Origin of the sequence: Pleomorphochaeta sp. (genome assembly GCF_050031695.1) — a bacterium.
GTDB lineage: Bacteria > Spirochaetota > Spirochaetia > Sphaerochaetales > Sphaerochaetaceae > Pleomorphochaeta.
Window position 1 is genome coordinate 1 of the sequence record NZ_JBNAIC010000059.1, and the last position, 89878, is coordinate 89878.

Annotated in this window: 87 protein-coding genes, 1 tRNA gene and 1 CRISPR repeat array; of the genes, 56 read left to right on the top strand and 32 right to left on the bottom strand. The window is 27.7% G+C overall.

The genetic code is table 11. The annotated features are described in order from the left end of the window. The 3 genes from cas1 to cas2 (ACPKM0_RS09745) all read left to right on the top strand — a co-directional run. Positions 1–1062, top strand: a 1062-nt coding sequence (gene cas1 / locus ACPKM0_RS09735; protein ID WP_472475480.1) for a CRISPR-associated endonuclease Cas1, incomplete at its 5' end; no start/stop codon positions are given. Further along, on the top strand, positions 1063–1338 hold the full coding sequence (cas2, locus tag ACPKM0_RS09740; RefSeq protein WP_472475482.1) for a CRISPR-associated endonuclease Cas2: 276 nt from the start codon (positions 1063–1065) through the stop codon (positions 1336–1338). A gap of 1 nt (position 1339) precedes the next feature. After that, positions 1340–1633 carry a CRISPR-associated endonuclease Cas2 gene (gene cas2 / locus ACPKM0_RS09745; protein ID WP_472475484.1) on the top strand — a complete coding sequence of 98 codons (294 nt, stop codon included), beginning with the start codon at positions 1340–1342 and terminating at the stop codon, positions 1631–1633. A 198-nt stretch (positions 1634–1831) separates the two neighbouring features. After that, positions 1832–5566: a CRISPR direct-repeat array (repeat unit 36 nt; unit sequence GTAGTAATGGAATGACCTGAAATAAGGGATTAAGAC). A gap of 369 nt (positions 5567–5935) precedes the next feature. Here the strand turns inward: cas2 (ACPKM0_RS09745) and ACPKM0_RS09750 are convergent. From ACPKM0_RS09750 to ACPKM0_RS09760, 3 genes are all read right to left on the bottom strand, one after another. After that, entirely contained in the window at positions 5936–6235 is a 300-nt protein-coding gene (locus tag ACPKM0_RS09750) for a hypothetical protein (RefSeq protein WP_472475485.1), read from the bottom strand. 2 nt (positions 6236–6237) lie between these two features. Continuing rightward, on the bottom strand, positions 6238–6720 hold the full coding sequence (locus ACPKM0_RS09755) for a flavodoxin family protein (RefSeq protein ID WP_472475487.1): 483 nt from the start codon (positions 6718–6720) through the stop codon (positions 6238–6240). A 62-nt stretch (positions 6721–6782) separates the two neighbouring features. Continuing rightward, complete coding sequence (locus tag ACPKM0_RS09760) at positions 6783–7682, bottom strand: Fic family protein (protein WP_472475489.1); 900 nt, start codon at positions 7680–7682, stop codon at positions 6783–6785. Positions 7683–7941: 259 nt separating this feature from the next. On the opposite strand from ACPKM0_RS09760, the gene ACPKM0_RS09765 reads away from it, so the two are divergent. Together ACPKM0_RS09765 and ACPKM0_RS09770 are read left to right on the top strand one after the other, a co-directional pair. After that, a complete protein-coding gene (locus tag ACPKM0_RS09765) occupies positions 7942–8667 on the top strand; it encodes an MgtC/SapB family protein (protein WP_472475490.1) in 726 nt (241 codons plus the stop codon). A gap of 9 nt (positions 8668–8676) precedes the next feature. After that, positions 8677–9351: an MgtC/SapB family protein gene (locus tag ACPKM0_RS09770; RefSeq protein ID WP_472475491.1), complete on the top strand. Its 675-nt coding sequence runs from the start codon at positions 8677–8679 to the stop codon at positions 9349–9351. Between the two features lie 70 nt (positions 9352–9421). Here the strand turns inward: ACPKM0_RS09770 and ACPKM0_RS09775 are convergent, their stop codons facing one another. Beyond that, on the bottom strand, positions 9422–11107 hold the full coding sequence (locus tag ACPKM0_RS09775; protein ID WP_472475493.1) for a hypothetical protein: 1686 nt from the start codon (positions 11105–11107) through the stop codon (positions 9422–9424). Between the two features lie 291 nt (positions 11108–11398). On the opposite strand from ACPKM0_RS09775, the gene ACPKM0_RS09780 reads away from it, so the two are divergent. From ACPKM0_RS09780 to ACPKM0_RS09825, 10 genes are all read left to right on the top strand, one after another. Next, positions 11399–12274: a carbohydrate ABC transporter permease gene (locus tag ACPKM0_RS09780; RefSeq protein ID WP_472475495.1), complete on the top strand. Its 876-nt coding sequence runs from the start codon at positions 11399–11401 to the stop codon at positions 12272–12274. Next, positions 12274–13107, top strand: coding sequence for a carbohydrate ABC transporter permease (locus ACPKM0_RS09785; RefSeq protein WP_472475496.1), 834 nt, complete (start codon positions 12274–12276; stop codon positions 13105–13107). The genes ACPKM0_RS09780 and ACPKM0_RS09785 overlap by 1 nt, the downstream gene beginning before the upstream one ends. A gap of 70 nt (positions 13108–13177) precedes the next feature. Further along, the gene (locus ACPKM0_RS09790) at positions 13178–14455 is read left to right on the top strand and encodes an ABC transporter substrate-binding protein (protein WP_472475498.1); all 1278 of its coding nucleotides are present in this window, start codon (positions 13178–13180) and stop codon (positions 14453–14455) included. Between the two features lie 126 nt (positions 14456–14581). After that, on the top strand, positions 14582–16105 hold the full coding sequence (locus tag ACPKM0_RS09795; protein ID WP_472475499.1) for a response regulator transcription factor: 1524 nt from the start codon (positions 14582–14584) through the stop codon (positions 16103–16105). Continuing rightward, positions 16102–17829, top strand: coding sequence for a sensor histidine kinase (locus ACPKM0_RS09800; protein ID WP_472475501.1), 1728 nt, complete (start codon positions 16102–16104; stop codon positions 17827–17829). Before ACPKM0_RS09795 ends, ACPKM0_RS09800 begins: the two co-directional genes overlap by 4 nt. Before the next feature lie 155 nt (positions 17830–17984). Beyond that, entirely contained in the window at positions 17985–19571 is a 1587-nt protein-coding gene (locus tag ACPKM0_RS09805) for a sulfatase family protein (RefSeq protein ID WP_472475502.1), read from the top strand. A 13-nt stretch (positions 19572–19584) separates the two neighbouring features. Then, complete coding sequence (locus tag ACPKM0_RS09810) at positions 19585–20988, top strand: sulfatase family protein (RefSeq protein ID WP_472475504.1); 1404 nt, start codon at positions 19585–19587, stop codon at positions 20986–20988. Between the two features lie 10 nt (positions 20989–20998). Then, entirely contained in the window at positions 20999–22516 is a 1518-nt protein-coding gene (locus tag ACPKM0_RS09815) for a sulfatase family protein (RefSeq protein ID WP_472475506.1), read from the top strand. A gap of 263 nt (positions 22517–22779) precedes the next feature. Continuing rightward, entirely contained in the window at positions 22780–24069 is a 1290-nt protein-coding gene (locus tag ACPKM0_RS09820) for an HD domain-containing phosphohydrolase (RefSeq protein WP_472475507.1), read from the top strand. Positions 24070–24091: 22 nt separating this feature from the next. Further along, positions 24092–25099, top strand: coding sequence for a sensor domain-containing diguanylate cyclase (locus ACPKM0_RS09825; protein ID WP_472475509.1), 1008 nt, complete (start codon positions 24092–24094; stop codon positions 25097–25099). Between the two features lie 33 nt (positions 25100–25132). On the opposite strand, the gene ACPKM0_RS09830 is transcribed toward ACPKM0_RS09825, so the two are convergent. Then, a complete protein-coding gene (locus tag ACPKM0_RS09830) occupies positions 25133–25804 on the bottom strand; it encodes an HAD family hydrolase (RefSeq protein ID WP_472475510.1) in 672 nt (223 codons plus the stop codon). Positions 25805–25925: 121 nt separating this feature from the next. Here ACPKM0_RS09830 and ACPKM0_RS09835 point away from each other — a divergent pair, with 121 nt between their 5' ends. Next, positions 25926–26561 carry a GyrI-like domain-containing protein gene (locus tag ACPKM0_RS09835; protein WP_472475512.1) on the top strand — a complete coding sequence of 212 codons (636 nt, stop codon included), beginning with the start codon at positions 25926–25928 and terminating at the stop codon, positions 26559–26561. Between the two features lie 60 nt (positions 26562–26621). Here ACPKM0_RS09835 and ACPKM0_RS09840 read toward each other — a convergent pair whose 3' ends face one another. From ACPKM0_RS09840 to ACPKM0_RS09860, 5 genes are all read right to left on the bottom strand, one after another. Beyond that, positions 26622–27953: an alpha-amylase family glycosyl hydrolase gene (locus tag ACPKM0_RS09840; RefSeq protein WP_472475514.1), complete on the bottom strand. Its 1332-nt coding sequence runs from the start codon at positions 27951–27953 to the stop codon at positions 26622–26624. 66 nt (positions 27954–28019) lie between these two features. Continuing rightward, positions 28020–28610, bottom strand: a complete 591-nt coding sequence (locus tag ACPKM0_RS09845) for a TetR/AcrR family transcriptional regulator (protein WP_472475516.1) — start codon at positions 28608–28610, stop codon at positions 28020–28022. A 123-nt stretch (positions 28611–28733) separates the two neighbouring features. Continuing rightward, positions 28734–29231, bottom strand: coding sequence for a GNAT family N-acetyltransferase (locus ACPKM0_RS09850; protein ID WP_472475518.1), 498 nt, complete (start codon positions 29229–29231; stop codon positions 28734–28736). 29 nt (positions 29232–29260) lie between these two features. Next, positions 29261–30196 carry an MBL fold metallo-hydrolase gene (locus ACPKM0_RS09855; protein WP_472475520.1) on the bottom strand — a complete coding sequence of 312 codons (936 nt, stop codon included), beginning with the start codon at positions 30194–30196 and terminating at the stop codon, positions 29261–29263. A gap of 143 nt (positions 30197–30339) precedes the next feature. Further along, a complete protein-coding gene (locus tag ACPKM0_RS09860; RefSeq protein ID WP_472475522.1) occupies positions 30340–30939 on the bottom strand; it encodes a hypothetical protein in 600 nt (199 codons plus the stop codon). A 428-nt stretch (positions 30940–31367) separates the two neighbouring features. Here ACPKM0_RS09860 and ACPKM0_RS09865 point away from each other — a divergent pair, with 428 nt between their 5' ends. Both ACPKM0_RS09865 and ACPKM0_RS09870 read left to right on the top strand, forming a co-directional pair. Beyond that, entirely contained in the window at positions 31368–32015 is a 648-nt protein-coding gene (locus ACPKM0_RS09865; protein ID WP_472475524.1) for a hypothetical protein, read from the top strand. Beyond that, a complete protein-coding gene (locus ACPKM0_RS09870; RefSeq protein WP_472475526.1) occupies positions 32008–33462 on the top strand; it encodes a CotH kinase family protein in 1455 nt (484 codons plus the stop codon). Before ACPKM0_RS09865 ends, ACPKM0_RS09870 begins: the two co-directional genes overlap by 8 nt. A gap of 10 nt (positions 33463–33472) precedes the next feature. Here the strand turns inward: ACPKM0_RS09870 and ACPKM0_RS09875 are convergent, their stop codons facing one another. The 7 genes from ACPKM0_RS09875 to ACPKM0_RS09905 all read right to left on the bottom strand — a co-directional run bounded on the left by ACPKM0_RS09875 (position 33473) and on the right by ACPKM0_RS09905 (position 40923). Then, entirely contained in the window at positions 33473–34282 is an 810-nt protein-coding gene (locus ACPKM0_RS09875; RefSeq protein WP_472475528.1) for a CPBP family intramembrane glutamic endopeptidase, read from the bottom strand. Positions 34283–34298: 16 nt separating this feature from the next. Further along, positions 34299–34649: a hypothetical protein gene (locus tag ACPKM0_RS09880; RefSeq protein ID WP_472475530.1), complete on the bottom strand. Its 351-nt coding sequence runs from the start codon at positions 34647–34649 to the stop codon at positions 34299–34301. Positions 34650–34729: 80 nt separating this feature from the next. Next, on the bottom strand, positions 34730–36064 hold the full coding sequence (locus ACPKM0_RS09885; protein WP_472475532.1) for a hypothetical protein: 1335 nt from the start codon (positions 36062–36064) through the stop codon (positions 34730–34732). 116 nt (positions 36065–36180) lie between these two features. Further along, entirely contained in the window at positions 36181–37203 is a 1023-nt protein-coding gene (locus ACPKM0_RS09890) for a sensor domain-containing diguanylate cyclase (RefSeq protein WP_472475534.1), read from the bottom strand. 138 nt (positions 37204–37341) lie between these two features. Then, on the bottom strand, positions 37342–39078 hold the full coding sequence (locus ACPKM0_RS09895; protein WP_472475535.1) for a sensor domain-containing diguanylate cyclase: 1737 nt from the start codon (positions 39076–39078) through the stop codon (positions 37342–37344). 310 nt (positions 39079–39388) lie between these two features. Further along, positions 39389–40285 (bottom strand): serine O-acetyltransferase EpsC, encoded by an 897-nt coding sequence (gene epsC / locus ACPKM0_RS09900; RefSeq protein WP_472475537.1) that lies wholly within the window; start codon positions 40283–40285, stop codon positions 39389–39391. Between the two features lie 92 nt (positions 40286–40377). Beyond that, complete coding sequence (locus ACPKM0_RS09905) at positions 40378–40923, bottom strand: biotin transporter BioY (protein ID WP_472475539.1); 546 nt, start codon at positions 40921–40923, stop codon at positions 40378–40380. Positions 40924–41044: 121 nt separating this feature from the next. On the opposite strand from ACPKM0_RS09905, the gene ACPKM0_RS09910 reads away from it, so the two are divergent. Next, the gene (locus tag ACPKM0_RS09910) at positions 41045–42022 is read left to right on the top strand and encodes a biotin--[acetyl-CoA-carboxylase] ligase (RefSeq protein ID WP_472475541.1); all 978 of its coding nucleotides are present in this window, start codon (positions 41045–41047) and stop codon (positions 42020–42022) included. Positions 42023–42101: 79 nt separating this feature from the next. Next, positions 42102–43865, top strand: a complete 1764-nt coding sequence (gene argS, locus ACPKM0_RS09915; RefSeq protein WP_472475623.1) for an arginine--tRNA ligase — start codon at positions 42102–42104, stop codon at positions 43863–43865. Positions 43866–43932: 67 nt separating this feature from the next. Here the strand turns inward: argS and ACPKM0_RS09920 are convergent, their stop codons facing one another. Continuing rightward, the gene (locus tag ACPKM0_RS09920) at positions 43933–44508 is read right to left on the bottom strand and encodes a TetR/AcrR family transcriptional regulator (protein WP_472475543.1); all 576 of its coding nucleotides are present in this window, start codon (positions 44506–44508) and stop codon (positions 43933–43935) included. A gap of 145 nt (positions 44509–44653) precedes the next feature. On the opposite strand from ACPKM0_RS09920, the gene rplU reads away from it, so the two are divergent. From rplU to ACPKM0_RS09985, 13 genes are all read left to right on the top strand, one after another. Further along, complete coding sequence (rplU, locus tag ACPKM0_RS09925; RefSeq protein ID WP_472475545.1) at positions 44654–44965, top strand: 50S ribosomal protein L21; 312 nt, start codon at positions 44654–44656, stop codon at positions 44963–44965. Positions 44966–44976: 11 nt separating this feature from the next. Continuing rightward, the gene (gene rpmA / locus ACPKM0_RS09930) at positions 44977–45282 is read left to right on the top strand and encodes a 50S ribosomal protein L27 (protein ID WP_472475546.1); all 306 of its coding nucleotides are present in this window, start codon (positions 44977–44979) and stop codon (positions 45280–45282) included. Between the two features lie 28 nt (positions 45283–45310). After that, complete coding sequence (gene obgE / locus ACPKM0_RS09935; RefSeq protein ID WP_472475547.1) at positions 45311–46402, top strand: GTPase ObgE; 1092 nt, start codon at positions 45311–45313, stop codon at positions 46400–46402. Further along, positions 46396–46998 carry a nicotinate (nicotinamide) nucleotide adenylyltransferase gene (gene nadD / locus ACPKM0_RS09940; protein WP_472475549.1) on the top strand — a complete coding sequence of 201 codons (603 nt, stop codon included), beginning with the start codon at positions 46396–46398 and terminating at the stop codon, positions 46996–46998. The genes obgE and nadD overlap by 7 nt, the downstream gene beginning before the upstream one ends. Continuing rightward, positions 46967–47548 carry a bis(5'-nucleosyl)-tetraphosphatase (symmetrical) YqeK gene (gene yqeK, locus ACPKM0_RS09945; protein ID WP_472475551.1) on the top strand — a complete coding sequence of 194 codons (582 nt, stop codon included), beginning with the start codon at positions 46967–46969 and terminating at the stop codon, positions 47546–47548. The genes nadD and yqeK overlap by 32 nt, the downstream gene beginning before the upstream one ends. Continuing rightward, a complete protein-coding gene (locus ACPKM0_RS09950; protein WP_472475553.1) occupies positions 47545–48045 on the top strand; it encodes a hypothetical protein in 501 nt (166 codons plus the stop codon). Before yqeK ends, ACPKM0_RS09950 begins: the two co-directional genes overlap by 4 nt. Next, positions 48042–48380 carry a ribosome silencing factor gene (gene rsfS / locus ACPKM0_RS09955; RefSeq protein ID WP_472475555.1) on the top strand — a complete coding sequence of 113 codons (339 nt, stop codon included), beginning with the start codon at positions 48042–48044 and terminating at the stop codon, positions 48378–48380. The genes ACPKM0_RS09950 and rsfS overlap by 4 nt, the downstream gene beginning before the upstream one ends. Before the next feature lie 157 nt (positions 48381–48537). Beyond that, positions 48538–49113, top strand: a complete 576-nt coding sequence (locus ACPKM0_RS09960) for a hypothetical protein (RefSeq protein WP_472475557.1) — start codon at positions 48538–48540, stop codon at positions 49111–49113. A gap of 20 nt (positions 49114–49133) precedes the next feature. Continuing rightward, on the top strand, positions 49134–49937 hold the full coding sequence (locus tag ACPKM0_RS09965) for a hypothetical protein (RefSeq protein ID WP_472475558.1): 804 nt from the start codon (positions 49134–49136) through the stop codon (positions 49935–49937). Continuing rightward, entirely contained in the window at positions 49937–50668 is a 732-nt protein-coding gene (locus tag ACPKM0_RS09970; RefSeq protein WP_472475560.1) for a hypothetical protein, read from the top strand. Before ACPKM0_RS09965 ends, ACPKM0_RS09970 begins: the two co-directional genes overlap by 1 nt. Positions 50669–50685: 17 nt before the next feature. Continuing rightward, entirely contained in the window at positions 50686–51291 is a 606-nt protein-coding gene (locus ACPKM0_RS09975; protein WP_472475561.1) for a penicillin-binding protein activator LpoB, read from the top strand. Positions 51292–51306: 15 nt separating this feature from the next. After that, positions 51307–52239: an LPP20 family lipoprotein gene (locus ACPKM0_RS09980; protein WP_472475563.1), complete on the top strand. Its 933-nt coding sequence runs from the start codon at positions 51307–51309 to the stop codon at positions 52237–52239. Next, positions 52239–53585: a COG3014 family protein gene (locus ACPKM0_RS09985; protein WP_472475564.1), complete on the top strand. Its 1347-nt coding sequence runs from the start codon at positions 52239–52241 to the stop codon at positions 53583–53585. The genes ACPKM0_RS09980 and ACPKM0_RS09985 overlap by 1 nt, the downstream gene beginning before the upstream one ends. 76 nt (positions 53586–53661) lie before the next feature. Here ACPKM0_RS09985 and ACPKM0_RS09990 read toward each other — a convergent pair whose 3' ends face one another. The 4 genes from ACPKM0_RS09990 to ACPKM0_RS10005 form a co-directional block, all read right to left on the bottom strand. Then, a complete protein-coding gene (locus tag ACPKM0_RS09990; protein ID WP_472475566.1) occupies positions 53662–54450 on the bottom strand; it encodes an ABC transporter ATP-binding protein in 789 nt (262 codons plus the stop codon). Next, entirely contained in the window at positions 54443–55381 is a 939-nt protein-coding gene (locus ACPKM0_RS09995; RefSeq protein WP_472475568.1) for an ABC transporter permease, read from the bottom strand. The genes ACPKM0_RS09990 and ACPKM0_RS09995 overlap by 8 nt, the downstream gene beginning before the upstream one ends. 84 nt (positions 55382–55465) lie before the next feature. Continuing rightward, on the bottom strand, positions 55466–56458 hold the full coding sequence (locus ACPKM0_RS10000; protein ID WP_472475569.1) for an ABC transporter substrate-binding protein: 993 nt from the start codon (positions 56456–56458) through the stop codon (positions 55466–55468). Between the two features lie 166 nt (positions 56459–56624). Then, positions 56625–56939: a hypothetical protein gene (locus ACPKM0_RS10005; RefSeq protein WP_472475571.1), complete on the bottom strand. Its 315-nt coding sequence runs from the start codon at positions 56937–56939 to the stop codon at positions 56625–56627. Positions 56940–57172: 233 nt separating this feature from the next. Here ACPKM0_RS10005 and ACPKM0_RS10010 point away from each other — a divergent pair, with 233 nt between their 5' ends. The 6 genes from ACPKM0_RS10010 (at position 57173) to ACPKM0_RS10035 (ending at position 62256) form a co-directional block, all read left to right on the top strand. Continuing rightward, positions 57173–58246 carry a hypothetical protein gene (locus ACPKM0_RS10010; protein ID WP_472475573.1) on the top strand — a complete coding sequence of 358 codons (1074 nt, stop codon included), beginning with the start codon at positions 57173–57175 and terminating at the stop codon, positions 58244–58246. A 7-nt stretch (positions 58247–58253) separates the two neighbouring features. Then, positions 58254–58631 (top strand): hypothetical protein, encoded by a 378-nt coding sequence (locus ACPKM0_RS10015; protein ID WP_472475574.1) that lies wholly within the window; start codon positions 58254–58256, stop codon positions 58629–58631. 114 nt (positions 58632–58745) lie between these two features. Continuing rightward, entirely contained in the window at positions 58746–59393 is a 648-nt protein-coding gene (locus tag ACPKM0_RS10020; protein WP_472475576.1) for a CpsB/CapC family capsule biosynthesis tyrosine phosphatase, read from the top strand. 16 nt (positions 59394–59409) lie between these two features. Further along, positions 59410–60666, top strand: coding sequence for an AAA family ATPase (locus tag ACPKM0_RS10025; RefSeq protein ID WP_472475577.1), 1257 nt, complete (start codon positions 59410–59412; stop codon positions 60664–60666). 2 nt (positions 60667–60668) lie between these two features. After that, positions 60669–61304 carry an RloB family protein gene (locus ACPKM0_RS10030; protein ID WP_472475578.1) on the top strand — a complete coding sequence of 212 codons (636 nt, stop codon included), beginning with the start codon at positions 60669–60671 and terminating at the stop codon, positions 61302–61304. Positions 61305–61377: 73 nt separating this feature from the next. Next, a complete protein-coding gene (locus ACPKM0_RS10035) occupies positions 61378–62256 on the top strand; it encodes an alpha/beta hydrolase (RefSeq protein ID WP_472475580.1) in 879 nt (292 codons plus the stop codon). On the opposite strand, the gene ACPKM0_RS10040 is transcribed toward ACPKM0_RS10035, so the two are convergent. The 3 genes from ACPKM0_RS10040 to ACPKM0_RS10050 are packed head-to-tail and all read right to left on the bottom strand — an operon-like array spanning position 62237 to position 64897. Continuing rightward, the gene (locus ACPKM0_RS10040; protein WP_472475581.1) at positions 62237–63004 is read right to left on the bottom strand and encodes an ABC transporter ATP-binding protein; all 768 of its coding nucleotides are present in this window, start codon (positions 63002–63004) and stop codon (positions 62237–62239) included. The two genes, ACPKM0_RS10035 and ACPKM0_RS10040, sit on opposite strands and share 20 nt — an antisense overlap. Next, the gene (locus tag ACPKM0_RS10045; protein WP_472475583.1) at positions 63001–64008 is read right to left on the bottom strand and encodes a FecCD family ABC transporter permease; all 1008 of its coding nucleotides are present in this window, start codon (positions 64006–64008) and stop codon (positions 63001–63003) included. Before ACPKM0_RS10045 ends, ACPKM0_RS10040 begins: the two co-directional genes overlap by 4 nt. Next, positions 63995–64897: an ABC transporter substrate-binding protein gene (locus ACPKM0_RS10050; RefSeq protein WP_472475584.1), complete on the bottom strand. Its 903-nt coding sequence runs from the start codon at positions 64895–64897 to the stop codon at positions 63995–63997. The genes ACPKM0_RS10045 and ACPKM0_RS10050 overlap by 14 nt, the downstream gene beginning before the upstream one ends. A 309-nt stretch (positions 64898–65206) precedes the next feature. Here ACPKM0_RS10050 and gltX point away from each other — a divergent pair, with 309 nt between their 5' ends. Genes gltX through ACPKM0_RS10080 form a run of 6 tightly spaced genes read left to right on the top strand, consistent with a single transcriptional unit; the run spans position 65207 to position 71770 of the window. Further along, positions 65207–66688 (top strand): glutamate--tRNA ligase, encoded by a 1482-nt coding sequence (gltX, locus tag ACPKM0_RS10055; protein WP_472475585.1) that lies wholly within the window; start codon positions 65207–65209, stop codon positions 66686–66688. Position 66689: 1 nt separating this feature from the next. Beyond that, on the top strand, positions 66690–68012 hold the full coding sequence (locus tag ACPKM0_RS10060) for a glycine--tRNA ligase (protein WP_472475587.1): 1323 nt from the start codon (positions 66690–66692) through the stop codon (positions 68010–68012). Position 68013: 1 nt separating this feature from the next. Further along, positions 68014–69273 carry a tyrosine--tRNA ligase gene (tyrS, locus tag ACPKM0_RS10065; RefSeq protein ID WP_472475588.1) on the top strand — a complete coding sequence of 420 codons (1260 nt, stop codon included), beginning with the start codon at positions 68014–68016 and terminating at the stop codon, positions 69271–69273. Positions 69274–69317: 44 nt separating this feature from the next. Continuing rightward, positions 69318–70280, top strand: a complete 963-nt coding sequence (locus ACPKM0_RS10070) for an ABC transporter substrate-binding protein (protein ID WP_472475589.1) — start codon at positions 69318–69320, stop codon at positions 70278–70280. A 3-nt stretch (positions 70281–70283) separates the two neighbouring features. After that, positions 70284–71069 carry an ABC transporter permease gene (locus ACPKM0_RS10075; RefSeq protein ID WP_472475590.1) on the top strand — a complete coding sequence of 262 codons (786 nt, stop codon included), beginning with the start codon at positions 70284–70286 and terminating at the stop codon, positions 71067–71069. Then, positions 71066–71770 (top strand): ABC transporter ATP-binding protein, encoded by a 705-nt coding sequence (locus tag ACPKM0_RS10080; RefSeq protein WP_472475592.1) that lies wholly within the window; start codon positions 71066–71068, stop codon positions 71768–71770. The genes ACPKM0_RS10075 and ACPKM0_RS10080 overlap by 4 nt, the downstream gene beginning before the upstream one ends. 50 nt (positions 71771–71820) lie before the next feature. On the opposite strand, the gene ACPKM0_RS10085 is transcribed toward ACPKM0_RS10080, so the two are convergent. The 6 genes from ACPKM0_RS10085 to ACPKM0_RS10110 all read right to left on the bottom strand — a co-directional run bounded on the left by ACPKM0_RS10085 (position 71821) and on the right by ACPKM0_RS10110 (position 79052). Continuing rightward, positions 71821–72204, bottom strand: a complete 384-nt coding sequence (locus ACPKM0_RS10085) for a desulfoferrodoxin family protein (protein ID WP_472475594.1) — start codon at positions 72202–72204, stop codon at positions 71821–71823. A 190-nt stretch (positions 72205–72394) separates the two neighbouring features. After that, positions 72395–73756, bottom strand: coding sequence for an NADP-specific glutamate dehydrogenase (gene gdhA / locus ACPKM0_RS10090; RefSeq protein WP_472475595.1), 1362 nt, complete (start codon positions 73754–73756; stop codon positions 72395–72397). Between the two features lie 308 nt (positions 73757–74064). Beyond that, the gene (mtnA, locus tag ACPKM0_RS10095; RefSeq protein ID WP_472475596.1) at positions 74065–75099 is read right to left on the bottom strand and encodes an S-methyl-5-thioribose-1-phosphate isomerase; all 1035 of its coding nucleotides are present in this window, start codon (positions 75097–75099) and stop codon (positions 74065–74067) included. Between the two features lie 11 nt (positions 75100–75110). Next, positions 75111–76388 (bottom strand): amidohydrolase, encoded by a 1278-nt coding sequence (locus ACPKM0_RS10100; RefSeq protein ID WP_472475598.1) that lies wholly within the window; start codon positions 76386–76388, stop codon positions 75111–75113. A gap of 72 nt (positions 76389–76460) precedes the next feature. Then, positions 76461–78176: an AMP-binding protein gene (locus tag ACPKM0_RS10105; RefSeq protein ID WP_472475600.1), complete on the bottom strand. Its 1716-nt coding sequence runs from the start codon at positions 78174–78176 to the stop codon at positions 76461–76463. A gap of 123 nt (positions 78177–78299) precedes the next feature. Next, a complete protein-coding gene (locus ACPKM0_RS10110) occupies positions 78300–79052 on the bottom strand; it encodes an HAD family hydrolase (protein WP_472475602.1) in 753 nt (250 codons plus the stop codon). 104 nt (positions 79053–79156) lie between these two features. Between ACPKM0_RS10110 and ACPKM0_RS10115 the strand changes: the two genes are divergently transcribed. From ACPKM0_RS10115 to ACPKM0_RS10160, 10 genes are all read left to right on the top strand, one after another. Beyond that, positions 79157–79882, top strand: a complete 726-nt coding sequence (locus tag ACPKM0_RS10115; protein WP_472475604.1) for a uracil-DNA glycosylase family protein — start codon at positions 79157–79159, stop codon at positions 79880–79882. Beyond that, positions 79879–80730, top strand: coding sequence for a 4-(cytidine 5'-diphospho)-2-C-methyl-D-erythritol kinase (ispE, locus tag ACPKM0_RS10120; RefSeq protein WP_472475606.1), 852 nt, complete (start codon positions 79879–79881; stop codon positions 80728–80730). Before ACPKM0_RS10115 ends, ispE begins: the two co-directional genes overlap by 4 nt. Before the next feature lie 39 nt (positions 80731–80769). After that, the gene (gene spoVG, locus ACPKM0_RS10125; RefSeq protein ID WP_472475608.1) at positions 80770–81033 is read left to right on the top strand and encodes a septation regulator SpoVG; all 264 of its coding nucleotides are present in this window, start codon (positions 80770–80772) and stop codon (positions 81031–81033) included. 82 nt (positions 81034–81115) lie between these two features. Continuing rightward, positions 81116–81187: transfer RNA gene (locus tag ACPKM0_RS10130), tRNA-Gln, on the top strand. Positions 81188–81340: 153 nt separating this feature from the next. After that, entirely contained in the window at positions 81341–81949 is a 609-nt protein-coding gene (locus ACPKM0_RS10135; protein ID WP_472475610.1) for a 50S ribosomal protein L25, read from the top strand. Between the two features lie 4 nt (positions 81950–81953). Beyond that, positions 81954–82517 (top strand): aminoacyl-tRNA hydrolase, encoded by a 564-nt coding sequence (pth, locus tag ACPKM0_RS10140; protein ID WP_472475612.1) that lies wholly within the window; start codon positions 81954–81956, stop codon positions 82515–82517. 90 nt (positions 82518–82607) lie between these two features. Next, entirely contained in the window at positions 82608–83936 is a 1329-nt protein-coding gene (gene tilS / locus ACPKM0_RS10145; RefSeq protein WP_472475614.1) for a tRNA lysidine(34) synthetase TilS, read from the top strand. A gap of 56 nt (positions 83937–83992) precedes the next feature. After that, on the top strand, positions 83993–85915 hold the full coding sequence (gene ftsH, locus ACPKM0_RS10150; RefSeq protein WP_472475625.1) for an ATP-dependent zinc metalloprotease FtsH: 1923 nt from the start codon (positions 83993–83995) through the stop codon (positions 85913–85915). A gap of 12 nt (positions 85916–85927) precedes the next feature. Next, positions 85928–87748: a translation elongation factor 4 gene (gene lepA / locus ACPKM0_RS10155; RefSeq protein WP_472475616.1), complete on the top strand. Its 1821-nt coding sequence runs from the start codon at positions 85928–85930 to the stop codon at positions 87746–87748. A gap of 60 nt (positions 87749–87808) precedes the next feature. Beyond that, the gene (locus ACPKM0_RS10160; protein ID WP_472475617.1) at positions 87809–88837 is read left to right on the top strand and encodes an aldose epimerase family protein; all 1029 of its coding nucleotides are present in this window, start codon (positions 87809–87811) and stop codon (positions 88835–88837) included. Between the two features lie 44 nt (positions 88838–88881). Here the strand turns inward: ACPKM0_RS10160 and yidD are convergent, their stop codons facing one another. Then, complete coding sequence (gene yidD, locus ACPKM0_RS10165) at positions 88882–89178, bottom strand: membrane protein insertion efficiency factor YidD (RefSeq protein WP_472475619.1); 297 nt, start codon at positions 89176–89178, stop codon at positions 88882–88884. 165 nt (positions 89179–89343) lie between these two features. Here yidD and ACPKM0_RS10170 point away from each other — a divergent pair, with 165 nt between their 5' ends. Continuing rightward, positions 89344–89514, top strand: a complete 171-nt coding sequence (locus ACPKM0_RS10170) for a hypothetical protein (protein WP_472475621.1) — start codon at positions 89344–89346, stop codon at positions 89512–89514. The last annotated feature ends 364 nt before the right edge of the window (positions 89515–89878 follow it).

Below are 89878 nucleotides of genomic sequence, written 5' to 3' on the forward strand. Positions count from 1 at the left end.
ATGATAGCTTATTTAGTATCAAATAACGGGAAATTAAATTATGAATCAGGATTGTTAATATATAAAGATTATTTAGGGAATATAACAAAATTTATTCCCAATAAGTTGTCTCAAATAGTAGTAATAGGCAAATTAGAATTAACTGGAACTTCAATAAACATATTATTAAATCATAAAATTCAAGTTGATTTTCTTTATAAAAATGGTAAGTATAATGGTAAATTAGTTTTTGAAGATTCAAAGAATACTTTTTTACGACATAAACAACATTTAATATATGAGGATGAAAAAAAGAGTCTATCTATAGCTAAAGATATTGTAAGAGGGAAAATTCATAATCAATTATTATTTGCACAAAGAATTTCTAGAAAAATATATAAAAATGACAATATTTTAATTAATTTAAAATTATTATCAAACTGTTTATCAAGAGTTGACCATGCATATAATTTAACTACTCTACGGGGTATAGAAGGAGAGGCCGCAAAACTATATTTTTTTATTTTAGGCTATAATATTAGCCCAAAATGGGTTAGTTTTAATTGTCGTAGCAAAAATCCTCCCTTAGATGAAGTTAATTCAGTTTTAAGTTTTATTTATACATTGTTAGCTATTAGAATAGATTCTATAATTCTATCTAATGGTTTAGATGATTCAGTAGGAACATTGCACAGTCTATCTTATGGACGTAAATCTTTAATTTTTGATTTAATTGAAGAATATAGAACTCCTATTGCAGATACTTTAACTTCTGCTTTATTTAACTTAGGAACTTTAAAAAAAGAAGATTTTAGAGTAGGTGAAAAATATGAAGATTCTGAAATGTCTGATAATGAGAAGAATCAACAATATGATAATGATATTAAAAAAGGTGTTTATCTAACAGAATCAGGAATGAAAAAAGTGGTTTTTGCTTTTGAAAAAAAAATTAAAGATGAACATTATTATCCAGATTTAACTAAAACTATAGAATATAATAGAATATTTAAAGAACAAGTAAAGCTTTATAAATCAGTTATAAATGGAAATCGAGATCATTATTTACCACTGGTGGTAAAATAGATGTTATTTTTTGTTTGTTATGATATTACTGATTCTAAAAGATTATATAAAATTTCTAAATATTTAGAGCGAAAGGGAATAAGGATACAATATTCATTCTTTTCTTGCGAACTAAATAAGAAGGAATACACTATATTAAAAACAGAATTATTGAAATTAATTAATGCAAAAAATGACAAAATTTGTTTCGTTCCTATCTGTGAAAATTGTTTAAATAAAATTCTTTATATTGGTTGTGACAAGAGTTTTATTCTTCCTGATTTTATGGTGTTGTAATATGATAGAGAATTTTTTGTTAATTTATGATATCAGTGATGAAGAAACAAAATATAATAATATATATAAAATATTAAACTTATGTTATGCGAAAAGAATTCAAAAATCTGTATTTTTATTGCAAGATGAAAAGAAAGATGTATTGAGAGTTATATCTAAAATAAAAAAAAATATTAATGTAGAAAAAGATAAATTACTCTTGATTCCATTATGTAAAGACGATTGGGAAGCTGTTGAAATGTTTGGTGTTGATAAAAAAGAGGGTATTCCAAAATCAGAGTTTTATATTTTGTAGCGCGAAGCAAAAATTTTATGTTTTTTTATTATTTATAGCGTAGGTTCGCGATTTTGTATAAATCTTTATACAGAAAAGATTTGTATTTATTATTAAACTTTAAAATAGTAAAAATATATTTTTAATTAGTAAAATAGCTTTAGCTTCGCGATTTGACGCATGTATTTATTTGTGGTATAAATAATTATATAATTAAGAGTAGTAATGGAATGACCTGAAATAAGGGATTAAGACACAACTTCATAGTGTTGTTCTTTTTTGTCATTCGGATGTAGAGCGTAGTAATGGAATGACCTGAAATAAGGGATTAAGACCATTGGTAGTTGCTTTAGCATTGTGTATTGCTTTTACAAAAGTAGTAATGGAATGACCTGAAATAAGGGATTAAGACTAAAAGTTCAACAAATGAATTTTCATCTTTAAATTCTCGTAGTAATGGAATGACCTGAAATAAGGGATTAAGACAAGCCCAAACTTGTATATTCATAATTAACTCCTTTCTGTAGTAATGGAATGACCTGAAATAAGGGATTAAGACTTTTTAACCTTTTTATGTGAACATTTTTATAACTTTTTCTGTAGTAATGGAATGACCTGAAATAAGGGATTAAGACGAAAAAAGCACATACATCATGAGCATCAAAACCTAAACTAGTAGTAATGGAATGACCTGAAATAAGGGATTAAGACCCTTCGCCTTGTATACGTGCATATAATGCAACTACCTTTCCAGTAGTAATGGAATGACCTGAAATAAGGGATTAAGACATTTATTATTTCCCATCTTTAATTTCCTTTTTTTAATTTTATGTAGTAATGGAATGACCTGAAATAAGGGATTAAGACACATAAATTAAACCACATTGGCGAATCGACTAAAAGACGTAGTAATGGAATGACCTGAAATAAGGGATTAAGACCTTTTACAAGGCTTAAAATTGTACCTTGTACAAGGTCGCTCGTAGTAATGGAATGACCTGAAATAAGGGATTAAGACTTTCTTTATATTCTGCTTCAAATTCAACATAAGGTTTGTTCCGTAGTAATGGAATGACCTGAAATAAGGGATTAAGACTTATATGTATTATACTATTACCCATTAATATAATACTTGTTTGTAGTAATGGAATGACCTGAAATAAGGGATTAAGACATTGAACATAACTACCCATATAATCACTTTTTATTTCTTTATGTAGTAATGGAATGACCTGAAATAAGGGATTAAGACCCAAATTCAGCAATTAAATCATAATCACCATCTTTATTCGTAGTAATGGAATGACCTGAAATAAGGGATTAAGACTTTTGTCGATATTATTTACTACTAACATGTAAGTTAATAATAAGTAGTAATGGAATGACCTGAAATAAGGGATTAAGACTGTTGTTTTTTGCTTTTCTTAAAATAAAGGGGAATACATTGTAGTAATGGAATGACCTGAAATAAGGGATTAAGACATTTTTCAAGTGTCGAACCGTTTCCAAACTGATCCACCGTAGTAATGGAATGACCTGAAATAAGGGATTAAGACGAACTCTCTTGAGTTGTAACGTTATGAAAAACATCTCTTACGGTAGTAATGGAATGACCTGAAATAAGGGATTAAGACTTTATTTCTTGCAAAAACATATTTTCATTTAAAACAACGTAGTAATGGAATGACCTGAAATAAGGGATTAAGACGGTCTTGTTGCTTGTTAGATTTAAAATTTAACGGTTTAACTGTAGTAATGGAATGACCTGAAATAAGGGATTAAGACGAATCTTTCTTTTCATTGAAGAATTTTACAAATTTATCAATAGAGTAGTAATGGAATGACCTGAAATAAGGGATTAAGACTCAGCTTTAAACGTTCTACCATTTGTAAAATATTCAGCTTGTAGTAATGGAATGACCTGAAATAAGGGATTAAGACTAAGCAAATTTAGCTTTTAGTAGTAAACGATTTTCAGTATAGTAGTAATGGAATGACCTGAAATAAGGGATTAAGACATAGGGTAAGGGCTGCAGAAAGATAATAGGCTAGATTTACCAGTAGTAATGGAATGACCTGAAATAAGGGATTAAGACGCATCTTGTTTATTTTTTCCAATTGTTGCCATTTTCTTGTAGTAATGGAATGACCTGAAATAAGGGATTAAGACCGTCAAGTTCAGGACTATAGCCGTAAACAGCATACCAATCCAGTAGTAATGGAATGACCTGAAATAAGGGATTAAGACTCTACTAATTCACCGTAAAATGCTACTGCTTTTTCTTCGAAAGTAGTAATGGAATGACCTGAAATAAGGGATTAAGACCTTATATTTTTTTTCAAGACTAATAATTACATCTCTCTCTGTAGTAATGGAATGACCTGAAATAAGGGATTAAGACAACCTTGTATTTTACTAGCAATATCAACCATGCTAGTAAGTGGGTAGTAATGGAATGACCTGAAATAAGGGATTAAGACGTTTAATCTCAGTATCCCAACCCTCAAATGTTCTCAATGTAGTAATGGAATGACCTGAAATAAGGGATTAAGACTGTGTACCTAAATCGTCAAAGTCGTATTCTTCAATATCTGTTGGTAGTAATGGAATGACCTGAAATAAGGGATTAAGACGCGATGAAAAGGTCGAAGCTATCATGAAACAAACCAGCTTTTGTAGTAATGGAATGACCTGAAATAAGGGATTAAGACTCCCATGCTCTCGCATGAGAAAATAATACCATTTTCTGCTAAAGTAGTAATGGAATGACCTGAAATAAGGGATTAAGACCTTGTTCATCTGTTAAAACTTGAAAAGATTCATTTTCTGTAGTAATGGAATGACCTGAAATAAGGGATTAAGACTTTTGAGCAATTAATCTTAAAACATCTGATAAATCATTTGATTCGTAGTAATGGAATGACCTGAAATAAGGGATTAAGACTTTATTTTCACTTTCTAAAAGTCTTTGTCTAACAACTTCATCGTAGTAATGGAATGACCTGAAATAAGGGATTAAGACTAGGTTATACAGAACTCATGATTAGCAATCTCATATTCAAAAGTAGTAATGGAATGACCTGAAATTAGGGATTAAGACTTACTGTATCTTAATTCAATGTTATTAGTTAATCTTCCAACTGTAGTAATGGAATGACCTGAAATAAGGGATTAAGACTACTAATTCTGTTGATAGGGATATCAAAAGATTTTTCTTTTGTAGTAATGGAATGACCTGAAATAAGGGATTAAGACACGTCATCCCCGTCGTCGGTTCTTACCCACTCTAATACTATTGTAGTAATGGAATGACCTGAAATAAGGGATTAAGACACTTGAAAATTATTATTTTCTTTTACAAAAAATAAACCGTAGTAATGGAATGACCTGAAATAAGGGATTAAGACTATACTATTATAATGGTTTAGTTATAACCGTCCTTACGCTCTCGTAGTAATGGAATGACCTGAAATAAGGGATTAAGACTAGACTCCTTTGGGTCATTTTGACCCACTCTTATAATTGATTGTAGTAATGGAATGACCTGAAATAAGGGATTAAGACTTTACCTCACAATTACCTAATTTGTAAGCAACACAACGTAAGTGTAGTAATGGAATGACCTGAAATAAGGGATTAAGACACCAAAAGCACCTAACCATCTTACAAACATATTTCTATCTCGTAGTAATGGAATGACCTGAAATAAGGGATTAAGACAAAATAACATAAACTTCATTTTTTTCATTAATAACTACGTTGTAGTAATGGAATGACCTGAAATGAGGGATTAAGACGTTTATTGATGTTTTCAAGTTTATTATCAAACTCATTAATTAGTAGTAATTGAATGACTTGAATTAAGGGATTAAGACTTTCTTCTTCCAACTTCTAAACTTTGCCATTTTCTACCTTCCGTAGTAATTTAATGACCTGAAATAAGTGATTATGCGTTTCTCTCCTCATCCAAAAACAGCTTTATATAAAGCTAAAGATAAAGTTCCAGAATATAGAAGAGATGAAAGAGCAAAAGAGCTAAGAGACTTATCTAATGAGTTATATATTAAATATTTAGAAAGACAGTTAGATAAAGAGTGTGAAGTTGTTCTTCAAAAGAGAAAAAATGGTAAATTTACAGGTGTTACTGGAAATTATATTGATGTAATTGTAAATGACTCACCTGCTTTTGCAGCACCAGGGATGCTTTTTAAAGCTAAATTTAGTGATATAAAGAGTGATAAACCTATTGTTAAGATTATAGATTAATTATATTAGCTTCCTTTTGGGAAGCTAATATTAATATAGAGATTTAGTTTATATAATTATGAGCAAAAACCATAAACTGTTTGTAATTCAGGTTTATGAATAGATACCCATTTTTCTGAAAGTTCATTATAATCTATAATATCAGTTTCTTGTAATTTTATTACTTCAACTAAAGCTTCTAAAAATGTGGTTTCAATATAATTGAATGAATATTGAATCATATCTTCGTAATTTTCTCCAAAGTATTCTTCAAATAAATCTATAAATGAAGTTAAAAAATCTTCATACATAGTTTCATTAATAATTATCTTTTTGTTTGAATTTGTAATTACTTCAATGTTTTTAAATGTAGACATAGTTAGTTTTCCTTTGTTATTTCTTGAAACCAATTAATCAATTTTTCTTTTTCAGGATCATATTCTTTATTAAATACGATACAATCATAAGTTGCTTTTAATTTTATTTTGGTTTCTTTTTCAAATTTAGATATTACATTTTTGTGACCACCTTGGTGAGTATAAAAAAGGTAAATATTCTTATCAGTTAAATTGTTTTGTTCTATAAATGAATATATAGCAGGAGTTACTTCACCAGCCCAAACTGGAGATGCAATAATTATATTTTCAAAGTCATTTAAGTCTATATTTTTTTCTTTTAATTTTGGTCTTTTTTTGAAGATGACTTGTGATCCACCCCATAAATATTTTGAAAAGCCTTTTGTAGATTTTTCATTTATAGGTTCAATCTTTTCAATAGCTAAATCAAATTTAGTAGCTAAATCTTTTGCTAATTTTTCAGTATGTCCTTCATAAGAATAATAAAGTATTAATGTTTTCTTCATTTTTTTTACCTCATCCTATTGTATCATAAATGATTTGAAATTAAAGAATTATATTTTTTTAGTTAAATATATTTAGCAATTAATTCTTCCATTTTATCTTGTGCAGATAAACAAGTATCAATTAAATAACCTTTTTCTTCATTATAATTTTTTAATCCTCTATAATAAAAGTATTTATTATTATCCTCGATAATAAAAGGGGTAATATCATTTTTTAAGCATTCTCTAAACATTATTAATCTTCCAACTCGACCATTTCCATCTTGAAAAGGATGGATTTTTTCAAATTTTACATGGTAGTCAATAATATCTTCAATTTTCTTGTCTTTTATATTTAAATAGCTAGACAATATCTTTTTCATCTCATTATGGACATTTTCTACTTTTACAGTATCTAAACCACTAACGGTGTTGTTTTTAGATTTATAATTCCCAACATTAAACCATTCTAATTTACTATCTGTTGTATTATTTTTTAATATTGAGTGAAATTTTTTTATGAGTTCTTCACTTAAAGAATCAAAAATTGTATCTAATAAATAATCGAAAGCACTAAAATGGTTAATTACTTCTATAATATCATTTGTATTTTTAACACCCTCTATTGTATTAGTTTCATAAATATATCTTGTATCTTCTTCATTTAATTTGCTGCCTTCAATTCTATTAGAATTATAAGCAAACATAATTTGAATTTCATGATAAAGCGTGTTTGGCAGTCTAATAGCTTTTTCTTCTAATAGTTTAGAGAGAATAAGTGAAATGTCTTTTTCTATTTCTACAATATCACAAATTTCACAATTTATTTCATTGCAAATTGATGCAATAGTGTTAAGAGAAACACTTTCATTTTTTGAAAATTTACTCATAGTTTTAGAAGAAATATTTAATTTGTCTTGTAAATATTTTTTTGTAATCTTTTTTTCTTTTAATAATTCATTAAGATGATATTTTATTTTCATTTCTATTTCCCCTTGTGTATTAATTATAGATTAAAACTTTACTTTAATAAAGTTTTAATATTATAAAATGTATAAAAATAAATATTTTCTTATATTTGAAAGCATATTTTTATCATTAAAATTAATAATATATTTCTAGCGGAAAAGAAAATTCTTATAATACTAATCAATTTTCTATCATTAATCTTAAAAATGAACACTTTTAAAACTTCTAATTGTAGCTTATAATCATATGATAGTTAGAAAAAAAGGGGTTTTAATGTTAGAGCTAGGAACATTAAGAGAATTAAACTTATTATCACTTTGTTTGAGATTGCTTTTAGGAATTTTATTCAGTGGTTTTTTAGGTTTTTCAAGAAATATCAAACAAAGGCCTGCAGGAATAAGAACTTATATGTTAGTTAGTATAGGTGCTGTTATGACTATGACCTTAGCACAGTTTGAATATTCTATGATCAATACACTTTGGAATGATGCATATCAGCAAATAGGAATTGGCTTAGATTTAAGTCGATATGGTGCTCAAGTAATTAATGGTATTGGTTTTTTAGGAGCTGGTTCAATTATTTTATCTGGGAACAGAAAAATAAAAGGTATGACTACAGCTGCAGGTCTTTGGGCTTCAGGTTGCATGGGGTTAGCTCTTGGTGCAGGTTTTTATGAAGGCGCAATTATTGGTTTTTTAATATTATTTCTATGTTTATCACTTTTGCCATTTATCGAAGATTCGATTTTATTAAAATCAAAGAATATGAATGTTTATATTGAGTTTAGATCAATTAAATCTCTAAAACATGTTATTGAATTAATTAAATCTTTAAATATTTCAATATTTGAAATGGATATTGTAAATAATTTTGATAATCCAAATACTTTAATTGGAGCTAATTTTTATATGCAGCTTAGTAAAAAGAATATAAAACACTCAGAAATATTAATGGCATTATCAGAATTTGATGAAATTTGTAATGTTGAGGAAATATAGGGGAATATGATGGAATATTTAAGACAGTTTAATTTAATTTCAATTCTTATTAGATTGCTTTTAGCAATGGTTTTAGGTGGATTAATTGGATTAGAGAGAGAAACAAAAAGAAGACCTGCTGGATTTAGAACTCATATTTTAATCTGTGTAGGTTCAGCACTTACTACCCTTACATCTCAATATTTATATTTAGAATTACATATGTATACTGATCTTGCGAGATTAGGTGCTCAAGTTATAGCTGGTATGGGTTTTATCGGTGCCGGAACTATTATCATTACTAAAAGAAATGATGTAAAGGGATTAACAACAGCAGCAGGGCTATGGACAACTGCAATTATTGGTTTATGTCTAGGTGCTGCTTATTTTGAAGGTGGTATTGCTGCAACTGTAGCGGTATTGTTCATTGAATTAGTTTTAAAAAAGTTTGAATATAAATATATTAGGAAATATATGCAAGTTATTTTTTATATAGAATTTAGAAAGAAAGGAACTATTAAAGAAATCTCTTCAATATTTGAAAATAATAAAATGACTATTGTTGATATGGAAATGAATAAAGTAAATAAGTTAAGAAAAGCTTTTATTACTATTAAAGTAAAGAATTCTAAACTGATTGATAATGTAATTGATGAGATATCCGTTGTAGAAAATGTTGAGTTTGTAGATACTTTAACTCAATAGTTTTTTATATATTCTTAAAGCTTTATATTTTTAAAGCTTTAAGAAATATATATAAAGATGGGTGATCTTTCTATTTTGAAATATCTATTTGTTTAAATATATTATTTCTTATATTTTTTATTGAGACATGTTCTAGTATCATAGAAAGTTCTTTACTATTTAATAAAATATTTTCATTATCTGTTAAAAAAATATTATTCTCAATATTTAATTCTTTAATACTATTACCATGAATAAATAATTCATCATTTAAATAAATAGTATTATTTTCTATAGTAATTTTATTTTGAATATATCTATCTTTTACAAATGAATTAGTTTCTTGTTTTATATCAAAAAGGGCAGCGCCCCATGTATGAGTTTTTTTCCCAGATATAGTATTGTTTCTAATTACTATATTATTAGATCCTCCCGATTCGAACCAGAAATTCATATCACAACAGATTTGAAATGCAGCTCCTATTGCATTAATTATATTATCTTCTATTAGAACATCTTTTCTAGTTTTTAAGAGAATTCCTCTTGCTCTATTTTTTTGTACAACATTTTTTTTAAAAATAAGAGAAGGGAAATTATCTAAATTATCAATACAATAATCAATGTTTTCACTGAATTGATAATCTTCGTTAAAAATTAATTTTATATATTGGTTATTTATTATTTCTTTATCTTTTAGAGTTACTATTGCTTCTTTTAACAAGGTCTTTCTATTGCTTATTTCAAGCTTTGCACCTTTTTCATATTCAAAAATACCAAAATGTTGAAAATGTCCTATTTTTGTAATTATTGTATTATTATTAATTATTTTATCTATTAGTAAATAATTTCCATGTACATTTAAAGCGTCATCCATCTGATTTTCAAATATGCAATTTGTTATTTTTATTAAGCCTTTACAACCTACACAGTGAATTGCATCAGCATTTGCAGAAACAACTCTTTGTTTTTCAATATTTTTAATTACATTAAACTTTGTAATATCTAGATTTTCACTGAATTGAGCTGTTACAGCCATTGCACCACAATGATAAACATTAATATTCTCTAGAGAAATATTTTTACTTCTATCTATTGTGATAGCTTGAACAAATCTTTGTTCATGTTTAACTACTAAAATATTATTAAGGGTACAAATTTGTTTAAATGGATAATCTATTTGTAAAATATTCTTGGTTATTTCTTTTCCATATATCTTATCTTTAATAAAATAATCAACTGCATTATCAATTGGTGCCATACTCTTACTATCGAATTCAAGCATACCCCAACACCAATCGCTTTCATAATTAACCCCGCTAAATACTATATGATTATCTCCTTCAATATGGTAGGGATATTCTTCTCTATCTATTTCAATATGAATATATGAATTAGTAGCTTTTATAATCTTCCCCTGAGTATACATAGCTCTTTTATAATCAATTGATAAATTTTTTATTATAATGTTTTGTGAGTGTTCAATGAAAAATGGAGAAATTCTTCCTTCAAATATAAATAAAGAACCATTGCCATCTATTGTGATATTTTTCATATCTGATATAGAGAATGCTATATCCTGAATTCCATGATCATTATTAGTAACAAAGTGATACTTTTGAGTAGAGTATTTATTTTTAAATATATATGTATCTTTTTTAAAGGATATATAGATGTTTTCTTTATTACTAGATTCTATAGCTTTTTTAATTACATAGGTTATATCTTTTATTTCACTATTTTCTATTAATTTTTTATCTATAGTTATTTTATTTATCATGTTTCTCTATATCCTTTTTATTATTTATTTAGTTGAAATTGTTAATTTAATTTGATTATAAATATAAAAAAGTTGAAATAAATAGTGTATTTTGATAATTAAAATAAAACAAAAAATAATCCACCCTAATGTAAAAATAATCCACTAAATCAAAATAATAGATGATTTTTTTATTGAATAAACAAAAAATATATCCCCTAAATGTTATAAAAGTCGAGTTTCGCGATTTCAAATATGCATCTAATCTAATGTAGAATTATAATTAAAAATTATTCATTTATTGGAGAGAAAATGATAAAAAAGCAGAAATTAACATATAGGAACTTTTATTTCTATTTAATCTTAATTGCTCCTTTAGCAGCAATTTATATTACTTTTTTTCTAATTCCTGTATTTCAAAGTATGTATTTTAGTTTTACCAATTTTGATGGTTTAAATCCTAATGCAAGAATTATTGGATGGAAGAATTTCCAAGTAGCTATAAAAGATAAGAATTTATATGCAGCATTAGGCAATACAGTGTTTCAAGCTATAGGTGTTACTATTTTACAAAATGTATTATCTCTAACTTTAGCTGTAGGTTTAAATAAGAAATTCAAAGGTCGTGGTTTTGTTAGAACTTTAATTTTTGCTCCATGTATGTTAGCTCCTGTAGTAGTAGCTTATTTATGGCAATTTATATATAGTCCTGCCGGATTATTAAACACCATTATTGGTGGAGATAAAGTTTGGTTAGCAGATGCTTCTTTTGCTCCTTATGGAATAGTAATTGCGCATTCTTGGATTTGGATGGGATATACAGCAACTATTTATTTAGCAAACTTGCAAAGTATTAGTTCTGATATTATGGAAGCAGCTAATATTGATGGTTGTAAAGGTTTTCAATTATTTAGACGTATTACATTCCCTATGTTAGCACCATCTTTTACTATTAATGTTTCACTTGCATTTACAGGTAGTTTAAAAATATTTGACTTAGTTTATGCAATGACTGATGGTGGTCCAAACGGTGCTACAGAAACGCTTTCAACTTATGCTTTTAGAAAAATGGGTACAAACCTAAATGGATATGCTTCTGCAATTACAGTACTTATGATGATATTTATAGTAATTACAGGACAAATCTTAACTCAAGCATTACAAAAACGTGAAGAGGCAATAGTCTAATGGTAACAAATCAAAGATCAAATAGAATAACAGTAATTTTAATATATATAGCAATGGCAGTAATCTTTTATCCTATCGTAATGATGGTAATGATTTCTTTAAAAAGTGATGCAGAATTTTTAAAGAGTCCATTTGGACCTTTATTAAGTGCACAATTTACAAACTATGTAACAGCTTTTAAAAATATGAATTACTTAACTTCATTGAGAAATAGTTTAGTATTAACCTCTATTTCTGCTGTTACTGGGTCTATTTTATATGCAATTACAGCTTATGCTATATCTAGAGCTAAAGCTGCTAGAAAGTTTTTTAAAGGTGTAGGAGTATTTTTCTGGGTTGGATTAGCACTTCCTATGCAAGTAATAATGGTTCCATTAGTATTATGGATGAAAACTCTTCATTTAGGTGGGAGTATGCTTGGATTAATTTTGGTATTTGTCGCTACAAATGCAGCTTATGGAGTATTTTTCTTTACTGGTTTTGTTGCTACAGTTCCAGTATCCTTAGAAGAAGCAGCTACAATAGATGGTGCATCTCCTACAGCAATTTTAGCAAAAATTATTATGCCATTGTTAAAAACCCCAATAGTTACTTTATTAATAATAATGGTTTTAAGAGTTTATAATAATTTCTTATTCCCTTTAATTTTATTGCAAGGTAAAAATTCAAGAACTTTACCACTTACAATCTATTTCTTCAAAGGTGATGAGATTGTATCTTGGAATATTATGTTCGCAGCAACAACCCTAACAGTATTACCATTGATGATATTTTATTTCATATTCCAATCACAAATTATTGATGGAATGTTGAGCGGTGGTGTGAAAGAGTAAAAATTTCCTCTATATTTAAAAAGAGGAATTTATGATAACAAAATAATGTTTTTATAAAGGAGAAAATTTTATGAAAAAAATTATGGCATTTTTATTGGTAGCTACAATGTTAATTGCTCCAGTATTTGCTAGTGGTGCTAGTGAAGAAACCTCAGCAGCAGGTAGTAGTGAGAAACCTGTTGAATTATCTTTTTTTGGATTTAAGACAGCAACTCAAGCTGAAATCGTTAAAACTTTAATTGCAGAGTTTAATGAAGCTAATCCTGATATAGTAGTATCTTATGAAGGATTAACTAATCCTGGTGGATATCAAAATGTTCTTACAACTAGATTAGCATCTGGCCAAGGTGATGATATCTTTATGAGCAGTACTAGTTTCTTAAATAAGATTGAACAAAGTGGTTATACTGTTGATTTATCAGATATGCCTGTATTAGAAAAATATACTGCAAACATGCAAGTAGGGGAGACAGTTCCAGGTCTTGCAATGGCAACAGCTCTATTTGGTATGTATACAAATAATGACTTATTAAGAGAATGTGGTATTGATAAAGCTCCTCAAACAAGAGATGAATTCTTACAAGCATGTGAAATCTTAAAAGAAAATGGTAAAACTCCAATTGTTGCAGGAAGTAGTGATGGAACAGGTGCTGCTATCTTTGTTATGACAAGAGGTTTTGAAGATATGTATTTAAATCAATCAAAAGATGCTAAAAAAGCTGATATCAAAAAAATTGATAATGGCGAAATGGAACTTGGTAAAGTTTTAGCAAAAGGCTTTGAATTTGATGAATTACTAAACGAAAAAGGTTATATCGATGGTGAAAAATCAGTTGTAATGCATCCATTTACTGATGGTACAACAGCTTTTGCAACAGGTGATGTTGGATTCTTCTTAATGGGTAGTTGGGCAGTTTCTTCAGTTAGAAAAGCAATGCCAGATGTTGATGTAACTTTCGGTGGTGTTCCTGTAAGTGATAAAGCTCCAATTGTATTAAGTGATGCAGGTGTTAGATTATGTATTAATAGTTCAAGTAAATATCCTGAACAAGCAAAACGTTTTATTGAATTTATGACAAGTACTGAAAACAATAATAGATACTGTGCTGATCAAAACTCATTCACTGTTTTAAATGATGGTACAAGTACAAGTGATCCTATGGTACAAGATGCAGCTGCTGTACTAAAGAGTGGTAGATTCTTACCTTGGGCAGATACAAGTTATAGAAATATTGATACTTGGGCATTAGCTAAACAATATGGTTCAAACGTATTTGCAGGAGAATCTGCAGCTAAAGCTATTGCTGATTTAGATGAAACTAATAATTTAAATTTATCTCTTAAATAAAATTATACAATGACAAAACATAATTCAGCCTCTAATTAATTAGAGGCTGTTTTGCTTAAATTGCTATTATAAAAGATTTTAATTTGATAATAGAGATGATATGCTATCATAAAGATGGGAGGACTGATGTATAAAGTTTTAGTAGTTGATGATGAACAATGGATTAGAAAATGGTTAGTCAAAATAATCCCAACCTTCTCTGATAATGTTGAAGTAGTTAATTCTTTTGATAATGGTGAAAATGTTATTGAAGAAATTCAAACACATGATATAGATATAGTAATTAGTGATATTAGAATGCCAATAGTAGGTGGGCTTGAATTAATTAAAATAGCTAATGAAAAAAACCTTAAAACTAAATTTATATTAATCAGTGGATATGATGAATTTGAATATGCTAGAAGTGCTCTTAAATTAGGTGTCGTTGATTATTTACTTAAACCAATTGAGAAATTAGAGTTAAAAAAAGCCCTTCAAAAAACAATAGGTTTAATAGAAAGTGAAAAAAATAGTAAAGGAAGTTCTGATCTAGTACAAAGTGCAATTTATAAAATATTAAGCAGATATATTTACGATGGTGATGAGACTGAACTTAAAAATATAAAAAATATTTGTACTAAAAATGGTATATCTTATGACTATATTAAAATTGGTATAATTCAATCAAATTATATTAACAGTGATGAACAAATAGTCAAAGAAGTATTAATTAATAAAATGAAAGATAAATTAATAAAAGATCTTAAATTGTTAATTTTTGTAGACAGTTTGAATTATTTCTATATTATTTTTCATCAAGGAAGTGTAGATAATCTAGAAATCTTGTTTGATAATTTAAATAGGGAATTAGAAAACCAAAATGGTAAAAATATTGCAAAAACAATCTATAGCCCTTGGTTTAGAGATACTGAATCTATCCCTTATTATTATAAAGAAATGAAGATAAAACTAGAGAACTTGAATCAACTAAATATAAATACAAGTAAATCAAAGTTAGAAGAAATTAAAAATCATTTAAATAAATATATTTCAACTCATGATGAAATTTCTATTAAGAACTATATTGAATTTATAAAAGAAGAATCTTTAGAAGAAATTATTAATGTAGATGATGTTAGAATTATGTTGTTTAATTATATAAGTAATATAATTAATGAGTTAAATGATATTAATGATGAGTCTACTAAAAAATATATTAATGAAGGATATGATTTTTGCATAAAAGTTTATAATTATTCAAATCTAAATGCTATGTTTGATTGGATTGAAGATTATTCAATTAGAGTAATTAATTTTTTAACTCAACATGAAATTTTTGATGTTTCTCAAATCGTAAAACAAGTATATAAACAAATGCAAAATGATTATGGGAAAGATTTAAGTTTGTCGGTAATTGGTGATAAATATAAAATAAATTCTAGTTATTTCAGTAAGAAATTTAAGGAACAAATTGGTGAAAATTTTGTTGATTGTTTAACTAAGATAAGAGTTGAAGCATCAAAAGAATTGTTGTTAAAAACTGATAAACCTATAAAAGATATTGGCATAGAGGTAGGATTTAAAGATTCTAAATATTTTAGCAAAGTTTTTGCATTAAATATGGGAGTCAGTCCTTCTGTTTTTAGAGGCGAGAATCGAAATAATATATGATAAATTTAAAAAGTAGGATAGGAAAAAGAATTTTCTATTCTTTAATGCTAGTTTCAGTAATTCCATTAGTTGTTATGTTTATATACATATCAAGTGCATACTATGGCAATTTAAAAGCAGCTACTATTGAAAGAGAATTAATGGTTCAAAAACAAAGTGCAGAAAATTTATCTGTTTTTTTACAAAAAGCTGAATTTATTACAAACGAATGTTATGACCCATCAATTCAAGATATACTTGATAGACCTACAATTACATTAATAGATCAAGTAAATAATCAAAATCAATTAATGAATTTCTTTAATATTAAAATGGATTTATTCAATATCATTGATAAAATGGATAGTATTTCTATTCTTGCTAAAGATGATACGCTTTATTACATAAAAAGAGGTACTGGAAGTATTTTAGAAGATCCTACTTTATTCCCAAACAAAGAGACCTTTAAAGCAATTTCAATAGATAAACTTGATAAAGCTTATAAACATCAAATTCTTTTTAGTGATAATAAAGGAGAATTATATTTAGCTAGGCAAATAAAAAATCCTGATACTAATACTTATTTAGGTATTATTTTATTACAATTTAGTGTTAATAGACTCTCTGAATTATTTCCACTTCATTTAGTAAATGAAGATAATCATATGTTAATTACTAATAATGACGGTGAAATCTTATATTCTGATTTGGGTTTAAATGCTTCCTCTTTAGAAGAATATAAAGAATTAGAAAAAACTAATAAATATTTAATCAATAATATAGATTATAATAAACAAGGTTTTAATATTTCATTGTTAGTAAATGAGCGAGATCTATTGAGAGCAGTAGATAAGCTTAGGGCAATTACTATTTTATTAATAGTATTAAGCTATATAGCTGTAATTATAATTGCAAGAAAAATTTCTCAAAGTTTAGTTAGACCGATTGCCAAAATTAGAAAAGGGATTGATAAAATATCTAGTGGTGATTATTCCTATAAATTAAATATTGAAAGTACTGATGAATTAGGTGATGTTGCTAAAGCTTTTGAAAATATGTCAAATAAAATTGATGTATTAATTAACGAAGTATATGCAACTGAATTAAGTGAAAAAGAAGCAACAATAGCTTCATTAACATCTCAAATTAATCCTCATTTTTTATATAACACTCTCGATATGGTAAAAAGTATGGCAGAAATTGAAGGGAATGAGGATATAAGTGATATTGTAAAAGCTTTATCAGTACTTTTTAGATATTCAACAAAAACTGATAGACTTATAGTAACTGTAGCTGAAGAAATTGCTAATTTAGAAAATTATATTAAAATAATTGATGCTAGATTTGGTTCTAAAATTAGATTCAAAATACATTGCCCTGATGAAGTTAAGAATTGCAATATAATTAAACTATCTCTACAACCCTTAGTTGAAAATTCTATCCAGCATGGATTATTAGAAAGAAATAATAGTGGGACTATTATTATAAATATTACAAAAGAAGATAATTATTTAAAAATAATAGAACAAGATAATGGAAGTGGTATGAAAGTAGAGGAGTTTAATAAACTTCAAAATGATTTAAAGCTAGGTAAAACAGTAAAATCAAATAAATATGGTGGTGTTGGAATTAGAAATATAAATGAAAGAATACGACTATATTATGGTGAAGATTATGGAATTAATATATTTAATTATCCAGAAAATGGATTAAAAGTTGAAATGATTATTCCTTTATATCAGTAAAAAATAAAAACTAATTATAAAACACATATATTACTAATTTTAGTCAAAATAAAAGGATAGAAACTATAATTTTTATCCTTTTTTGTTGCTTTTTTAAAAGTTATCATAGAATTGGATAAAGAATAATAAAGTAAAAAATAAACTTAGGACTATATATGTCAAAAAAAAAGAATGTTTTGTTAATAATCGCTGATCAGATGCGTTTTGATACTATAAACGCATTAGGTTATGAAGATGTAATTACACCCAATCTAGATAGATTAGTAAATAGTGGTTGTAGTTTTACTCATTGTTTCTCTTCTAATCCTGTATGCATGCCAGCACGTCATGATTTATTAGTAGGCCTTCCATCTTCTTCACATGGATATTTAGCAAATAGAGAAATGCCAATAAAAGATTATGGACTTCCTACATTACCTAGAATATTTAGTGAGAACGGATATAGAACAGCAGCTATTGGGAAAATGCATTTTTATCCAGCAACAATGCATCATGGATATAGTGAAATGCATTTAATGGAAGAATTGCCAAAGGTTAGAGAGAATGATGAATATGCAATGTATCTAAAAGAAAATGGGGAAGAACAAATTCAAAATATTCATGGAATTAGACCTGCTCTTTATCATGAACCACAAATAGCACAAGTAGATTATCCTTTATATGAAACAAATTGGATTAAAGATAGAACAATAAAATGGCTTGAAGATAATAATAACAATCCTTTTTTTCTAGCTGTAGGTTTCATTAAACCTCATCCTCCATGGGATATCCCTAAAGGCTATGAAAATTTATATAAAGATAAAAAGCTAAGAAAATCAGTTGAAAAATCACGTTTGTTTTTTGATCATCCTGAACATAATATTTGGTATGGTGACGATGATAGTGAAGAAGAAAAAGAGAAGATTAGAAAAGCATATTATACTTCAATTACATTAGTTGATGAGAGTGTTGGAAATATTTTAGATTATTTAGAGGCTAATAATTTAGTAGATGATACCTTAATTATATTTACAGCAGATCATGGTGAAATGTTAGGAGATAAAGGTTATTACAGTAAAGAACTTCCTTATGATGGTTCTGTTAGAGTGCCTTTAATCATGAGTAATAAACACCTTTTTAAACAAAATAGTAAAAATAATGATTTAGTTGATTTAATTGATATATTCCCTACATGTTTAGAAGCTGCAGAATTACCTATTTTAAAAAATCTTTATGGGTCTTCTTTACTTGATACTAAAAAAGGTAAAGATAGAGAGTATGTATTTAGTGCAAGTGGTTTTCTCTCTACTAAACGATTTGTTATGTGTCAAAATAAGAAATATAAATATGTTTATCATTATAATGGTGGTTTTGAAGAAATCTATGATTTAGAAAATGATAAATATGAAATTAATAATTTAATAAATGAAATGTTACTTTCTAAAGAATTAAAAGAATTTAGAGAAAAAGTATTATTGTATGAAAAAGAATGGGGTCCATCTAATTGTGTTGTTGATAATAAATTAGTTTCTTTTGAAACAGAGATGTTTGACCCATCCGTTCATGGTAAATACCATAAATGGAGTAATTTACAATTCCAAAAATTTATAGAAAAAGATTTTAGAGATAGAAAAAAACAATTTTTATGTGAGTTTGATAAAGCAATGAGCCATAAGGAATTTGAAACATCAAATCTTGAATATAAAAAAATGTTTAATGAATGCTTAGAACAATTTAGTAATGATACTTTAGAAAAATATTAGAGGGGATGGGAAAATGAAAAAGAGGCCAAATATATTATTTATTATGACAGATGAGCAAAAAGCTAATTGTATTGGATATAATAATAAAGATGTAATAACTCCAAATTTAGATGCACTTAAAAATGATAGTATTAATTTTTGCAATGGATATACTACTAATCCAAGTTGTGTCCCAGCTAGAGCTGCGATGTTTAGTGGGAAATATCCTTCTCTCTGTGGTGCTCCTGCCTATATTACCCCTTTAGAATCTAATGAGACAACATTTATGACTAGGTTAAAGAATTCTGGATATCATACAGCTGTATTTGGTAAACAACATTTTGCTGGTGCTGATGTTGAACATGGATATGTTGAAGAGACAATTGTTGATAATCATTATCCTCATTTTGATGAAGAAAATGCATATACTAGGTTTTTAAAAGCTAATGGATTTAGTAAAAATGAAGAGCTTTTAGAAATAGATGATAAGTTTACTTGGAAATGGATAGCTGATGAGAAATATCATGTAGATGCATTTGTAGGTGATAATGGTGCAAGATGGATAAAAGAAAATGCAAATATGGATAAACCTTGGTTTTTTACACTTAGTTTTCTAGGACCTCATCAACCATATAATGGAATTAATTTGAGCACAGAATCATTATATGATGAAACAGAATTCACATTACCAAAGTCAGTTCAAGATGACTTAAAAAATAAACCTAATTATTATATGGATCAACTACTAACAGGAAGTGGAAATCCTGGACAAATGCCAGTAATTAATGCAACTGAAGATCATATTAGACATACTCTAAAATCTTACTATTCTACTATGAGCTTTATAGATCAAAAAATAGGAATAGTAATTGATGAATTAAAGAAGAGTGGACAATATGATAATACAATAATTTTCTATACATCTGATCATGGAGATTACATGGGTGAATATGGAATGTTTGGTAAAGGTCAATATTTATCACAAGCTCTAATGAGAGTCCCTTTACTTATGAAACCTGCTATTAAAGATTTTGAAGGTAGAGATGATTATCGAGTTGCTTATAACTATGATATCGCTCCTACTTGCCTAGCTGCTGCTGAAGTAAATATTCCAAAAGAAATGACTGCAAAAAGTTTGTTGCCTTTGATAAAGAAAGTAAACTTAACAAGAGAAGAAATTGATCATCAAATAACATATTTAGAGGCAAGTAATGTGAGAGGAATAATAAGAGATAATTTTAAATTATATTATTACTGTGACAGAGAATATGGTGAACTATATGATTTAAAAAATGATCCTGAAGAGAGATTTAATTTATATAAAGAAGATAAATACTTAAAAGTAAAATTAGAATTAAAAGAATTGTTATTAGACAAATTAATTTACTTAGGTAGAAATTCTTCAAGCCCTTGGAACTATAGTGCTCCATTAATATAAGTGAGAAACAATGAGTAATAAAAAAAAATATAATGTGTTACTAATTACAAGTGATCAACAACATTTTGATACAATAGGTAAATTTAACAAAGAAATTAAAACGCCAAATCTCGATAGATTATGTGAAAGTGGTACCTGTTTTGATAGAGCTTATACTGTAAATCCAACATGTACTCCAGCAAGAGCAAGTATAATTACAGGTAAGTACCCATCTCAACATGGAGCTTGGACTCTTGGAACAAAATTAGATGAAAATTGTACAACAATAGGTGAGCTAATGCAAAAAGAAGGTATTAAAACTTCATTAATTGGTAAAGCTCATTTTCAACCTTTAGAAAGCAATGATACTTATCCTAGTTTAGAAGCTTATCCAACTCTCCAAGATATTGAATTTTGGAAAACATTTGATAAAGATTTTTATGGTTTTGAAGATGTTAAACTTGCTAGAAATCATACCAATGAATCTCATGTTGGACAAAATTATGTTGCATGGTTAAAAGAAAATGGGTGTGATAATTATAAAGATTATTTTTTACCACCTACAGGGAATATGGATATTAATCAAAAATATATTTGGGATATACCTGAAAAATATCATTATGATAAGTGGATTGCAGAGGAAACTAATAACAAACTTGAAGAATATAGTAAAAATGGTAAGCAGTTTTTTTGTTGGGCTAGTTTTTTTGATCCTCATCCTCAATATTTAGTCCCTAAAAATTGGGCTAATATGTACGATAGTGAAAGTTTAACTTTACCAAAATTGGTTGAAGGTGAATTACTAAATGCTACTGATCTACATAAATTAACTCAAGAAGAGAATCCTGATTTCTCAAAATATAGTGATAGTGGTTGGGCAATTCATGGATGTCATTCTCAATTAAAAAATGAAAAAGAAGCTAAAAAAGAATTAGCTATTTATTATTCTATGGTTAGTTTAATGGATAAGTATATTGGGAAAATATTAGACAAACTAGATGAACTAAATTTAACTGAAAATACTCTTATTGTTTTTACAACAGATCATGGTAATTTTATGGGACAACATGGGTTGTATGAGAAAGGGCCTGCAGTTTATGAAGATGCTATAAAAATTCCATTTATTGCATCTCTTAAAGGTGTTATAAAAGAAAATGTTGTAAATAGTTCATTGCAAAGTTTAGTTGATTTACCAATAACTTTCCTAGATTATTGTAATCTGTCCATTCCCTTTGATTTTACTGGTGTTAATCAGAGATTAGTTTGGGAGGGTAAAAAGGAAAAAGCTAGAGAACATATAATTTGTGAGCACAATCATGAAAGAAATCTTATTAATATGAGAGTGTATGTTAATAAAAGATATAAACTTGTAATTTATTACAATAATAAACATGGAGAACTGTATGATTTAGTAAATGATCCTAATGAATTAAATAATCTTTGGGATAAAGAAGAATATAGTAAGCTCCAAAAAGAATTGATGTTAAAATATATGTGGGCAGAATTAGAAAAGGAAAGTTTGTTTATGCCAAGAATTGCTCATGCTTAACAAAATAGAATAAAAGTGTAAAAATAAAAATACTAATTTATAATTATGAACTATAATAGTTATAAATTTTTTATAAATTGGAAAAAAAATATTTATTTTCATCAAATAGATGCTTTATATATTTGTTACATGTAACTAATTGTGTATACTAAATATCAAGTAGAATAAATTACATAGAATAGTATTTTCGTGATATAATTTATTTGAAAGATTTTAATATAGGGAAAAAGGGGTAATTAATATATCATAGGAGCATTTATTGAATGAAAAGAGAATATATATATTTAAAGATGAATAGGATAGTTGCAGGCGATCATATGGTTTTGCTTTATGAAAATGAAGATTATCATTCAAATACTGATGTTATTGTAGCCTATATTTTATCGCGCATTAATAGAAATGAAAAATGTATATATATAAAAGGTGGATTAAGTACTGAAATAATCATTAATAAATTAAAAAATCTTATAGATTTAGATTCAATACTAAAAAATGAACAACTTTTAATATTAGATAAAGAAGATGCATATTCAAAAAGTGGAACTTTTAATGCTAGAAAAATGATAGAATTAATTAAAACTATGTCTAAAACTGCCCTTGCTGAAGGTTTTAGTGCTTTAGCTATTACTGGAGAAATAAGTTGGGTTTTAAATTATAATGATGGTTTTGATAGGATTATGGAATATGAATATTTACTTAATGAGGAGATTTTTAATTCTTATCCTGTTTCAGCTATTTGTAGATATAATATAGATTCTTTCTCAAATAAAATGATCAAAAATATAATTGAAGTTCATCCAATTATTATTTATAGAGGTCTAGTTCACGAAAACCCATTTTATTTTGATGTAGTTGATTCTGATTCTGTAGATCTTGATAAATTTCAAGTTGATTCAATGTTAAACACTATTGAAAAGTTTACGTCAACAAAAAGTAGATTTAAATCTGAAATTGAAATTAAAGAAAAACAATATCAAGAGCTCCAATTAAAAGTTTTAAAAGATATGATAATAACATTAACAGGTCTTTTAGAAATCCATGATGTTTATACTAAAAATCATAGTCAAAAAGTTGCAAATTACTCACGTGAAATAGCAGAAGCTATGAACTTGAGTGAGGATAGAATAAATCAAATATATTATGCAGGTCTTGTTCATGATATTGGAAAGGCATTAATACCAAAAGAGGTATTGAATAAAAAAGGTAGATTAACTGATGAAGAATATGAATTAGTCAAATTGCATCCTTTAACAGCTTATAAATCTTTGGTAAAAAATAGTGAGTTAGAAAATTTAGCAAATATTGTTCTAGAACATCATGAAAGATGGGATGGATTGGGCTATCCCAATCATATAAAAGGTGAAGAAATTCTTCTAGAATCAAGGATATTAAGTATAGCAGACACTTTTGATGCTATGACATCAAATCGTCCATATCGTAAAGCCTTTTCTATTGAATATGCAATTTTAGAAATAGAAAAAATGGCGGGTACTCAATTTGATCCTAAAATAGCAAAATTATCTGTAGATAAAGTTTTTAATAAATTATTATAATTTTAATATATTTGAGGTGCAAATGGGAAAAACAACAAAAGTATATTTACGTGAATCTGAAAATTATAGAGAAGTAAGCATAAAAAATGAATCAATGCCTGAGATAAGTAATGAAATTATGGAAAAATGGCAAAGAATAATTAATATAATGGCAAAAATTTTAAAAGTTCCTGCCGGATTGATTATGCAAATAACAAAAGAGTCTATGGTTGTGTTTTTAAAAAGCCAAAATGAAGATAATCCATATCCTGTTGGAGGAAGTGATACTCTTGGTCATGGATTATATTGTGAAACTGTAATAGGGAATAATGATGAGCTTTTAGTTGAAAATGCACTTAATTCTAAAGCTTGGGAAAATAATCCTGATGTGAAACTTAATATGATTTCTTATTATGGCTTACCTATTCATTGGCCAAGTAAAGAATTTTTTGGAACAATTTGTGTTTTAGATTCAAAAGAAAATAAATATAGTGAGAATTATAAACAATTATTAAGTGAATTTAGAGAAGCAATAGAGGCTGATTTGAAGAATCTTATATATGAAGATAAACTAAAATTTTATGCTGATATTGATGTTTTAACATCTTCTTATAATAGAAATAAAATTGAAAAAATTTTGAAAAAGCAATTTGAAAAATCTAGAGAAGCAGGTAGTGTTTTTTCTGTTGCCATGTTAGATATTAATAAATTAAAAAAAGTAAATGATGAAAATGGCCATATTGTTGGCGATAAAATAATTAAAACTTTTGCAAATGCTTTTAAGTCAATAAAAAGTGATAATTGTAGCTTTGGTAGATGGGGCGGTGATGAATTTTTATTAATTTGTCCGAATCATGGTATTGTTGAAATAGAAAAGAAAATGAATAAAGTTTATCCAGATGTAATTAATGAAATGCAGAGTTTAATTAATTATGCTAATTATTGTTATGGATGTGCTGAATTTAAAATAAGTGATGAAAGTTATGAAAAAGTCATTACTAGAGCTGACGATGAGTTATATAAGTGGAAAAAAATATTAAAATCCAAGTAATTAATTTTCATTCTAACTAAAATAAATGTTATATTAAAATAAATTGTTTATATTTATTTGATTAAAGTGTGTAATATAAGAAGTTGTTTCTACTAGGTTGTTTACAATTTCAATATTACATCCAATGCTATTTACAGCTATAATTTTTTCTACTTGAGCATTAAATGCACTTATAATACCACTTTTTGTATCCTCGAAAACGATACTATTTTTGGGCTCAACTTTTAATCTTTTTAGTGCCTCTATATAAATTGCTGGATTTGGTTTGCTTTTGTATGTACCATCATTAGCTATAATTAATTCTCTTTCAAAGAATCTTGATAATTTAAATATTTTTTCATATTCAACCATTAATGATGGATGAGCACTAGTTGCGATAGCTATTTTAATTTTATTTTTTTTTAGATTATATAAAAGCTCTTCAGCTCCTGGTGCAAGTGAAAGTGAACTTTTATCATTATACAAGATTTTTAAGTATTCTTCATCTTTTTCATTTATCAATTTATCAATAGTTTGTTTATCGAATTTCTTATTATAAAGAACTTCTAAAGTCTCAGCAGTCGTTCTTCCGTTTAAAGTGGAATATTCTTCTCTTGTGTATTCTCTTTTTAAATTCTTTTTAATAAAATTGTACCAAGATTGAAAATTAATTTCTGAGTCCCAAAATAGAGTTCCATTGAAATCAAAAATAACTGCTTTATTCATAAAAAATCCTTTTCTTATATATTAGGGTAATATAAAATTAACTTATCATATTTATTTAAATTCAACTACATAATTGAGATGTATTTATATATCTATTTTTAATAAATAAAAGGAGCAAGAAATGATTTTTGATTTTAAGAAAGAATATAAACAATTTTATAAACCTAAAACTAAACCTGAAATTATAAGTATTCCTAAAATGAATTTTTTAGCTGTTAGAGGTACTGGAGACCCAAATGAAGAAAATGGCGATTATAAAAAAGCAATAGCTTTATTATATCCTATAGCTTACAAACTTAAGATGAGTTATAAAAGTGATTATAAAATTAAAGGTTTTTTTGAATATGTTGTTCCTCCTTTAGAAGGTTATTGGTGGCAAGAGGGGATAAAAGGTGTCGATTTATCTAAAATGGAAACCTTTAGTTGGATTTCTATAATTAGACTACCTGATTTTATTACAAAAAAAGATTTTGAATGGGCTATAAAAGAAACTACTAATAAGAAAAAAATCGATTTTTCAAAAGTAGAATTGTTAACAATTGAAGAAGGCTTATGTGTACAAATGATGCATTTAGGACCGTTTTCTACTGAGGCGGAATCTGTTGAACAAATGCATAACTTTATAAAAGAAAAGGGATATGTTTTAGATTTTAATGAGATTAGACATCATCATGAAATTTATTTATCAGATATTAGAAAGGTTGATCCAGCAAAATGGAAGACAATATTAAGACATCCTATTAAGATAAAGTCATAAGTTTTTTAGAGATATTAAATTTATATAAAAGCAAAACAAATTATTGTTTTGCTTTATATGTTATCTAGAAATTAGTATTCTACCCCAATATTTATTTATACAAATATTCTTAATATCTTTTATATTCTCATTGTTTAATTCATCGTAAAATTGTCTATTGTCATCAATTGAAATATAATCTTCATTATCATTTGGATTTATTATTACATATACAGATTCCCCTTCAAATTCTCTTTTAAATATGAATGATTTATGATATTCAATAGATATTTCTTCATAAGATCCTTTTTTTAAAGCTTTAGAATTTTTTCTAATAAAACTTAGTTTTTTTATTACTTCTTCCAAATCATTTTTTTTAGATTTAATTTCATTAATATCGATATATGGTCTTATTTGTTTATCTAAATCAATACCTTTAATTCCTTCAATTCCAAATTCACTGCCATAATATATTGATGGAATTCCAACCATTGTAAATAATAATATATAAATTGTGTATAAATATTGTGGCTTATCAACTAGAGATGCAAGGCGACTTTGATCGTGATTATCTACAAAATTATAAGGTAAAAATGAATTATATATTCCAGAATTTTTATCAAATTGTCGCTTAAGTGAATATGCTATTTCAAACAAGTTTTCTTCATTGTGGCTAGAATAAATTCCTTTAAATAATTCATAGTTTGTTGCTGAATGTAATTTTTGATTGCTGCACCAGTTTCTATAATCTCCATTTACTATTTCACCCATTAACCAAAAGTCGTTTTTCTTATAACTTGTATATTCTCTAAGTTCTTTCATAAAAGTATGGTCTAAACATTCTGCAGCATCTAATCTTAAACCATCAATTTTAAAATAATCTATCCAATATCCAACAGCTTTATATAAATAATCTTTCATATCATTATTTTTTAAATCATACTTTGGTAGTTCTAAGTATCCTGCCCAACTATCATAAGAAAAAGAATCTCCTATAGAATTAGATTCATTAAATCTAAGATTTGAAAACCAAGAGCAATAAGGGGATGCTTCTTTATTTTCAATTATATCTTTAAAAGCAAAAAAGTTTCTTCCACAATGATTGAATACTCCATCTAAAACAACTTTAATATTGTTTTTATGTAACTGTTCTATTATTTCTTTAAAATCTTCATTTGTTCCAAGTCTATTATCAATAGTGTAATAATCTGTTGTATCATAACCATGTGAGATTGATTGAAACACAGGTGAAAATAATACTGTATTACAGTTTAAATTTTTTAAATGTGGAATCCATTTTTCAATTTCCTTTATTCTGTTTATTGGTTGTGAATAATCATTATAGAAAGGTGCATTAACTGCTCCAAACGTAAAAAAATGATATATTGTTGCATCTTGATACCAATATTCCATAATTGTCTCCTTGTATTGTTGAAATACCTACCGTTAGGTATATAAAATCTTTAAAAAAATTTTGTACTATGCATGGATACCATGCATAAATTGATGAACTAATTCTTTTGATAAATTAGAGGATAATTCAAAAGAATTATCTTGTAAGAATAATCCAATATATGTGTTTATTAAGCCAATAAAGCTCCAAGTTAATTTTGTTACATTCTTTTTTAGGTTTGTATGAACATTTGCCATATTAGTAAATGTATCTAATATAATTTGATATTGAATATTATCAAAACTGTGGCTCATTTCATAAATAGGTGATGACTTTGGCATATATTGATTTGATAAAATTATTCTATAAAATTGTGGATTATTTTTTGCATATGTAAAATATGTGTTAATTATTCTATCTAATACAGGATATATATCTTCATGATAATTATTAGGGTTAGGAGTATAATTGCTTATACTTTTTAGTTGATTGTTTAACTCAGTATAATAATTATCTAAAAGTTTATTATATAACCCTTCTTTACTTTTATAATAATAATAAAGAGTTGGCTTTGTTATTTTCGCTTCATTAACTAATTGTTGAACTGACACTCCTTCAAAACCCTTTTGAGAAAAAAGGTTCAAAGCACAGTTCAAAATGTTTGTTTTGTTATCCATAATTAGAATATATACCGAACGGTATATAGATGTCAATTAGTTACTCTTTCTTTTTTATTAAAAAGATTTTTTATAAATTTATAAAACTTAATAAGTAACTAATTGAAATTTATTTTACTTCTCTTATTTGTTAGAAATGTTAAGAATAAGAGAGATTGTCTCTGAATCTTCATTGTCTTTTTTAATAGGTGAGAATCCACATTTTTCATATACATGAATAGCTGCTTTATTGTTTTTATTTACTTGAATAACTATTGATGAAATTGCATCATTTTTTTTAGCATCTGAGATTATTTGATTAATTATCCTAGTGGCAATACCTTTTCTCTGATGTTCTTTACTTACATACATTTGAATTAGTTCAATAGAATTTACAGAAATATTGGTATCAAAAGTCATTCCACAAATACCAATTAATTCTAAATTGCAAAAGGCGCCATACATTTTCCCATTATATGAATCATCTTCGATTAATCTTTCAAAATAAAGCTTTTCTAAGTTTGCTTGTTCTTGATAATTTGATCCAAAGAAGTTTGGATATTCTCTTAATGCTTTTAACCTTATTTCTCTATAAAGTTTTGATTCGTTTAATTTTAATTTTCTAATTGTAATAGTATTCATGAAAAAACCCTTTTTTTTGAATGAAAATATTAAAAAGTGAATTTAGATCCTACGCAAGATAAATTACATACATCATCAAATTCACTAATAAATCTAGAGATGGCATAAATTCCTGTGCAGTGCATAGGAACAATAATTTCAGGGGACATAGCTTTTAAAGCTTCTATAGTTTTTTCACTAACACTTGAGTTTTTCTTAGGAGGAAGATGAAATCCTCCAATAACTCCATATAGTTTATTAATTTTAGTAATTTTTTTTGAGTATTCTATTGTGTTTATAATTCCAGCATGTGCACAACCAGATATGACAAGTAACCCTTTTTTCTTTATGTTTATAACAATAGCTTGGTCATCAAGAATCTTATCAAATTCTTTCTTACCATCTCTTATTACATATGATTCATAATCTAATATTTCAAAATCTGTAACTCTTGGTATTTCACCGGTTACTGCGAATAAAGAATTAGGAGAAATATAAGGTTCTTTTGATTCTATTATGGAGTTTCCATGAGATGTGATTATATCTTTATTTGGGCAATCATTAATAACTGTTATTCCATTATCAACAAAAGACCTACCTGTTAAAAAAACATCAGGGTGTGCTATGACATTTGCAGATTTATCTAATTGAGTGATAACCCAAGGAAGTCCATGAGTATGATCGCTATGTGCATGACTTATTATCAAGGATTCAACTGATTTTAAATCAACTTCTAGTATATCAATGTTGTTTTTTAATGATACCCCATTTTCTGCAGTATCTAAAAGTATATTATGCTTTTTATTATCCTTATATAAACTTATTAATAAACATAAGCTATGTTCACTCATTAATGGGACTTTTAGCTCTTTACCGTTTTTTGAATCCATAGCTCTTTTTACATAAGGTGTGTCTTTTAGAATCCAATCAGCATAGTTATCCATTAATACAGTAATTTCAACTTTATCAACTTCATTTAATATCATATTTAAACCTCATAATAGTATTATTGAATTAAGTTTACTTTTATTTAACATGGGTTTCAATAAAAATATTATTTAAAAATAAATAAAGGACCATTACTTTAAGTAACAGTCCTCTTTTTTTCTAATTGTTCTCTAAATTTTTATTAATTTGTTGCGATTGCAATAGTTGTTGTACTTGTATAAGTACCAGCGGCTAGTTCATCATCAGCTTTATATGATAATTTAAAGCGAGCGATTTCAGCACCTAATAAGTGAACACCTCTTTCGAAAGTTGTTGAGAAAACGCCTACTGATTGAGCTATAAATTTTCCTGAAGCGCTGCTTTTAAATGATACTACTTCACCTTTTGAATCTGATTCATTTGTAGTTGTTGCTGAATCAGATAATTCAACTATTGTTGGATACCAACTAGTATTATAATCACTATCACCATTAGCATCTAAGAAAGCACCTGTTGTAATTGTAGTTGTGAAACCGATATCACTAGGCATATTACCAATTGCAGTTGTTGCAACAGTAAATGCATTAGTTGTTTGCTCTTCTGATGTTAGAGTGATATCTTCAGTATAATCACTTGTATAATTACCTGCGATAGAAGTCATTGAATCATTTAATCTTTGTAATTTGAAAGTGTAATCAGTTTGTTCTGCTGTTGCATCTAAAATAATACTTGGTGAAGAATATGCGAATAATCCAGTGATTGCTATTGTTGCTACTAATAAAGTTGATAATAATTTTTTCATAATTTTGTTTTCCTTTTAAATGTTTTTGTCTTATGGTTTAAATATAAAGCACAATGAGTCTTATGTCAATAGTTTTTTTTAAAAAAAATTATACAAATGGTAAAAATAATAGTTATGTTAGAATACTTTATTATGTTATTTCTTTACAATATAACATTTTAAATTACTTATTTGTTAAAAAAAATTTTTTAAAAAGTTTTAATATAAGTTGTATGTTTATAGTTATAATATTTAAAATAGTAGGTGTTGTGTCGTATGTTATGTAATAAGTTGCCATATTCTGCTAAAGTTGTTACCTTTACTTGATTTATATATATTACTTTTATTAGAAATATTTTTTAGTTGTTTGTTATTGTTAGATTTTTTATCACAAAGCTATCACATAGATGCAATAAAATTGCATATATATATAGAAAGGAAAAATTTGTATGAAAAAAATTAAATATTTATTTGTAAGTATAATTTGTATGATTATATTATTTGGTTGTGAATTATCAACTGGCTTTGATTTAGGTTATTCATTTTATATAACTGAAGTTTCAACTTCTGGTAGTGTAGGTGGTTTATCAGTAGATTATGTTGAATTATATAATAACACTGATGAGGATATTGATTTAACAGGTTATTATTTTGGTGATAGCGAAGGTTATTCTAATTGTTATGAAGTTAAATCAACTCTTAGTTTAAATGAATGGGATTCAACAAATTTAGAATGGGTAAGTACAACAACAACTGATTCATCTGTAATTATTAAAGCAAATGATTATCTACTTATTTTATATTCTAATGATTTTAAAATTGTTGATGAAATTTCAATGACTGAGTTAGTTACTTGGGAAGATGATGGAGAGACTCAAACTGTAGATGATGAATTTTCAAATATTGAATATTTAACTATACCTGAAGGTCTTAAGGGAAGTAAAGCTGAAGGTGTCTATATTTATGATTCAGAGGGAAATGAAGTTACTAATACTTTTACTTATGAAGCTGATGAACAAGAAGATGATCAAGTATTTTTATATATAGATGGAGAATGGGAACAAGGAGAGGCTTCTCCTGGAGAAGCAAATGAATAGATTTAATAAAAATAATAATATAATTAAATTACTATTTAAAATTCTTTTAACTCTTCTTTGTGTTAATTATTTTCTCTCTTGTAGCCTAAGCTTATCTGATTTATATGAAGATGGTGATGATGAAGCTGATGAGAGTGATATTTATTATAGTGAATTAAGTAGTACTTCAGATTGGAGTGATGAAACTCACTCTAAGCTTGATACTGATGAAATTATCGCTAATATTGATATTGTTTTTGATACTTCTACTGTACAAAAAATGAGAATAGTTATTGAGAGTGAAAATTGGGAATTAATGAATGAAAATTTAGATGATTTAAGTGATGAATTAGGAAATTCTACAGATTTTACATCTATTGATAACCCTTTTTTTGTCCCCTGTGAATTGTTTTATAGTCCAGATGGAGAAAGTGAAAATGAATTAGAATGGTATAAAGTTGGAATAAGATTTAAAGGGAATTCAAGTTTATACAATGCAAATTGTAGTAAATTACCTTTTAAATTAGATTTTGATGAATTCGAAGATACCTATGAAGAAATTGATAATCAAAGATTTTATGGTTTTAAACAGCTGAATCTAAAGAGTAATTATGAAGATGAGTCTGAAATGAGAGAAGTCGTAACTTCTCAATTATTTAGTGATTTTGGATTAGTAAGTGCGCATTGCTCTTTTTATGAATTATATATAAATGTAGATGGTGGTGATGAAGAGGATGATATATATTATGGTTTATATACTTTAGTTGAAGAAGTTGATGATACTGTTATTAGTATTCAATATGGTGATGATAATGATAGTGGAAATCTTTATAAACCAGAAGATGATGCTGCAACTTTTGCATCTAATACATATGATGAAGATGAATTTAATCTTCAAACTGATGAAGATGAAAGTTATGAAGATATTTATGAATTATATACTGCTATTAATGATGTAGATTCTGATGATTGGAAAACTAATCTTGAAGCTATTTTTGATGTTGATATATTTTTAAAATGGCTTGCTGCAAATACTGTTTTACAAAATTGGGATACTTATGGTGTTATGTCTCATAATTACTTCTTATATAACAATCCGAGTACTAATAAATTTGAATGGATTCCTTGGGATAATAATGAAGCTTTAGATTCGAATAATAGATGTTTGGATCTTGATATGGAAGAAGTAGATAATAATTGGCCACTAATTAGATATATATTAGATGATTCAAGTTATACAGAGACTTATAAAAGTTATGTTAGTAGTTTTGCTTCAACTATATTCAATGAATCTTATTTAAATCCAATTTATGAATATTATGAAGATTTAATTGAAGAGTCTGTAACTAGTGAAGAATCTGATTATACTTTTACATCATCTAGAGAATTTAAAAATGCTGTAAATGATTTAGAAGATCATACAACAGATAGAAATGATGCAGCTACCACTTATGCAGCTAGTGAATAATAATTTATAATTACTCTATTTCTATATTTTTAATACTTTTAGATAAGATTAGACATATAGAAAAAAGAACTAGTAAAATAACAGTAATATATAATGGAACTAAATTACCTTTAGTATCCATTGGTAATATTGGTAATACTCCTAATGTAATATTACTGGCTGTATGGAATATATGAACAGATAGTAAGCTCTTTCTTGTATTGTTATATATCCAAGCTATAACAATCGAAAGGGCTACTTCTTGAATTAAAAATAGCCAAAAAGGTATAAAATGATGAAAGTTATTAGGGATAAAAAAAAGTGGTAAATGCCAAAATCCCCAAATTATTCCAATTATTATACTAGCTGTAATTGGTGAAACATAAATTTGTAATCTTTTTTGAGCAAAACCCCGCCACCCTGTTTCTTCACCAAGAACACTGGTTAATAAAACATATAAAAAAATTGGAATTAAAATATATATTTTTGATAAATCATTAAAGTAAAAATCAGTAATTTTAAAAGATACTGAAACTCCAATTGCAGTGAAGCATATTAAAGCTGTTGAAAAGATACAAAATATATACCAAACAATATTAAACTTCCAAATTAAAAATGGTTTCAATAATTGTTTAATACCATAATTGCCTTCAATTACTTTGGTTATGATAATAGCAAAAATAATAGGGGAGAAAGTACCAATCATTCTAATAATAGTAATTTCTTTTTTTATAAATATTAGAGGTATCCAACATCCCCAAGAAAAAATAAATGTGAAAAAAAAGAAATATAAAATTGGTTTATTTTTAATGGTTTTTGTGATTAAGTGAGATAACTTCATTGATATTATTCTTTACTTAATCATCTTCATAAAGTTCGTTAATTGTATCCCAGGCTTCAGCGCTTCCTTTTCTTAACTCACATAATAACTTATATTGATTTAATAATGTATTTAGGTGAAGTTTTTTAACATCATTAGGGTTTTCTATTCCCACAACACTTTTTAATTCTTCACTTTCAAGAGAGAGATTTAGAACTCTATTATATTCATTAAGCATTTCTTCTTTAGTTATGTAAAAGAAGTTTTTAACATCTATAAGAAAAGGGGGCATATATTGTCTTCTTTTTAGATCTTCTGCTGTTTTATTAATCATCTCTTGCTTAACATCATTTTCTAAATTTTTATATTTTTCTAATAATTCTTTCATATAATAAATCCTCCTAATATATTTAGGATACTTTTCACTCTTATTAAATGCAAGAAAAATATAAAAGTAATTAATGTATTTTAAAGTTCATCATCTAAAATATATGAGAGAATAGGATCTTCAAAATTAAAAAAATCATAAGATGTATTTTCTACTGAAACATTAGGGAATAGTGAGGCTGAATCATCCTTAGGTAATAAATTGAAGTATTTAGTTGCCCAAGAGATATAGTTTTTAGATGGGAGCTGTGTACTTTTTACTTCTCCATAGTGATTTGGTTTTCCCCCTGTTGCCCCACCAATTAAAATCCCATTATAATCTTTAGATAATTCAATTGCATTCATTAATCCTGAAGAAAAAGTTTTTTCACCTGTAATAACATATAACTTTGAGGAAGCTAATTCATTTTTTAATAAGGAATATAGAGGTTTTATTATTCTAGAATCTCCTCCTCCATTATTTCTTAAGTCTATAATTACTTTTTCTACATTCTCATTCTTGCAGTTTGAATATTGATTTTCTATAAAAGTGGAAAAAGATATTTCTTCATCATTAGAACAAGAATTATATAATATATAAAGAGTATTTTCTGAAGATATATACTTTCCAAAATATTTCTCTTTATTATATTGAAGATAATAAGGGAGAATAGATTTATCAGCTGGATAGTTGTTTGAATAATATATATTCCAATCTAAATCTTTAAATGTAGATAGAGATTTAGATTCTAATTCTATATCTTCTTCACTTCCATCAGGGAATAAAAAAGTCATCGTACACTTCTCTTTTGTAGGTATAATATCTGCCCCATATAAAAGAGAAGGATCAAGTAAACAAGATGGCATCATACTTTTAATCATAAATTCATTTTCATGTGATAAAATAGTTTTTAATATAGAAAAAATGTTTTCAGTATCTGAGGATGAAAAAATTGGTTTACCATTTATTTTTATTAATTCAACACGGGATGGAGATGTAGAAGTCTCAGTTGAAGTTCTTACTAGATGTATATTTTCATTTAATGCTGCAGTAACAAATACACCATCATCTAAAACTACAAGGTTTAAAGGGAAAGCGTCAGTCATTTTTGTACTATATGATGTATGAGCATCATTAATTAATGATGTAAATGTTCTTATTTTTACCCATCTATGCTCATCATCTATGTCTTTACATTCAGTTTTAAGTTTTTCTATTTTATTTTTGTAAGTTTCTTCATTAATACTGTGATAAATATCTTTATGTAAATTAGGAAGTTCATGTTCTAAAAAATATATATCACCTTCCCAATCTTCTAATTCTCCTATCAAATTTGAAGGTAATTGATATATTTCATTCGTAGTTAAATTGCATGCACTTAGTATTAATAAAGCAATAAGTACAAAATACATTACTATCTTTTTTTTAATTGACATTTTACTTCCTAATATATTTATAGTATTTTACTAACTCTTAAATTTTGTTATTAATAATTATAGTATAAAAAAACTATCAATTTAAGAATTATGCATCTATTTTAAATTAGAAAAGATTACTCTTCTCCTAAATATACTATTTGGTTACGACCTAATTCTTTAGCTTTATATAACCTTTTATCGGCAAGATTTATAATCTTTTCTATTGTGATTTGATTTTTTTCAAAAAACAAAGCATCAGAAATGCCTGCACTAAAAGTGAATTTTATTTCTTTATTCTCATAAAAGAAAGATTTATTTCTAATAATATCTAATAGTTTTGATATTTTATGGACTGTTTCATTTCTTGATAAGTTGTAAGAAACAATTACAAATTCTTCTCCACCATATCTACCAATTAAATCAGATTTATCTAAATTATCTAATAATAATTTAGAAAATTCTTTTAAAATTAAATCTCCAGCGACATGTCCATAAGTGTCATTTATATTCTTGAAGTGATCAATATCCAAAATTGAAACAGAAAAAACTAAATTAGATCTATTATATTTTACAAAATCTTTAGATAGCTGTTCAAAAATGTATCTTCTATTATAGATATTAGTTAAGGGATCTAATGATAATAATTTGTTTATTCTAATTAAATTATAATGATTATTATATATATTAGAAACTATCCCTGATATTGTTGAAAGCAAATTAAGATCTTCTTTTTTCCATTCTCTATTTATTTTACACTCATCAAAGCCCATAAATCCTTTTAGTTTGTTATCAATAATTAAAGGATATACAATAATTGATAATATTCCTTGTGGTTCTAAAATAGCAATAATATCTTTAGGAAGTTCACAAATATTATTAGAATAAATTTTCCCATTCTTTTGTAATAAAGGCCTCCATGAAGGAATTACTTCATATGGAATCCCTTGTAAATCGTTAATTTGAGGTTTTATATCTGTATTACACCATTCAAATTCATTACTAGTTAATGAGTTATCTCCATTATCAATAAAAATATATGTTCTAGAAACATGAGTATATTCTCCTATTATGTTTAGAATATCATTTATTTGTTTTTCGAAGTTATTTGTATGTACAGCAAGTAATGCAATCTTAGATAATAGTTCTAAATTTTTCATATATTTCCTTTATTAACATTGAAAAGAAATATTCAGTCTTAATGAATATGTTTTTTTACTATAGAAATATTCTACTATGTAAGATAATTATTAACAAGGATTCTCTTTTTAGAATTACTTTAATAAAAATATTAATAACTATAAAATAACTACTTTATTTCTTCCAGTTTTTTTTGCTTTATACAATCTTTCATCAGCAATATTAATTATTTTTTCAACAGTAGAAGTTTCTTTTTCAATACACATTGAATCAGATATACCAGCACTAAAGGTAAGTTTAATTTTGTGATTTTTGATATTAAAAGTAGTTTCTCTAGTTTCTTTTAAGATATTACATATTTGATTTTTTGTATCATTTTTATCTTTATTTAATGATACGATGATAAATTCTTCACCACCATATCTACCAAAGAAATTAGTATCATCAAGTTTAGATGATATCATTTTAGTTAATTGGATTAATATATGATCTCCAATTATATGACCGTATGTATCATTGATTTCTTTAAAGAAGTCTATATCTAAAATGGTTATAGAAAAAATATCGTTCTTTTTTTTATAGTTATATAAATAAATTTCTAATTGATCAAATATATATCTTCTATTATATAAATTAGTTAAAGAATCTCTTATTGATTGTTCTTTTATTTTTTGTTCCATTTTTCTTTTCTCAGTAATATCTATCATTACTGTTAAAAAATAGTTTTTATTTTCACTTTCAATAATTTCACCAGAAAATAATCCATATAGTATGGATCCGTCTTTTTGACGGACTTCTAATTCAATATTTTTAATAGTACCTTTTTTTGAAAGTTGAACAGCTATAGCTTTATGTTTTTCTGGATTAGGGAATAACTTTAGTTCATCTGTGGTTTTTCCAATTAATTCATCATAAGAATATCCAAGTTTTTCAACAAAAGATGTATTTACATCTATGAATCTCATATCCTCCATGTCGCTAAGCGCCATTAATGCTGGATTATTTTGAAATACTTTTGTAAATTTTAGCAAAGCTTCTTTTTCTTTTGTCATATCCTTTGCTATTCCAAAGATACAATCTTGATTGTTCCATTTTCCTGACCAAATCCTAGTTTCAGCTGGTATTACTCTTCCAGATTTGCTTTTAAAATTAAAAGAACTTGATTTAATTTTACCCTTAAACATTAAATTATATATTCTAGAGGCTCTATTTTTATCTTGTTCAACAATAAAATCAATGATATTCATATGGACTAATTCATTAATACTATATTCTAGATTAGTAATAGTTGCTTGGTTAGCATAAACAATTTCACCATTTTTATTACATACAATTATATAGTCAGTAATTGTATTAAAAAAGTTTTCAAAATATTGTTTATCTTCTTCTATTTTTAAAGAATAATAATAATTATTGTAAATATTAGAAATAATTCCAGAAAGTGTAGCGATAATGTTTATTTCATTTTTTTTCCACTTTCTAAGGATTTTACATTCGTCAAAACCAATGAATCCTTTAAGTTTATTATTTATTTCTAGAGGGTATATTATTATAGATTTTATTTTTTGTGGGCTAAGTATATCTGTGATATCTTTTGGTAAGTTTCTTATATCATTAGCAAATAATTTTTCTTTAGTTATTAGATATTTTTTCAAAGACGGTATATCTTTATATTTTAAAATCTGAAAATTATTGATTTGTGCACTAATTCCTTTGTTACACCATTCAAATTCATTTTTTGTTTCAGAACCATTTTCATTATCTATGAATATGTAAGTTCTAGATACATTAGTATATTCGCCAATGATTTTAAGAACTTTATTCATTTGATAATTAAAGTTGCTAGTATTAAAATTCAATAAAGCAATTTCTGATAACATTTGTAAGCTTTTCATTTTTCCCCTTATAATTTTTCGTTTTTTTATTTAGTTTTCCCCATTAAACTTTGTAGTATTTTACTATAGAAAGTTTTGTATAACAACAATGATATAACCTAAAATGTAAAAAAAAATTGTTATAAATAGTTTAATATTTATCTTTTGTTGTCTTTTTAGGTTCTATTTGTACTTCTAAAATAGTAACAACTTTATGCTATAAAGTATTAGAAATAATAAATACAATTAAAATTAAAAATTATATAAGTTATGATAATATAAAAAAAGCTGTCACAATTTTTTGTAACAGCTTATTTAAGTTAAAAATGAATTAAATACTCATTTTTTTTATTTCTCTATGATTAGTTTTAGGCTCTTGAAGTAATACCATTGTAGATTCTGGTACATCTTCCTTAATCCAAACTGAGGAACCAATTATACAATCTTTTCCTATTTTTACATCACCTAAAATAGTTGCATTTGCATAAATGGTTACATTGTCTTCAAGTGTTGGATGTCTTTTCGCTCCTTTAATAATTTTACCAGAAGCATCTTTTGGAAAACTAAGTGCACCAAGAGTTACCCCTTGATAAATTTTAACATTATCTCCTATTACGGTGGTTTGTCCAATTACAACACCAGTTCCATGGTCAATAAAGAAATAGTTTCCAATTTTAGCACCTGGGTGTAAATCAATTCCAGTTTCTTTATGAGCCCATTCAGTTAACATTCTTGGTAGGATAGGAACACCTGTATTAAATAGACAATGTGCTACCCTATATACTGTTAATGCTTTAATATATGGGTAGGATAAAATAACTTCATGTAGATTTGTTGCAGCGGGGTCGTTATAAAACCCGGCTTCTGCATCAGCTTTTATTTTTTTTCTAATTGTTGGAAGCTCTTGAAAAAGTTTTTCTAATGCTAAATCTGCTTTTTTTCTACTTTCTTGATTTGCTTCACATGAATTATCACATTCGTGATTATATGATAAAAATATTAAATTCGATAAAGTCCATTTTACTGTATTTAATTGGTGCATTACAACTTCTTTAAAAGATTGACCTGCAGCACCTTCACATCTACCAGGAAACATTAATTCTAATAATTCATTTGCACATTTCTCAACACAAATACCACTTGGAAGAGGTTTTAAACCAATGAAATTTGCATTTTCATCAGTAATACGATCAAAACTATCTAAGTATTTTTTGTAATTATCATTCATAAAATATATCTCCTAATTGAAATATATAAAAAAAGCAACAAATAGACAACAAAACCAATGCTTAGCATTGGTAAAATAAAATTATGTTGATTTTATTCTTCTTCAGGAATAACTAATTCATGTATTCTATTATAAAATTTCATAGAAAGTAAAATCGCAATAATTAACTTAATAGTATCTCCTATTAAGAAAGGAAGAACTCCAACTTTAATAGTTTTATCCCATTCCATATTTGTTGATATCTTTAGCCAAGGTACACCAATTAGATATATTGCAATAGTTGCTAAAATGCCACCTATTATAAAATAGGGAAGTTTGTTTTCCTTTTTTTTACTGATATCTGAGAAAATACCTGCAATTATTGTAGATAGAAGCATTCCAAATAGAAAACCGCCTGTAGGTCCTATTAAAGCACCAAGGCCTCCGCCACTTGAGAAAATTGGTAACCCTATTGTTCCTAGAATTAAATAAACTATAAAAGATGTAAGGCCAACTTGAAGACCTCCAACTAATGCTGCAAAAATTACAAACAAAGTTTGTAGTGTTATTGGGACAGGTGGAAGAGGTACTCTTATAAAAGTTCCAACTATAATTAATCCTGTAAATAATGCTGTTATTAATGTTTTTCTTGTATTCATGTGAATGAATATATCAAATAAAAATAATATTGTAAACAATATTTACTAAAATTGGTTAACAATATATTTTATTATTGAATTCTTGATAAAAAGCTAAATAAAATATATTCTAAAAACAATTATGAGTTTAAAAAATGAAGTATTAGATTATTTAGAAAAAAAAGAAGATGAATTTGTTTCTGGACAACAATTAGCAGATAAATTCGGTGTTAGTCGAACTGCTATTTGGAAGGCAATTTCAGAATTAAGAAAAGAGGGTGCTTTAATTAATGCAATAACTAATAAAGGTTATTATTTAGTTAGAGAAACTACTTTGTTGTCTTTTGATGGATTAAAAAAAGTATTACCTGAATATGATATACATTATTTTAATGAGATAGACTCAACTAATACTTATTTAAAACAAATTGCTAATGAAGAGAATGATAAGAAATGTATTGTTGCATCTTCTAAACAGCTTAAAGGTAGAGGAAGACTTGGTAGAGTTTTCGAATCACCTAATGGTGGAATATATTTTAGTTTATTAATAAATTCCCACGATGATAATGATAATAATTTGCTTATTACTAGTATTGCTTCAGTTGCTATTTCTAGAGCTATAAAAAAGGTTTGCAATATTGAGACTCAAATTAAATGGGTTAATGATATATATATTGGAGAAAAAAAAGTCTGTGGTATTTTAACAGAAGGTATTATAGATATGGAAGTAGGTAAAATTAGATCTATGGTTATTGGAATAGGAATTAATTTTTCAACACCAATGTCTCAATTCCCAATTGAAATTCAAGATATTGTTACTAGTATTTATAAGGATGAGGATTCTATTCCTAAACATGTAAATAGAAATCTTTTAGTAAAAGAAATTGCTGAAGAAATCTATAATATTTGGGATAATTTACCAAATAAAGATTTTTTAGATGAATATAGAGAAAAATCTAATGTTTTAGGTAAAAAAGTTACTTTATATAATCGAGATAATACTACTGATATCGCAATTGTAAAATCAATTAATGAAAAGGCTCATTTGATTGTAGAATTACAAAACGGCGAAGAAAAAGAAATTGGTACAGGAGAAGTTACATTAAGAGTAACAAAATAGGCTTTTTTATCTTGAATAGATATTATGATATTTGTATCATAAAGCGACGTAATTAATAACAATAAGGATAAATAAAATGTTGCAAGAAATAAGAGTAGAGTGGAAAACATTAATTGAAGAACAATTAGCTACTTATTATAAAGAAAATATTAGTAAAGACGATGTTAAATTAGCTCCTTTAGCTATACAAGTTCCACCTAAACCTGAATTAGGGGATGTTGCTTTTCCTTTGTTTGCTTATGCAAAACAGTTTAGAATGGCTCCTAATAAAATAGCTCAAATAATTAAAGAAAAAATAGAAGACTTAGATGAAAAACCTTCTGGAGAAATGCTATTAGCAGGCCCTTATTTAAATGTAAGATTAGATTTTTCATCAATTATAGCTTCTTTAAAAGAAAAAGTATTGAATGATGGCGATTCTTATGGAAATAGTAATTATTTTAATAATAAGAAAGTTATGATTGAGTTTAGTTGTCCTAATACTAATAAACCTTTACATCTTGGACATATGAGAAATGATAGTTTAGGTGAAAGTGTATCTGCAATTTTAAAAGCTAATGGTGCTGATGTTAAGAAAGTAAATTTAATTAACAACCGAGGTGTTCATATTTGTAAAAGTATGTTGGCTTATAAAAAATTTGGTAATGGGGAGACTCCTGAAAGTTCAAATATAAAAGGGGACCACTTAGTTGGTAAATATTATGTTAAGTTTGCACAATGGGAAAAAGAAGATCCAACTGCTGTAGATCAAGCAAAAGAAATGCTAGTTAAATGGGAAGAAGGCGATGAAGAAACTATTGCACTTTGGAAAAAAATGAACGGATGGACTCTTGATGGTCTTGCTGAGTCTTATGAAAAGACTGGAGTAAGTTTTGATAAATACTACTATGAAAGTAATACTTATAAATTAGGTAAAGATAAAGTATTAAAAGGCCTTGAAGATGGAGTTTTCTATAAAGAAGAAGATGGTTCTGTTTGGATTGACCTTGAAGAGATTAAGCTCGATAAGAAAGTTTTATTAAGAAAAGATGGTACATCTTTATATATGACTCAGGATATTGGTACTGCTATTAATAGACATGAAGATTGGCCTTTTGAATCATTAGTTTATGTTGTAGCAAGCGAACAACAATATCATTTTAAAGTCTTATTCTATATTTTAGATAAATTAGGATATTCTTGGGCCAAGGATTTACATCATTTATCATATGGTATGGTAAATTTACCTAATGGTAAGATGAAGAGTCGTGAAGGAACTGTTGTTGATGCAGATGATTTATTTGATAATCTAGCTGAATTAGCAAAAAAAGAAATACAAGAAAAAGAAAGAGAGAATTTAGTTGACGGACTTGATAAAACTGCTAATGCAATTGCATTAGGTGCGTTAAATTATTATTTATTACAAGTTGATCCTACTAAAGATATGACTTTTGATCCTGTAAAAAGTATTTCTTTCAATGGTAATACTGGGCCTTATTTACAATATATGGGTGCTAGAATCTCTTCAATGCTTAGAAAATTTGATGAAGTAAAATCTGATTATTCAGAAATAGAATTTGATGCTTCTTTATTAAATCTTGAAGAAGAAAGAGAACTTGTAAAAATGATTGCTAATTTTCCTCAAATTGTTGAAAAAGCAGGAGCTAATTTTAATCCTTCTCTTGTTTGTTCTCATCTTTATGATATTTCTAAAATGTTTAGTAAGTGGTATCACGATAATAAAATATTAATGGCTGATGATAAAAAGATTGTTGTTGCGAGAATTAATTTAGCAAAAATGGTTCTTCAGGTTATTAAAAATTCATTTAAACTTGTTGGAATCACTTATCTAGAATCAATGTAATAGTTGATTTCTAGTTCATATATATTTATAAGAAATGGTTTTTATTTATTAATAGAGACCATTTCTTTTATTTAGCTGAATATACTTTTGTAAATCTTGTGATATATCTTTCTTCTTCCCATATTAACTCCCCATTATCTAAGAATAGTTCGTTTTTTAAGTATTTTATAAAAGTTGAAGAAAAACTTTCTATAGCTAAATCTAATTCATCGATTTCTAATCTATTTGTTTCGTTTAATATTTCTAAAACTATTCTTGTTTGTGAGATAATCATAAAATCAATTGATAAAGAAATGTCTTTTGCTCTTTTGTCGATGAATTTTTGCATTTCAACTATTCTGTAGAAATTAAATAATGTCCTATTTGCATAAATACTATGCCAATGATCTACAACCTTTAATAATACTTCTTCACTGTTCCCTTCGAAAGAAAAATTTACTTTATTCTTAGCAGATAATCTCTTTCCATATAAATACATTTGATTCGTTAAATCTTCTTTATTTTTATAATGAGAAAAAATTGTGCTTTTCGCTATATCTAACTTCTTCGCTAAATCAGATAAAGAGACATTGTCTAATCCTTTTTTAGCGCCTTCATTAATAAACTCTTTAATTAAACTTAATGCAGTATTTTTGTTTTTCATGATTTAATATTACCGACCAATCGGTAGTTATTCAAGATTTAATTTCTTTATTTAAGTCATTTTATTTATAAATAATACTTGTTAGTCTTTTAGATTATTGATATAAACAATATAGAAAATATAAAAAAACAAGGATGTAGAAAACATGTACGCACTCGTTGAAATTCTCGGAAAGCAGTACAAAGTTGTTGAAGGCGATACAGTTCAAGTTGATTTAGTAAATCAAGAAGCTGGTTCTAAGCTTGAATACAACTCCGTTTTAGCCCTAGTTGGTGAAGACGGTGCTAAGTTTGGTACTCCTTATGTTGAAGGTGCAAAAGTTGTTGCAACTGTTGTAGAAGACATTAAGGGTGAAAAAATCAAAGTTTATAAGTTCCATCGTAGAAAGGGTTATCGCAGAACTCAAGGTCACCGCGAAAAATACTCATTAATCAAGATTGAACAAATCGCAAAGTAAGGAGAAGAGAAATGGCACATAAGAAAGGTGGCGGCTCCTCTAAGAATGGTCGCGATTCAAATTCACAACGTTTAGGTGTTAAACGTTTCGGTGGTCAATTAGTAACAGCTGGTGAAGTATTAGTTCGCCAACATGGTACAAAATTCCACCCAGGTGAAAACGTAGGTTGTGGTTCTGACTATACTCTATTCGCTAAAATCGATGGTAGAGTAAAGTTCACTCAAAGAAAAAACAGAAAATACGTAACTATTGAAGCTGTAGAAGGCACTGTAGTAGTGAATGATTTCACTAACCGCAAATGTCTTGTTAGTGAATAAGAGTACAAAAAAACGGTAAAGGGTTCTTATGTTTGGATTTTCCGACGAAACCTATTTAGACGTTGCCTCTGGAAACGGGGGCAGCGGTTGTGTGTCTTTTAGACGTGAAAAATATGTTCAAAAAGGTGGTCCTGATGGCGGCGATGGCGGTCGTGGGGGCGATGTTGTATTTGTTGTAAAAAACAATTTAAGAACATTAGCACATCTTAAAATGACAAGATCATACAGAGCTGAAAATGGTCACAATGGCTCTTCACAAAGATGTTATGGAGCACAAGGTAAAGATATTGAAATTCCAGTACCTCCTGGAACAGTTGTTAAAGATGCTCAAACTGGTGATATAATTAAAGATTTAACTGGTGTAGATAGATGGGTGTTTTTAAAAGGTGGAAAAGGTGGTTTAGGTAACTGGCATTTTAGAACATCAACAAGACAAGCTCCTAAATTTGCTCAACCAGGAGAACCTGGTGAATCACTTAGAATTGGTGTTGAATTATTGGTAATTGCAGATATCGGATTTGTAGGATATCCAAATGCTGGTAAATCATCTCTATTAAATGCTCTAACTAATGCAAGAAGTAAAGTGGCAGGTTATCCCTTTACTACAAAGATCCCACAATTAGGCATGATGCGTTACGGTACTAATGATATCGTATTAGCAGATATTCCAGGAATTATTGAAGGTGCTAGCGAAGGCTTGGGAATGGGTTATAAGTTCTTAAGACATATTAGCAGAACAACAGGTCTAGCATATTTAATAGATTTATCTGATGACAGATATTTAACAGCTTATGAGACATTATTTGATGAATTAAAGTCATATAGTCCTGAGTTAGTTAGCAAACCAAGTGTGATTATTGCAACACATGTTGATGAAGATGGCACTAAAGAAAGGTTAGAAGAATTAAAGAAGAAATATAGTGATAAACAAGTAATTGGTTTATGTGTTTATTATGATATTGGTGTAGATGAAGTCAAACAAGCTTTTATAAAAATAGTAAGCGATACTCAAGATGGTACAATTGAGACAAGAAGTGAAGAATCAAATGGTGGTTTTTCAACAGTTGTTGATAAAGATGCTTATTATCCTGAAAGTCCAGATGAGGAAACACCATGGTAGAATATGCTATGTTTGGTGGAAGTTTTGATCCTATTCATTTAGGTCATTTACATTTAATACATAACGTATATGAAAAAACAAGGTACAAGAAAATTATTCTTGTGCCTTTGTTTGCAAATAAATTAAAAGAAGGATATAAGAACTCAGCTTCAATAGATAGATTAAATATGATTAGTTTAGCTCTTGAAGATTATAGAAAAATGTATCCTGAAGATAAAGACTTAGAAATTATTGTTGAAACCTGTGAGCTTGATAGAGGTGGTTTCTCTTATACTTTAGAAACAGTTGATTATATCTATAAAAAATATAATATAGATAATAAATTGGGTTTATTAATGGGAGATGATTTAGTCCCTTCTTTATCAAAGTGGTATAAATTTGATATACTTAAAGAAAAAGTTAAGTTTATTATTTGTAGAAGAAATAAAGATAATTTAGAAATAAAAAATTTAAATTATGAAATAGTTAACAATGTAATTTTTGAAGATGCTTCTTCAACAATTAGAGCCTTAATTAAAGAAAATAAAGAAATTAGTTCTTTAGTTTCTAAGGGAGTACTTAATTATGTCGAATCCCATGAGTTGTACAGAAGTTGACAAGTTTGTTCAAAAAGAAGTTAAGCCAAAAAGATATTTACACAGTGTTTCTGTTGCAGAAACAGCAGTTTATTTAAATTCAAGATTTTCATGTGGGCTAGAAAAAGACGATTGTTATAATTGTGGATTGTTGCATGATATAGCAAGAAATTGGGAAGCTGGTGATTTATTACTTTATACAAAAAAACATTCTATCTCTTTAGAAAAAGAAGAAGTACATCATCCACAGTTATTACATGCACCTGTAGGAGCCTCAATTGTAAAAGATTTAGGTTTTGAAAGCTATGAAGATGCAATAAGATGGCATACCTTAGGTAGTAAAAATATGGGTAAACTAGGTTTGATAATATATTTAGCTGATTATTTAGAACCTAGAAGATCATATTTGACAGATTCTCAAAGAGTATCTTATATAAAAATGGAATCTCTTGAGATAATATGTTTAAATGTACTAAAACAAATGAAACATCATTTTAAAGATAATGCTTTTTCATTTGCAACCTCTACAAGAGGTTTATATGAATATTTAAAGGATGGTGGAACTTTTTGAAAAAAGTAATAGTTCTTCTTATATTTATTACATTATTATTTTCTTGTAATTCGAAAGAAGAAGAATATAATTATTTGGTAAAAGGTTATACAGAGAATTATTTAGTTTTAATTACAAAAGAGACTTTAATTTGTATTAATTATGATAATAGAGAAATTGATGATGATAAATTGATACAACTCTTAGACCTTAATAATGTAACTAAAATCAAAATTGAAAAGGGTTTAGAAGATCAGATTATTAATCTTTTAGAACATAATAAAATAGAAAACGAATCATTATTAAAAGTATATGTTAATAATAAGAGTTTATTTAAAGAGGAAATAACTTCATTAATGAATACTTATAATGATAATGATTTAACTTATATAATAGAAAAAATAGATAATCAAGAAATATATTTTTTTGATAATTTAGAAAAAATAAAAGATAGTGCTAACTATTTAGAATTATGGTTAAAGCAGGTGAAAAGCTTAGAGCGAAGGAAGGATTTATGAAAAAAGAATTAGAAAATAAAATTGAAAAAATAGTTGAATATTTAGATGATCAAAGATGTAGAGATATTAATGTAATCGATGTTGAAGGTAGATGCTCATGGTCAGATGCTTTTATTATAGCTACAGTTACAAGTATAGGGCATTTAAGAGGTGTTTCTCATAATTTATGGTCTTTATTAAATGAATTAGAATTAGAAGTGAATGATAGACATAAAACACCAGCTGGTGATGGTTGGGAATTAATTGATTGTAATTCAGTTGTAATTCATTTAATGAGTGAAGAATTAAGAGAGTTCTACTCATTAGAAAAACTTTGGAAAGAAACTAATAACTAAAATATTACCTTTAGGAAATGCTCCTAAAGGTTTTTTTTGTACTTTTTTATAACAAATGTGTAATAAAAAATACTGAAATAAAATTTTTAATTGTTATTTTGCAATAATTGATATTATAGGTTATAATTAGAACAAATTTATGCAGAGGAGTTTTTTTATGAAAAAAATTTTATTAAGTTTATTAGTTGTGATTTCCTTATTTTCAATGGTAGGTTGTGCTACTGCCCCTAAGGCTGAATTAGCAGTTCCTGAAGCTACAAATACAAAATTAGACCAATTGCCAGATTGGATATTAACTACTCCAAAATCAGCTGATATGCATTATGCTATAGGTACTGCAAAAGCAGCTAATCTACAAACTTCAATTAAGAGAGCTGAAGCAGAAGGAAGAACTTCAATTTCAGAATGGATAAAAACAAGTGTTAAAGAAGTAATAAAAACTTATGTAAATGACGCTGGTTCTGGTGATAATAGACAAAATCTTGATGCATTTGAAGCAATTTCAGTACAAGTTTCTGAAAGTGTTTTAAGCGGTGTTACAAGAGAAAAATTATATCAAGCTGATGATGGAACTGTTTATGTATTAATGGCAATTCCACTAAGCAATGTAGAAAAATCATTTGAACCTGCTTCTCAAGCTGTTGCTGATGCTTATGAAGAAAATGAAGCAGCTGCTGCAGCAAATGAAAAAATGGCTGATGCATTTGCTAAATTATTAAATGGTGAAATTTAATATTAATTAATCAAAAAAATATGAAAAGATTAATTATATATATAATTACATTAATCTTACTAATAAGTTGTGTTTCTCAAACTGAAAATTTTGAAACACAACAAGTTGTGCAAAACAAAATTCAAAATGATTTATCTTTGCTTAATTTAAGCGAATATGAAGATAATGTTTATGTTGGAGTTTCAAGCGTATATAGTACAAAAGAAAAGATGCTTGAAGTAGCGATAATAAATGTTGCAAAAAATATATTAATTGATGAATATTTAGTATTAAATAAAGTATTAATTAGTGAAAATAAATCTGATTTTGGATATACCAAATTTGATAGTAATGAATTATTTGTGTATCAAGATGAACATCTTCCTGAAATTATTGAATCTATTGAAATATTAGAAATACATTTTTCTGATGAAGCAGGTTGTATAGTAATTGCTAAAGATACAAGACGTTCTGGCAAAAAAAGAGTTTATAAAGTGGAATATGATAAAGATGGAATTCCTACTTGGGTAAATGAAAGGCCAGAAATTGATTCATATATTGTTGGTGTAGGATCAACACTTGGTTATAGATTATTTGTAGATTCACTGTACGCAGCCGATCATGAAGCAATTTATGATATTTCCTCTCAATATGGTAACGTAACATCATATTTACAAAATTATTTTGCATTAAAACAAACTGATTTTTCATCATATTCACAAGAAGGTAAAGTACATCAAGAGTTAGCAGTAGTTCAAGGCTTAACTCATGTTGATTATTGGTATGATGAAGAAAAAAATTTATTTTATAGTCTAATAATTATGAAAGATAATAGAGAGAATTAATGAAAAAATATATCTTAATAGTTATGGTCACAATCTTGATGTTAACAAGTTGTGCAACTAAATCACCATATTTATCAGATCATCCTGAGTATACTGAAGATGGTGCTCCTTATTGGACTGTTTTAACACCAATTGATAAATATAGGTATTACGGTGTTGGCATGGGACAGTTGTCAAATCAAATTAATAGTAAAATGAAAGCAGAAGCTGCAGCAAGAGATGATATTGCAAGACAAGTTTCTGTATTAATTAATACTGCTGTTAAAAATTATACTAATGAAGCAGGTATGGTTAATAATACTCAAGAGTTAAGCGCTTTTGAAACTATTTCACTTCAAGTTGTTAATACAACTTTAAGAAATATAATTATTGAAAATTTATATCAAGATCCTGAAACTGATGCCATTTGGGTTATTGCTTCTTATGAAAAAAAATATTTAAAAGATGCTTATCAAGCAGAAGCTGAGAACGTAAAAAGATCATTAGAAAAACGAAAAATTGCTGCTGTAGAAGCTTTAGCAAAAGCTGAAGAGAGAAATGCTGCGGCTATTGAACAAATTAATTTATCAAATTTAGAGAATAAAGATGATCAACTAGAAGCTCTAGCAAAAGCATATTCTACAGTAGTAGACGAAAAAAATAAAGAAATTGCTAATCTTGAAGCAGAAAATGATGCTATTCAAATAGAAAAAATGGTTGATGCTTTAAGTGTTTTATTAGAAGAAGAATAAAAAAGTAGGAGTAAAAGATGAAAAAGATAAAAACTGTTCTATTAATGATTTTGTGCGTAGCTCTATTATCATCTTGTGCAACATCTGGAGTAACTAGATTAGATGAAGGCTATGATGAAGATTTATCAGGTTATTGGAATGATACAGATATTAGAGATGTAAGTGAAAAATTAGTCACTCAATGTTTAACAGCTCCATGGATATTAGATTATTTAATGAATAATTCAAATATGAAACCAACTGTTATTGTAGGAACTATTCAAAATAGATCTAGTGAGCATATGGATACAACAATAATTAGTAAAAAGTTTGAAATGGCCTTAGTTAATTCAGGAAAAGTTAGCACTGTTGCTGATTTTAATTTTAGAGATGAGGTAAAAGAAGAAAAAATTAGCCAACAATATAATGCTAGCGTTGAAACTGCTGCACAATTAGGTGAAGAGACAGGTGCTGCTTTTATGCTACAAGGTAGTGTTAAGTTTAATTTGGATCAAGTTTCTAATACAGCTATTAGGACATATTATGTAGATATGGAATTAATTAATATTGAAACAGGTCAAAAGGTTTGGTTAGGACAAGAAACAGTAAAGAAGAAAGTACAAAAAAGTTCTTATCGTTTCTAAATAAAAGGAGCTATTGTGATTAAAAAATTAGCTTTATTAATTGTATCAGTAGTATTAATGATGTCTTGTGTTATAACAACTTCAAATGAAGCTATGCCAAGTTGGTTTATTAATCAATATGATACAAATTATTCTAAATTAGAATATATGGTTGCTGTAGGCTCCGGAGATACTAAAGAAGAAGCAGAAGAAAATGCAAAAATTTCTTTATCTCAAAGTTTTAATGCAAGCATTAAAAATGCTCTTGTAACTTATGATAATGATACATCTTCATCATTAGCGTCTAGAGGTTATATTGATACTAGTGTAGATGACTTGATAGGTGTTAATATTGTAAATACTTATATAAATAAGGATGGTGTTTTTTTCGTACGAGTTGCTATGAATAAACAAATTGCTATAGATAAAACACGAGAAATATTAACTCCAAAGAGCAGTGAGATTAATTCATTACTAAATAAAGGTGGATTAAGTGATTATGAATATTTAAGAAATTTAATTAGAGCTCAAAAATTAGCTATTTCTGTTAAAAAATATTATGATCAGTTATCTGTTTTAGAAAATGCCAATGTTACATCTCCATTAATGAGTGTTGAAAACAAAATTGCTGAAGTTAAATCTAATCTAACATTAGAGGTTCTTGTTAATGCTAAAAATTGTGAAAATGCAAATGAGTTAAAAAAGGTAGTTGAAACAATGTTGTTAGAAAGCGGAGTTTCTGTATCTGGCTCTGATTCTATATTAATAGTTGATTATGCTGATGATATTAGTAATAATTCTGATGGTCTCTATCAATGTAGCTTTAACTTAAAAGTTCAATTAATTGATAATGATTCTGTAGTATTTTCAATAAATAAAGATTCAAGAGGTATTGGTGTTAATGAAAGTTCTGCGAGAAACAAAGCTATGGAAAAGGCTGCTAAACTAATAGAAGGAGAATTATTTTAATGAAAAGACTCTTTCTCCCTTTTTTACTTTTTTTATCTCTATTAATCAGTTGTTCTACTTATGTTGATTTGACTGAGGCTCAATCAGATTATTATGAAGGTAATTATGAGAGTTCTTTGAATTATTTAATTACTAATTCTGAAAATATCATTAATAAACAAGGCTCGATTGTATATTACCTAGATGAGGGTATTGTATCACATTCTGCTGAGAAATATGATTTTTCTATAAATAGTTTAGCAACTGCTGAGCGAGAAATAGAAGCTAATTTTACAAAAAGTATATCTGCTAATATAGGATCTTATTTGTTAAATGAAAGTGTAAGGGATTATTCGAGTTCTTTTTATGAAGATATATATACAAATATTTTTCTATCTTTAAATTATTATCATGTGAATGACATAGAAGATGCTATGGTTGAAGTTAGACGTAGTCTTGATAAACTTCAACTAAGAGAACAAGAGCTGCCAAAATTAAAAGCTGAATTAGAAAAACAATTAGCTGATAATAATGCAAAAGATATTGATGAAAGACTTCATTCTTTTGATTCAGCCTTTTATTCATCAGCATTAAGTTATTATTTATCAAGTCTTTTTTCCTTAGAATATGGTGATTATGATACATTTAGAATATCAAGAGATAAAGGTACTACTGCATATAAAGTATTAAATAAATATTATATGGAAGATTACTATTATGCTTTTGAGAATTTAAATAATGTAAATGAAAACTCTTCTATGATAAATTTCTTAGCTTTTTCTGGGCTTTCTCCTATTAAAAGAACTCAAATTGATAAAAATGTTTTAGTGTTAGAATCATATAAAGATGATGATGGGATTTATCATCCTGATTACTATGCAAATGTTGTATATACTGTACCTTTAAAAAGAGGAACCAATGTTAAAACAATAGAGGTATTTATAGATGGTGAAAAAAAAGTATTACAACCCTTTGAAAATTTAGAATTAGTAGCGTATGAATCTTTAGAACAAACATGTAGCTCAGAATATATTAGAGCATATATAAGAGCTGTATCTAGAGAAGTTGCAAAATCAGTAGCTGATACTGCGTCCCTAGAAGAAGGTCAAACATATGTAGAAACTTCTGTATTAAGTGATATATTCTCTTTATTCTCTGTTGTTTCAGAAGGAAGTGGTGATTTAAGAACTGCGCACTTTTTCCCAGCAATGTCTTGGATTGGATCATTTATGGTAAATCCTGGAGAGCATGATATCGTTGTTAAATATTTAAGCAATAATAATTCAGTTCTTTTTCAAGAAAGATTTGATGATTATTTAGTAATTCCTGGAAGAGCAAACTTAGTTGAAATTATAAGTGCAAAATAAAATTTATTATTAGTAATATAAAAAGACGGCTACCATTTGTATGGTAGCCATCAAAATAATATAACCAAATATATTATTAAACGTTCAATAATTCTTCATCCGCACTAAATTCTTTATTCTTAATGTTTCTAAAGATTGTTACTAACTTATCTACAGTTAGTTTTTGTTTTTCTTCGCCTTTTACATCAAGAATTATTTCCCCTTCATCCATCATTATTAATCTAGTACCAAATTCGATTGCAAATTTCATATTATGGGTAATCATCATTGCTGTTAAATTTTTCTCAACAATATATTTTTGTGTTAAATCCATAACAATATCTGCATTTCTAGGGTCAAGTGCAGCTGTATGCTCATCAAGCAAAATTAGTTTAGGATTGCTCATTACAGTCATAAGCAATGTTAAAGCTTGTCTCTGACCACCTGAAAGGAGACCAACATTATCTTTTAATCTATTTTCTAAACCAATTGGTTTTAAAATTTCTTTAAATTGTTTTCTTTTTTCATTATTTAGGCTTATTTTAAGACCTTTCATTCCTTTCGTAGAAGCTGTGATTAAATTATCTTCGATACTCATATTAGCAGCAGTACCTTTAGTTGGATCTTGGAAAATTCTACCAATATATTGTGCTCTTTTATATTCAGGAGTTCTAGAGATATTTTTATCATTAAATTGAACTGTTCCGTTTGTTAGTGGATAAGTTCCGCTAATTAAATTAAATAAAGTTGATTTACCAGAACCGTTTGATCCAATAACACAAACAATTTCACCTTCTTCAATATGTAAACTTACACCATTAATAGCAACTTTTTCATTAACTGTACCAGGGTAAAAAACTTTTGTTAAATTATCTAGTTTAATCATCAGTACCTGCTCCTTTTAGTTGAGTTCTCTTTATTGCATTCTTTCTAGCTGCTCTATCACTTGCATTAGATCTGCTCTTTGCAACCCATAATGAAACTATAACTAGTATACCTGTTAATAATTTAAAATCGTTTGGAGTAATATTGATTAAATAGCCATATTTTCTACCAAAGAACATTAATGTTTTATAAATAATAGCACCTAAAACAGCACGTAATGTGATTAATGATATTCTATTACTTGAGAATAAGAATTCACCAATCATAATTGCAGCAAGTCCTTGAACAACCATACCTTGGCCTAAATTTGCATCTGCAAAACCTTGGTATTGTGCTAGTAGACCACCTGATAATGCAATTAAACCATTAGAAACACCAATCCCTAATAGTTTTAAATAATCAGGATTCATTCCTTGTGAAATCACCATTTGTTCATTACTACCTAATGCACCTACAGCTAATCCTAAATCTGTTCTAAAGAAAATATCTACAATTACTTTGACAATTAATACAACAAAGAGTGTACCAATAAGTACAGCAACTGAAGAATTTAAATTACTAAATTTTTCAGGAAGAATAGAATAGAATGTGTCAATTCTTAATAATGGAACATTTGCCTTATTTCCTAGAATTCTTAAATTTATTGAATATAACATTGTCATTGTTAAAATACCTGCGAGAAGCCCTGGTATTTTAAACTTGTTATGTATTGTAGCTGTTACCATACCTGCTAAAGTACCAACTAAAAATGCTAAAATAAGAGCAAAAAAAATGGTTCCACCATTTATAATATGCATAGTAGCAACAGCAGCACCTGTAGCAACAGTACCATCACAAGTTAAATCTGCAAAATCTAAAATTCTAAAGGAAATTAATATCCCAATAACCATAATGGAAAAAATTAATCCATCTACGAAGATTCCTTCTATCATATAATACCTCTACCTAAGAACAATGATAGGATGCCACATGCGTAGCATCCCAAGAAAAATAATAAAAGATAAATAAAAAAATATTTATTCTTTGCTAGTTTTAACACCATCTTTTACGACAACAGCAGCTGATTCTAATAAGTCATCACTAATAGTAACGCCAAGCTTTTCAGCTACATCAAGATTGAACCAAAGTTCAAAATCAGATGGATCTGTTAGATAAACTGAACCAATTTCTTCTGGAGTTGAACCAGTTAAACAAGATTCGATTACCTTACCTGTTTGTAAACCTAAGTTATAATAATTGAAACCCCAAGAAACTAAGCAGTCTAAGTCGCCAGTACTTGTTGGGTCAGCACTTAAATAAGGTTTATTTGCTTTTTTACAAACATCATCAATACTTGCTACAGCTGAGATAACAGTGTTATCAGTTGCAACATATATAGCATCAACTCTATCAATAATTGATTGAGCAGCCATTTTAACTTCTGCAGTGTTAGATACAGCAGATTCAACAAAACCTACGCCTAATTCTTCACAAGCTGCTTTAGCCATTTCCATTAATACAACGCCGTTTGCTTCACCACTAGCATATACGTTACCAATAGTTTTAGCGCCAGTTAATTCTATTAATAATTTGATTTGAGCTGAAACTGGATTTAAGTCTGATACACCACAAATATTTCCACCTTCTAGTGAAGCACTTACAGGATCAGTTACAGCTGAGAATACTACTGGAATATCAGTAAATACATTAGCAAGAGATTGAGCTGAAGGAGTTGCTATACCTACAACAACATCACATTTATCACTCTTTAATTGTTGAGCAATAGAAGCAGCAGTAGAAATGTCTCCATTAGCGTTTTGTAAATTATATTCAACTTCTAAATCTGTTGTTGCTAAATAATCTTGTATACCTTGTTCTACAGCATCTAAAGCTGGATGAGGTAGCAATTTTGAAATACCAATTTTTGTTGCACTTGAAGCCTCAGCTGTTTCTTGAGCACCTTGAGCAAATAAATTAGTAGTTGCTAGACCTAAAATAAGTAAAAATGATAATATTTTGTGATTTTTCATCTTCTTTCTCTCCTACGATTATGAGTGCTAATATACACTAAATAAAACACTTTGTAAATTAAAATATACAAAAAATGTAAAAATATTCACACAATATGCATAATGTTTTATTGTTGATAAAATGTTTATAGAATATATTTTAAAAAAAAGGCCTAAGGCCTTTTTCTTAATATTCCCATTCCTCTTCATCTCTAGAGAAAAAATCATTTTCGAAGTCTTCTTCGTCAAAGTCATCTTTCGAATCTACTTCAACACTGATACTTTCTATTTCTTCATCATAATTCTCGTCATCTCCAAATAAGAAATTATCATTAATTAAATCGTTATCATCAGTAATATCATCTAAAGATTCGTCATCATCGAAATCTCCAACAGGAGGTGCTTCTAAATCATCAATGAAATCTTCTTCATCAAAATCTAAATCATTAAAATATCTATCTTCTTCAAGATCTAATTCATCATCGAATTCATCGCGTACCATATGTTTCTCCATATACTAAGTTTTTTTCAAGTCTCTAAAAATATGATAAAATAGTACCATTAGCACGTCAATAAATAAATAAAAAATAATGAGGGTAAACCTTGTTTTTTTTAGAGATTTTGGTAATAACACATAAATTAATTAGCATCTTTATAAAATTTGTTTTTTTTTGTAATTTTTTAGGCCTTTGATTGTCTTAATTATTAAGCACATTTTTAAATTAAGGGGTTTTTATGAAAAAGCCAAAAAAAGTATTTTTTTCATTTTTCTCAATATTTTTCACATTATTTGCATTGATATCTTGTTCAACATCTGTTTCAGTTTCATATTTGAAACCTGCAAAATATGATTTAACTCAATATAAAAATTTGGCAATTGCTTCAATGGAAGTTGATAGTGTTACAACCTTTAGTGATAATTTCATTGAAATAAGCTATGACGATTTTGAAGATGAAGTATATACAGGATACAATAGTAGAATTGCTTATAGTGTAGCTGATGAGTTTAGTGAAGCATTGTACATTGATTTATATAAAACTTCTTTCTTTGATTTATTAAAACCAGAAGTAACTGATTTATATATTGAGAATCTAAAATATGGTATTAATTCTTTAGAGAAGTTAAGAAATATGGGTATACAAGCTTTATTAATTAGTCAAATAGACTCATTTGATTATGAAGAGTACACTGATATTGGTGATTATATCATGATAAAAAATCCTGAATATGAAAATGATAGTTCTTTAGCTGAATATATTGAATCTGATGAAAAAGAAGTAAGTATTATTCAAAAAGCTTATGTTGAATATAGTTATAGGGTTGTTGATATAAATACTGGTGAAATATTAGCTTCTAATTCATTTAAGAAAACTGTTAGTAATGAAGTGGAATATGAAGATAGTTTAATTTCATTGCCTTCAATGGAACCTTTGTTTGAAAAAGCTTTACTAGCAGGGGAAAAACAAATAGTAGAAGATTTATCCCCTCAATATGTAACAACTAGTATTAAATTAATGAAAGATAAACAAGGTGATGCATACTTTAGCTCAGCTATGGATTTAGTAAGTAAAGGTAGTTTAAAGGTAGCATATGATAATTTTAATAAATCTTGGATGAATACAATGTCCTATGCTTCTGGGTATAATTCTGCTTTAGTATTAGAAGCTTTAGGAAATAGAGATGAAGCTATTGAAAGAATGCAAGAAGTATATAATTATTATAGTAAGGTTGAAGCTTTTGAACAATTGAGTCGCATGCGACAATATAAGAGTGATACAACAGAAGCTCAATCACAAATTAGTAATTAGGATATTTATGGAAGCTCAAGTAAAAAAAGATATTTATGTAATAGAAAGTGAAGATGCTAAAAAAGTATTTGAAGATAATAAAGGTGATGGTAAAATTGCAGTCGTAGACTTTACAAACTCTGTAGTAATATTTCCAAACCCTAATATAGTTGTAAAAAAATATAAGCCCACAAAAACAGATGTTGCCTTTTCTCAAATAAAAAGATGGATAAGCAGTGAAGCTTTTAGCCAAATCTTTTTATTAGGTGGATTGGATTGTTTAGATAAAAATTTAATATATGATTGGTTATATGATCATAAATCAAAACAAGGGTTTCCTGATTTGTATGTATCTGGTAAAAAAATGGAAGCTTTTTGGCTTGATTTAGAGATTATAAAAAAATAATTAGATATATAACTACAATAAAACTTTTTAGGCTATTTTTTCAATAATAGCCTATTTTTCAACTAATTAAACTTTTAACTTCACTTTATTAATATATTAGGGTATACTTTCACTATGGGCTATATAGATTTTCATACACATATACTACCTAATATTGATGATGGAGTATTAGATAAAAAAGACTTAGATAAAATGCTTTCTATATATAAGGAAGCAGGTTTTTCTGAGATTGTTTGTACCCCTCATTTGTATAATCCTTATGTACATACTAATGTGGGTGATATAAAAGATACTTTTACTTATTTTAAAGATTTGGCAAAGTCAGTTTATAATATTGATTGTTATATTGGTTCTGAATACTACTATTTAAATCAACAACAAATAGTGGGTATCCCAATTGCTTCGAAATATCAATTAATAGAATTGCCTACAACTTTACCTCCTATTGATTTCATTGATAAATTTTATAATCTTACAAAAACAGGTATGAAAATAATACTTGCTCATGTTGAGAGATATCCTTATTTGAAATATGGCACTCCCGAATTAGAAAAATTAATTAATATGGGTGTATTAATTCAAGTTAATGCCTCAAGTCTATCATCGGGTAGAGGTCTTGAATTTGTTGAAAACGAAGTTGCAGATTTACTTGCTACAGATAATCATGGTAATTTTAAATTGCCTTATATATATTTAGATCAAATCGGTAAGTATCCATATCTTCAAAAAAGAATGGCAAAAATAAAATTAAATCATTACTAGAAAAGGGGGAACCAACGTGTTATTAAACATGTCAATCGAGAATTTTAAATCCGTAAAAGAGTCTCAAACTATTTCTTTTGAGGCTATTAAGGACAATAGATTCCAAAAATCAAAAATTGTTCAAGTAAATGATAAGCTTAACTTGATAAAGAGTGCAGCTATTATTGGTCCAAATGGTGCTGGTAAAAGTTCTTTTGTACGTGCTTTAGAATCATTAAAGAGTATTGTTTGTTCATCTGAGGAAATAGAAAATCCTTTACAAGTGCTTTCAGGTACTAGTTTTGCTTATAGTAGAGAAAAAAATACCCCTTGCACAATTACATTAAGATTTGTTCTTGAAAAAGGTAATTTAAACAATATCGAAGAAGAACCTTCTGTAATTGCGGTATACTCTTTTTCTGCAAACAATAAGAAAATAACTCATGAATCTTTATATTTTGCTTACAATAGAAGTAAAAAGTTAATGTTTGAAAGAATTGAAGAAGTTGATCCTTTAGCTGATGAGGGTTCACCTATTACTTATAAATACCGTTTTGGTAAAATGTATAGAGGTGAGAAGAAAAGATTAATTAAAAAAATAGATGAAAAACATTCATTTTTAGCTGCTGCTGCTGCTAAAGGTGGAGAAACAACTATCCCTGTAGTGAATTGGTTTACAACTAATCTAAATATTTTACCTATGGGTGTTTCTGCAGCAAGTGAAAAATATATAATTGATCAAATTACAGAACATCCTAGTTGGGTTGAACAATTAATTAATTTTTTGTGGGCTTTAGATATTACTGATATCAAAAATGTTCAAGTAATTAATAATCGTTTAGTTTTCTCTCATACAAACGTAATGCAATCATATGCTACTTATTATTCTTTAGAAAGTTTATCACTTAGAAGATTATGTTTGATTGGAATAGCTTTTTTTGAAAGTTTTATAGAGAACAGAACTTTAGTTATTGATGATTTTGGAATGTTAATCCATCCACATGTTTTAAAGCATATTATTGAAATTTTTGAAGATTGTAATGACGCAACAGGTTCTCAAATGTTAGCTGTTGATTGTAATCCATCTTTATTAATTCCAGGATTACTTAGAAGGGATGGAGTATATTTTGCTCAAAAAAATGAAAAGAGTGAAACAGTATATTATTCTTTAGCTGATTTTAGATATTCTAGAAGTCGTGATTTAACTAGTGAACAATATATGAATGGAGCATTTGGCGCTCTTCCTTTATTAAGTGATTTTTATTTTGTTGATAAAAAAAAGGAGGATAATTAAGCATGAATAAACGTAAAAGAAAAAGCGAAGCACCTAGAAAGACAATGTTAATAGTTTGTGCAAGTGAAAAAGAAGCTTTATATTTCTCCCAAGTTAGAAAAGATGCTAGATATTCTAATCTAAGCGTTGAATGGGCAGAGGGCGTAACTACTTTAGAAAAATTAATTTCTTATACAGCTAGGGCCAAAACAAGAGGAAAATTTAATGAAGTTTGGTTAGTTTTCTCTTTTGAGTATTTGGGTGTTAGAGTATCAGAAGTAAAAGAATTACTTCCTATTGCTAAAAAACGAAAGGTTAATCTTTGTTGGAGTAATCCAGGAATAAGTTTATGGTATTTATTCCATTTTAGATCTGCTAATGGATTAATTAAGGATAGTTCTAGTATCGTAAGAGCTATTCAAAAAGAATTACCAGATTTTGAAAATACTCCTAAATATCTAAAAACTGTTGGTTTAAATTTTTATCAAAGAATTTGTGTAAAAGATAATGAAGCTAATAGAAATGCAAGAATTTATAATGAAGCAGTTGAACCTGTATTAGGTTTACCAGCAATAAACTATATTAATTTACATTTAGCTATTATTGAAAATTGTGGGAAAGCGAATTTTACTCAAAATCAAAGAACCATTGGAATGTAAATAAAATAATATTATAACAATTTAACTATTCTAGTTTTTCTAGGATAGTTAAATATTTTTGAGGATATAAATTTTGAATGAAATAAATAAGTTGTGCAAAGGATATAAAAAGCTAAATAAGTTAGATGACTTATATAATTTATTAGAACCATATTACAATATGGAAAAATCAAAGCCTTTATTATGTGCAACTCCATGGAAAATGGTACATGAAAACAAAAAATGTGATATTGCTATTTTAGCTCTTCATGGTTTTCAAGGTTATCCTGGTGAAATGATATATCCTGGGTTAGCTTTATATAATTCTAATTTTGATGTTTATTGTCCAAGATATCCTGGTCATGGGGTTACAAAAGAAGCTTTCTTAAATACAGATGCAAATGATTGGATAAATGTTGCAAGAACTTCATTAGGGTATCTAAAAAAAGAATATCGTGAAGTATATGTTATTGGGCATTCTATGGGTGGTTTAATTACATCAATAGTAGCAAATGAGTTTGATGTAAAAAAAATAGCTTTAATTTCTCCTGCATTTTATATAAAAGGTTTTTCTCACTTTAAGCTTTTAACCATTAAAATTTTTAAAAATGGTGAAATTACTCAACCTTGGCAAACTGACAAAAGTTTTTGGGGTATTTGTGAGAGAGATGAAGGTGATGATGAATATTTAGGTGAAAATTATTGGTCAAAAATCAATGCACAACAAATAAATCAATTAAATATTATTCGAAAAAAAGCTTTAAATGCTATTTCTAAATCTAGTAGTGAAACTATATGTATTTTAGGGGATAAAGATTTAGCAATAGATGTAGAAAAAGTAAATGAGTTAATGAAACATAAAGGTAATAAAACAATATTGCTTAAAGGTGTTAATCATTTGTGCCAATATTTCAACGTAAAAGAGAAAAGAGATAAATGTAATAACAGTATAGTTAATTTTTTTCTTGATTAAGAATTACATAGGGCTTATTTGTTAAAGGATTATTTATAAAATGACTATTTAAATTAAAGTATGTTTTTATATTATTTTTATTAATTATCTTTTGTGTTAATCCTTGTGTTATCAATTTATCTTTGATTAACAAGACTTCATCACAATAAGCTAGCGCTAGGTTAATATCATGAAGCGTTGTTATTATAGTAATTTCTTTTTCTTTAACTAAATATTTTAATAAATCCATAATTTCAAGTTGATGGAGAGGGTCTAGATTAGCAGTAGGTTCATCTAATATTATAATTTTTGTCTCTTGTGCTAAGGCTCTAGCAATAATTACTTTTTGTAGTTCTCCTCCACTTAATTGTGTAATATATTTATCTTTAAGTTTTTCAATTTTTAATAATTTAATAGTTTCTAATACTATTAAATTATCTTTTTTATAATAATCATCAAAAGTATATCTAGCTAAATTTATATATTCTATTACTTTTATTTTAGGTAAATTATTAGAGCTTTGTTCAACGTAAGCTATATTTTTTGCTATATAGGTTCTCTCTATTTGATTTATATCTTCATTATTGTGATATATAGAATTATCCTCTATTTTTAAAATTTTAATAATAGTTTTTAGAAGTGTTGTTTTCCCACAACCATTTGGGCCAAGTATTCCATGAAATTTACCTTTATTAAATTCTAGTGATAAATCTTGAAAAATATGATTATAATCATATTTGAAATTTAATTCATTTATTTTTATTTTCATAATATATTTGCCTTTGCCTTTTTTAGGATATAAATAAAGAATGGTGCACCAAATAATGAGGTAATTATTCCTATTGGAATTTCTGTATTTGATATCAACGTTCTTGAAATAACATCACAGAAAAGTGTGAATATTGCCCCTAAATAAAGGGAAAGGGGTAGTATTACCTTATGTTTTAATGGAAAAATAAGTTTTACTATATGGGGAATTATTAAGCCTATAAAACCAATTGTTCCAGCAATACCAACACAAATACTTGTTAATAGTGTTGTTAGTAATAATAGCTCTAGCCGTTGTTTTTTTACATCAAGACCAATAGAAATGGCAGTATCATCACTTAATAATAATACATCTAATTCTTTAGATTTATACAATAATAAAATTATGATAATTATCATAATAGGTGCTGTATATAATATTTTTTCATAAGAACTTAAGCTAAAAGATCCCATTTGCCAAAATATAATATTTTGTAATTTATCACGATTAAAATATAATAAAAGTGAATTTAATGCTGAAAAGAAAAAATTAATTGCAAGTCCTGATAATAATATTATCAAAAGGGAAGATTTGTTTTTCCCCGCCAGAGTAAAAATAGTTAATGCACTTAACAAGGCAAAGAGAAAAGCAAATAAAAAAGTTCCCCATATTCCACTAATGAAAATAAACAAGTTGAAAATACTAGCAACTGTAACCCCTAGAGCAGCGCCAGAAGAAATACCAAGAAGGTAAGGTTCTGTTAGTGGGTTTTTAAATAGTGTTTGAAAAATAGCACCACATAAGGAAAGACTCATGCCAACCATTATTGCACTCATTGTTCTAGGTATTCTAAGGTTTAATAAAATGAATTTATGAGATTTAGATAAATATTCATTTTTAAAAATGATACTTAAAATTTCATTTAGAGGGATTTTAACACTTCCTTTAGAAATAGATAAGAAGATAGCTAAAATACCTAGAATAATGCATGTTATTATAAATAATCTTTTTTTATTTAAATTCATCTGCGTATATAATTTTGGCTAATTCTAATAAGCCTTGGGCATTTCTAACCCCTTGTCTATCAAGAAGATTGTTATCAATTTCATAAACATTATTATTTTTTACAGCTTTCAGTGTTGAATAAGGGTATGTTGAGATAAATTGGTTTTTTGTATCATAGTATTTTGAGACAATGATTATATCAGGATCTTTTTCTATTAATTGTTCTAAGCTGTAATTCCATCCTTTTATATCTTTAGCAATATTATCTGCTGAGATTAAATCAAACATTTTGCCTATATAAGTGTCGCCGCCACAGGTAAAATCCCCCCAGCTTCCAAAGCTGACAACATAATAAACACTTTTTGTTTCAAGGTCTTTAGTTCTATTAACTATTGAAGCTACTAATTCTTTATTATTTTTAACTATTTGATTAGCTTTAGCTTCTTCATTGATAATCTTTCCAATCCTAGTGATAATGTTATAGGATCCTTCAATGTTGTTATCATCATATATAGCAATGGCAGGAATGTTTAAATTTTCTAAATTTTCTAATACTTCTAATGAGCAATGTACTGAACCAATAACTAAATCTGGATTTAATTCAATTATTTTTTCAAGATTAGGATTTGTTAAATTACCAATACTATCAAGAGATAGTACTTGAGTTGGGTAATCACAATAATCTGTTCTCCCAATTAATTTATTAATGTTTAATTCACTTATTATTTCAGTAATGTTTGGTCCTAAAGAAATAATCCTTGATGGGTTATAAGGAATTTCTACTTCACGATTATAAGAATCAATTATTGAAATCGAATTACTGATTTCTACATTTTCTTTTGTTCCTGCAGAAAATGATAAAGAGATTGATATTACTAATACTAATAATATTGATAAAAATTTTTTCATAAAAAGCTCCAAGTTTGGAGACTTTTGGCAGTAGCCTAAAGTCCAGTAGGTTATACAAAATATTTAGTGGTCTGACTTTAACAGTAGCTGGTCTGTAAGGATTTTCACCTATTTCACATTTGCTATATCATTATAAATAAAATATTTATATTTAATAAAGCTATTATGCTAAAGAAATAAAAAGAAGTTGATATATTATTTAAATATTGTTGCAACCTTTAGATATATTGTTGTTTCAATTGTTGCCATAATTAGCAAATTTTAGTAATCTTACATGAAACGTTTTTAGTTAAAGGAGCTCTTTATTTTATGAGTGTTAGAGTACGTTATGCACCTTCTCCTACAGGATTGCAACATATCGGTGGAGTTAGAACAGCATTATTTAATTATTTCTATGCTAAAGCTCAAGGTGGCCAGTTTTTACTTAGAGTTGAAGATACAGATAGAGAAAGATATAGTGATGAATCATTAGATGATTTATATCAAACTTTAGAATGGTTAGACATCAAATGGGATGAAGGTCCTGTTGTTGGTGGCCCTTATGGTCCATATATTCAAAGTGAACGTTTTGATCTATATCAAAAGTATGCAAAAATGCTAGTAGAAAAAGATATGGCTTATTATTGTTATTGTACTCCTGAAAGACTTGAAAAAGTAAGAAAAGAACAAAAAGCTAGTAAGAGTTCTATTCAAGGTTATGATAGACATTGTAGTAACTTAACAAAAGAACAAAGAGAAGCTTATGAAAAAGAAGGTATTAAACCTGTTATTAGATTACGTGTACCTCTTGAAGGTAAAACAACTTTTCATGATGTTTTGATGGGTGATATAACAAGAAAAAATAAAGATATTTCACCAGATCCAGTTCTTTTAAAGAGTGATGGATTTCCAACATACCATTTAGCTAATGTTGTAGATGATCACTTGATGGGAATTACTCATATCATGAGAGCTCAAGAATGGATTCCATCAGGACCATTGCATATTATTTTATATAAAGCTTTTGGTTGGGAAGCTCCAACTTATTGTCACCTTCCTATGGTTATGGGTAAAGATGGTCAAAAATTATCAAAAAGACACGGTTCTACAAGTTTGAGAGAATTTAGAGAGAAAGGGTACTTACCTGAAGCCTTAATGAACTATGTAACTTTAGTTGGTTGGTCTTTTGATGATAAAAGTGAATTCTTTAGTAAAGAAGAATTAGAAAAGATTTTTGATATTACTAAAATTCATAAAGCACCAGGTGTATTTGATTATAAGAAGTTAGATTGGTTTAATGGACAATATATTAGAAAACTTAGTGATGAAGAATTAAAAATAAAAGTATTACCTTATTTATTAAAAGAAGGTTTTGTTGATGATGAAATCACTAAGGAACAAGAAGTTATTCTTAATGATTTAATTCCATGTGTTAAACCTAGATTAAAGGTTTTATCTGATATTGTTGCATTATCAAAATTCTTATTTGTTGATCCAGGTCTTGCAGAAAAAGAAATGTATGTAGCAAAGAAAATGGATTTAGAAACATCAACTACTGCTTTAATTAAAGCATATGATGTGTTTAAAAAAGGTTTAGAAGAAAATAAGCCTTTTGAAGAAATTGAGAATAATATATGTGAAATTGCTAAAGAAATGGAAGTAAAAGTTAATGGAGTTTTCACACCATTAAGAGTTGCATTAACAGCTAGTACAGTTAGCCTACCAATGCACGATACTGTAAGTTTATTAGGCAAAGAAGAATGTTATAGAAGAATAGAAAGAGCAATAGAAATGCTAAAGGGAGAATTATAGTATGGCTGAAGTAACAATGGATAAGATTGTATCATTATGTAAGAGACGTGGTTTTATTTTCCAATCTAGTGAAATATATGGTGGATTAAACGGAGCTTACGATTACGGTCCATTAGGTGTACAATTAAAAAACAATATCAGAGATTTCTGGTGGAAAGAAATGACTCAACTTCATGATAATATTGTTGGTATTGATGCTTCAATCCTTATGGCTTCTAAAGTCTGGGAAGCTAGTGGTCACGTTTCTAACTTTAGTGATCCTATGGTTGACTGTAAAGAATGTAAATCTCGCTTTAGAGCAGATCAAATTGATTTAAATGCTCCATGTCCTGTTTGTGGAAATAGAGATTGTTTTACTGAACCTAGAAACTTTAACTTGATGTTTGAGTCTCATATTGGTGCAAACAGAGATGCGTCTTCTGTAGTATATCTAAGACCTGAAACAGCTCAAGGTATTTATGTTAACTTTAAAAATGTTGTTGCTTCATCTAGAGTAAAAGTTCCTTTTGGTATTGCTCAAATTGGTAAATCTTTTAGAAATGAAATTACTACAAAAAACTTTATTTTCCGTTCATGTGAATTTGAACAAATGGAAATGCAATTCTTTGTAAAACCAGGTGAAGATGAAAAATGGTTCCCTTATTGGAGAGAACAAAGAATGGATTTCTATGATAAAATGGGTATTAGAAAAGATAGCTTAAGATGGCACCAACATGGTAGCGATGAATTAGCTTTCTATGCTAAAGATGCCTATGATATTCAATTCTTATTCCCAATGGGTTGGCAAGAATTAGAAGGTGTTCATAGCAGAACAGATTATGATTTAACTCAACACACAAAATTCAGTGGTAAAAAACAAGATTATCAAGATCCAATTACTAATGAAAGATATATTCCATATGTAGTTGAAACAAGTGCTGGTTTAACACGTAATGTATTAATGGCTCTTTGTGATGCATATGAGGAAGAAGAACTTGATGGAGATAAGAGAACTGTTTTACATTTCCATCCTGAAATTGCTCCTATTGAAGTTGCAGTTTTACCATTAGTAAAAAAAGATGGTATCGCTGATATGGCAAAAGATCTAGAAAAAGAATTAAGAAGTGATTTTGCAACATTCTACGATCAAAGTGGTGCTATTGGTAGAAGATATAGAAGAATGGATGAAATTGGTACTCCTTATTGTGTAACATTAGATTATGATACTAAAGAAAATGATACAGTTACATTAAGATTTAGAGATTCAATGGAACAAATTAGAGTTAATAAAAAAGATTTAGTTAGCACTATTAAAGAAGCTAATAAAAACTATAAGAGGAAATAAGATGAATAGCGCTTTACAAACTTTACAAGATAGAGGGTTTATTAAAGCTTGTACAGATATAGAAGCTTTAAGTGATTTGATGGATAAAGAGAAAGTTAAATTCTATGTTGGAGTTGATCCAACAGGAAAAAGTGTTCATGTTGGACATATGGTTCCTTTTTTTGCAATGCATCATCTACAAAATGCTGGCCATTTACCAATTGCTTTAGTTGGTGGTGGTACAGGTATGATTGGAGACCCTTCAGGTAAAACAGAAATGAGAAAAATGTTAACTCCTGAACAAATTCAACAAAACTGTGAAAGTATTAAAAAACAATTAGGTACTGTTGTTGATTTTAGTGAGCAAACAGATGATGAAAAAGGTCAAGCTGTAATGCTCAATAATGCAGACTGGTTAACTAACTTAAATTACATTAGTTTCTTAAGAGATATTGGTAAACACTTCTCTGTAAATAGAATGTTAACTTTTGAATCATATAAACAAAGATTAGAAAGAGGATTGTCTTTTATTGAATTTAACTATCAATTATTACAATCCTATGACTTTTTAACATTATATCAAAATGAAGGTTGTCGTCTTCAAATTGGTGGTGATGATCAATGGGGAAATATCGTAAGTGGTATTGATTTAATTAGAAAAAAAGGTGGAGAAGATTGTTACGGATTAACTTTTAACTTAATTACTAGAGCTGATGGTAAAAAAATGGGTAAAAGTGAAAAAGGTGCAGTATTCTTGGATCCTGAATTATTCTCACCATATGATTTCTATCAATATTGGAGAAATGTTAATGATGCTGATGTAATTAAATTCATGAAACTTTTTACTTTCTTAAGTTTAGAAGAAATTGCAGAATATGAAAAAGAAAATGTGAATATTAATGAAGCAAAGGCAAGATTAGCATATGAACAAACAAAAATTGTTCATGGTGTTGAAGAAGCTGAAAAAGCTAAAACAGCAGCTAAAGCAATGTTTAGTTCTAATGCACCTGCTTCTCTAAAACAAAGAGAAGGAATGCCAAGTATGGAAATCGAAAGAAGTAAACTTGAAGAAGGAATACCTGTTTTAAGTTTATATTCTTCTACATCCTTAGCATCTTCAAATAGTGAAGCTAGACGTTTAGTAACAGGTGGTGGTGCATCAATTAATAATCAGAAAATTACAGATACAAAGTATATTGTAAAAATTGATTTGTTAGATGATGAAGGTGAATTAATCTTAAGAGCTGGAAAAAAACGCTTTTTTAGAATTATAGTAAAATAAAGGAATTACGACAAAAGCCATAGTTTCTATAAAGGACGGTAAAAATGAAGAAAAAATTATTAGTTTTAAGTATTATTTTTTCATTAGCTTTAACTTCAGTTTTTGCACAAGCAGAATTTGAAAAAGCTAATCAAGCTAACATGGTAAATGTAGAACTAGCTGTTATGGCTGGACCAACTGGTTTTTCAAGTGCAAAAATTGCACGTGATAATGGCAAAATTGGTTCAAATGTATTAGTTAATACTAGTGTTTACGCATCTCCTAATGAAGTTGTAGCAAAATTAACCAATGGTGAAGTTGATGTTGCAGCTTTACCTACAAACTTAGCTGCAATTTTATATAATAAAGGTGTTGATTTAAAATTAGCTGCTGTAATTGGTAATGGTATGTTAAGTGTTGTATCTAATTCTTCCTCTTGGATGAATGATACTATACAAGTTCCAGGTGGACCATCTTCAACTCCTGCTCAGTTAACTAGTATGCTAATTGGGGAAAATGGTTTAGATATTGATGACTTTGATTTAGATTATAGTATTACTTCTTCAGCTCAATTATCTCAATTATTAATAGCGAATAAAGCAACTTCTGCTCTTCTTCCTGAACCTTTTACTACTATGGTTTTAGCTAAAAACACTGATTTAAAAATAGTTTTAGATGTTCAAGATTTATATGAATCAACTACATCTATAAATAACTACCCAATGACAGTTTTAGTAGTTCAAAATGAATTTGCAAAAGAAAATCCTGCTGCATTAAAAGCAATTTTAAAAGCTTATGAAAATAGCGTTGAATTTGTATTAGCTAACCCTAGTGATGCTGGAGAGACTATTGAAGAAATTGGCATTATGCCAGCAGCTATGGCAGCTCCTGCTATACCTAACTGTAACTTAGTTTATGAATCAATAGAAGAAGCAAAAGATGAAGTAGTAACATACTATAATTTATTGTTTAATTTTAATCCTAAATCAGTTGGTGGTAGTTTACCTGATGAAGGTTTTTATTTATAAATAATGAAAAAAAATAGAAGAACCTTAACTAAAACATTAATAATTATATTTTCAGTAATAATTTTATTATTATTATGGCAATTTGTATCTATGATATTAGATTCTCAAATTTTAATGCCAGGTGTAAATGATGTTTTGTTAAGGTTTTTTGAATTGTTTGCTTCAGATAATTTTATATATGATGTTTTATCAACAATAATTAGAGCTTTTGAAAGCTTTTTAATTATTGTTATTTTAGCTACAATTTTAGGAACTTTAGCTGGAAAATATAAAGTTTTAGGCTGGTTTATTACACCAATATTAACAGTCTTAAAAACAACCCCTGTTATGAGTGTTATTCTATTAGCATTTATTTGGTTTGAAACAGGTACTGTTCCTGTTTTTTCTGCTTTTCTAATGGGATTCCCTATAATGTATATGATGATGGAAGGCGCAGTAGAGCAATTAGAACTTGAAATGGATCAAATGTGCTATTTATACGGTTTTTCTACAGTACAGAAATTGAAATATTATATCATTCCAACACTTGCTAAATCTTTTTCATTAGGCGCAAGACAAACTCTATCTATGGTTTGGAAAGTTGTTGTAGCCGCAGAAGTTTTAACAATTCCTAAGTTTGGTGTAGGTGCTAAAATGCAATTTGCACAAATCCAATTAGAAACAGCTGAAGTCTTTTCTTGGACTCTTATTGCCATTTTATTATCTGCAATAGGGGATTTGATATTTAATTTAATTGAATCATCAATTAAAAAAGTGTCTAGATACTTAAAGGAGAAAAATGCTTTATGAAAATAAAAAATTTGTCCTTTAGTTATAAAGATACGTTAATATTTAATAATTTTAATCTTGAAATTCAAAATCAGACTATTTGCTCAATTGTTGGACCTTCAGGATGTGGTAAAACAACATTATTAAAATTGATTTCAAACCTTGAAGTTCCTATATCTGGTAAAATTTTAAAAGATGAAAATGAAAAAGGTAATGTAAGTTATTTATTTCAAGAACCTAGATTATTAAGAAGTCAAACCACATTTAGAAATTTGGATGTTGTTTTATCAAATTCTATTCCTAATAAAAAAGAAAGACGGGATGTTGTTTTTTATTATTTAGAAAGAGTTGGATTGTTAGAACATCGAGATAAATATCCATTACAGCTTTCTGGTGGTATGAGACAGCGTGCTGCTATTGCTAGAGCTTTTGCCTATCCATCACATTTAATTTTAATGGATGAACCAATGCAAGGCTTAGATATTAAATCTAAATATGATGTTTTAGAGCTTTTTAAAGAGATGTGGAATAATGATCCTAGAACCACTTTATTTGTAACTCATGATTTAAGAGATGCTTTAACAATGGGAGATAAAGTAGTTTGTTTAGGTAATCCTAATAGACCAACTTTAGTATTAGATATTAAAGATGAAAAACCACTTGGTGATGAAAGCCTAGGCCATTATGAAAATCAAATACTACATTCTATTTTAAATAAATAAAATAAGGCTATTGAAATCAATAGCCCTTAAATGTTTAGAGATAAAAAATCTTATAATTTTGTTTCCCATAAATCATGTAAATTACAATATGCAAAAGCTGCAATTAATTTATCACCATCAGCTAGAGAAAATTTAACAACAGGATCGTCTCCAGGTAGTAAATTTTTTCTTTGTCCACCATGTTCAGTTTGAATATAAACCCATGAAATTAAATGTTTTTCTGTCATTGGGTGAGGAGTTGAACCAATTTCTACTGTTACATTGTTACCATCAACAGTAATTACAGGTACATGTTTTTCACCAGCAGCATCTACTTTGTTTGGTTCAAGTTTTTCCATTTGCTCTCCACAGCAAACAACAGGAACACGACCATCACGAATTTTTGAAACAATGTTACCACAATGTCTGCAAATGTAAAATTCTTGTTCTTTCATTTTTTTCTCCTTGATTAATAATATAGTTTAATAATATCACACAATTGGATATAATTAAACAATTATTTATTCTTTATTGATAATGAATATTAATTATCATTTATTATCAATAAAATCAATAGGTTTTAAAAAAAAAGAAAGCTTTCTGAATAGAAAGCTTTCAAAATATTGATAAATAATAAATTATTTTTTATACATATCCTTGAGCTAGCATTGCGTCAGCTACTTTTAAGAATCCTGCAATATTTGCACCATCAGTGAAATTGTTATGAGTACTATAAGTGTCAGCAGCTTCACTAATTTGTTTGTAGATATTTCTCATGATTTGTTCAAGTTTTTTATCTACTTCTTCTTTTGTCCAAGAAATTCTACCACTGTTTTGGCTCATTTCTAAACCAGATACGGCAACACCACCTGCGTTTGCAGCTTTTCCAGGTAAGAATAAAACACCTTTTGCTTGGAATAAACGGTGAGCTTCAAGAGATGTTGGCATATTAGCACCTTCTCCAACTAATTTAATTCCGTTGGCAACCATATGTTCTGCATCTTTTAAGTTTATTTCGTTTTGAACAGCACAAGGGAATGCTAAATCAGCTTTTACATTCCAAAGTTCATTATATTCTTCATTTCCAGTTCTTGCGATGTAAGTTGCATTAGGATACTTTTTAATGTATTCGCTAATTCTACCTCTACGAACATTTTTTAGAACTTTTATCCATTCTAGTTTTTCTTCATCAATACCATCATGGTCAATAATAACACCACTAGAATCACTAATAGTTATTACTTTACCACCTAATTGTGTTATTTTTTCAATTGTATATTGAGCTACATTACCTGAACCAGAAACTAAGCAAGTTTTTTGTTTGAAACATTCATTTTCTGCTTCTAATACTGCTTGAGAAAGATAAATTAAACCATATCCTGTTGCTTCAGGTCTAATTAAAGAACCACCAAAAGAAAGTCCTTTACCTGTTAATACTCCAGTTACTTCATTTTGTAATCTTTTATATTGGCCGAACATGTATCCAATTTCTCTACCACCAACTCCCATATCTCCTGCTGGTACGTCAGTGTTAGCACCAATATGTTTTGATAATTCTGTCATAAAACTTTGGCAAAAACGCATTACTTCATTATCACTTTTTCCTTTAGGATCAAAATCTGCTCCACCTTTACCACCACCCATAGGAAGTCCTGTTAGTGAATTCTTAAAAACTTGTTCAAAAGCTAAGAATCTCAAAATAGAAAGATTTACAGATGGGTGAAATCTTAAACCACCTTTATAAGGTCCTAAAGCACTGTTTTGTTGTACTCTAAATCCTCTGTTGATTTGTAGATTACCATTATCATCTATCCATGGAACTCTAAATGTAATTACTCTTTCAGGTTCTACTAATCTATCAAGAATTTTGTGATAAACTATTTGAGGTTCTTCAGCTACAACACAGTCTACAGAATTTAGAAAAGTTGTAACAGCTTGATGAAATTCTTTTTGATTTGGATCTTTTTGAATAACAAAATCCAAAATTTTTTGAGTTTCTTTGTGCATAACGATACGCTCCTTGTATTATTAGCGAATAAATATTCAATTTTTTGTATATTATAATAAATTAAAAATATATGGTAAAGTAGTTTTTGGATTAATATTTTTAGGTATATATAAAAAAATACTGAAAGATTATTATTATTTTTGGTAATATATATCAAAAAACTACTATAATAACAAAATAATGCTATACTTTTTTTTCAAAAATGTAAAAATATACAAAATGTTGTATTTTACAAAACAACTAAAAAAATTTTGATAAAAAAACACTCTAACCGAATTGTTAGAGTGTTAAATAAGAAAAGATTAAACTAATCTATATATTTTTCTTTTAATTTTTGAATGTTTTCTTTGAAAGGAGGATAGATAATACCTTTTTCTGTAATGATACCAGTAACATTTTGGTGAGGTGTTACATCAAAAGCAGGGTTAAATACATCAATATCTAAAGGTGCAACTTGAGATTCTCCAACGAATCTAACTTCATTTTTATCTCTTTCTTCAATTGGAATTTCAGATCCATCTTTAATATTAAAATCTATTGTAGATAGAGGAGCTGCGCTGTAGAAAGGAATACCATATTGCTTACAGAATACAGAAACTGCAAAAGTTCCAATTTTATTACAAACATCTCCATTAGTTGCTATTCTATCTGCTCCTAATATTACTAAATCTATTTTTCCATCTCTAATTAATGTTGCAGCTGCACTATCTGGTATTAACTTAGAAGGAATTTTTGCTTGATCTAATTCCCATGCTGTTAATCTAGCTCCTTGTAAGCGCGGACGAGTTTCATCTGCATAAACAAATATATTTTTATTAGCATAAAAAGCACTTTTTATTACACCTAGAGCAGTTCCCCATCCAGCTGTAGCTAATGCGCCAGTATTACAGTGTGTTAAAATAGTTGCATTTTGAGGTACAACTGCTAGTCCATTTTCACCAAGTTGTTTATTTGTAGCAATATCTTCTTCATGAACTTTAATAGCTTCATTTTTTAATATTTCTAATAAGTTTATTTCTTTTTTATTAGCTTCATATACTTTTAGCATTCTATCAATTGCCCATTTTAAGTTGATAGCAGTAGGTCTAGATTTATTAATAAATTCACAAGCATCAAAAAAAGCTTGTTCATTGTCTGAAAAATCTTTATAAGCTAAATAAACGCCATAAGCAGCAGTTGCGCCAATAGCAGGAGCTCCTCTTACTACCATATCTCTTATAGCAAATTCAATATCTTTATAATCTTTAGCTACAAAATATTCAAATTTTGCAGGTAGTACTCTTTGATCAATTAAAATTAATTCATCATTTTTAAATTCAATAGCGTTAAATGGTTCTTTCATTTGTCATCCTTTTATCTTTTTAGTAATTTTTCCCATTGATTTTTTGTATTCTTCATAACTAAATCAACGTCAATTGTTAATAATTTTCTGTTTTGCATTAACATTTCACCTTTACAGAAAACAGTATCTACATCACTGCCTTGAGCACTATATACTACAGCAGAGAATGGATCGTTTATTGGGGTAAGGTGAGGCTTATTTGTATCAATTAGTATAATATCTGCATCTTTTCCAACTTCAATTGTACCAACTTTATCATCAATAGATAGAGCTCTTGCTCCATTTGTTGTAGCCATTTTAATAATATCATAAGGAGTGTTAGCAATAGGGTCCATTGTTGAAACACAACTTAACATTGCTGAAAGATGCATTTCTTCCATCATATTTAAATTATTATTAGAAGAAGCTCCATCTGTTCCCATAGATACATTAACTCCAGCTTTTCTGAATTTTGATATAGGGGCTATTCCACTAGCAAGTTTACAATTACTACTTGGATTATGGACAACACTCATATTCTTATCAACACATAATTTAACTTCTTCATCCGTTAAATATACTCCATGTGCTAGTACAGATTTAATATCCTTAAGGGCGCCGTTTTTTTCAAGATACATTAATGGTGTTTCACCGAATTCTTTTACACAGTTATTTACTTCAGTCATGGTTTCACTCATATGAGTGTGCAAATCTCCACCTCTTTCTAATAACCAATCTCTTGCAAAGAGATAAGTTTCTAAAGGTGTTGTATAAATAGCATGAGGTGCAACATTAAATTTTATTAATCCGTTGGATTTGCTTAAGTATTTATCAGCAATTTTAGTATTTGGTTTGATTCTATCTTGGTTATCTTTTAGTGGTCCAAAAAGAGTCATACCTATTGTTCCTCTCATTTTTGATTGATGAAGAGCTTCACATGTTTGATCCATCATGAAATACATGTCATTAAAAGCAGTACAACCGGTAGAAATCATTTCAGCTAGAGCTAATTGAGAAGCCCAATAAATATCATCAGGTTGTAATTTGTCTTCGATTGGAAATATTTCGTTTAGCCAAGACATTAAATCAGGTGCTGTATCTTTATAATTTCTCATTAGTCCCATTGAAGTATGAGTATGAGCATTAATTAAAGAAGGCATACAAATCATATTTGTAGCATCGATTTCTCTCTCTGCTACAAAATTAGGATTATCACTGATTTTCCCGTTTTCAATTTTAATATCTCCTCGATATGATTTGTTACGTTCAGTCATATCGAGAATAATTGCATTTTTGATTAAAGTATTCATAACAAGTAAGATATCACTTGTTTTCTATAAAGTCGAGAAGTTTACAGATAATATAATAAAGAATAAGAAAATTTATTTATCTATCAAATTTCTTTTAATTTTTTTAGTACTTGTCATTATCATAGGTTTGTCTACAATAGTAATTTTCCCTATTTTCTTATATCCACTTAATTCTTTATTTACCAAATTAACTACTTCATTGATTTCTTCTTCAATTTTTTCAACTTTCTTTTCAAAATATTCTTGATCTGGATAAATAACTGCTTCAATGCACTCAGCTGGTACGTCTTTTTTTTCTTGATATCCTCGAACAAGAACTTGATCTACTTGAGTGTGAAGTTGGAATAAATCTTCGATTTCTTCAGGGTAAACATTTTTACCACCTTCAGTAACAATAATATTTTTAGCTCTCCCTTTTAGATATAAATAATTATCACTATCAAGATAGCCTAAATCTCCTGTTTTTAACCAACCTTCTTCATTAAATAATTTTTTAGTATTTTCTTCGTCTTTATAATATCCCTGACAAATGTTAGGACCTTTAACTAGAATTTCGCCAACTCCTGATGAGTCAGGATTATCAATTTTAGCATCAACTAGAGGGAATATTTTACCAACTGATTCTATTTTAAATTTAGAAGTAGGATTGAGCGCTAAAATAGGGCTTGTTTCAGTTAGTCCATATCCTTGGATAAAATCTAATCCAAGTTGTTGATACTGTTTAAATACTTTTGGAGATAGAGGGCCTGCTCCACAAATTAATATTCTGTTATGAGCGAAACCAACCTTAGATAACAACTTCTTATTAAAGAAATTTCTAAGAGGATTTTTGTTAAAGTATTTTTTACAGAATCCATTAACAAACATTAAGAAATGAATTAATGCGTTAGTCATAAAGCCTTTCTTTTTAACCCCTTTCATCATACCTGCTAATAATTTGTTATAAAGTAGAGGAATTCCCATAAAGACTGTGACTTTTCCTCTTGTTAAATCATTTACCATTCTAGAAACGATTATGCCATGTCCAAAAACACATTCACAACCAAAAGCAATTGAAACAAGTAAAACCGCTGTACAGCAATAGCTGTGATGAAGAGGTAGAAGTGCATATAATATATCATTTTCATCTAGTTGTAAAAATTGATCATCTTTTGCTTGATATAAATCACTTACAATATTTTTTTGAGTTAATACAGCCCCTTTCTCATTACCTGTTGTACCACTTGTAAATAGAATTGCTGCAACATCATCTTCATTACCTTTAACTATTTCTAAAACTGTTTTTGGTTTTACACTCAACATTGATTGATATTGTTCACTCTTACCTTGAAGGGTTAAACATAATTTAAAAGATTTAAGATATTCTGGAAATGTTTTATCAAGAGATTCTAAAATATTTTTATCAGCTAGAAAAAATTTACAATCACTATATTGAGATAAGTCTTTAACTTTTTTGTTTGTTAATTGATTATCTAATGGAACAACAACACCACCGGCAAAGTTAATACTCATATAAGCAATTGCCCATTCAATACTATTTTTACCATTAATTGCTACTTTATCACCTTTTTCTAAACCATTTTCTCTAAGATATGAACTTATATTGATTAAATATTCATAAACTTCTTTATAAGTTAATGAGAAACGATTAGGGGTAAACTTTGTAAAACAAATTCTATCTGGAAATTTGTCTAAAGTCATTTGAAAAATTTGAGATAAGGTTGGCCATTCTCCTTCAAATAATTTTCCTCTATAAGGATCTAAGTATCTTTTCCATGAATGTTCCATAATAATTCCTTTATATATATGATAAATATCATATTGACAATATTTATGTATTTTGTCAATAAAAAAATATATAGCTATAATTTTTTACATGGTAATAAAATAAATAGAATAGTATGCCACTAATTATTTGAAAATTGTCTTGTCTTTTTTTAAATGGAATAAATCAGGATAAATTGCGTTAGAATATTTTTTTAAATTAGGATAATCATTAGATCCCCAAAGCAATCCTACAATATATCCAGCATTGCTATTTCTTGCATATCTCATATCTGTTAAAGTATCACCTACCATTGCAACTTCTTCAGGTTGTAAGTTGAACATATCACAGAAATGAATAAAAGAATCAGGTTTAGGTTTGTTTTTAAATTCGTCATCTTTTGTTGATACATAATCTACATATTGTTCAATACCCATATGTTTTATAAATAAATTAGCAGATGTTCTATTATCGACTGTTACTACAGCGATTTTATAACCTAACTCTTTTAACTCTTTAAATATTTTAGCTTGTTTAGAAAAATCCATAGATTTGATTTTTTCTTCAATGAATATATTATTATATTCTTGTATTTTAATAGAAATCTTAATTAAAGTAGATGGTAAAATTAAATTAGATAGGCAAAACCAAAGACCTTTTTTTGTAATATTGTATTTACCATGGGAAAAAATAACACCTTTAGCATTAGTTGTACCATTTTCATCTAATCCTAATAGTTTAATAAAATCTTTCTTTCTTTTATTATTTCTTTTTGAATTAGAGGTACGAAATGCTTTATCTACTGATTTTACAATAACATCATGCCATACTGAGGAATAATCAAAAAGAGTACCATCTTTATCAAAAATAATTCCTTTTAAATTAATTTTTTTTTCCATAGTGTGCATTTTATATTAAGGTATCAAAATAAGCTAGTGGTAAAAAATGAAATAGTAAATGTAAATATCTTTAATTAATAAAAAAAGTAGCATATATTTAAGCTATGAGTAAAAAAGTATCAGAGAAATTAATTAATCTAACCAAAGACTTTACCTATGAAATAGAGAAAGTAAAAGATGAAATAGATGAAGATTTATATATTTATAATCCTTTAGTATATGCAAAAGAAATGTTTTTTGAATATATAAGAAAATATGTTGATTCTCCTACAAAGTATTTTTTTCTAGGAATGAACCCTGGTCCATTTGGTATGGCACAAAATGGTATACCTTTTGGGGAAATAAATACTGTTAAAGAATATTTAAAAATCGATAAACCCATTTTTTCACCTATAAGAGAACATCCAAATAGAAAGGTCGAAGGGTTAAATATAAAAAGAAGTGAAATAAGTGGACTTCGCTTGTGGGATTTGATTAAAACTTATTATCCAAATCCAAGGGAAATGAAGAATAATATATATATAGCTAATTATTGTCCTCTTCTATTTATTTCTCCTATCAAAACAGCAAAAAATATAACTCCTAATAAGTTGAAAAAAGAAACAAGATTATCATTAGATAGAGTTTGTGATGAATATTTAATACAATCAATTGATTTATTAGAATGTGAAAAGCTTATTGGAATTGGAAAATATGCTGAAAAAAAATTAAAGAATGATAAAATACCATATTTTTCAATTTTACATCCTTCTCCTGCATCACCTTTAGCTAATAATGGATGGAAGGAAAAAGTAGAAGCACAGTTGATAGAGAATGGAGTAAGTTTATGAAAAAGGAAGTAAAATCTTTTGCTAAGATTAATTTGCATTTAGCCGTTGGTCCTAAAAGAGAAGATGGTTTTCATAATCTTCAATCAATTTTTGCAAAAATAAGTTTGTTTGATTTGATTAAAATTGAAGCAAAAGAGAGTAAAACTTTAAAGATAAATATAGAGGGGTTAGATAATTGTGAATTAATTGGTGAAGATACTATTACAAAAGCTATTAGATTGTGGTGTGAATATACTAAACATAATTTAGAAGTAAATGTTAATATTGAAAAAAATATACCAATAAAAGCAGGACTTGGGGGCGGCTCAAGTAATGCAGCATATACTCTAAAAACTATTAATGAGATGTTTTGTGATTATGCTTTAAGTGAAAAAACTTTATTAAAAATAGGTTTGATGATTGGATCTGATGTTCCTTTTTTTCTTCATGATACAACTTTTGCTTATGTTGAAGGACAAGGAGAAATAATTACAAAATTAGATGCAAAATTTGATTATGAAATTCAATTATATAAACCACAAATAGGAGTAAGTACTAAAGGTGCATTTGATAAATTAGATAATATAAAAAGACAACCTTTTATTAATAAACAAACGTTAATAAATGCTTTTTATAAAGGTGTAGAATCATGGAAAAATTCATTTTTTAATGACTTTGAACTAGTAATAAATAGTGAAATATTGAAGAGTTTAAATATTTTAGATGATGAATTTGTCCACTTAAGTGGCTCTGGTTCTACGTGTTTTATTGTATGTAACAATTTTCCAAAATGTTATAATAAATTTACTCTTAATCAACAAATTAAGAATAATATATATTATAAGAGTTGTTTTTTCTCAAATATCTAATATAATGTTTATACATGAGACACACAAAAGGAGTTTAAAATGAAGATAACGGAGGTTAGGATTCGTACAGTTAATGGTGAAAGTAAGTTAAAAGCTTATGCTACAGTAACCTTTGATAATGAATTTGTAGTACACAATATTAAAGTTATTGAAAGTAAAAATGGTTTGTTCATAGCAATGCCAGCTCGTTTGACCGCAAATAATGAATATAAGGATATTGTGCATCCTATAAATAGTCAATTTAGGAATAAGTTACAAGATGAAATTTTAGAGGCTTATTCTAAAGAAAATAATGAGGAATAAATAAAAAATATAAAAAAAAGTAACTTTTTTTAAAAAAGTGCTAGACAAATTTTTAAAATTATTGTAGTTTACCTCGTGTTGTTGGGAAGTCGCCAAGCGGTTAAGGCTCTGGTTTTTGGTGCCGGCACCGGGGGTTCGAGTCCCTCCTTCCCAGCCTAAACCTGCTATTATTAGCAGGTTTTTTTTATGTTTTTCCCTTCCTTTACTTGACCCTAAATCACTATAACAGTAGTATACCTTAGACACTTATGTGTTCATTATCCCATGGTAATTGGAAATAATCCAATGAGAGTATTAGGAGAAAATTATGTCAAAACATGTTTTTGAAGCAACTCTTCGTACTTCCGATTTCGGAAGCGCTGGTTCTAGACGTTTATTACGTGCTGGAAAAATCCCTGCTGTTGTATATGGTAGTAAAACAAAACCTATGCATATTGTAATTGATGGCCATTCATTTACTTTAGCTATTAACACAATTTCAGAATCAACACTTATCACTTTAAAAATTGATGGTGCAGAACATGAAGTATTAGTAAAATCTTTCCAAGAAAATGTAATGACTGATACTATTTATCATGTTGACTTCTATGAAGTTGTTCGTGGTGAAAAATTACATGCATTTGTTCCTCTATCAACAGAAGGAAATCCTATTGGATGTAAAAAAAGCGGTATCTTAGATGTTGTATTACATGAAGTTGAAGTAGAATGTCTACCAAAAGACTTACCTTCAGACATTAAAGTTGATGTTTCAGAAATTGATTTAAACGGTCACTTATCTGTTAAAGATATTGTAGTTTCTGATGAAATTACTATTTTAACTGATGGCGATGTTACTGTTGCAACTGTTAAAGCTCCTAAGAGTGAAAAAGTTGAATCAGAAGAATCTGATGATGAAGTAGCATCAACCGAGGAATAGTTCTATGAAATTAATACTTGGGCTAGGGAATCCTGGATCTGAGTATAAAGAAACAAGACATAATTGTGGATTTAAAGTTATAGAATTATGTGCAGCGTTTTTTCATGTAAATATGAAGAAGCGCTGTTTTCGTTTATACCAGAGAGCAAAATTAAAAAAAGAAGATAATGACTATTTGTTAATTAAACCATTAACATATATGAATAATAGCGGAAATATATTAAAGAATTTTAAAAATATAAAAACAGAAGATATTATTGTAATTTGTGATCAAATGGATTTACCACTTTCTTATATTAGAATAAAAAAAGGTGGTGGAGATGCAGGTCATAATGGTTTAAAAAGTATAATTAAAAATTTAGATGGTGAAAGAAATTTTATAAGAATTTATGTTGGTATTAATCGACCTAAATCTAATGAAAGTATTGTTGATCATGTATTAGGTGTAGAAGAGAATAAAGAATTGTTTAATCAAGGAATTGAAAAAGCTAATAATGCCTTAATAGATATAATTAATAATGTACCTATTGAAAAAGTAATGCAAAAATATAACGTTAAGATTAAGTAAAGTTGTAAAAGATAAACCTTTTATGGCATTTTTCTTGACGATTACTTTTTTTCTAGTCATATTTTTATTATTACTATATTAGGTGGTTCTATGAAACAAATCTCAGAATATTTTGAAAAATACCCTGATTTAAAAGATAAGAAAATTGCTGTAGCCTTTTCAGGAGGTAGTGATTCTTTAGCTTTGTTATATTTATTATCTAGAATCTTAGATAATAAAAACTTAGTTGCTATTTATGTTAATCACGGATTAAGAAGTGACCAAGAACTTCTAATTGAATCTGAAAAAAATAAACAAAATTGTTTATCTATTGGTGTTGAATATAAAGAAATTATCTTAGCTAAAGGTGAAGTAATAGAATCTGAAAAAGTAAGAAAAAATGGTATTGAAGATGCTGCAAGATTTTTAAGATATAAATATTTAGTTGACTATTGTAAAGAAAATAATATTTATGCTATTTCTACAGCACATACAATTGATGATCAACTTGAAACAATGATTATGAGAAGTTTTAACGGTTCATCTTTATTATCATTAACTTGTATTAAAGAGTATCGAGAACAAGATTCAATAAAAATTATAAGACCGTTATTATCATATACTAAAAACGACTTACAATTGTTATTAAAAGTTTCTGGTTTTAGTTGGAGTGAAGATTCAACAAATGCTGAAACAGATTATTTGAGAAATAGAATAAGAAAAGAAATCTCACCTAAAGTTGAAGCAATATTTCCTGATGTAAAAAAAATAGTACATAGAAATGCTTTATTGTTTACAGGATTAGTTTCTTTAGCAGAAGATAAAGTAACTTCTTTAATAGTTGATAAAAAAGTGAATCGTAAACAATATCTTTTACAAGAAGATATAATAAGATATAATATATTATCAAGATTGATAAAACCTTATGAAGTACCGTCATACAAAAAGATTGTTCATATTGATAATGTTATTAAACAAATAAAAGAAGGAACTCAAGTATTTACAGGTATTCATTTATTGATAAAAGATGATACTTTTGTTATTAATAAATATGATGAGATTCCAAATTTTAGTTATGTAATAGAAGAACCTAAAGATGAAGAGATAAAGTTATACAATAATACATTAATTGTAGAAAAAAAACTATTTGATGATTCGACTCTTTTAAAAATAGCAGATGAAGATATTAATTACCCTTTAATACTTAGAAATATAAGAAGTGATGATACTTTAGTGGTAGAAAATGGTACTGTGGAAATATCTAAGTTTTTATCAAACTGGAAATTAAGTGAGATAGATAGGAAACAAGTTATTGTTCTAGAAGATAAAAATGGGATTGTTGCTGTTTTTGCAAAACATCTTGGTGGAAGAGATAGATTAGCTAAGAGAGTGAAAAATCCTCTTGTAGGAAAATCAGTTAGAATATATAGTATTGTTTAAAGGAATATATAGTGAACGTTTTAAAAAATAGAGAAAGAGCAAAAGTTAAAATTTATATGGATGAGAATAATAATAACGATAAAAAGCCAAACAATAATGATTTTTGGAATGGTTTAAAAGGTGGCGGCTCATCTAATAATAATAAAGATGGAAATAATCCATTTAAGAATCCAAAAAATAGATTATCTTTTGGAGTATTTGTATTTATTTTATTGACTTTTGGAATATTAATGTTTGATGGAATGGCAAATGCAGGTGTCCAATCTGTTCCTTATACAACTTTCAAACAATATGTATCTTCAGGACAAGTTACTACTGTAGATATTGAAGCTAATCAAGATATTACTTTTGTAACACAATCTAATTTAAAAATGAGGACCATGATTCCATATTTAGATGAAGATCTGTTAGATGAACTAAACGAAAATGGAATTATTGTTTCAGGTTCTGAACAACAAATTTCATACCTTTCACTTTTCTTAAGTATCATACCTTGGATTATATTTATTGGATTTATGGTCATTTTGTATAGACAAGCAAATGGTATGAATTCAAGAATGATGGGTGGTTTAGGTAAAAATTTAGCTAAAGAATATAAACCCGATGAAAATAAAACAACCTTTAAAGATGTTGCAGGTCAACTTGAAGCTAAGAATGAATTGATGGAAGTTGTTGACTTTTTAAAAAATCCTTCTAGATTCCATAATATCGGAGCTAAAATTCCTAAAGGTGCGTTATTAGTTGGGCCTCCAGGAACAGGTAAAACATTATTAGCTAAGGCTGTAGCTGGTGAAGCTGGAGTTTCATTCTTACATACAAGTGGTTCTGACTTTGTAGAAATGTTTGTAGGTATGGGGGCTTCTCGTGTTCGTGATTTATTTGAACAGGCAAGAAAAGCTGCTCCTTGTATAATATTTATTGATGAATTAGATGCTGTAGGTAGAGCCCGTGGTGCTGGCCTTGGTGGTGGACATGATGAAAGAGAACAAACATTGAACCAAATCCTTGTTGAAATGGATGGGTTTGATTCTGTTTCTAATGTTATCGTAATGGCTGCAACAAATAGGCCTGATGTATTAGACCAAGCTTTATTAAGACCTGGTAGATTTGATAGACAAGTTGTTGTAGATTTGCCAGATATTAAAGAAAGGGAAGCTATTTTAGAAATTCACTGTAAAAAAGTAAAACTTGAAAGTGACGTAAATTTAAATAGAATTGCTAGAGCCACTCCAGGAAGTAGTGGTGCTGATTTAGCAAACATGATAAATGAAGCTGCTCTCTTTGCTGCTAGAGAAAATAAAACTACTGTTTCTATGAATAATATTGAAGCTGCAAGAGATAAAGTAATGCTAGGTGTGGCTAAAAAATCTAAAGTAATGAGCGTTGAAGATAAAACTGCAACAGCATATCATGAAGCTGGTCATACTTTACTACACTATTATTTGAATCATGTAGATCCACTTCATAAAGTTACAATTATTCCTCATGGTAGAGCTTTGGGTTTAACTATTTCATTACCTGAAAAAGATGCTTATACTATGACTAGAAGTAAATTAGTAGATAGAATTAAAATAACTATGGGTGGTTATGTAGCTGAAGAAATTGTATATGGTGAGACAACAACAGGTACATCTAACGATATTCAACAAGCTACAAATATAGCAAAAAGAATGGTTACTGAATTTGGTATGAGTAGTTTAGGTTTTATTAATTTAGGGGATGAAGATGAACCTTTATTCTTAGGACGTGAAATCGCTCAGCATAAAAACTTTAGTGAAGCTACAGCAAAAATCATAGATGATGAGATGTTAAAAATATTAGATAGTTGTTTGAAAGAAACAAGAGATATTTTAACAACACATAGAGAACAATTGGATTTATTAACTAACGAGTTAGTAGAAAAAGAGACTTTAGATGATGCTGAAATTAGAGAACTTTTAGGTTTCGAACCAATTGAAAACGAATTAAGTTTAAAATAATAAAGGATTAATATGGGACATGATTATTCTTTGACCAGAAACTTTTGTATTATTGCGCATATCGACCATGGTAAATCTACCTTGGCCGATCGTTTTATTGAGAAAGCAAAGTTAATAAATACAAGAGGACCTGCTCAAGATCAAGTTTTAGATAGTATGGATATCGAAAGGGAAAGAGGCATAACTATAAAAAGTCAAGCTGTAACTATTCCTTATAAAGCTAAAGATGGGAAGACTTATCAATTAAATTTAGTTGATACACCAGGTCATGTCGATTTTAGCTACGAAGTTTCAAGGGCAATTAGTTCATGTGAAGGTGCTCTATTATTAGTCGATGCATCACAAGGTGTTGAAGCACAAACTCTTGCAAATTTATATTTAGCAATGGAACATGATTTAGAAGTTATTCCAGTAATCAATAAGATTGATTTACCTTCAGCTAATATTCCAATGTGTTTAGAAATGATTGATAATGATTTGGGTCTTGATTCAGATATGACAATAAATGTTAGTGCAAAAACAGGTGAAGGTGTAGATGCGTTATTTGAGCAAATTGTTGAGTTTATCTCACCTCCAAGTGGAGTTGATGAAGACCCTTTAAAAGCTGTAATTTTTGATTCACACTATGATCCATACAGAGGAATTATTGTACACTGTAGAGTTTTTGATGGTTGTATGAAAAAAGGTGATACTATCAGATTTATGCATGGTGGTGTCGACTATGAAGTAGAAGAAGTTGGTATTTTCCAATTAGGCTTTATTAAGACTGGAGTTCTTCATGCAGGCGATGTAGGTTACTTTATTGCAGGTATTAAAAAAATTGGAGATATTAGAGTTGGTGATACAGTTACTAAGTTAAGTAATCTTGCAAAAGATCCATTAGATGGATTTAGAGATGTTCAACCAGTTGTTTTTTCTTCTATTTATCCTGTTGATTCTAATGATTATGAAGAATTATTTGATGCAATTGAAAGATTAAAATTAAATGATGCTTCATTAGTATATGAAAAAGACTCTTCTGCAGCTTTAGGTTTTGGTTTTAGATGTGGATTTTTAGGACTTCTTCATTTAGAAGTAATACAAGAAAGAATTGAGAGAGAGTTTAATTTATCAATTGTATTTACTTCTCCTTCTGTTGAATATAAAGTTCATTTGAAAAAAGATAATGAGATAATTGAAATTGATAATCCATTAGAATATCCAGATCAAATGTTAGTTGATTATAGTGAAGAACCTTTTATAAGAGCAAATGTAATTACTCCAAGTGAGTTTATTGGACCAATTATGGGCTTAGCTATGGAAAAAAGAGGTATTCAAACTAATATGAATTATTTAGATTCAAAAAGAGTTGAATTACAATATGAAATGCCATTAGCTGAAGTACTTTTTGAGTTCTATGATAGATTGAAATCAATATCGAGAGGGTATGCTTCTTTTGACTATGAAGTTATTGGATATAGAAGAACTGATTTAGTTAGATTAGATATATTAGTTAATGGGGACCAAGTTGATGCTCTATCACAGCTAGTATTTAGAGGTAATGCTGTAAGTAGAGGTAAGGTTGTTTGTCAAAGACTTAAAGGAGAAATTCATAAGCAACAATATAAAATAGCTATTCAGGCTGCAATAGGTGGGCAGATAGTTTCAAGAGAAACCATTACTGCTTATAGAAAAGATGTTACAGCTAAATGTTATGGTGGTGATATTTCTAGAAAAAGAAAACTCTTAGAAAAACAAAAAGAAGGTAAAAAGAGAATGAAGATGGTTGGAAGTGTAGAAATTCCACAACAAGCTTTTTTAGCAGTTTTAAAGAGTGAAGATAAAAATAGTTAATTAAATATTAAATGGATGGGTTTGTTATGATAAAGCAAACCTATTTTTTTGAGGTATTAAATGAAAGAGTTATTTGGAAAAACAAAAGAAGGAAAAGAGGTCTATAAATATAAAATTAGTAATGGCCCTTATTCATTAGAAGTTTTATCATTAGGAGCTACAATACATGCTCTTAAAGTTCCTAATATAAAAAATGAAATTATTGATGTAGTTTTAGGATATAAAACTTTAGAAGAATATATTAATTGTTCAACCTATTATGGTATGTGTGTCGGAAGAGTTGCTAATAGAATCCATAATGCAAAATTCATTTTAAATAATAAAGAATATAATATTGAAAAAAATGAAGGTGAGAACTGTTTACACAGTGGTTCTTCTTCTTTTTGTTTTAAAATATGGGATTGTGAAGAATTAGTAATAAATGATAATCCTGTATTAAAGTTTACAGTTAGTTCTTTTGATGGTGAAGGTGGGTTTCCTGCAAATGTTGAGGTATCTTGTATTTATTCTTTAACTAAGGATGGTCAAATAGTAATTAATTATGAGGGCCTAAGTGATAAAGATACTATTCTAAATTTGACAAATCACAGTTATTTTAATTTAAGTGGAGATTACAGTACTACCATATTAGACCATGAATTAAAACTTGAATGTGATAAATATGTTGAAGTTGATGAATCTGCAATTCCAACTGGTAATATATTAAGTACTGAGAAAACTGCCTTTGATTTTAATGAATTTCATACAATTGGGGAGAGAATTAATCACCTTGATGGTGGTTATGATCATACTCTTTGTTTTAATTCTTTTACAGAACAACTTGCAAAAGTCGGTGAATTTAGATGCAATCGTTCTAAAGTAAACATGGAAATATATACTACAATGCCTTCATTGCAATTATATAGTGGAAATTTTATTAGTAATGATGATATTAATAAAGATGGTTCTCCTGGATTAAAAAACGGAGGAATTTGTTTTGAAACACAATTCTTTCCTGATTCGCCAAATCATGATAATTTTCCTTCCATAACTTTGCGTGCTAAGAAAAAATATAAACATGTAACTATTTATAAATTTAATTTATTTTAAATATTAAATAAAAATTCCAATGTGAACAATATTTTCACATTGGTTTATTTTTTGTTTCTTCTTCTTCTGAAAATTGTGTTATTTGTTTTAATTATTTTAAAGGAAAATTCATCTGGAACAGGATCGTATCCTCCTAAATAAAATCTACTACATCTAAATATTCTAACTATACCTAAAATACTTCCTTTTATAATTCCATGTTTAGTAACGGCTTGAACGAAATAGGTTGAACAAGTTGGGGAATATATACAGGAGCCACCTATATAAGGAGAAATAACACCTTTATAAATGTAAATAGGTATTAAATATAAAGAACGTAAAAATTTAATTATCTTATTCATAAAGCTAATATAGACAATGAAATAGTAAAAAACAAGTTACTAAGTCACATAAGAAGCGAAAAAAAGAAAAAAAATTAATGTATTGATATATATACATTTGACTTTTATATAAGTAAGTGTTATTTTAAGTCCCATATTAAAGAATCTTAATGGAGGAATAACCATATGGCAGGTAATGTTTCAAAGAACGCACGTCGTTCAGGTGCTCAAGTTCTAACAAGTCGTTGGGGTGGTCAAATTAAAATGAAAAGCGTTTTCGAAAATGGTAGACTACGTCACGTAGCTTATTGTGAAAAAAGTGGTAACACTGCAAGAAAAGCTAAAGACTTAATGTAATTTTTATAAATTTATAAGTTTTAAAACCAGGGGTTTTTTCTCTGGTTTATTTTTTTTAATAAAATAATTTGTGTAAAAATAAATATTGATATTAAATACAAAGAAAGGTATAGTATATATTAAGTGGTAATGTAAATTATCAAAATTTGAGGGCAATGGAGAATTTATGGTCTAAAAAGGTCAAGTTTTAATTGTTAATTAATTAATTATTTGAAATTATTTAATTTTTTTTGTACCTAAAATTGAACTCATATGATATACTTCTATAGAAGAAGTATTTATTATACAAAAACCATTGAGATTTATATTAGGAGGAAAACCGTGAAACGTTTTTCAAGTAAATTAATGTCAGCATTGTTAGTAA

Bases quoted from the DNA above. Each gene is read 5' to 3' on its own strand.
- cas2 (WP_472475482.1), top strand. From the start codon at position 1,063: ATGTTATTTTTTGTTTGTTATGATATTACTGATTCTAAAAGATTATAT.
- cas2 (WP_472475484.1), top strand. From the start codon at position 1,340: ATGATAGAGAATTTTTTGTTAATTTATGATATCAGTGATGAAGAAACA.
- ACPKM0_RS09750 (WP_472475485.1), bottom strand. From the start codon at position 6,235: ATGTCTACATTTAAAAACATTGAAGTAATTACAAATTCAAACAAAAAG.
- ACPKM0_RS09755 (WP_472475487.1), bottom strand. From the start codon at position 6,720: ATGAAGAAAACATTAATACTTTATTATTCTTATGAAGGACATACTGAA.
- ACPKM0_RS09760 (WP_472475489.1), bottom strand. From the start codon at position 7,682: ATGAAAATAAAATATCATCTTAATGAATTATTAAAAGAAAAAAAGATT.
- ACPKM0_RS09765 (WP_472475490.1), top strand. From the start codon at position 7,942: ATGTTAGAGCTAGGAACATTAAGAGAATTAAACTTATTATCACTTTGT.
- ACPKM0_RS09770 (WP_472475491.1), top strand. From the start codon at position 8,677: ATGGAATATTTAAGACAGTTTAATTTAATTTCAATTCTTATTAGATTG.
- ACPKM0_RS09775 (WP_472475493.1), bottom strand. From the start codon at position 11,107: ATGATAAATAAAATAACTATAGATAAAAAATTAATAGAAAATAGTGAA.
- ACPKM0_RS09780 (WP_472475495.1), top strand. From the start codon at position 11,399: ATGATAAAAAAGCAGAAATTAACATATAGGAACTTTTATTTCTATTTA.
- ACPKM0_RS09785 (WP_472475496.1), top strand. From the start codon at position 12,274: ATGGTAACAAATCAAAGATCAAATAGAATAACAGTAATTTTAATATAT.
- ACPKM0_RS09790 (WP_472475498.1), top strand. From the start codon at position 13,178: ATGAAAAAAATTATGGCATTTTTATTGGTAGCTACAATGTTAATTGCT.
- ACPKM0_RS09795 (WP_472475499.1), top strand. From the start codon at position 14,582: ATGTATAAAGTTTTAGTAGTTGATGATGAACAATGGATTAGAAAATGG.
- ACPKM0_RS09800 (WP_472475501.1), top strand. From the start codon at position 16,102: ATGATAAATTTAAAAAGTAGGATAGGAAAAAGAATTTTCTATTCTTTA.
- ACPKM0_RS09805 (WP_472475502.1), top strand. From the start codon at position 17,985: ATGTCAAAAAAAAAGAATGTTTTGTTAATAATCGCTGATCAGATGCGT.
- ACPKM0_RS09810 (WP_472475504.1), top strand. From the start codon at position 19,585: ATGAAAAAGAGGCCAAATATATTATTTATTATGACAGATGAGCAAAAA.
- ACPKM0_RS09815 (WP_472475506.1), top strand. From the start codon at position 20,999: ATGAGTAATAAAAAAAAATATAATGTGTTACTAATTACAAGTGATCAA.
- ACPKM0_RS09820 (WP_472475507.1), top strand. From the start codon at position 22,780: ATGAAAAGAGAATATATATATTTAAAGATGAATAGGATAGTTGCAGGC.
- ACPKM0_RS09825 (WP_472475509.1), top strand. From the start codon at position 24,092: ATGGGAAAAACAACAAAAGTATATTTACGTGAATCTGAAAATTATAGA.
- ACPKM0_RS09830 (WP_472475510.1), bottom strand. From the start codon at position 25,804: ATGAATAAAGCAGTTATTTTTGATTTCAATGGAACTCTATTTTGGGAC.
- ACPKM0_RS09835 (WP_472475512.1), top strand. From the start codon at position 25,926: ATGATTTTTGATTTTAAGAAAGAATATAAACAATTTTATAAACCTAAA.
- ACPKM0_RS09840 (WP_472475514.1), bottom strand. From the start codon at position 27,953: ATGGAATATTGGTATCAAGATGCAACAATATATCATTTTTTTACGTTT.
- ACPKM0_RS09845 (WP_472475516.1), bottom strand. From the start codon at position 28,610: ATGGATAACAAAACAAACATTTTGAACTGTGCTTTGAACCTTTTTTCT.
- ACPKM0_RS09850 (WP_472475518.1), bottom strand. From the start codon at position 29,231: ATGAATACTATTACAATTAGAAAATTAAAATTAAACGAATCAAAACTT.
- ACPKM0_RS09855 (WP_472475520.1), bottom strand. From the start codon at position 30,196: ATGATATTAAATGAAGTTGATAAAGTTGAAATTACTGTATTAATGGAT.
- ACPKM0_RS09860 (WP_472475522.1), bottom strand. From the start codon at position 30,939: ATGAAAAAATTATTATCAACTTTATTAGTAGCAACAATAGCAATCACT.
- ACPKM0_RS09865 (WP_472475524.1), top strand. From the start codon at position 31,368: ATGAAAAAAATTAAATATTTATTTGTAAGTATAATTTGTATGATTATA.
- ACPKM0_RS09870 (WP_472475526.1), top strand. From the start codon at position 32,008: ATGAATAGATTTAATAAAAATAATAATATAATTAAATTACTATTTAAA.
- ACPKM0_RS09875 (WP_472475528.1), bottom strand. From the start codon at position 34,282: ATGAAGTTATCTCACTTAATCACAAAAACCATTAAAAATAAACCAATT.
- ACPKM0_RS09880 (WP_472475530.1), bottom strand. From the start codon at position 34,649: ATGAAAGAATTATTAGAAAAATATAAAAATTTAGAAAATGATGTTAAG.
- ACPKM0_RS09885 (WP_472475532.1), bottom strand. From the start codon at position 36,064: ATGTCAATTAAAAAAAAGATAGTAATGTATTTTGTACTTATTGCTTTA.
- ACPKM0_RS09890 (WP_472475534.1), bottom strand. From the start codon at position 37,203: ATGAAAAATTTAGAACTATTATCTAAGATTGCATTACTTGCTGTACAT.
- ACPKM0_RS09895 (WP_472475535.1), bottom strand. From the start codon at position 39,078: ATGAAAAGCTTACAAATGTTATCAGAAATTGCTTTATTGAATTTTAAT.
- epsC (WP_472475537.1), bottom strand. From the start codon at position 40,285: ATGAATGATAATTACAAAAAATACTTAGATAGTTTTGATCGTATTACT.
- ACPKM0_RS09905 (WP_472475539.1), bottom strand. From the start codon at position 40,923: ATGAATACAAGAAAAACATTAATAACAGCATTATTTACAGGATTAATT.
- ACPKM0_RS09910 (WP_472475541.1), top strand. From the start codon at position 41,045: ATGAGTTTAAAAAATGAAGTATTAGATTATTTAGAAAAAAAAGAAGAT.
- ACPKM0_RS09920 (WP_472475543.1), bottom strand. From the start codon at position 44,508: ATGAAAAACAAAAATACTGCATTAAGTTTAATTAAAGAGTTTATTAAT.
- rplU (WP_472475545.1), top strand. From the start codon at position 44,654: ATGTACGCACTCGTTGAAATTCTCGGAAAGCAGTACAAAGTTGTTGAA.
- rpmA (WP_472475546.1), top strand. From the start codon at position 44,977: ATGGCACATAAGAAAGGTGGCGGCTCCTCTAAGAATGGTCGCGATTCA.
- obgE (WP_472475547.1), top strand. From the start codon at position 45,311: ATGTTTGGATTTTCCGACGAAACCTATTTAGACGTTGCCTCTGGAAAC.
- nadD (WP_472475549.1), top strand. From the start codon at position 46,396: ATGGTAGAATATGCTATGTTTGGTGGAAGTTTTGATCCTATTCATTTA.
- yqeK (WP_472475551.1), top strand. From the start codon at position 46,967: ATGTCGAATCCCATGAGTTGTACAGAAGTTGACAAGTTTGTTCAAAAA.
- rsfS (WP_472475555.1), top strand. From the start codon at position 48,042: ATGAAAAAAGAATTAGAAAATAAAATTGAAAAAATAGTTGAATATTTA.
- ACPKM0_RS09960 (WP_472475557.1), top strand. From the start codon at position 48,538: ATGAAAAAAATTTTATTAAGTTTATTAGTTGTGATTTCCTTATTTTCA.
- ACPKM0_RS09965 (WP_472475558.1), top strand. From the start codon at position 49,134: ATGAAAAGATTAATTATATATATAATTACATTAATCTTACTAATAAGT.
- ACPKM0_RS09970 (WP_472475560.1), top strand. From the start codon at position 49,937: ATGAAAAAATATATCTTAATAGTTATGGTCACAATCTTGATGTTAACA.
- ACPKM0_RS09975 (WP_472475561.1), top strand. From the start codon at position 50,686: ATGAAAAAGATAAAAACTGTTCTATTAATGATTTTGTGCGTAGCTCTA.
- ACPKM0_RS09985 (WP_472475564.1), top strand. From the start codon at position 52,239: ATGAAAAGACTCTTTCTCCCTTTTTTACTTTTTTTATCTCTATTAATC.
- ACPKM0_RS09990 (WP_472475566.1), bottom strand. From the start codon at position 54,450: ATGATTAAACTAGATAATTTAACAAAAGTTTTTTACCCTGGTACAGTT.
- ACPKM0_RS09995 (WP_472475568.1), bottom strand. From the start codon at position 55,381: ATGATAGAAGGAATCTTCGTAGATGGATTAATTTTTTCCATTATGGTT.
- ACPKM0_RS10000 (WP_472475569.1), bottom strand. From the start codon at position 56,458: ATGAAAAATCACAAAATATTATCATTTTTACTTATTTTAGGTCTAGCA.
- ACPKM0_RS10005 (WP_472475571.1), bottom strand. From the start codon at position 56,939: ATGGTACGCGATGAATTCGATGATGAATTAGATCTTGAAGAAGATAGA.
- ACPKM0_RS10010 (WP_472475573.1), top strand. From the start codon at position 57,173: ATGAAAAAGCCAAAAAAAGTATTTTTTTCATTTTTCTCAATATTTTTC.
- ACPKM0_RS10015 (WP_472475574.1), top strand. From the start codon at position 58,254: ATGGAAGCTCAAGTAAAAAAAGATATTTATGTAATAGAAAGTGAAGAT.
- ACPKM0_RS10020 (WP_472475576.1), top strand. From the start codon at position 58,746: ATGGGCTATATAGATTTTCATACACATATACTACCTAATATTGATGAT.
- ACPKM0_RS10030 (WP_472475578.1), top strand. From the start codon at position 60,669: ATGAATAAACGTAAAAGAAAAAGCGAAGCACCTAGAAAGACAATGTTA.
- ACPKM0_RS10040 (WP_472475581.1), bottom strand. From the start codon at position 63,004: ATGAAAATAAAAATAAATGAATTAAATTTCAAATATGATTATAATCAT.
- ACPKM0_RS10045 (WP_472475583.1), bottom strand. From the start codon at position 64,008: ATGAATTTAAATAAAAAAAGATTATTTATAATAACATGCATTATTCTA.
- ACPKM0_RS10050 (WP_472475584.1), bottom strand. From the start codon at position 64,897: ATGAAAAAATTTTTATCAATATTATTAGTATTAGTAATATCAATCTCT.
- gltX (WP_472475585.1), top strand. From the start codon at position 65,207: ATGAGTGTTAGAGTACGTTATGCACCTTCTCCTACAGGATTGCAACAT.
- ACPKM0_RS10060 (WP_472475587.1), top strand. From the start codon at position 66,690: ATGGCTGAAGTAACAATGGATAAGATTGTATCATTATGTAAGAGACGT.
- tyrS (WP_472475588.1), top strand. From the start codon at position 68,014: ATGAATAGCGCTTTACAAACTTTACAAGATAGAGGGTTTATTAAAGCT.
- ACPKM0_RS10070 (WP_472475589.1), top strand. From the start codon at position 69,318: ATGAAGAAAAAATTATTAGTTTTAAGTATTATTTTTTCATTAGCTTTA.
- ACPKM0_RS10075 (WP_472475590.1), top strand. From the start codon at position 70,284: ATGAAAAAAAATAGAAGAACCTTAACTAAAACATTAATAATTATATTT.
- ACPKM0_RS10080 (WP_472475592.1), top strand. From the start codon at position 71,066: ATGAAAATAAAAAATTTGTCCTTTAGTTATAAAGATACGTTAATATTT.
- ACPKM0_RS10085 (WP_472475594.1), bottom strand. From the start codon at position 72,204: ATGAAAGAACAAGAATTTTACATTTGCAGACATTGTGGTAACATTGTT.
- gdhA (WP_472475595.1), bottom strand. From the start codon at position 73,756: ATGCACAAAGAAACTCAAAAAATTTTGGATTTTGTTATTCAAAAAGAT.
- mtnA (WP_472475596.1), bottom strand. From the start codon at position 75,099: ATGAAAGAACCATTTAACGCTATTGAATTTAAAAATGATGAATTAATT.
- ACPKM0_RS10100 (WP_472475598.1), bottom strand. From the start codon at position 76,388: ATGAATACTTTAATCAAAAATGCAATTATTCTCGATATGACTGAACGT.
- ACPKM0_RS10105 (WP_472475600.1), bottom strand. From the start codon at position 78,176: ATGGAACATTCATGGAAAAGATACTTAGATCCTTATAGAGGAAAATTA.
- ACPKM0_RS10110 (WP_472475602.1), bottom strand. From the start codon at position 79,052: ATGGAAAAAAAAATTAATTTAAAAGGAATTATTTTTGATAAAGATGGT.
- ACPKM0_RS10115 (WP_472475604.1), top strand. From the start codon at position 79,157: ATGAGTAAAAAAGTATCAGAGAAATTAATTAATCTAACCAAAGACTTT.
- ispE (WP_472475606.1), top strand. From the start codon at position 79,879: ATGAAAAAGGAAGTAAAATCTTTTGCTAAGATTAATTTGCATTTAGCC.
- spoVG (WP_472475608.1), top strand. From the start codon at position 80,770: ATGAAGATAACGGAGGTTAGGATTCGTACAGTTAATGGTGAAAGTAAG.
- ACPKM0_RS10135 (WP_472475610.1), top strand. From the start codon at position 81,341: ATGTCAAAACATGTTTTTGAAGCAACTCTTCGTACTTCCGATTTCGGA.
- pth (WP_472475612.1), top strand. From the start codon at position 81,954: ATGAAATTAATACTTGGGCTAGGGAATCCTGGATCTGAGTATAAAGAA.
- tilS (WP_472475614.1), top strand. From the start codon at position 82,608: ATGAAACAAATCTCAGAATATTTTGAAAAATACCCTGATTTAAAAGAT.
- ftsH (WP_472475625.1), top strand. From the start codon at position 83,993: ATGGATGAGAATAATAATAACGATAAAAAGCCAAACAATAATGATTTT.
- lepA (WP_472475616.1), top strand. From the start codon at position 85,928: ATGGGACATGATTATTCTTTGACCAGAAACTTTTGTATTATTGCGCAT.
- ACPKM0_RS10160 (WP_472475617.1), top strand. From the start codon at position 87,809: ATGAAAGAGTTATTTGGAAAAACAAAAGAAGGAAAAGAGGTCTATAAA.
- yidD (WP_472475619.1), bottom strand. From the start codon at position 89,178: ATGAATAAGATAATTAAATTTTTACGTTCTTTATATTTAATACCTATT.
- ACPKM0_RS10170 (WP_472475621.1), top strand. From the start codon at position 89,344: ATGGCAGGTAATGTTTCAAAGAACGCACGTCGTTCAGGTGCTCAAGTT.